The 110326-nt window shown below is 63.7% G+C and carries 113 protein-coding genes, 1 tRNA gene and 1 riboswitch (1 of these 115 only partly in view); of the genes, 67 read left to right on the forward strand and 47 right to left on the reverse strand.

All coding sequences use genetic code 11. The features are described 5' to 3' along the window. The first annotated feature begins 9 nt into the window (after positions 1 to 9). Positions 10 to 777 carry a LytR C-terminal domain-containing protein gene (locus J2X54_RS02190; RefSeq protein WP_310177233.1) on the forward strand — a complete coding sequence of 256 codons (768 nt, stop codon included), beginning with the start codon at positions 10 to 12 and terminating at the stop codon, positions 775 to 777. Between the two features lie 99 nt (positions 778 to 876). Here the strand turns inward: J2X54_RS02190 and J2X54_RS02195 are convergent, their stop codons facing one another. The 3 genes from J2X54_RS02195 to J2X54_RS02205 form a co-directional block, all read right to left on the reverse strand. After that, on the reverse strand, positions 877 to 1644 hold the full coding sequence (locus tag J2X54_RS02195) for a GIN domain-containing protein (protein WP_310177236.1): 768 nt from the start codon (positions 1642 to 1644) through the stop codon (positions 877 to 879). A gap of 28 nt (positions 1645 to 1672) precedes the next feature. Continuing rightward, positions 1673 to 1879: a hypothetical protein gene (locus J2X54_RS02200; protein WP_310177240.1), complete on the reverse strand. Its 207-nt coding sequence runs from the start codon at positions 1877 to 1879 to the stop codon at positions 1673 to 1675. Between the two features lie 135 nt (positions 1880 to 2014). Further along, positions 2015 to 2908, reverse strand: coding sequence for a LysR family transcriptional regulator (locus tag J2X54_RS02205; RefSeq protein WP_310177241.1), 894 nt, complete (start codon positions 2906 to 2908; stop codon positions 2015 to 2017). Between the two features lie 171 nt (positions 2909 to 3079). On the opposite strand from J2X54_RS02205, the gene J2X54_RS02210 reads away from it, so the two are divergent. From J2X54_RS02210 to J2X54_RS02220, 3 genes are all read left to right on the forward strand, one after another. Beyond that, positions 3080 to 3949 carry an alpha/beta fold hydrolase gene (locus tag J2X54_RS02210; protein WP_404990874.1) on the forward strand — a complete coding sequence of 290 codons (870 nt, stop codon included), beginning with the start codon at positions 3080 to 3082 and terminating at the stop codon, positions 3947 to 3949. Positions 3950 to 4134: 185 nt separating this feature from the next. Further along, positions 4135 to 5130 carry an alpha/beta hydrolase gene (locus tag J2X54_RS02215; protein WP_310177246.1) on the forward strand — a complete coding sequence of 332 codons (996 nt, stop codon included), beginning with the start codon at positions 4135 to 4137 and terminating at the stop codon, positions 5128 to 5130. Between the two features lie 145 nt (positions 5131 to 5275). Beyond that, positions 5276 to 6064 carry a hypothetical protein gene (locus J2X54_RS02220; RefSeq protein WP_310177248.1) on the forward strand — a complete coding sequence of 263 codons (789 nt, stop codon included), beginning with the start codon at positions 5276 to 5278 and terminating at the stop codon, positions 6062 to 6064. Between the two features lie 42 nt (positions 6065 to 6106). Here J2X54_RS02220 and J2X54_RS02225 read toward each other — a convergent pair whose 3' ends face one another. From J2X54_RS02225 to J2X54_RS02245, 5 genes are all read right to left on the reverse strand, one after another. Next, complete coding sequence (locus J2X54_RS02225; protein ID WP_310177250.1) at positions 6107 to 8185, reverse strand: TonB-dependent receptor domain-containing protein; 2079 nt, start codon at positions 8183 to 8185, stop codon at positions 6107 to 6109. Continuing rightward, complete coding sequence (locus J2X54_RS02230; RefSeq protein ID WP_310177252.1) at positions 8185 to 10095, reverse strand: penicillin-binding transpeptidase domain-containing protein; 1911 nt, start codon at positions 10093 to 10095, stop codon at positions 8185 to 8187. The genes J2X54_RS02225 and J2X54_RS02230 overlap by 1 nt, the downstream gene beginning before the upstream one ends. Beyond that, positions 10092 to 10484, reverse strand: coding sequence for a BlaI/MecI/CopY family transcriptional regulator (locus tag J2X54_RS02235; RefSeq protein WP_310177254.1), 393 nt, complete (start codon positions 10482 to 10484; stop codon positions 10092 to 10094). Before J2X54_RS02235 ends, J2X54_RS02230 begins: the two co-directional genes overlap by 4 nt. A gap of 54 nt (positions 10485 to 10538) precedes the next feature. Then, positions 10539 to 10808 (reverse strand): hypothetical protein, encoded by a 270-nt coding sequence (locus tag J2X54_RS02240; RefSeq protein WP_310177256.1) that lies wholly within the window; start codon positions 10806 to 10808, stop codon positions 10539 to 10541. 153 nt (positions 10809 to 10961) lie between these two features. Further along, positions 10962 to 11273: a HigA family addiction module antitoxin gene (locus J2X54_RS02245; RefSeq protein WP_310177259.1), complete on the reverse strand. Its 312-nt coding sequence runs from the start codon at positions 11271 to 11273 to the stop codon at positions 10962 to 10964. Between the two features lie 218 nt (positions 11274 to 11491). Between J2X54_RS02245 and J2X54_RS02250 the strand changes: the two genes are divergently transcribed. From J2X54_RS02250 to J2X54_RS02305, 12 genes are all read left to right on the forward strand, one after another. Then, positions 11492 to 11875: a hypothetical protein gene (locus J2X54_RS02250; RefSeq protein WP_310177260.1), complete on the forward strand. Its 384-nt coding sequence runs from the start codon at positions 11492 to 11494 to the stop codon at positions 11873 to 11875. Between the two features lie 140 nt (positions 11876 to 12015). Then, the gene (locus J2X54_RS02255; protein WP_310177262.1) at positions 12016 to 12153 is read left to right on the forward strand and encodes a DarT ssDNA thymidine ADP-ribosyltransferase family protein; all 138 of its coding nucleotides are present in this window, start codon (positions 12016 to 12018) and stop codon (positions 12151 to 12153) included. Positions 12154 to 12170: 17 nt separating this feature from the next. Further along, complete coding sequence (locus J2X54_RS02260) at positions 12171 to 12662, forward strand: macro domain-containing protein (RefSeq protein ID WP_310177264.1); 492 nt, start codon at positions 12171 to 12173, stop codon at positions 12660 to 12662. 350 nt (positions 12663 to 13012) lie between these two features. Continuing rightward, a complete protein-coding gene (locus J2X54_RS02265; RefSeq protein WP_310177267.1) occupies positions 13013 to 14320 on the forward strand; it encodes an integrase family protein in 1308 nt (435 codons plus the stop codon). 115 nt (positions 14321 to 14435) lie between these two features. Beyond that, entirely contained in the window at positions 14436 to 15182 is a 747-nt protein-coding gene (locus J2X54_RS02270) for a hypothetical protein (protein ID WP_310177268.1), read from the forward strand. Positions 15183 to 15692: 510 nt separating this feature from the next. Then, complete coding sequence (locus J2X54_RS02275) at positions 15693 to 15923, forward strand: hypothetical protein (protein ID WP_310177271.1); 231 nt, start codon at positions 15693 to 15695, stop codon at positions 15921 to 15923. Positions 15924 to 16032: 109 nt separating this feature from the next. After that, positions 16033 to 17739 (forward strand): plasmid recombination protein, encoded by a 1707-nt coding sequence (locus tag J2X54_RS02280; RefSeq protein WP_310177273.1) that lies wholly within the window; start codon positions 16033 to 16035, stop codon positions 17737 to 17739. Further along, a complete protein-coding gene (locus J2X54_RS02285; protein ID WP_310177275.1) occupies positions 17736 to 18356 on the forward strand; it encodes a DUF6651 domain-containing protein in 621 nt (206 codons plus the stop codon). The genes J2X54_RS02280 and J2X54_RS02285 overlap by 4 nt, the downstream gene beginning before the upstream one ends. Positions 18357 to 18470: 114 nt before the next feature. Further along, positions 18471 to 18773, forward strand: coding sequence for a hypothetical protein (locus J2X54_RS02290; protein ID WP_310177277.1), 303 nt, complete (start codon positions 18471 to 18473; stop codon positions 18771 to 18773). A 37-nt stretch (positions 18774 to 18810) separates the two neighbouring features. After that, positions 18811 to 19176: a DUF2280 domain-containing protein gene (locus J2X54_RS02295; protein ID WP_310177279.1), complete on the forward strand. Its 366-nt coding sequence runs from the start codon at positions 18811 to 18813 to the stop codon at positions 19174 to 19176. Between the two features lie 443 nt (positions 19177 to 19619). Continuing rightward, positions 19620 to 19853: a hypothetical protein gene (locus J2X54_RS02300; RefSeq protein ID WP_310177281.1), complete on the forward strand. Its 234-nt coding sequence runs from the start codon at positions 19620 to 19622 to the stop codon at positions 19851 to 19853. A 279-nt stretch (positions 19854 to 20132) separates the two neighbouring features. After that, entirely contained in the window at positions 20133 to 20369 is a 237-nt protein-coding gene (locus J2X54_RS02305; RefSeq protein WP_310177282.1) for a hypothetical protein, read from the forward strand. A gap of 1026 nt (positions 20370 to 21395) precedes the next feature. On the opposite strand, the gene J2X54_RS02310 is transcribed toward J2X54_RS02305, so the two are convergent. Beyond that, on the reverse strand, positions 21396 to 21611 hold the full coding sequence (locus J2X54_RS02310; RefSeq protein ID WP_310177284.1) for a hypothetical protein: 216 nt from the start codon (positions 21609 to 21611) through the stop codon (positions 21396 to 21398). Between the two features lie 129 nt (positions 21612 to 21740). Next, complete coding sequence (locus tag J2X54_RS25715) at positions 21741 to 22343, reverse strand: DUF4145 domain-containing protein (protein WP_404990875.1); 603 nt, start codon at positions 22341 to 22343, stop codon at positions 21741 to 21743. Between the two features lie 367 nt (positions 22344 to 22710). Between J2X54_RS25715 and J2X54_RS02315 the strand changes: the two genes are divergently transcribed. The 6 genes from J2X54_RS02315 to J2X54_RS02340 are packed head-to-tail and all read left to right on the forward strand — an operon-like array spanning position 22711 to position 25582. Continuing rightward, positions 22711 to 22914: a hypothetical protein gene (locus tag J2X54_RS02315; protein ID WP_310177286.1), complete on the forward strand. Its 204-nt coding sequence runs from the start codon at positions 22711 to 22713 to the stop codon at positions 22912 to 22914. Continuing rightward, on the forward strand, positions 22911 to 23339 hold the full coding sequence (locus J2X54_RS02320; protein ID WP_310177288.1) for a hypothetical protein: 429 nt from the start codon (positions 22911 to 22913) through the stop codon (positions 23337 to 23339). Before J2X54_RS02315 ends, J2X54_RS02320 begins: the two co-directional genes overlap by 4 nt. After that, entirely contained in the window at positions 23336 to 23560 is a 225-nt protein-coding gene (locus tag J2X54_RS02325) for a hypothetical protein (RefSeq protein ID WP_310177290.1), read from the forward strand. The genes J2X54_RS02320 and J2X54_RS02325 overlap by 4 nt, the downstream gene beginning before the upstream one ends. Next, on the forward strand, positions 23557 to 24096 hold the full coding sequence (locus J2X54_RS02330) for a hypothetical protein (protein WP_310177292.1): 540 nt from the start codon (positions 23557 to 23559) through the stop codon (positions 24094 to 24096). Before J2X54_RS02325 ends, J2X54_RS02330 begins: the two co-directional genes overlap by 4 nt. Beyond that, positions 24093 to 24410: a hypothetical protein gene (locus J2X54_RS02335; RefSeq protein ID WP_310177295.1), complete on the forward strand. Its 318-nt coding sequence runs from the start codon at positions 24093 to 24095 to the stop codon at positions 24408 to 24410. Before J2X54_RS02330 ends, J2X54_RS02335 begins: the two co-directional genes overlap by 4 nt. Continuing rightward, a complete protein-coding gene (locus J2X54_RS02340) occupies positions 24407 to 25582 on the forward strand; it encodes an AAA family ATPase (protein WP_310177297.1) in 1176 nt (391 codons plus the stop codon). Before J2X54_RS02335 ends, J2X54_RS02340 begins: the two co-directional genes overlap by 4 nt. A gap of 76 nt (positions 25583 to 25658) precedes the next feature. Here J2X54_RS02340 and J2X54_RS02345 read toward each other — a convergent pair whose 3' ends face one another. Both J2X54_RS02345 and J2X54_RS02350 read right to left on the reverse strand, forming a co-directional pair. Beyond that, entirely contained in the window at positions 25659 to 25973 is a 315-nt protein-coding gene (locus J2X54_RS02345) for a hypothetical protein (RefSeq protein ID WP_310177298.1), read from the reverse strand. A gap of 232 nt (positions 25974 to 26205) precedes the next feature. Further along, positions 26206 to 26667, reverse strand: a complete 462-nt coding sequence (locus J2X54_RS02350) for a hypothetical protein (protein ID WP_310177300.1) — start codon at positions 26665 to 26667, stop codon at positions 26206 to 26208. 207 nt (positions 26668 to 26874) lie between these two features. Here J2X54_RS02350 and J2X54_RS02355 point away from each other — a divergent pair, with 207 nt between their 5' ends. After that, positions 26875 to 27444 carry a recombinase family protein gene (locus tag J2X54_RS02355; protein ID WP_310177302.1) on the forward strand — a complete coding sequence of 190 codons (570 nt, stop codon included), beginning with the start codon at positions 26875 to 26877 and terminating at the stop codon, positions 27442 to 27444. Here the strand turns inward: J2X54_RS02355 and J2X54_RS02360 are convergent. From J2X54_RS02360 to petA, 8 genes are all read right to left on the reverse strand, one after another. Beyond that, on the reverse strand, positions 27441 to 27962 hold the full coding sequence (locus tag J2X54_RS02360; protein ID WP_310177304.1) for a hypothetical protein: 522 nt from the start codon (positions 27960 to 27962) through the stop codon (positions 27441 to 27443). The two genes, J2X54_RS02355 and J2X54_RS02360, sit on opposite strands and share 4 nt — an antisense overlap. A gap of 232 nt (positions 27963 to 28194) precedes the next feature. Further along, a complete protein-coding gene (locus tag J2X54_RS02365; protein WP_310177306.1) occupies positions 28195 to 28791 on the reverse strand; it encodes an NYN domain-containing protein in 597 nt (198 codons plus the stop codon). Positions 28792 to 28917: 126 nt separating this feature from the next. After that, a tRNA-Thr gene (locus J2X54_RS02370) sits at positions 28918 to 28993 on the reverse strand. Between the two features lie 26 nt (positions 28994 to 29019). Next, positions 29020 to 29526, reverse strand: a complete 507-nt coding sequence (locus tag J2X54_RS02375) for a ClpXP protease specificity-enhancing factor (protein ID WP_070246618.1) — start codon at positions 29524 to 29526, stop codon at positions 29020 to 29022. Positions 29527 to 29637: 111 nt separating this feature from the next. After that, a complete protein-coding gene (locus tag J2X54_RS02380; protein WP_017877976.1) occupies positions 29638 to 30249 on the reverse strand; it encodes a glutathione S-transferase N-terminal domain-containing protein in 612 nt (203 codons plus the stop codon). Between the two features lie 119 nt (positions 30250 to 30368). Then, positions 30369 to 31133, reverse strand: a complete 765-nt coding sequence (locus J2X54_RS02385) for a cytochrome c1 (protein ID WP_310177326.1) — start codon at positions 31131 to 31133, stop codon at positions 30369 to 30371. A 31-nt stretch (positions 31134 to 31164) separates the two neighbouring features. Beyond that, complete coding sequence (locus J2X54_RS02390) at positions 31165 to 32574, reverse strand: cytochrome bc complex cytochrome b subunit (protein ID WP_070246616.1); 1410 nt, start codon at positions 32572 to 32574, stop codon at positions 31165 to 31167. Between the two features lies 1 nt (position 32575). Beyond that, the gene (gene petA / locus J2X54_RS02395) at positions 32576 to 33184 is read right to left on the reverse strand and encodes a ubiquinol-cytochrome c reductase iron-sulfur subunit (RefSeq protein WP_070246615.1); all 609 of its coding nucleotides are present in this window, start codon (positions 33182 to 33184) and stop codon (positions 32576 to 32578) included. Between the two features lie 375 nt (positions 33185 to 33559). Between petA and mscL the strand changes: the two genes are divergently transcribed. Genes mscL through J2X54_RS02410 form a run of 3 tightly spaced genes read left to right on the forward strand, consistent with a single transcriptional unit; the run spans position 33560 to position 35892 of the window. Further along, complete coding sequence (gene mscL, locus J2X54_RS02400) at positions 33560 to 34006, forward strand: large conductance mechanosensitive channel protein MscL (RefSeq protein WP_070246614.1); 447 nt, start codon at positions 33560 to 33562, stop codon at positions 34004 to 34006. 29 nt (positions 34007 to 34035) lie between these two features. Next, positions 34036 to 35187 (forward strand): Do family serine endopeptidase, encoded by a 1152-nt coding sequence (locus tag J2X54_RS02405; protein ID WP_070246613.1) that lies wholly within the window; start codon positions 34036 to 34038, stop codon positions 35185 to 35187. Positions 35188 to 35202: 15 nt separating this feature from the next. After that, positions 35203 to 35892 (forward strand): DUF2461 domain-containing protein, encoded by a 690-nt coding sequence (locus J2X54_RS02410; protein ID WP_070246612.1) that lies wholly within the window; start codon positions 35203 to 35205, stop codon positions 35890 to 35892. 140 nt (positions 35893 to 36032) lie between these two features. Here the strand turns inward: J2X54_RS02410 and J2X54_RS02415 are convergent, their stop codons facing one another. The 5 genes from J2X54_RS02415 to J2X54_RS02435 all read right to left on the reverse strand — a co-directional run bounded on the left by J2X54_RS02415 (position 36033) and on the right by J2X54_RS02435 (position 38973). Next, positions 36033 to 37073, reverse strand: a complete 1041-nt coding sequence (locus tag J2X54_RS02415) for an NAD(P)H-dependent glycerol-3-phosphate dehydrogenase (RefSeq protein WP_310177331.1) — start codon at positions 37071 to 37073, stop codon at positions 36033 to 36035. Continuing rightward, entirely contained in the window at positions 37070 to 37513 is a 444-nt protein-coding gene (locus J2X54_RS02420; protein WP_070246610.1) for an SH3 domain-containing protein, read from the reverse strand. The genes J2X54_RS02415 and J2X54_RS02420 overlap by 4 nt, the downstream gene beginning before the upstream one ends. Before the next feature lie 73 nt (positions 37514 to 37586). Next, positions 37587 to 38063, reverse strand: coding sequence for a protein-export chaperone SecB (gene secB, locus J2X54_RS02425; RefSeq protein ID WP_070246609.1), 477 nt, complete (start codon positions 38061 to 38063; stop codon positions 37587 to 37589). 178 nt (positions 38064 to 38241) lie between these two features. Continuing rightward, positions 38242 to 38502, reverse strand: a complete 261-nt coding sequence (grxC, locus tag J2X54_RS02430; RefSeq protein WP_056147205.1) for a glutaredoxin 3 — start codon at positions 38500 to 38502, stop codon at positions 38242 to 38244. 15 nt (positions 38503 to 38517) lie between these two features. Beyond that, on the reverse strand, positions 38518 to 38973 hold the full coding sequence (locus tag J2X54_RS02435) for a rhodanese-like domain-containing protein (protein ID WP_310177336.1): 456 nt from the start codon (positions 38971 to 38973) through the stop codon (positions 38518 to 38520). A 109-nt stretch (positions 38974 to 39082) separates the two neighbouring features. On the opposite strand from J2X54_RS02435, the gene gpmA reads away from it, so the two are divergent. The 18 genes from gpmA (at position 39083) to J2X54_RS02525 (ending at position 59722) form a co-directional block, all read left to right on the forward strand. Then, positions 39083 to 39829 (forward strand): 2,3-diphosphoglycerate-dependent phosphoglycerate mutase, encoded by a 747-nt coding sequence (gpmA, locus tag J2X54_RS02440; RefSeq protein WP_070246607.1) that lies wholly within the window; start codon positions 39083 to 39085, stop codon positions 39827 to 39829. A gap of 34 nt (positions 39830 to 39863) precedes the next feature. After that, entirely contained in the window at positions 39864 to 41396 is a 1533-nt protein-coding gene (locus J2X54_RS02445; RefSeq protein WP_404990876.1) for a murein hydrolase activator EnvC family protein, read from the forward strand. A gap of 22 nt (positions 41397 to 41418) precedes the next feature. Further along, positions 41419 to 43023 (forward strand): S41 family peptidase, encoded by a 1605-nt coding sequence (locus J2X54_RS02450; protein WP_310177341.1) that lies wholly within the window; start codon positions 41419 to 41421, stop codon positions 43021 to 43023. A gap of 18 nt (positions 43024 to 43041) precedes the next feature. Next, positions 43042 to 43794: a HesA/MoeB/ThiF family protein gene (locus J2X54_RS02455; protein ID WP_310177344.1), complete on the forward strand. Its 753-nt coding sequence runs from the start codon at positions 43042 to 43044 to the stop codon at positions 43792 to 43794. Between the two features lie 22 nt (positions 43795 to 43816). After that, positions 43817 to 45955, forward strand: a complete 2139-nt coding sequence (locus J2X54_RS02460; protein ID WP_310177347.1) for an amidohydrolase family protein — start codon at positions 43817 to 43819, stop codon at positions 45953 to 45955. Between the two features lie 208 nt (positions 45956 to 46163). Continuing rightward, the gene (gspG, locus tag J2X54_RS02465; RefSeq protein WP_019924706.1) at positions 46164 to 46607 is read left to right on the forward strand and encodes a type II secretion system major pseudopilin GspG; all 444 of its coding nucleotides are present in this window, start codon (positions 46164 to 46166) and stop codon (positions 46605 to 46607) included. Between the two features lie 30 nt (positions 46608 to 46637). Then, on the forward strand, positions 46638 to 47108 hold the full coding sequence (locus tag J2X54_RS02470) for a GspH/FimT family pseudopilin (protein WP_310177351.1): 471 nt from the start codon (positions 46638 to 46640) through the stop codon (positions 47106 to 47108). A 2-nt stretch (positions 47109 to 47110) separates the two neighbouring features. Continuing rightward, positions 47111 to 47479 (forward strand): type II secretion system minor pseudopilin GspI, encoded by a 369-nt coding sequence (gene gspI / locus J2X54_RS02475; protein ID WP_070246602.1) that lies wholly within the window; start codon positions 47111 to 47113, stop codon positions 47477 to 47479. Further along, positions 47476 to 48108, forward strand: a complete 633-nt coding sequence (locus J2X54_RS02480) for a prepilin-type N-terminal cleavage/methylation domain-containing protein (protein WP_310177354.1) — start codon at positions 47476 to 47478, stop codon at positions 48106 to 48108. Before gspI ends, J2X54_RS02480 begins: the two co-directional genes overlap by 4 nt. Further along, entirely contained in the window at positions 48108 to 49154 is a 1047-nt protein-coding gene (gene gspK, locus J2X54_RS02485; protein WP_310177357.1) for a type II secretion system minor pseudopilin GspK, read from the forward strand. Before J2X54_RS02480 ends, gspK begins: the two co-directional genes overlap by 1 nt. Next, on the forward strand, positions 49151 to 50416 hold the full coding sequence (gspL, locus tag J2X54_RS02490; RefSeq protein ID WP_310177359.1) for a type II secretion system protein GspL: 1266 nt from the start codon (positions 49151 to 49153) through the stop codon (positions 50414 to 50416). Before gspK ends, gspL begins: the two co-directional genes overlap by 4 nt. Continuing rightward, on the forward strand, positions 50413 to 50925 hold the full coding sequence (gspM, locus tag J2X54_RS02495) for a type II secretion system protein GspM (protein WP_070246598.1): 513 nt from the start codon (positions 50413 to 50415) through the stop codon (positions 50923 to 50925). Before gspL ends, gspM begins: the two co-directional genes overlap by 4 nt. A gap of 31 nt (positions 50926 to 50956) precedes the next feature. Then, positions 50957 to 51733: a type II secretion system protein N gene (gspN, locus tag J2X54_RS02500; RefSeq protein WP_070246597.1), complete on the forward strand. Its 777-nt coding sequence runs from the start codon at positions 50957 to 50959 to the stop codon at positions 51731 to 51733. 12 nt (positions 51734 to 51745) lie between these two features. Then, positions 51746 to 54097 carry a type II secretion system secretin GspD gene (gene gspD / locus J2X54_RS02505; protein WP_310177367.1) on the forward strand — a complete coding sequence of 784 codons (2352 nt, stop codon included), beginning with the start codon at positions 51746 to 51748 and terminating at the stop codon, positions 54095 to 54097. 16 nt (positions 54098 to 54113) lie between these two features. Next, the gene (gspE, locus tag J2X54_RS02510) at positions 54114 to 55535 is read left to right on the forward strand and encodes a type II secretion system ATPase GspE (protein ID WP_070246595.1); all 1422 of its coding nucleotides are present in this window, start codon (positions 54114 to 54116) and stop codon (positions 55533 to 55535) included. Positions 55536 to 55550: 15 nt separating this feature from the next. Continuing rightward, positions 55551 to 56771, forward strand: a complete 1221-nt coding sequence (gene gspF / locus J2X54_RS02515; RefSeq protein WP_310177370.1) for a type II secretion system inner membrane protein GspF — start codon at positions 55551 to 55553, stop codon at positions 56769 to 56771. Between the two features lie 15 nt (positions 56772 to 56786). Continuing rightward, positions 56787 to 57479 carry a type II secretion system protein N gene (locus tag J2X54_RS02520; protein ID WP_310177372.1) on the forward strand — a complete coding sequence of 231 codons (693 nt, stop codon included), beginning with the start codon at positions 56787 to 56789 and terminating at the stop codon, positions 57477 to 57479. A 14-nt stretch (positions 57480 to 57493) separates the two neighbouring features. Next, positions 57494 to 59722 carry a patatin-like phospholipase family protein gene (locus J2X54_RS02525; RefSeq protein WP_310177374.1) on the forward strand — a complete coding sequence of 743 codons (2229 nt, stop codon included), beginning with the start codon at positions 57494 to 57496 and terminating at the stop codon, positions 59720 to 59722. 95 nt (positions 59723 to 59817) lie between these two features. On the opposite strand, the gene J2X54_RS02530 is transcribed toward J2X54_RS02525, so the two are convergent. From J2X54_RS02530 to J2X54_RS02570, 9 genes are all read right to left on the reverse strand, one after another. Continuing rightward, positions 59818 to 60561 (reverse strand): helix-turn-helix domain-containing protein, encoded by a 744-nt coding sequence (locus tag J2X54_RS02530; protein ID WP_070246591.1) that lies wholly within the window; start codon positions 60559 to 60561, stop codon positions 59818 to 59820. Positions 60562 to 60771: 210 nt separating this feature from the next. Further along, positions 60772 to 60984 carry a hypothetical protein gene (locus tag J2X54_RS02535; protein ID WP_310177378.1) on the reverse strand — a complete coding sequence of 71 codons (213 nt, stop codon included), beginning with the start codon at positions 60982 to 60984 and terminating at the stop codon, positions 60772 to 60774. Between the two features lie 134 nt (positions 60985 to 61118). Then, a complete protein-coding gene (gene hslU, locus J2X54_RS02540; RefSeq protein ID WP_208599994.1) occupies positions 61119 to 62465 on the reverse strand; it encodes an ATP-dependent protease ATPase subunit HslU in 1347 nt (448 codons plus the stop codon). After that, entirely contained in the window at positions 62462 to 63004 is a 543-nt protein-coding gene (gene hslV, locus J2X54_RS02545) for an ATP-dependent protease subunit HslV (protein ID WP_070246589.1), read from the reverse strand. The genes hslU and hslV overlap by 4 nt, the downstream gene beginning before the upstream one ends. A gap of 157 nt (positions 63005 to 63161) precedes the next feature. Then, a complete protein-coding gene (gene dksA / locus J2X54_RS02550) occupies positions 63162 to 63605 on the reverse strand; it encodes an RNA polymerase-binding protein DksA (protein ID WP_019924723.1) in 444 nt (147 codons plus the stop codon). A gap of 139 nt (positions 63606 to 63744) precedes the next feature. Then, the gene (locus J2X54_RS02555; RefSeq protein ID WP_310177382.1) at positions 63745 to 64812 is read right to left on the reverse strand and encodes a GTP-binding protein; all 1068 of its coding nucleotides are present in this window, start codon (positions 64810 to 64812) and stop codon (positions 63745 to 63747) included. 135 nt (positions 64813 to 64947) lie between these two features. After that, the gene (locus J2X54_RS02560) at positions 64948 to 65970 is read right to left on the reverse strand and encodes a tyrosine recombinase XerC (protein WP_310177383.1); all 1023 of its coding nucleotides are present in this window, start codon (positions 65968 to 65970) and stop codon (positions 64948 to 64950) included. A gap of 2 nt (positions 65971 to 65972) precedes the next feature. Continuing rightward, positions 65973 to 66641: a DUF484 family protein gene (locus J2X54_RS02565; protein WP_070246587.1), complete on the reverse strand. Its 669-nt coding sequence runs from the start codon at positions 66639 to 66641 to the stop codon at positions 65973 to 65975. A gap of 105 nt (positions 66642 to 66746) precedes the next feature. Next, positions 66747 to 67808, reverse strand: a complete 1062-nt coding sequence (locus J2X54_RS02570; RefSeq protein ID WP_070246586.1) for a porin — start codon at positions 67806 to 67808, stop codon at positions 66747 to 66749. A gap of 408 nt (positions 67809 to 68216) precedes the next feature. Here J2X54_RS02570 and J2X54_RS02575 point away from each other — a divergent pair, with 408 nt between their 5' ends. Further along, positions 68217 to 69419 carry a hypothetical protein gene (locus tag J2X54_RS02575; protein WP_310177387.1) on the forward strand — a complete coding sequence of 401 codons (1203 nt, stop codon included), beginning with the start codon at positions 68217 to 68219 and terminating at the stop codon, positions 69417 to 69419. Here the strand turns inward: J2X54_RS02575 and dapF are convergent. The 3 genes from dapF to J2X54_RS02590 are packed head-to-tail and all read right to left on the reverse strand — an operon-like array spanning position 69416 to position 72071. After that, the gene (gene dapF, locus J2X54_RS02580; protein ID WP_310177389.1) at positions 69416 to 70279 is read right to left on the reverse strand and encodes a diaminopimelate epimerase; all 864 of its coding nucleotides are present in this window, start codon (positions 70277 to 70279) and stop codon (positions 69416 to 69418) included. The two genes, J2X54_RS02575 and dapF, sit on opposite strands and share 4 nt — an antisense overlap. 2 nt (positions 70280 to 70281) lie before the next feature. Then, a complete protein-coding gene (locus tag J2X54_RS02585; RefSeq protein WP_310177391.1) occupies positions 70282 to 71160 on the reverse strand; it encodes a lipid A biosynthesis acyltransferase in 879 nt (292 codons plus the stop codon). Then, a complete protein-coding gene (locus tag J2X54_RS02590; RefSeq protein ID WP_310177393.1) occupies positions 71157 to 72071 on the reverse strand; it encodes a lysophospholipid acyltransferase family protein in 915 nt (304 codons plus the stop codon). Before J2X54_RS02590 ends, J2X54_RS02585 begins: the two co-directional genes overlap by 4 nt. Positions 72072 to 72207: 136 nt before the next feature. Here J2X54_RS02590 and metK point away from each other — a divergent pair, with 136 nt between their 5' ends. Next, on the forward strand, positions 72208 to 73380 hold the full coding sequence (metK, locus tag J2X54_RS02595) for a methionine adenosyltransferase (RefSeq protein ID WP_310177394.1): 1173 nt from the start codon (positions 72208 to 72210) through the stop codon (positions 73378 to 73380). 53 nt (positions 73381 to 73433) lie between these two features. On the opposite strand, the gene J2X54_RS02600 is transcribed toward metK, so the two are convergent. After that, positions 73434 to 74033: a hypothetical protein gene (locus J2X54_RS02600; RefSeq protein WP_310177396.1), complete on the reverse strand. Its 600-nt coding sequence runs from the start codon at positions 74031 to 74033 to the stop codon at positions 73434 to 73436. 50 nt (positions 74034 to 74083) lie between these two features. After that, complete coding sequence (locus J2X54_RS02605; RefSeq protein WP_310177398.1) at positions 74084 to 75253, reverse strand: AraC family transcriptional regulator; 1170 nt, start codon at positions 75251 to 75253, stop codon at positions 74084 to 74086. 103 nt (positions 75254 to 75356) lie between these two features. After that, positions 75357 to 75423: riboswitch (S-adenosyl-L-homocysteine riboswitch) on the forward strand. 26 nt (positions 75424 to 75449) lie between these two features. Here J2X54_RS02605 and ahcY point away from each other — a divergent pair. The 3 genes from ahcY (at position 75450) to metF (ending at position 78129) form a co-directional block, all read left to right on the forward strand. Beyond that, on the forward strand, positions 75450 to 76877 hold the full coding sequence (ahcY, locus tag J2X54_RS02610; RefSeq protein WP_310177400.1) for an adenosylhomocysteinase: 1428 nt from the start codon (positions 75450 to 75452) through the stop codon (positions 76875 to 76877). An 81-nt stretch (positions 76878 to 76958) separates the two neighbouring features. Continuing rightward, a complete protein-coding gene (locus J2X54_RS02615) occupies positions 76959 to 77315 on the forward strand; it encodes a phage holin family protein (protein WP_070246577.1) in 357 nt (118 codons plus the stop codon). Further along, complete coding sequence (metF, locus tag J2X54_RS02620) at positions 77302 to 78129, forward strand: methylenetetrahydrofolate reductase [NAD(P)H] (RefSeq protein ID WP_070246576.1); 828 nt, start codon at positions 77302 to 77304, stop codon at positions 78127 to 78129. Before J2X54_RS02615 ends, metF begins: the two co-directional genes overlap by 14 nt. Positions 78130 to 78191: 62 nt before the next feature. Here metF and J2X54_RS02625 read toward each other — a convergent pair whose 3' ends face one another. Next, positions 78192 to 78818, reverse strand: coding sequence for a 5-formyltetrahydrofolate cyclo-ligase (locus J2X54_RS02625; protein WP_310177405.1), 627 nt, complete (start codon positions 78816 to 78818; stop codon positions 78192 to 78194). Between the two features lie 66 nt (positions 78819 to 78884). On the opposite strand from J2X54_RS02625, the gene J2X54_RS02630 reads away from it, so the two are divergent. The 11 genes from J2X54_RS02630 to dsbD all read left to right on the forward strand — a co-directional run bounded on the left by J2X54_RS02630 (position 78885) and on the right by dsbD (position 90910). Further along, on the forward strand, positions 78885 to 80861 hold the full coding sequence (locus J2X54_RS02630; RefSeq protein WP_310177407.1) for a transglycosylase SLT domain-containing protein: 1977 nt from the start codon (positions 78885 to 78887) through the stop codon (positions 80859 to 80861). Positions 80862 to 80889: 28 nt separating this feature from the next. Then, complete coding sequence (locus J2X54_RS02635; protein WP_070246573.1) at positions 80890 to 81600, forward strand: glutathione S-transferase family protein; 711 nt, start codon at positions 80890 to 80892, stop codon at positions 81598 to 81600. Positions 81601 to 81602: 2 nt separating this feature from the next. Then, the gene (locus J2X54_RS02640; RefSeq protein ID WP_070246572.1) at positions 81603 to 82853 is read left to right on the forward strand and encodes a multifunctional CCA addition/repair protein; all 1251 of its coding nucleotides are present in this window, start codon (positions 81603 to 81605) and stop codon (positions 82851 to 82853) included. A gap of 42 nt (positions 82854 to 82895) precedes the next feature. Next, positions 82896 to 83585, forward strand: a complete 690-nt coding sequence (locus tag J2X54_RS02645; protein ID WP_310177412.1) for a GNAT family N-acetyltransferase — start codon at positions 82896 to 82898, stop codon at positions 83583 to 83585. Positions 83586 to 83667: 82 nt separating this feature from the next. Continuing rightward, positions 83668 to 84033, forward strand: a complete 366-nt coding sequence (gene mrtJ, locus J2X54_RS02650; protein ID WP_084640535.1) for a JDVT-CTERM system glutamic-type intramembrane protease MrtJ — start codon at positions 83668 to 83670, stop codon at positions 84031 to 84033. A 21-nt stretch (positions 84034 to 84054) separates the two neighbouring features. Further along, positions 84055 to 86205 carry a choice-of-anchor D domain-containing protein gene (locus J2X54_RS02655; RefSeq protein ID WP_310177415.1) on the forward strand — a complete coding sequence of 717 codons (2151 nt, stop codon included), beginning with the start codon at positions 84055 to 84057 and terminating at the stop codon, positions 86203 to 86205. 20 nt (positions 86206 to 86225) lie between these two features. After that, complete coding sequence (locus tag J2X54_RS02660; RefSeq protein ID WP_310177417.1) at positions 86226 to 86732, forward strand: TlpA disulfide reductase family protein; 507 nt, start codon at positions 86226 to 86228, stop codon at positions 86730 to 86732. Further along, complete coding sequence (locus tag J2X54_RS02665) at positions 86729 to 86953, forward strand: DUF4266 domain-containing protein (protein WP_310177419.1); 225 nt, start codon at positions 86729 to 86731, stop codon at positions 86951 to 86953. The genes J2X54_RS02660 and J2X54_RS02665 overlap by 4 nt, the downstream gene beginning before the upstream one ends. Before the next feature lie 9 nt (positions 86954 to 86962). Then, complete coding sequence (locus tag J2X54_RS02670) at positions 86963 to 88129, forward strand: DUF3570 domain-containing protein (protein WP_310177421.1); 1167 nt, start codon at positions 86963 to 86965, stop codon at positions 88127 to 88129. Next, positions 88123 to 89019 carry an FAD:protein FMN transferase gene (locus tag J2X54_RS02675; protein ID WP_310177423.1) on the forward strand — a complete coding sequence of 299 codons (897 nt, stop codon included), beginning with the start codon at positions 88123 to 88125 and terminating at the stop codon, positions 89017 to 89019. Before J2X54_RS02670 ends, J2X54_RS02675 begins: the two co-directional genes overlap by 7 nt. Before the next feature lies 1 nt (position 89020). Then, positions 89021 to 90910: a protein-disulfide reductase DsbD gene (gene dsbD, locus J2X54_RS02680; protein WP_310177425.1), complete on the forward strand. Its 1890-nt coding sequence runs from the start codon at positions 89021 to 89023 to the stop codon at positions 90908 to 90910. 5 nt (positions 90911 to 90915) lie between these two features. Here the strand turns inward: dsbD and J2X54_RS02685 are convergent, their stop codons facing one another. Further along, positions 90916 to 91446 carry an Lrp/AsnC family transcriptional regulator gene (locus J2X54_RS02685; protein WP_019924749.1) on the reverse strand — a complete coding sequence of 177 codons (531 nt, stop codon included), beginning with the start codon at positions 91444 to 91446 and terminating at the stop codon, positions 90916 to 90918. A gap of 136 nt (positions 91447 to 91582) precedes the next feature. Between J2X54_RS02685 and hppD the strand changes: the two genes are divergently transcribed. After that, positions 91583 to 92686, forward strand: coding sequence for a 4-hydroxyphenylpyruvate dioxygenase (gene hppD, locus J2X54_RS02690; protein WP_070246567.1), 1104 nt, complete (start codon positions 91583 to 91585; stop codon positions 92684 to 92686). Between the two features lie 118 nt (positions 92687 to 92804). Then, positions 92805 to 96395, forward strand: a complete 3591-nt coding sequence (locus tag J2X54_RS02695; protein WP_310177432.1) for an indolepyruvate ferredoxin oxidoreductase family protein — start codon at positions 92805 to 92807, stop codon at positions 96393 to 96395. 12 nt (positions 96396 to 96407) lie between these two features. Here J2X54_RS02695 and J2X54_RS02700 read toward each other — a convergent pair whose 3' ends face one another. Both J2X54_RS02700 and J2X54_RS02705 read right to left on the reverse strand, forming a co-directional pair. After that, positions 96408 to 97844, reverse strand: coding sequence for a polysaccharide deacetylase family protein (locus tag J2X54_RS02700; protein WP_310177434.1), 1437 nt, complete (start codon positions 97842 to 97844; stop codon positions 96408 to 96410). Beyond that, positions 97837 to 98697: an AAC(3) family N-acetyltransferase gene (locus tag J2X54_RS02705; RefSeq protein WP_310177437.1), complete on the reverse strand. Its 861-nt coding sequence runs from the start codon at positions 98695 to 98697 to the stop codon at positions 97837 to 97839. Before J2X54_RS02705 ends, J2X54_RS02700 begins: the two co-directional genes overlap by 8 nt. Positions 98698 to 98953: 256 nt before the next feature. On the opposite strand from J2X54_RS02705, the gene J2X54_RS02710 reads away from it, so the two are divergent. Then, positions 98954 to 101632: a TonB-dependent receptor domain-containing protein gene (locus J2X54_RS02710; RefSeq protein WP_310177440.1), complete on the forward strand. Its 2679-nt coding sequence runs from the start codon at positions 98954 to 98956 to the stop codon at positions 101630 to 101632. A gap of 174 nt (positions 101633 to 101806) precedes the next feature. Here the strand turns inward: J2X54_RS02710 and J2X54_RS02715 are convergent, their stop codons facing one another. Continuing rightward, a complete protein-coding gene (locus tag J2X54_RS02715) occupies positions 101807 to 103045 on the reverse strand; it encodes an MFS transporter (RefSeq protein ID WP_310177443.1) in 1239 nt (412 codons plus the stop codon). Positions 103046 to 103147: 102 nt separating this feature from the next. Between J2X54_RS02715 and J2X54_RS02720 the strand changes: the two genes are divergently transcribed. The 3 genes from J2X54_RS02720 to J2X54_RS02730 all read left to right on the forward strand — a co-directional run bounded on the left by J2X54_RS02720 (position 103148) and on the right by J2X54_RS02730 (position 107560). Then, positions 103148 to 104059 (forward strand): LysR family transcriptional regulator, encoded by a 912-nt coding sequence (locus J2X54_RS02720; RefSeq protein ID WP_310177445.1) that lies wholly within the window; start codon positions 103148 to 103150, stop codon positions 104057 to 104059. 70 nt (positions 104060 to 104129) lie between these two features. Further along, positions 104130 to 105689, forward strand: coding sequence for a S41 family peptidase (locus tag J2X54_RS02725; protein WP_310177447.1), 1560 nt, complete (start codon positions 104130 to 104132; stop codon positions 105687 to 105689). A gap of 77 nt (positions 105690 to 105766) precedes the next feature. Beyond that, the gene (locus tag J2X54_RS02730) at positions 105767 to 107560 is read left to right on the forward strand and encodes a M14 family metallopeptidase (protein WP_310177449.1); all 1794 of its coding nucleotides are present in this window, start codon (positions 105767 to 105769) and stop codon (positions 107558 to 107560) included. 55 nt (positions 107561 to 107615) lie between these two features. Here the strand turns inward: J2X54_RS02730 and ttcA are convergent, their stop codons facing one another. From ttcA to J2X54_RS02745, 3 genes are read right to left on the reverse strand one after another with little or no spacing between them, the layout of a single operon-like run. Then, entirely contained in the window at positions 107616 to 108542 is a 927-nt protein-coding gene (ttcA, locus tag J2X54_RS02735) for a tRNA 2-thiocytidine(32) synthetase TtcA (RefSeq protein WP_310177452.1), read from the reverse strand. After that, positions 108539 to 108937, reverse strand: a complete 399-nt coding sequence (locus J2X54_RS02740) for a dihydroneopterin aldolase (protein ID WP_310177454.1) — start codon at positions 108935 to 108937, stop codon at positions 108539 to 108541. Before J2X54_RS02740 ends, ttcA begins: the two co-directional genes overlap by 4 nt. 48 nt (positions 108938 to 108985) lie before the next feature. Then, positions 108986 to 109777: an SDR family oxidoreductase gene (locus tag J2X54_RS02745; RefSeq protein WP_310177457.1), complete on the reverse strand. Its 792-nt coding sequence runs from the start codon at positions 109775 to 109777 to the stop codon at positions 108986 to 108988. Between the two features lie 55 nt (positions 109778 to 109832). Here J2X54_RS02745 and J2X54_RS02750 point away from each other — a divergent pair, with 55 nt between their 5' ends. Continuing rightward, on the forward strand, positions 109833 to 110326 hold the beginning of the coding sequence (locus J2X54_RS02750; protein WP_310177459.1) for an SAM-dependent methyltransferase. 658 nt of this gene lie beyond the right edge of the window; 494 of the gene's 1152 nt are visible here — the first part of the coding sequence; the start codon lies at positions 109833 to 109835; its stop codon lies beyond the right edge, outside the window.

Below are 110326 nucleotides of genomic sequence, written 5' to 3' on the forward strand. Positions count from 1 at the left end.
CAGGAGCGCATGATGAAGCACATCCCGATCGCTGCCGCTGCCACATTCGCCGGCTTGTTGATGGCGGCGTGCGGCGGCATGCACACCGCCAGCGTCGCGCCGTCGCCATCATCGGCAGCGCCGCAGGACACCATCACGGCGCTGGAGCGCGCCTGCCTGCTCGAACCCACCAACGCGGCCAACTGGGCGCGCCTGGCCACTGCGCTGGAAGCGGACGGCCAGCGCGAACGGGCCGCGCGTTTTTACCAGCAGGCCGCCACGCTCGCCGCGCACGATGCCCGGCGCGATTATGCCTTGCTGGCCGCCGCACCGGCTGCGGCTGTGACGCCAGCCCATGCCGACCGCGATCCGTATGCCGACATGCCGCGCACGCAGGTGCAGCAGATCGGTGCGGCGCTGGTGCAGGTGGTCCGGGTGGCAGCGCCGCCGCTGGTCGCGCGGATGGAATCGCCCGCAGTGTCGTCAAAGTCGGTCACAGCGCCATCCGCGCCGGTGCAGCTGGAAATTTGCAACGGCAACGGCGTGACCGGCGCGGCGGCCAGCCTGGCGCGCGTGGCGCGCACACTGAACCTCGATGGCGTGACGACGGTACGGCTGACCAATGCGCGGCCGTTCACCGTGGCGCGCACCCGCATCGAGTACCCGCACGCGCAGCGCGCGATGGCCGAGGAACTGGCGCAGCGGCTCGACATTGCGCTCAAGGTCCGGCGTAAGACGGCGCCGCACGAGCTGCGCATCGTGCTCGGGCACGACGGCGGCCGCGGCCGGCCCAAATAAAAAAAACCGCCCGGAAGGAGATCATCCCCCGGACGGTGAAAAAAACACACCCATGTGTTTTCCTGTTGCTGCCTTCGCATTCCTTACCGAGATAGATTCTTACTGCCAGCTCACGCTGCCCAGCCCCTGTGCCGAGGACTGGCGGTTGGCCGGCTTGCCATAGACCGTGGCCGAACCGAGTCCGCTCAGGTTCATCGTGGCGCGTGTTTTGGCGTACACGCTGGCGCTGCCCAGTCCCGACAGTCGTACATCGACCGATTCGGCCCGCAGTTGCTGGGCATCGAGGCTGCCCACGCCGCCGAGGGAGGCGTTCAGTTGCCTGGTCTGGCCGATCATCTCTATGCGGCCAGCACCGTTCAGATGCAAGTCGACGTTGTCACTGTTGCCGGCATTGACGGTCATGCCGCCGATCCCGCCCAGGTGTACATCGACGTTGCGATATTGTGCGTTGACCTTGACTGCCCCCGCGCCTTGCAGCGTGAGGCGCAGCGTGTCGCCGCTAAAGCCGTTCACTTCGGTGGCGCCCACGCCACCGGACACCACTTCGCGCAGGTTCGGCAGCGTCAGTTCCGCGCGCAGGTCGTGCTTGTTGCCGAAGCTGATGTTATTGGTTTTGTCGGTGTCGATGCGCAGCTGGTCGCCGCTTTGCAGCACCGTCACTTTCTTCAACGCTTCCGGTTTGCCGTACAAGGTCAGCGATGCCACCGGCCCTTGTTTGACCTTGATGCTGATGACGCCATCGAGGTTGAGATTGACAGTGCGCGCATCGACGCTGCGGCTCTCGCTGGTGATCTCCGCAGCCAGCGCGGCAGGGGTGCCGCTGCACAGAACTGCGGCCAGCATGGCGGCCTTCAGGGTGGTTTTCATCATGCGCTCCGTCGTCGTCGGGGTGGGATTACAGCGCGGCTTTTTCAGCGGCGGTCAAGCGCTTGGCGGTGACGGTCACTACCTGCATAGCTACTGCGTTGGCAGTTTGTGCGGCCACGTTGTCGGCAGCGATGAAGATGCGTGGCGCCGGGGTGCTGGCCGTGGCCAGCGAGGTGGCGCCGGCGATGATGGCGGTGGCGATGAAGACGGCTTCCATGTTTTTTGCGATGTTCATTTTTGAGCTCCTTGGGGTGGTTGGTTCGTTGCGATGAGTGAACTATAGACAAGGGCTCCCGGTACCACCACCGGGATGTGACGAACTGCAAAAAACGGGGGGCAGGCTGCGGAAATGCGGTGAGATCGAGGTTTGTTATTGTGCGCCGCAGAGGCTTTGCTGGCTGTCGGCATACAGCGTGGTGATCCAGGCGGACACCGTCTTGAAGCGGGCGATCGAGCCGGCGTCGCGGTGGCTGAGCAGCCAGATGTCGCGCAGTACTTCCACCTGCTCGCCGAGGCGCTGCAAGCCTTCCTGCTCGCCCATGATGCAAGGCAGCAGCGCCATGCCGACGCCGGCGCGGCAGCCGCGCACCATCGTGCTCAGGCTGTTGACCTTGAGTACCCGGCGCGGCGCCGGCGTCATCGCGGCCAGCCACTGCATTTCGCCGGTGGCGGCCAGGGCGTCGTCGTAGGCAATCCACGGTTGCTCGCCCCAGGCGTCGCGTGCAACGCCGGCAAAGCGCGGATGGCCATAGACGGCAAAGCCGAGATCGCCGAGTTTGCGCATCACCAGCGCCGCATCCTCGCCCGGCTTGCCCAGGCGCAGCGCGAAGTCGGCCTCGCGCCGGGTGAACGACAGGTTCTGGTTTTCCGCCTGCAAGGTCAGCGTGATATGCGGGTGGCTGGCATGCAGTGCCGGCACGTGGTCGAGCAGCCAGTAATCGAACAGGAAGTCGATCGAGGTGATGTTGACCGGGCCGGCGGTGGCGTCCGCTTCCTGGCTCGCGGCTTGCAACATGCTTTGCACACTGCCGAACACGCCCTCGGCGTGGCGCACGAACACCTGGCCGGCGTCGGTGAGGCAATAGCCGGTGTTGTCGCGGATGAACAGGCGCAGCTGCAGGGATTTTTCGGCGGCGGCAATGCGCCGGCTGATGGTGGAGGCATCGACACCGAGCTGCCGGCCCGCCGCGCTCATATTGCCGCTGCGGGACAAGGCGAGGATCAGGGGAATGTCGTTCCAGTCGAAGTCGGTGCTCGTCGGCATCTTGGGTTCCAGGCATGGAGGGTGGGGAGGGGGCTCTGCAAGATTGCAAAGTGACCTTGCAGGCTTGTCTGTTCCACAAACCGGGCGGCAGGCCTAAGATTCACTCCATCGCAACGCCGCCAGCTAGAGACTCTAGCACAGCGGCCACCCACAAAAAAATTGACTAAAAGGATGAAGATCATGAACACCCCCGCTCCCGTTACCCACACCGTCAGCACCATCACCACCCGCGACGGCGTCGAGATCTACTACAAGGACTGGGGTCCGCGCACCGGTCAACCGGTAGTGCTGAGCCACGGCTGGCCGCTCAATGCCGACAGCTGGGAGTCCGCAGCCTTCCACCTGGCCAACAACGGCTTCCGCGTGATCACCCATGACCGTCGCGGCCATGGCCGCTCGAGCCAGCCCTGGGACGGCAACGACATGGACCACTACGCCGACGACCTGGCGCAGCTGATCGAGACGCTGGACCTGAACAACATCATCCTGGCCGGTTTTTCCACCGGTGGCGGTGAAGTGGCCCGCTACGTCGGCCGCCATGGCACCAAGCGCATCGCCAAGCTCGGTTTGATTTCGGCCGTACCACCGCTGATGCTCAAGACCGCCACCAACCCGGGCGGCCTGCCGATCGACGTATTCGACGGCATCCGCGCCGCGTCGGTTGCCAACCGGGCGCAGTTGTACCTGGACCTGGCCTCCGGTCCGTTCTACGGCTTCAACCGGGCTGGCGCCAAGCCGTCGCAAGGGCTGATCAACGCGTGGTACGCCCAGGGCATGCAGGCCGGTCACAAGAATACCTATGACTCGATCAAGGCATTTTCGCAAACCGACTTCCGCGACGACCTGAAAAAGTTCGACAAGCCAACCCTGGTGATCCACGGCGACGATGACCAGATCGTGCCGATCGACGCGGCCGGCAAAGCCTCGGCTGCGCTGATCAAGGGTTCCAGGCTGATCGTGTACCCGGGCGCGCCGCACGGCCTGACCGACACGCACAAGGAAAAATTCAACGCCGACTTCCTGGCGTTCGCCAAGTCGTAAGACATGCATGACCGGGGCCGCCCGTGGGCGGCCCGGCATCGGCGTCAGAAAATATCTTTATAAATCGCTTGCTACAAAATAGCGCGCGATATATATTGCACACATCGGCGCTGCACTTGTGACCGTAACAAGTGCAAACATAGCGCACTACAAAATCGTTTACTACTAAAATTCAGGAGCAGATCATGAGCAACGTTAATCAAACCCAGGAAGTGAGCCTTTCCCGTCGTTCCGCCTTGTTCAACAGCGTCGGCGCCGCCGCTGCCGCCGTGGCCATTCCACTCACCGCCATGGCTGCAGGCACCGCCGAAGCCGCTACTGCCAAAAACGCCGGCCCAGTGGCCCACACCGTCAGCACCATCACCACCCGAGACGGTGTCGAAATCTATTACAAGGATTGGGGCCCGCGCACCGGCCAACCGGTAGTCCTGAGCCATGGCTGGCCGCTCAATGCCGACAGCTGGGAGTCCGCCGCCTTCCACCTGGCCAACAACGGCTTCCGCGTGATCACCCATGACCGTCGCGGCCATGGCCGCTCGAGCCAGCCCTGGGACGGCAACGACATGGACCACTACGCCGACGACCTGGCGCAGCTGATCGAGACGCTGGACCTGAACAACATCATCCTGGCCGGTTTTTCCACCGGTGGCGGTGAAGTGGCCCGCTACGTCGGCCGCCATGGCACCAAGCGCATCGCCAAGCTCGGTTTGATTTCGGCCGTACCACCGCTGATGCTCAAGACCGCCACCAACCCGGGCGGCCTGCCGATCGACGTATTCGACGGCATCCGCGCCGCGTCGGTGGCCAACCGGGCGCAGTTGTACCTGGACCTGGCCTCCGGTCCGTTCTACGGCTTCAACCGGGCTGGCGCCAAGCCGTCGCAAGGGCTGATCAACGCGTGGTACGCCCAGGGCATGCAGGCTGGTCACAAGAATACCTATGACTCGATCAAGGCATTTTCGGAAACCGACTTCCGCGACGACCTGAAAAAGTTCGACAAGCCAACCCTGGTGATCCACGGCGACGACGACCAGATCGTGCCGATCGACGCGGCCGGCAAAGCCTCGGCTGCGCTGATCAAGGGTTCCAGACTGATCGTGTACCCGGGCGCGCCGCACGGCCTGACCGACACGCACAAGGAAAAATTCAATGCCGACTTCCTGGCGTTCGCCAAGTCCTGATGCGTTGATCACAGGCAGGAGCACGCCACGGCGGGCGCGAGTAATCGCTGCCCGCCGGTAGTGACTGGTCGTGCGCACCCGCGTGTACATTTGGTTATTCTGTTCTACAGCCTTTATACTCGTTCCCTACCATTGGAGTCCGAGTATGAAAGTCCTGGCAACAGCCGCCTTGTTGATGTTATGCGGTCATGTCTGTGCCAGCGATTGCGTGGTGCGCGTGGCATATCCCGACCGTGACCGGCCGCCGTATTACATCGGCAACGGCCCCGCCATTCCGGCGGCGCCCGGTGCTGGCGCCGAACTGCTGCGGCAGGCGTTGCGCACCACTGGCTGCACGCCCGAACTGGTGCGCTTGCCGCCGGCCCGCATCAAGCTCGCACTGACCAACGGCAGCATCGACTTTGCCCTGGTCGATCTGCCCGACAACGAAACACCGTATTCGGCGCTGCCCCTTACCGCCGCCGGCGTGCCCGACGCGCGGCGCGGCATGCGCGTGACCGCCGTGGTCTATGTGCGCGCCGCCGACGCCCTGCCGGCCAGCACCGTTCCACGCGACTATTTCCGCAACCGCATCCTGGCCTCGAACCAGTCCTCGTCGCTGGGCGACCAGCTGCGCGCCGACGGCTACAAGATCGACGACGGCGCGGCCGACGCCTTCAGCAATATGGACAAGCTGCTGCTGCGCCGCGTGGACGGTTTCACCATCGCCGTCTCCAGGCCTGACGCGGCCGACACAGCGATCGCCGGGCGCCACGGCGCCAGCCTGGTCCGCCTGCCGATCCCGCTGCGCACCTCGACGGTCTGGCTGTCGGCCAGCACCGCGTACCACCAGCAGCACGGCGAGCAGGTGGAGGCGGTGTGGAACTGGTGGAGCGAGAATTCGGCGCGCAGGCTGGCGGAGTTGATGCGGGTGTATGGCAAGGCAGCACCTTAACCAGTGGCCATTCTCATGTGGCCCCGACGCTGAGCCTCGCTCTTATCCTGCCCCGAACTTTTTCACCAACCCCACATACCACCGCCGCGCCACGAAATGGTCGATACCGCGCTGGCGCAGGGTGCTCGCGTCGGTGCGGTAGGTGCGTCGGCTGCCGTCAAAGATGTCGTTGGCGTTGACGGTCAGGCTCAGAGTGCTGCTCAGCTCACGCTTCCAGGTGGCGTTGACGCTGCTGGTCGCGCCATGACCGCCCAGCGGCGTAATGCTTGACGACTGCCACTGGGCGTCGAGCGACAGGTCGTCTCGTCCTGCGCGGTAAACGGCGCGCAGCTTCAGATAGCCAGCCACGTCATGCTGGCGCACGTGGCCGTACAAATCGGGCGTGTCCAGTTGCACGGCATACGCGCCGCCGTCCAGCCCCAGGCGCAGCGCGGGTAATGGGGACGGCGACGGCGTCCAGTCGAGCGAGCCGCTCACGCCGGTTGAGCTGGCGCGGCCGCCATTCTGGTGCGACGTGACCAGCACGTTGTCGTTGGTAAAACTGCGGGCCTCGATGACCGTTGCGCGGCTGACCCGGTGGAAGGCGCCCACGCTGGCGTTCACTTTTCCGGCTTGCACGTTCGCGCCCATTTCCCACGAGGTGAGCCGTTGCGGTTGCAGGCCGGGATTGCCACGGCTGAGGTTTTGCGGATCGATATAGGTGATGAACGGATTGAGGTCGCGTGGATCGGGCCGTTGCAAGCTGCGGCGGTAGCCGAGCGTGAAGTCGATCCTGTCGTTCAGCGCATAGATGCCGTGCAGGCTGGGATTGAACGCTTGCCAGCGCCCGGTTTGCGGCGCACCTTGCGCCGGCGTGATGCGCAGCGCCATGTGCTCGAGGCGGCCACCGAGCAGCACTTCCCAGCGCCCGCGCCTGATCTTGTCGGTGAGATAGGCAGCGGAGAGCCTGGTGGTTACCTTGTAGTGATTGGTGGTGGCGGGGTCGGGCGTTTCGGTCCCGGCTGCGCGGTCGACCGTCGCCTGGTAGTTGGCGAGATCGTTGACTTCATCCTGCACATCGACGCCCATGCCCCATTGGCCGGATTCGGCGGCGCGGGTCCAGTCCAGCGTGGCCTGGTCGAGTTGGCGCGCGGCCCTGGTTGCGCCGCGGCTGTCGCTGCTGGCGCGCAGCGGTTCCACATAAACGTCGCGGTACGATTTATCGACCAGGGTACGCGTGCTGCTGCGTGCCAGCACGGCCTTGAGCACCGAGCCTTGGCCCTGGCGGGTATAGGCGAGACTGGCGTCGTGGTCGGACTGCTCGTTGGGCCCGGTGGAGATGCGGTGGAAGATCGTTTGTTCGGCGCCGGTGGTGTTGAGCACATCGAGCCATGGCCGTGAGCGGCGCTGGTTGTAATGCGCAGACAGGCTCAGGCTGTCGGCAGCGCTGAGCGCGTAGTCGACGCCCAGGCCGGCACTGTGCACGATGCGGCGCACGAACACCGACGAGGTCTGCCTGGCCTGTCCGGTGGCGCCGTCCTGCGGGTTGTTCCAGTCAACCGTGGACTGGCGGAATTTTTGCGTGCCATCGCGCCGGTATGCCAGGCTGCCGTTGACGCTGAGCTTGCCGGAGGTGACGTCGCCCGAAGCACCGGCATTCCACAGCCCTTGATCGGCTGCGCTGGCACGCAATTGCGCATGCGCGCCCGGCTGGCGCTGGCGCTTCAAGACGATATTGACGATGGCGCCGCCATTGGCGTTGTAGGCCGCCGACGGATTGGTGATCACTTCCACGCTGGCGATGTCGGCGCCGTTCATGGTCTGCAGCGCCACGGCCCGCTCGTCGCCGGCCAGCATGGCGCTGGGCTTGCCATCGACCAGTACCGTGACGTTGGTATTGCCGCGCACCGCGATGCGGCCGTCGGCGGCAACCGATACTTCCGGCGTCGATTGCAAGACATCCTGGGCCGTGCCGTTTTGCGCCCTGGCCATGGTGGCGACATCCACCACGGTCTTGTCCACCTTGCGGACCACGGTGTCCTTGCTGGCGGTGATGGTTACGCTTGGTGTGTCGGCCTCCTGCGCGCACGCGACCGCAGGCAACGCCGCCAGGCCCAGCACCACCAGCAGGGACGGTCTCATCAGAGCGTGCGCTGCGCCAACTCGCCCAGGAATGCTTCGCGTGTCTTCAGCCCGGCATAGCTGTTCGAGTCGGCCGGGTATTGCATCAGCCGCGCGAACACCAGCTTGCGGCCATCCTTGATGGTCCAGCCGACGAACCAGCCGATATAGTTGTCCTTGTCCGCGCTGCCGTCGGCCAGCCGCACCGGTGCAGTGCCGGTCTTGCCGTGTACTTCCCAGCCGTTGGGCGATTCGTCGACCTTGAGCAGGCGCGCCGTCACGTCGTACGCCTGCTGCGACAACGCCAGTTCGCGGTTGACCACCTTGCGCAGGAACTCGGTCTGCTGTTGCGGGGTAATGCGCAGCGTGGGCGACAGTTCGGACACCGCGACCGCATCGGCCACGCCGGCGACGCTGGCAAGCGTGCGGTTGCCGTAGTCGAACGCCTGCACATAGCCGCGCACGCTGGCCGCACCGAGGCGCTTGGTCACTTGCTGCGAATACCAGACGATCGACTCGCGCAGCCAGCCTGCCGGATCGGTGCCATGGCGCCAGCCCGGATTACTCGATGCGTAGCTGGCCTTGTACGGCAGGTAAGGCGCATGGTCGTCGCGCAGCACGCCGCTGTCGAACCCCATCAGGCTGATGGCGATCTTGAACGTCGAGGCGGGCGTAACGCTCGCATCGCACGTGCCCTCGCGCACCAGAGCCACGCCGCTGGCGGCATCGACCAGCATGGTGCAGTCGAGCGTTGCCGGTGTTGCGGATGCCGCTGGCGCTGCTGTGGTATTAGGGCTGTGCTGCGCCGGGCTGTGGCTTGCCAGCAAGCGCGCTGGCTCGATGACCGGCTCGGCCGCCTGCCAGGCCAGTGCCGGCTGCAGCGCGAAGTTGGCCAGCGCCACCGCCGCCAGGCTGGCCAGCGCAACCGAGCGCGACCAGGCGCCGCGCGCCGTGGCGGGTGTTCGGATCAGGCCGATGCGCGCGGCCAGCGTGGGTGCATCGGTGCGGACACTGCCGGCATCGCTGGCGCCGAACGCCAGCACCATGCCGGCCGGGCGGTATTGGAGTTTCAATTGCGCCACCAGTGCCGCCGCATAGGCCTTGCGCTCGGCTGGCGGACGGCCGCGCAGCACATCGCGGTCGCAACCGAATTCCTGCGCCCAGCCCAGGCGCGCACCGAGCAGGCGCATGAAGGGATTGAACCAGAACAAGCTTTGCAGCAGCAGCGCCGCCGCGCTCCAGTGCAGGTCGCGGCGGCGCCAGTGGGTCAGTTCGTGCTCGACGATCAGTTGCTGCTGGAGCGTATCGAAGCCACGCAAATGGCGTGGCAACAGCAGGCGTGGCCGGAACAAGCCCAGCAACATCGGCGACATCGGCACATCGACTTCAACCACGGCCAGCGGTACCTGCGACTTGGTATGCTGCGCAAAACCTTCATGCTCCGACGCTGCCAGCGGCAGGCCACTGGCGGCCAGGCCATCGAGCAAGCGCTGGGCGCGGCGCCAGCGCCACAATGCGTGGACCAGTCCCAGCAGGTACAGCACCAGCCAGGCACGGCCGGCATCGCGTGCCCACGCCGACAGCGGCCGCTCGGTGGCTGCGGCCGCGAGCGCCAACACCGGCGTGGCCGCCGCCTGCGCAGCGTGCGCTTGCGGCGCGGCTGGCATAGGGGCCGCTGGCGCTGCTTCCTGTTCGACGATCTCGATGATCGGCATCACGCGCAAGCCTTCGGCCGGCGGCAACAGCATCGCCAGGAACACCGCCGCCACCGCCACTTGCCCGCACAGCCACAGCGAACGCTGCTGCGCCAACGCCGGCAGGATGCGCCGGCACAACACCGCCACGGCCCACACCGCGCAGCCAGCCGCCAGCGAACCGGCGGCGGCCAGCAGCAGGCGCGCCAGTACGACGTCGAGATCGATCGGCATCATGGCGCGCCGTCCGCGCCATCGACGTCTTCGGGCCAGTGTTGCAGCAGTTGTTCGAGCTGATCCAGTTCCTGCTCGTCCACCAGCTTGCTGCCGGTGAACATCATTACCGGCAACGGCGTATCGATCTCCATCACGCGCTTGCCGAAGTCGCGCGCGAAGGCAGCCAGCGTATCGACCTTTTCCAGCACCGCCTCGTAGACCTGCACGCCATGGCGAACCTGCTGCGCCACCATGCGCTTTTCCAGCATGCGTTCGAGCGTCTTGCGCGTCGAGGAATAGGTCCAGCCCAGCTCTTCCTCGACATGCTCGTGCAATTCGCGCGCACTCAGGGGCTGGTGGCGCCACAGGGCTTTGAGCAGGGTGAGTTCGGTGATGGACGGGGTGGACATGGTGGGGCTTTCTTGTGACGGGTATGGCAATGATGTGACAGATGTCACATGGCGTCAAGCATTTGCCTCCATATTCTCCGGAATCTTACTGTTATCTTCCTTTATCCAGAAACGGATAAAGGTATCCATTCTTGGATAATTCAGGATAAAGCCTTGGGGCAGCTGGCGACCTGATCGCGACTGCGATCGGCAAAAGAGCTCGGTAAACACATCGGCATCGTTGCGTGCAATGCCAAGGCAACCGGTCTGGACAAGGTGACCATCGCCGGGACCTTGCACATCGACACCAGCAAGATAGGCAAGCTCGATGCCCCGACTCTGCATGAAGCCCTGCGTGTGCTTGCCGACAGTCAGTGAATCAAAGTTTTAGACGTCTTTGGACGGGGCTTTGGACTTTTTTGCAGCGCCAGCCGAGTGCCGGGCTCTTGCTTGCTGGAGATGACGCTGCCATTAACCAGCGTGGTAGAGCAGTGGGGCTTAGACTGCCAGGGGTGCAGGCTGAACCTTCAGGGGGACATTGACGAAACGTTGCGCAGCCTGCCATACGTCGTATGCGCTTTGTTCTGCTAACCAGAGACAAGCTTCCCCGCCCCGCTCCACGCCTAACCAAGCCTCAATGCGCAGAGCCATTTCAGGCGAGATTGCGGCGTGGCCGTTGAGAACGCGCGACAGCGTAACGCGATGCACATCCAGCTGCTGCGCAGCCTCAGTCACCGACAAGCCCAGCGCAGGCAGAACGTCATCGCGCAGCGTCAGCCCCGGATGTGGCGGGTTAAACATGCGTGCCATGGCATTTTTCCTTAATGATAATCTACAAGTATGACCGATGAACTACTGGAAAAGTTGCTGGACCATTTGAACAGACCGCTGACTGCCTGTCGGCGTTGGTGCGCGTTTGCCGTTGCAGCGTGGTTGTGTGGCAGTCGCACTGCATCATTTTTAAGCAATGGGTGATATGATTAAGCCACTCGTTACGGCGCCCTGAACATTCTCATTGCGATATTTTTATGAGCAGCGATGCACAGCGTAGAGGCAATCACGGCGGTGCAGAGATTTTTTCAGCGCTTGCCGATCGTCGCCTTGCCAAGCATGAGCCGATTGCACGTGCGTTACGGTCAGCATCCTGCGCTGTCGTGAACGAAATAATCTCCCTGGCGTACGACCAGATATGTTTGTGGGAGAAGGATGCACTTTGCAGCAAGGATTACATCGACGCTTGGCGCGACCTTCTTCAAAGCCCCGCTGCTGCTGCCTCCATGCTGGAAGAGCGATCACCGCGCGCAGCAGCGTTACGCCAGAACTCACCCTTTGTCGCGACTGTCCGGAAATTGCAGGCGTCGGCTGATGAGAGAAATGGAGATTTGCATGGGTACCGTCTGAGCTGGGAGTGACCCGAGCGGATGAAGCAGTCTAACTGGTGACCTCAACCGGCTTGCTCCCCCAGTTATCTGAAAGCAAGCCCTGCTTTTGCGGGACTTGCCTTTTTGGATGTTGCTGCCGGCGCGGTGGTCTGCAGCGATTGAATCCAAAGATGACCGAATTCCTGGTTGCCGATTGTTTTCCGGTTTCCGCCCTGATCGGCATCGGTTGTCAAAACCGCGAGACGGCTGAAATGGCTCGTCAGATTGTCGGTCCATATTATCCGGACCTGCCCGTCGAAGTTTTTTGAGAAGTGGTACTCCTGACATGCTGCACATCTCAACTGGAAATCTCCTCAATGCCGACGTGGACGCACTGGTCAATACCGTCAACACGGAAGGCGTTATGGGCAAAGGTATCGCGCTGCAATTCAAGCAGGCCTACCCGGCGATGTTCCGCGCCTACGCCGTGGCCTGCAAGGCGCGCGAGGTACAGTTGGGCCGGGTCCACATCTACGATCTCGGTGGCCTGGTGGGCGGGCCGCGCTGGATCATCAATTTCCCCACCAAGGGGCATTGGAAGTCGAAAAGCCGCATCGAGGATATCGCGAAGGGTTTGCTGGACTTGACGGCCAAGGTGCGCGAGCTGGGCATACGCTCCATCGCTGTTCCGCCCCTCGGTTGCGGCTATGGCGGCCTAGACTGGGCTGACGTGAGCCCACTCATCTTCGATGCCTTTAGCAAAATGCCGGAGGTGAATGTGAAAATCTATCCGCCTGTGGGAGCGCCAGCTGTTGAAACGGCGACCATGCGAATCTAGCGCCCCGGTATGACGACAGCTGGAACAATTGCTCGTGATGGATTTACCGTAAGCATGAACGTAAAAAAACCCGGAATTCCCCCTGCGAAAAGGTGGAGTTCCGGGTTTTTTGAGGGTGCTAATAGCTGGTGCCGACTGCCGGTTTCGAACTGGCCACCTGATGATTACAAATCGCTGGGATTTTAGTTTTCTATAGTTTCCCTTTGTGGTCGAAAATATCCTCCCTCATAGGGGAAATGGTCGATTTTTGCCGTTCTGGCACTCTCTAAACTTGCCGATACTTTCCCTTAGTTTGCTAGAATCTGCCTACACAGTGCCTACATGGCGCCTACACGAGGGAGAGCAGACAGGTGGCGAAGGTCAATTTCACGGCTGAACGGGTGGCCGCATTTAAATGCGAGGGCGGCAAGCAGCAGAGCATCATGTGGGACGCGAAAACCCCGGGCTTGGGACTGCGCGTTACCGCCGCCGGCGCGCGGTCTTATATCTTCGAAACTCGCCTTGAGGGTAAAACCATCCGCATCACCATCGGCGATGTCCGGACGTGGACAGTAGGGAAGGCACAGGCAGAGGCCACGCGCTACAAGGCGCAGACCGACCAGGACATCGACCCGCGCCAGGTGCGCGCTGAGCAGCACGCTGCGCAGGCGGCGGTAAAGGCCGAGACAGCGGCAGCCGCATTGCGGGAGTCCGTCACCCTTGGCGCCGTGTGGCCCGTCTACGTCGCGGAGCGCACGCCGCACTGGGGTGAGCATCAGATTTCGGCGCATCGAAAAATCATTCAGGCCGGCGGAGAAGGGCGCAAGCGCAGCCCCAAGCCAACGAAGCCGGGACCGCTCTCCATCCTCGCCGCCGAGCGCCTTGTCGATTTGACCGATGCGCGCATTGAGGCGTGGGCGAAGGTCGAAGCGCAGACGCGGCCGTCCAGTGCGCGCCTGGCCATGCGTCTGCTGAAAGCCTTTTTGAACTGGTGTTCGGCCCACCCGCACTACTCGGCCATCGTCACCAGAAACGCGGCCAAAAGCGCCAAGGCACGCGAAATACTCGGTAAGCCGAAGGTGAAGCATGACCTGCTGCAGCGTGAGCAGCTGGCGGCGTGGTTCCGTGAAGTCCGTAAGATAGGCAATCCTGTTATCTCCGCCTACCTGCAAACTCTGCTGATGATTGGGGCCCGCCGCGAGGAGGTGGCCGGGCTGCGCTGGGCCGACGTCGATTTCCAGTGGGGCAGCATGAAGCTGGGCGACAAGGTGGAGGACTTCCGTATGGTGCCGCTGACACCCTACGTCGGGCACCTGCTGGCCGCGCTCCCGCGCCGGAATGAGTGGGTATTCAGCAGCCCGAGCGCCGAGTCGGGCAAGCTGGCCGAGCCACGCATTGCCCATAACGAGGCGGTGGCTGCCGCCGGCCTGCCGCACCTGACCTTGCATGGCCTGCGCCGCAGCTTCGCAACTCTGAGCGAGTGGACCGAGACGCCGGCCGGCATTGCCGCGCAGATTCAAGGCCACGCGCCGCAGGGGGTACGCGAACAGAACTACATCCGCCGGCCGCTGGACTTGCTGCGGAAGTGGCACGTTAAAATAGAGGAGTGGATGCTAGAGCAATCGGGCATCGAGTTTCAACCAGCGCCAGCAGCATTGCGCCTGGTCCCGGCAGCCTGACCGCATCAGGCACGATTTACGCTGCAGCCTACCTTTAGCGGGGGAAAAGTCGGCTCCTTCACCGACCTGGTTGCAGCACCTATTTAATGAAGGCGCACACCTGAAGGGGTGGCAAATGATTGACGACGACGAATCTCAAGGTGCAGCGACAGTGCCGGCATGGTGTCACCCCCGCCGCGCGAAGGACATGCTTCACGGTTCGGCGCTATTTGTGCGTGACATGCTGACGCATGACCACGACACGCTGTATGAGACCTACGGCATTCGACCCGACGAGGCCGCGCAATCGCTCCGATATGTCGAGCTGGCGGAGCTGAGGGCATGGGGACTAGAGGAAATGCTAGAGGCTGTAGCAACTGTACCAAATCAGGCGTCCAGTGATGATGCGCTACGGCGACGTGTAACGATGGCTATGAAGGCAGAAGCCGTGGCCGACTTCATTCATTCAGGCGATGCGGTTTTATTGCTGGAACGCTCTGGGTTGATATTGTCTGATGAGCTTCGTGAAGCAGTTGTATTTATGAGCTCTGGCTCACACCGCCCTAGCGAAGATTTCACAGATGAGGACGAAAACAGACTGTATCGACTGTTAGGGCGCCCCCTCCCGCCCGACGCGGGCGAAGAAGAAGCAGACGACAAGGAAGGCCCGGTATTGCCACGCACCCCTAACACTTGGGATATGGAGGCATTGGTTAAGCTTCAATATGAGGTAAATCTACCAGGCGTAACCCATGAACGATTGGCAAAGAAATATAGGGTGAGCAGGCAAATGATAGGCAAGCTCCTTGCTAAGGCACGCGAGGAATTTGGAGTACCCAAAGCCGGTTGGCTCGACAGCGTTATGGGGGGCAACCGCAAATAGTGGTTGCGCTGCCTGGTTGCGCAAATGGGGTTCAAACCCGCATAGAGACTAGGCCGTAGGTTGCGGCAACCAGTTGCGGCGGTTGCTATGCGTAGATTTCGACATCGTTAAATCCGAGAAAGGGAAAACGATGCCAATCAACCTGCCACCAGCCCTGGCTACTGTCGCACATGGGCGTGACCACATTACCACCCAAGAATTTGCGCGCGCCATGTGCTGCGCGCCGCAGACTGCGCTGAAAAACCATTGCCTCAAGGGTGAGTGTTACGGGGTGCGTCCCATCAAGCGCGGCAAGCTGCTGCTGTGGCCCGTTGCTGATGTTGCCCACGCACTGAGCGGAGTAGCGTAATGGACCGCCCGCCACCGGGCGACCGCCCAAAGAAAAAGTCCGGCCGCCGCCAAGCAGAACCGGACCTATTCCCAACTACTGAACCTGTCAGCGATTCTACACCAACTGCCCATTTTTCGGGCACTGATAATCCGCGCCACCTGCGCGTGCTGCATTCGCTGATGACTCGCCCTCGCAAGCGCGAGGAAATCGACCACATCGCCGGCGCCAGCAACGGCCCGGACTTGGTGGCGGAACTGCGCCGCCGAGGTCTGCGCGCCACCTGCCACCGCACCCCCGGCATTGACCGTGACGGAAACCCGGTCCGGTTCGGCGTGTACGCGCTCGATGATGCGGACCGCCGCGCCATCAACGCCTGGTTACGCCTGCGCGACCGCAAGGCCGACAAATGATTTCGGCCGCCCACTACCTGCGCAGCGCGTTGCTGCGCCCGCTTCCGCCGCCGCCCCCCGGCCTGCTGGTGCTGGTGGCGCTTGTCTGCGCGGCATGCCGAGGATGTGCATGACCGATTCGCTGTACCTGCGGCTCAAGAGCTTGAACACCCGGACAGTGCGTGGCGTGACGTCGCCCAAGAACATCGTCCGGGTGGCGGCCATGCACAACCTGCGGGAGATACAGGCCGAGCTGGGCACCAGTGCGACCAGCGGCATCAACCCCGCCCGCATGCACCTGAATTACCAGCTGCGCGGCCCGGCAACCGCCGACGAGGTGGCCGGCCTGGCCCTGGCGCTGCTGGACAATGCCGGCGTGACCACGCTCCGCCGCGACGCGTGCATGGCGCTGGAACTGGTCGTGAGCTTGCCGGCTGATACCGCCATCAACCACCGCGAATATTTCGCCGCCGCTGTGACGTGGGCGGACGCGTATTTCAACGTCCCCATCTTGAGCGCCGCCGTCCATCTGGACGAAGCCGCACCGCACCTGCACATCTTGCTGCTCCCACTGGTAGCCGGGCGCATGCAGGGCGGTGCGCTCGCCGGCGGTCCTGCCAAGATTCGCGCCATGCTGGCCGACTTCCAGCAGCAGGTGGCGCAGCGCTTCGGCCTGACGCACCAGCCGCGCGCGAAACGGCTCAGCAAGCCGCGCAGGGACGCAGCCGGGCGGATGGTGCTGGATGCGCTACGCGCTCGCCCTGAGCACCTGTGTGAGCCCGGCCTGCGCGACGCGCTTATCGCCGCCCTCGGCAGCCAGGCGGACACGCTGCTGGCGCTGATGGGGTTGACCATGCCCACCGCCAAGGAGAAGGCCAAGAGCTTTGCGGCCATCATGACGGCGCCCTGTAAGCCTGAGCGCGCCCACCGCGCTGCACCGAATACGAAGCATATAGATATTGCACAAAATTTAGGCAATCAGGGTAGCGAGAATTCGACAACGTCTATGCTCTGTATAGACGTTGCTCCTTCCCCCTCCTCAAATCCAACCACCGAGCAGCCGCAACAGCCGGCCACGGCCAGCACCGCCGACCAGCAAGCCAGCCGTACGGATTTCGTTCGCCTGGTCGAGCAGTGCGAGCCCGGCGCCAATGCCGACCACCAGCAGGCCGACAGAGGGATGCAAAAAGTTTTGGATACCTTGCCAGCGCCAGCCGGCGGTCCCGGCGCGCTCCTGCATCCCAAGGAACGTAACGCGCCGTCGCGCCAGCCACCGAGCAGCGCGACCCTGTTGCCATGCGCATCGGTTCAGACCGTCAGTTTGGCGCAGGCAGGTGCCGGAAAGATTCCTGACACCCCTGCCGGCGCCCAGCACCAGGCCGGCGCCGGCGCGCCGAATGCGGACGAAATTCTTGCGCGCAAAGATGCATCCATTCGTGGAGTCATCCCTGCAGGTGCGCCCAAGTTTGGGCCCACCCCTGCCGGTGCTGATGCGCGCAAACCTGCTCACATCTCGCTGCTCAACGCTGAGGGCGAGCAGCCCGGCCACGTTCCCGCACAACCGGAAATCCCCGAGAACCCCGAAACGGGGGGCATCAGCCTGCCGACGCCAACACCCGCCAGTGGCGGAAGTCCTCGCAGCGCCTGGCCATCCCAACCGCCGATGGTGGGCAGGGAATTCAAGCGGCAGCGCGACGGTGACCACCTTGCCGCGAGCTGGTGCAGTGACCGCGGTGAATTCGTGCCGGCCACCGGCCCGCCATGCGGCGCCCAGCAGCACCACCAACAACCGGCCCGGCGGTACCGGGTACACGAAACCAGAAAGGCAACATCATGAAACTGAAACTGAACAAAGACGGCTCGGCTGTCGTTCGCAACGGCGCGCCCGTCTACGTGATGGACAACGGCACCGAGCGGGAAATCGATGGCGCCGCCGCCTTCAAGCTGGCACTGAGTAAGCATTTCGAGGCGTCGCCTGTGATGTCGCGCTTGAAGCTCCCGGCCGACATCATCGCCGCGTCATTCGGCAGCCATTTCGACATCCAAGGCGGCAAGCTGGTAGCCCTGGATAAGCACGGCATCAAGGAATATTCCAGCAGCCGGCCTGGGGAAGTGGCGACGTTTGACGAAGCGCTGGGCCAGCTCATCGACCGATACCCGAATAAAAGCATGCTCCTCAAGGAGTCCGATACGCCCGCGTCCGCCCAAGAGCCAGGCCAGCAGCAGGGAAAGGGCAGCACCATCACCCGGGTGCAGTTCGACGCGCTGCCGCCGGTCGGCCGTGCCCAGTTCCTCAAGGATGGTGGCCGGGTAGGCGATGTTGCTGCTGGCCCGGCCGCTGCGCCAGCAAGTCAGCCAGCCGGCAGCAAGACGATGACCCGTGCAGAGTTCGATTCGACCCCACCGCAGCAGGCTGCCGCATTCTTCAAATCGGGCGGCAAGCTGGTGGATTAAGCAAATCGGCCCGCTGAGGCGTTTTCCTGAGCGGGCCGACCTCAACCACCAAGGCCGCGCCGTTCGCGTCACCACGGCGCGATTTGCGGCACTGCTGGGTAAACGGAGATGACTATGAACGACCGAGAATTGATAAACGCCGCGCTGCTTTGGCACACCGCCCACGCACGCCGCCTCGCCGTGGGGCGAGAAAAGCGCCGGCTCGACGCCCAACTCAAGGCCGGCGGGGAAGATGGATGGAGCTTGCAGCGGTCCGTGCAGCAGAGCGAGGCCGGCCGCCAATTGACCGAGCTCAAGCTCCGCGAGCTGGCCGCCCTGCGCGAATTGGCCAAGGCCTGTGCCCGCCAGCGTGAACAGCTGGACGTGGCCGACGTCATCGACCTGGACGGCGCCATGACCCTGCTGGCGGCCGTGTGAGCGATTTTAGTTTGACCCACCTTGACGGAAATGAGCCATGGCCGCACTCCCTGGACACGTAAGCGCCTATATCGTTGCTGCCCTGGCGTGCTTTGACACCCCCGAGCAGGTGGCCACCGCCGTAAAGGCGCAATTCGGCCTGGTCCTGACGCGGCAGCGCATCGAGGCGTGGCACCCTGAGCGGCGCGCCGGCGCCAGGCTGGGCGCCCGGTGGCGGATTATGTTCTACGAGACGCGGGCGAGGCTGCTGGCCGAGCTGGACGACATCCCCATCGCCTGCCAGGCGTACCGCCTCCGTATGCTGGACCGGGTGGCCGCGCGCGCCGAGGAGATGGGCAACTATACCCTGGCGCTGCGCATCATTGAGCAGGCGGCCCGGGAAGTGGGCGCCGAAACGAAATGAGCGTCTCCGCCCTCAGACTGACGAACGGAGAAATCGCGCATGACTGCCGCGTGCGGGATTTCGCTTTGCTTGCAGGGGCGGATGGGCATCGTGGCGCAGCCAACGAGGGCGGACGAGATAACGACAGCCGTGAGGGTGAGAGTGAGCTTTTGCATGTTGTATTCCTATAAGTCCCGCGAACGGTAGAAATACGTATAGGAAAAAAACTGGCCATGTTTTAGCCGAATTAGGTTTCGCACGCAAAAAAAACTCGACTCGGCCAGTGCTGCCAGAATCAGAGCTGGTGGGCGTACCTCCAAAGTGCGCAGTTTTGAAGCACTCACTACGTCGGAGACTTAGCATTCATGCGGGCTTGGGGGAAACCAGTGCCGCATGTTTCGAAACGATAGGCGCGCAATTGCGACCTGTTGCGCACCAAAACGAACTTTTCAAAAGGAGGGAGTATGCCTAGGTGGACCGACGCCGCGCGCGCGAAGCAGGCCGCCCTGATAGTACGATGGAAGCCGTGGCAGGCGGCCACCGGTCCGCGCACGGCCGCCGGCAGGGCGAAGGCCGCACGCAATGCGGACCAAGGCGGTGATGCCGGCCGGGCTCACCGCCTCGCTGCTGCTCAAGTCGAGCTGGCGGAGGCGCTGGCAAAGGTGCAGCGCCTGACCGGCCGCCGGCGCGCCAAGTAGGCGATGGCCCAAATATTCGAGCCATCGCCACCGCTGCTGGCCGGCGCTACTCCCTCAGCTTGAGAAAGTCTTCTCGGACTGAAGAGGGGGAGGCTCAGAATTTGGAAAATAAAGCATGCTAGTGGCTAGCGTGTCACGCTGAAGTCTGAGAAGCCGAACATAGATTGCCAGACAAGGCCAAAAAGGGCCCAATCGGACGCGATGTAGATGGAGTGCCTGAAGTCTCGTTGAATTATGCTTTACACTGAAAGCTTGTTTATTCAATATTTGGAGAGAAAAATGCCTTGGAAACAAAAAGTCGCAGGCGGATTCGGTAGTCAAGATGTCATTTTCGCTGGCCATTCCTCTGATGAGGCGCACGCTAAAGATGCAATTGCGGCTGCGAAGGCAGAAGGAGCATCGTTCGAGGATTTCGAGAAAGAAGTCGTCTGGCATGTTTATAAAAATTTCACTGCGCCGGGCATGCAACAAGACCATATTGCGAAACAAGTCGCAAGTGCAAGGAAGCTCTGGTGAAGTCAAAGGAGGGGGCATCACAGAGAGCATTCGGCTTGTCTTGCTTTATTCCCGAATTCTGAGACGCCCCCACAAGGCCGTATCCATCCAGTTCTGGATGCACCTCACCGATGCAGGAAATCCTGCTTCGCTCCGAAGTGGGAAGATCCCACATTGCTCTGCACCGGTCCAAATCCGGGGAAATCCCGTATTTGCGACCATCCCGGTATGGGAAATTCCATATCGCCCACCACATATCATTCGTTTTCAGGCGATGTTGTATGGCCGTGGGCCTTCGGCACAATTCTGCGCCCATGCAGAGATAGAAGCCGGCGCTTCGGCCACGCGTCGCGCCTGGTGGAAAGCCTCGCCCCTCTCGACCTGTAACGGCACCTGCAACGCCTGCAACGGTTCGCGAACAGTTACCGGAACCCTTTCGATACCCTTTGCCGAAGCCTTTCGAGAACCGTAGCCCGAAGCCTTCGAAGCCCCTTGCAAGCCCCTTCCATGGGCCTTTGCGTACCGGTTTCAACGGAGGTTGAACGGATGTTGAACAGGCGTTGAACGGTTGTTGCGCTGGCGCTGGAAATCACCCGGAAGCTGGGTAGTTTGCGAGTGAACATCGGTAACGTGCAAATACCGGCCGGGACGGCATTTGGCTGGCGCGACATTTGCAAACGCGATTTTCCGGTATGTAGCCGGTGGGCTCAGTCGCGCGCATAATCTCGGCCAACCTCATCAAGGTCAGCCGCGAACATTGTTTTCCACATTAAACTAGTGGGCGGGTGTTCTAACAACTCGGCAAAATCGCCCATTAATTTAGCGCATTTTGGGTTCGAGGGGCTTATAGGCTGGCCAGCATTTTCGAAGGACTGGACCACTCGTAGGAACACCTGCTTTTGCACCGGGTGGGCGCGGCGTAGGCCGCCCACCCTGCGCCGCATTTGAAGCGCGCCCATGCCAAACCAGTTCAGCTCCAATGACCGCTGGTCATCCAAATATAAAACGCGTGGGAACATAGGTGACCTATTCTGGTCCTTCAATTGCTTAGTCGGAGAGACCGAGCAGGTGCGATTTCATACCGTCTAGCTGGGCAGTAGACAGCCCCGAGCTGAGGGGATTGTCATCGAGCTGCTCAGCGTATTGCTTTACCTTCGTCTTCAACGTGGCATTTTCGCGCAGCAGCTGGCGCAGCACGAGCATCTGAGCTTTTTGTATTCCATCCATGGAATCTAAACGCTCTCGCAACTCTTGTTCGGTCATGACAAGTTCCTATTCAACGGCGTAGGGGGAGGAATTGATAAAGCATAACATCCGGCCAAGGCGCCGCGCCAGCTCGCCTGCTGCACGAACCGTGCACGCATCAAGCAGGCCTGCGGTATGCTCGCGCGGCTACGCAGCGGGCGGCTCCGCCTTCAACCCCCGCTCAATCCGACTTGGCAGCACGAACAACACTTCTGCCAAGGTGCGCGCAAAGTCTAATACGCGCCGCGCATCCGCTTCAGTCGGCAGGTCCGCAGCATCGTCAGCGTGCCGCTGGTCGTTCGCATCTAGCCGGACGGCATGTGCCCATTTGCCCATGTCTTCAGTGAGGAGGTGCTCAGTTACCGCTTTTTCTATTCGAGTGTATAAACTTCCGTCAGCATAATTCTTAGCTTTTAGCATTGAGTCCACTGCGCTCGCTGCTAACATCACCGCCCCAGCTGGGGCATGCAAGCTGTCGTGTGCTTGTTGCAAATATTCTCTTGGCCGAAGTGGGATAGCCTGCGGGAGTACTGTCGAGGACGGAAAGATTTTGTCCACCTCTACACCTGGTTTAGTCGCGCTAGCAACAGCAGCGCCGCCGCAACGAGCGCAGCTATATAGTCCCCACCACCGGGCATTCTGGCTTGCATGGTCTTTAGTCTCTACCCTGTGCAGCAGCGTCAGATTTGGGTTAGCAACCGCGCAGTGCGGGCATCTCGCGAGAATTAGATTGTTTGATAGGGTGGGCATGGCTGATTCTTTCCTTGTCAGGTTCCAAAAGCAAACAGCATTTATTTTAATGCAACTTGAGCTTGTCGCTGGTAAACTACTGTCGGACGAAACGCCTTGACGGTTTACCGCAACGCGCCTATCCTAAAAAAGCCCCGAGAAAAAGGGGAGCGGGTTTGGCGACTCGGAATTACCTACAGCGGACAACCGCTCTATAGCGGCTTTTTTTCGTCCGTACTGCCTCTGCACGCCTTCTATGACGGGCCTGGGCGGGGATGCCTTCGGGCATGCCGGTGGCTGTAGGTTCCGGTTCGCCAACCCCGTCCAGTGCCCGTCTCCCTATTTGGCGATAGGAACGGGTTTGCTCACGAACCTACAGAGGCCCACCATGGTCAATAGCACCCTCACGCCCGAACAAAACACCCGCGACACTATCAATCATCTGCGCTGGCAGGCCAAGGCCGTCGCCAACCTGCTTTCTGCCGTCCACCTGCTGCCCGCCGCCGACCAGCGCGCCACGCTTGAAACCACGACACGCCTCGCTGACGAACTCGCGGGGGAACTGGCCACCCTGGTGCGAGGTGCCAAATGAGCGCAACTACCTCCCTGCTAGCCGAGCTGCGCCAAGCCGACCACATCATCAAGACCATGCTCAACGCCATGACGGTCCACCAGCAAGCGCGCGTAGGCGCCAAGCTCGAGGCGGACGGAGTAGCCGGCGAGGGCATGACGCGGCACCATGAGCGCGCGGCCGTCATCGCAGCGGCAGCGGCGCCGGCCAGCGCCAGCGCGCAGCGGCTCCGCATCGAGCAGCAGGCAGTCGATATCCTCTCCCAGGCCGACCATGCCGACATCCTGCTGCAAGCCCTGTTCGACAAGCTGGACCCGGTGGACGACACGTCGCCGGAGGTGGCCGCCATCAACTGCTTTGCCACCTGCACGGCCCGCGCCGTGGCGCTGATGCGCGAGGCTGCCGATAACATCGTCGCCCTGGTGGTGGAAGGCGGTGCCGCATGAAGACGCCGACCAGAGAAGAAGCCGCCGCCCTGGCGCTGGTGCCGCTGGTGCTGACCGCCGACGAAAGTAAGCTGCTGCAGCGCTACCGTGCTACGGTGCCGTACTGGCGCACCGACATCATCGACTACGCCAACATGGTCGCCAAGATGTTCCCAGTTGAGCCGCCGCCGGCGCCGCCCGGCCGCATCAAGCTGGTGGCCGATGACCGAGGTGCCAAATGAACCGCCCGCAAATGGCACTGGACCCGAACACCGGCGAAACCCTGTTCGACGTCTTCAACGAGAGTGGGTTCGCACTGCTGCTGGGCGTGAGCGTCGCGGATGCCAGTCGCATCATGGCCGAGCGCCTGGCCGTGGGAGATTCGCAGTGGGCAGGCGAAATCCGCATCGTCATGGCGCGCCGTGGGCCTGAGCTCCTGCGTGTGCAAAACAGCGTCGAGTGGGTGGGCGACCGGGTTGAAGTGCATTGCCAGGTTGACCGTCTGCTGCCCAGCCGCCTGACCGTGGTGGAGTTGTTCGCCAAGGTGCGCCCGGAACTGGTTGCCGCTGTAGAGGAAGCCGCCGCCCGCGCGCCAGGCCAACCAGCAGCGCGCCAGCCGGTCAACGTCTGCGTGGACGTGGGCGAGCCCGACCCGAGCTTGCTCCTGGTGGTGCGCGACCCGGCCGCTTGCCTTGCTGATATGGACGGTCATCTGGATAAGCTGCAGCGCATCGTGCAGGGCATCATCGACGGGTACAAGCTGGGAGGCAAGCCATGACGACGCTCGCTGAGCTGGCGCGCATCCGCGCCGAATACGGGCTGGCTCCGGTGGGCGGTGTGCTGTGGCTGGGCGTGGGCATGCTGCCGCCCAAGCGCAATGCCATCCAAATCGACCCGGCCAACCTGCCAACCGCATTCGAGTGCCGTGCCGTGGCGGGCCTGGACGTGGTGCTGATATTCCCGGGGAACCTGACCAGGTACGGCGCGCTGCGCACGCTGTCCGACCGGCTGTATCAGGCCCGGCCGCGCCGGCTGCTACTGGTGGATGGCGACCACAACCGCACGGCCTTCCTCAAGCTGGCGGAATCATGATGGCCGACAAACATACCGATGGCCAGATGGCCGGCTTCACGCTGGGCAAGGAAGACGACACCGCCCGCGCCGCGCGCCTTGAGCTCGAGCGTAAGGGAGAGACGCCACGCCACTTCGACCGAGGCATGCAGCGCGGTGAGCGGGTGGTAAAAATCCGGTGCGGCGCCGACATTAAGCCGCTGCCCATCACCTGGCTGTGGCCCGGCTGGGTGCCGGCGGGGAAGCTGACCATCCTGGCCGGCGCCGCCGGCACCGGCAAGACCACGCTGGCCCTCGCGCTGGCGGCCGTCGTGACCGCTGGCGGGCGCTGGCCGGACGGCAGCGAGTGCGCCGGTGGCGGCAACGTGCTGATATGGTCGAGCGAGGACGTGGCCGACGATACGCTGGTGCCGCGCCTGATTGCTTCTGGCGCCGACCTGGCGCGCTGCCATTTCATCGAGGGCATCGCCCAGGACGGCGAAAGCGTGCCGTTCGACCCATCGCAGGACATTCCCGACCTTCGCCGCGCGGCCGAGGCCATCGGCGGAGTGAGCCTGCTGCTGATAGACCCCATCGTGTCGGCTGTAGCTGGCGATATGCACCGCGCCAACGATGTGCGCCGCAGTCTGCAGGCGGTGGTGGACTTCGCCGACGCCCACGGCTGCGCGGTCATCGGCATCACGCACTTCGCCAAGGGCGGCGCCGGCAAGTCGCCGCAGGACCGCGTGATTGGTTCGCAGGCCTTCGGCGCCCTGGCGCGTATGGTGCTTGTGACGGCGAAGGAGGAAGGTAGCAACCGGCGCGTGATGGCCCGCGCCAAGTCGAACATCGCCCCGGACGATGGCGGCGTCGCCTATTCGCTCGAGCTGGCGACCATCGCCGGCGGCATCGAGGCGACGCATGCGGTATGGGCTGGTGCCATCGAGGGCACGGCGCGGGAAATCCTTGGAGACGTTGAGCACGACGACAGCGGGGAGGATGGCGATGCTCGGCAAGACCTAGAGCGCATGCTGGTTGACACACTGCGCGAGGCCGGCGGCAAAATGGCCACGCGTGCGTTGCAGGCCGAGGTGCGCGATGCGGGGCACTCATGGGACGCAGCCAAGCGGCTCAAAAAATCACTCGGCATCGAGGCCAAAAAGCTCAGTATGGGCGGCGCCTGGATATGGTGCCTATCAGAAATCGAGGCTTGAAGGGAGCACGAAGGGAGCGAAGGGAGCACTGTTTTTTCTGCGCTCCCTTCGCTCCCTTCGTGCTCTCTTCGACGACTTAGCAGGTCTGATAGCTGGAGTTGCAGGCAGGCTTGGTACCGTAGCCGGAGTTTTTTGGCGCCGAAGTTGGGGCAGACGGCTGCGCCCAAGTGGATGGTGTAGGCGTCGAGGTAGGCTCGACTGTTCCCGCTTTGCCGGTGTAGGGATTGACGTTGCCCTTCGTGCTGTAGTTGTTGTTAATCGTACTATCGGGCGCAGTTCGCTGGTGTGGCTGGACGTATGTCCCATCTTTTTTCGTGTAGCCATGCACTGAGACTTGCGCAACCGCGCCATAGCTGACGAACAGCGCCAACACCATCAATATTTTTTTCATGCCACTTCCCCTTTCGGCAATTCAACGTGCCGAGCCGTTGCTGTTTCCAGCAAGCCGATATCGAAGACAAAATGTCTTTCGTTGCGAACTTGATAATCAGCTTAATGGGGATATACCGCAAGGGCAATAGCCTGTGGGAAACCATGGCAGTTCAGTCACTGGAAAAGTAAGCGTCTTCGAGCGGTAGTCGCGCCCAGGCCGGCGGCGCGTCGGGTTCAAGGGAACGCGTAGCCTAGTTCCCGGGCTGAACGCATAACGTTAGCCGTGCCATTTCAACCACCCGCCAAGCGATGAAAAAGGCTGCTCCAAGTATCAGAAAGCGAAACTGCCATACCCCATAGGAATGTGCCCTATCAGCATGCTTATGGGTTTTCTCTCGCGTCAATTGGACCAGGACGTCATGAGGAATACCCGGAACCGGGTGATGTCCATTCTGCAAGTCGATGAGTTCCATATTGGAATTGAGTGTGACATTGGTGTAGCTGATGTTCTTGCATCCACATACGAAGCTGAGCGCCCAAGTTAGGGTAGCCAATGCTACTGGCAACAACCACCACGTAAGACGAAGCCCTTCTGTTTTCTGGACTGCAAAACCTATTGCTGCTCCGGCGGCCGCCAAAAGAAAATATGTGTACTTCTCCAAGCCGGTTTGATGAGCCTTGTAAAGCTCGGCTTTTGCTCCGTCAAACTTCATGCACTTCTCCATAATGATATTGTCGTTAATAGTATGACAAGCTTAGCGAATTTGCTCAAGTGCAATAGCCTCCCTGTTAGAAAACGAACGATTTCTAACAGGTATGAAAGGGAAGTTATATCCATGTTGGAAAGATAGGGCTTGCTATTTCTAACAGGTCAAGATATTCTAACAGTGTTTTCTAACAGTCCTAACCGGAGGGATACCATGGCAACTTTCGCATACGGACGCGTCAGCACTACCGAACAGAGCGCCGACAACCAGCGCATCGAGATTCAAGCCGCTGGCCACCAAGTGGATTTCTGGTTTGCTGATACCATCAGCGGCAAGACAAGCGCCACCCAGCGCCCGCAGTTTGCCGCCCTGCTCGGTCAGATTCGCAATGGCGAAACCCTGGTGGTGGCGAAGCTGGACCGCCTGGGCCGCGACGCGCAGGACGTCGGCGCCACGGTCAAGCTGCTGGCCGCCCGCAAGATTGCCGTCATCGTCTTGCAGCTGGGTAAGCTTGACCTGACCTCGCCAGCTGGCAAGATGATGATGACCATGTTGGCAGCTATGGCGGAGATGGAACGCGATTTGCTGGTAGAGCGCACGCAAGCCGGCCTAGCCCGGGCCAAGAGCGAAGGCAAGACGCTGGGCCGACCGTCGAAAACCACCGCCGACCAGCGCGCTGAAATCATCGCCAAGTATGAACTGGGCGAGAGCATAAGTGCTTTGGCTCGTACATATCAGGTTTCACGCGCTAATATCCTTGGCGTTCTCAAACCGAATGCTTAGGGGCAATTTGGTTTCCAATCCAAGTGACCAGGTACGACCGTTAAGTGGTTATCAGAAAAAATTCTGTCCAAATATGAATAGTGGTCAGCACCACAAATAAATATAAGTGGCCACATGTTGAGTTGTAAAATCTCGGTCAACCAGAATTGCTCTCTAGCTCGTTGCCTAAATTCAAACTTTGCGTTTTGGTTTGCTTGGAAAACATCTTGGGCAGACATGCCTCCGCCACATACAAATTCGAAGAGTACCCCTTTATAGAGCGGTAGTGCTTCCCGCCCACCTGGTATCTCATCACACAGCCGTGATGTTATACCTAGTTCTCTGCAAATCTCAGCGCCTAAGGTTTCGGATACTCCGTATTCAATTAGCCCTCCTTGGCACATCTCTTCCGCAATCGCCTTGGCCGATTCTGCAACGGCTAGCGACCTTAGAGCATCACGAAAGTCAGCCGCAGCTCTCCCACCTCGCGTGCCACATTGGTAGCTGTGGTCTGTACCTATCAAAACGACCTTTTTCATACTACCTCCGGCGAGCATTAAGGTTGGATGGCATGGTTTTTGCCGAAGACGCCACAGAATAGCGAATGCCGCTACTAACTAGTGTGGCGGTCTTCGGGGAAAATGGCAGTCTTCGTGGCAGTGTTTGGCACAAGTCGAAGGCGCCGCCGATTGAACAGAGCGCCGAAGTGCCCCGCTTTCACCAGGCACGGGGCCGGAACTTTTTTGAAAATTTGTCCTCTGCGCGAGGTGTTCAAAAGGATGGGTTAGGCATTCCCATAAAATAATAACTGTCCAAGTTGACATGTCGGTCCGGTACCTCGATGTAGCCGGTGCTTTTCCCGCTGGAAAGCGATGCTACATAAGCCCGTTTTCCTGCTCGCATCACAGCCTCAATAAGAGGACGATAGTCGACGTCACCGGACACCAGATATACAGCATCCAAGGCGTCGTTTTTCACATACTCCATAACATCAACACAAATACTGATGTCGACGGATTTTGTTTTCGTCTTACGTGCTTCTTTCTTGAAAAGCTTTGGCAATACTCGAAGCACGTGCTGACCGCTGCTGGCAAACGGAACTTCGCGAGTTCGGCATGCACTTATCGATGAATTAAGAGCTTCAAGAGCTGGGGTGTCGCCCGTGAATGTGGAGTAGTAAGTTACGCGTTCGAGCACGTCACCCATATAGAGCCCCGACACAGTGTATGGGGACCATACAAATTTGCTTGGTTCATGTCGAATAGGCTCCAGATGATTATTAGGAGGCGTGTAGTCTCGCACTACAAGTCCTGACTGCTTCATCGCCTCAAAACGGTTGAGCAAATTCTCTCCGTCGATAAATGCCATAACTCGGCCCACGCTCACCTCCTCATAAAACCTACACAGTGCCTACATGGCGAAAACCAAGCAACAGTAAAACAAAAAAGGGTCACAAGCCGAAGCATGTAACCCTTTGATTTTCTTACTAAATTCTGGTGCCGACTGCCGGTTTCGAACTGGCCACCTGATGATTACAAATCAACTGCTCTACCAAATGAGCTAAGTCGGCGAAACTTGTACGGGGCAGATTATACGCTATTTAATCCGCGTCAGGGTCGGGCGGCCGCCCTTGCGTGGCGGTTCGTTGTCGTCGTCGGGCGACGTTTCGGTGTCCGGTTTGGCGGTCGACACCGGCGCTGGCGCCGGGGCGATCGACGGCACGGACGCGAGTACCGGTGCGGCCGGCTCGTCCACCACTGGCGACGACTGACCTGCGCCAGCTTCGCCGCCCAGTTGTGGCTCGAACGCCATACCCTGGCCGTTTTCGTTGGCGTAGATCGCCATCACGTTGTTGACCGGCACGTAGATTTCGCGAGAGACGCCGCCGAAGCGGGCGTGGAAGCGGATGGCGTCATTGTCCATTTTCAGGCCGGACGTGGCGCCGAAGCTGATGTTGAGGACGATTTCGCCTTTTTTCACGTATTCCATCGGGACCGTGGTCGAAGCGTCGACCTTGACGGCCAGGTAGGGCGTATAGCCGCTATCGGTGCACCATTCGTAGATGGCGCGCAGCATGTATGGCTTGGTAGAGATTTCGGACATGGTCTTCCAGACTACGGTAACACTCGGCGCGCTGCCGCTGTAAAACGTACGGCGGCGCGCCGATGATCAACTATTGCAGCATTCAACACGGGGCGCGACTGCGCCCTGTGATTAACGACGCATCACTTTTTCGGACGGGGTCAGCGCTTCGATGTAGGCCGGGCGCGAGAAGATACGCTCGGCGTATTTCATCAGCGGCGCGGCGGTCTTCGACAGCTCGATACCGTAGTGGTCCAGACGCCACAGCAGCGGCGCGACGGCCACGTCCAGCATCGAGAATTCGTCGCCGAGCATGTACTTGTTCTTCAGGAACAGTGGCGCGAGCGTGGTCAGGCGGTCGCGGATTTCGGCGCGGGCCTTGTCGTGGCTCTTGTCGTTGCCCTTGGCGCGTTCGCTTTCGAGCACGTGCACGTGGACGAACAGTTCTTTCTCGAAGTTGAACAGCATCAGGCGGGCGCGCGCGCGCATCAGCGGATCGGCCGGCATCAGTTGCGGGTGCGGGAAGCGCTCGTCGATGTACTCGTTGATGATGTTCGATTCGTACAGGATCAATTCGCGCTCGACCAGGATCGGCACCTGACCATACGGATTCATGGTCGAAATGTCTTCCGGCTTGTTGAACAGGTCGACGTCGCGTACTTCGAAGTCCATGCCTTTTTCAAACAGCACCAGGCGGCAACGTTGCGAGAATGGGCAGGTAGTGCCCGAGTAGAGAACCATCATTTGTTATAGTTCCTTAGAAACAAAGGGGGCGAGCCGTCGAACGGATCACCCCAGAACCGATTGCCCGCTCAGGCGGGCATCGCAAAAACAAGCGCCGAAGTCTGCTCCGGCGCTCTCGATTATTTCACTTCTTTCCAGTACGACGCGTTCAAACGCCAGGCCAGCAAGACAAACAGGGACAGGAACAAGACCACCACCACGCCCAGTTTCTTGCGGGTTTGCGCCGCCGGCTCCGCCATCCATTGCATGTAGCCAACCAGGTCGGCCACCGCGTTATCGAATTCTAACTTACTCATGGTGCCCGGCGCGACTTGTTCGAAGCCGTCGAACTGGTGGATCGTCTTGCCGTGCTCGTGCGGATCAGGCACGTCCTTCATCTTGATCTTCTGGATGCCTTGCAATTCCCACAACACATGCGGCATCGCGGCGTTTTCCAGCACCCGGTTGTTCCAGCCGTTCGGGCGGGTATCGTCCTTGTAAAACGTGCGCAGATACGTGTACAGGTAATCCGACCCGCTGCCCGAACCCGACGCCTTGGCCCGCGCGATCACCGACAAATCCGGCGGCACCGCGCCAAACCACGCCTTGGCGTCCTTCGGATTCATGGAGGTAGTCATCAGGGCGCCCACTTTATCTGCCGTAAACAACAGGTTATCGCGGATCTGCGCATCCGTCAGTCCCAGGTCCTTGAGGCGGTTGTACCGCATCGAGGACGCATTGTGACAGTTCAAACAGTAATTGACGAATAATTTTGCACCATGTTGCAGTGCTGCCATGTTATTCGAGCGGTCAGGGGCCTTATCGTAAGGGAAAGCGGCTTCATTCGCCAGTACCAGCGCCGGCACCAGGGCCAGCGCAGCCAGCAGTTTCTTCGCAAAATTCATGTCTTGTCCTTTATGTACGGGTTTCAGCGGCTCAGTGCGGATGGAAAACCACGCGGTCGGGCACTTTCTTGAACGTGCCCATCGTGCTCCACCACGGCATGAACAGGAAAAAGCTGAAGTACAACAGGGTGCACACTTGCGAAATGATGGTGCGGCCCTCGGTCGGCGGCAGCGTACCGAGCACGCCCAGGGTCAGGAACGACAGGAAGAACACGGCGTACACATACTTGTGCCAGGTCGGGCGGTAGCGGATCGACTTCACCGGCGAATGGTCGAGCCACGGCATGAAAGCCAGGATCACCACCGAGCCGCCGAAGAACACCACACCCCAGAACTTGGCGTCCAGCACCTGCGGCAGCATGCCGATAATCGCCAGCAGGGCGATCACGGCAATGACGATCTTGGTGATGAACGACAGGCGCGACTTGAGCCAGATGAACACGGTGTAAGCGGCCACAAAGCACATCAGCACCCACATGAAGTCGGCCGTGGTGGCGCGCAGCACCGAGTAGAACGGCGTGAAGTACCAGGTTGGAGCGATGTGCAGCGGGGTTTTGAGCGAGTCGCCGGGCAGGAAGTTGTTGTACTCGAGGAAGTAACCGCCCATTTCCGGCGCGAAGAACACCACGCAACTGAAGATCAGCAGGAATATCGACACGCCGAACAGGTCGTGCACCGTGTAGTACGGGTGCGACGGGATGGAGTCGAGAGGATGGCCGTCGGGACCGAGGTTTTCCTTCACTTCGATGCCGTCCGGGTTGCTCGAACCGATTTCGTGCAGCGCGATCAGGTGGGCCGCCACCAGTCCCAGCAGCACCAGCGGAATGGCGATCACGTGGAAGGCGAAGAAGCGGTTCAGGGTGGCGTCGGATACCACGTAGTCGCCACGGATCCACAACGACAGGTCGGGGCCGATCACGGGAATGGCGCCGAACAGGTTGACGATCACCTGCGCGCCCCAGTACGACATCTGGCCCCATGGCAGCAGGTAGCCGAAGAACGCTTCGGCCATCAGGCACAGGAAGATGGCAAAGCCGAACAGCCAGATCAGCTCGCGCGGCTTGCGGTACGAACCGTACAGCAGCGCCCGTGTCATGTGCAGGTAGATGATGATGAAGAAGGCCGAGGCGCCGGTGGAGTGCATATACCGCACCAGCCAGCCCGACGGCACTTCGCGCATGATGTACTCGACCGAAGCGAACGCCAACGTGGCGTCCGGCTTGTAGTGCATGGTCAGGAAGATGCCGGTGACAATTTGCAGCACCAGCACCAACATCGCCAGCGAGCCGAAGATGTACCAGAAATTGAAGTTTTTCGGGGCGTAGTACTTGCCCCATTGATCGTTCCACAGCTTGGTCAGCGGGAAGCGGTCATCGACCCAGCCCAGCGCCTTTTTTGCGGCCGGTGCATTGGCCGGCAGTTTGGTCTCCTTGAACGCCATGTTATGCCTCGCCTTTCTCGTCTTTGCCGATCACGAGCTTGGTGTCGGTGAGGTACATATAGCGTGGAACCTGGAGGTTGTCCGGCGCCGGTTTGTTCTTGAAGACGCGGCCGGCCATGTCGAAGGTGGAGCCGTGGCACGGGCACAGGAAGCCGCCTTCCCAGTCGTCGGGCAGCGATGGCTGCGGACCGGGCTGGAACTTGGAGGACGGTGAACAGCCGAGGTGGGTGCAAATGCCGACCGCGACCAGGATTTCGGGCTTGCGCGAGCGCCATTCGTTGCGGGCGTATTCGGGCGTGAATTCGTCGGGATTGCGTTTCGATTCGGCATCGGCCACCTTGCCGTCGGTTTTCTTGAGCGAGGCTACCATTTCGGGCGTGCGCTTGAGCACCCAGACCGGCTTGCCGCGCCACTCGACGGTGACCATTTCGCCCGGATTGAGGGCGGCGATGTCGACCTCGACCGGCGCACCGGCCGCCTTGGCCCGTTCAGATGGCTGGAAGGTGGAGACCAGCGCCCCCGCCGTGCACAGTCCTACCACGCCACCCGCCGCGCCCGTCGCGACGAGCAAGCTGCGACGACCTGAATCGATGTGTTTTTCGTTACCCATTCTTACCCCAATCTGTCAAAGTGCCAACAAAAATCTGCCTGCCGTAAAGCGCGTATGCTCCGGAGAACCGACCAAGTCCCGAGCACTTGTGTGCTTCTTGCAACCTCAAAAATTATAAGGGAAGGGGAGTTCCACAAGGCGGGAAAAGCTTTCTCGAAAGTAACACGAGCAGCTTCCGCCGATTTGCGCCAGTTTTCCGCGTACGGTGCGCTATTGAATCGTCCCCTGTTTTTTATTTTATTGATATAGGTCAAACTTAAACCAATTCCTTGTCAATGTGTGCAAACGGCAAGGGTGTTTGGAATCCAATTGAAAAAATAGTATGATCCTTGGGCAGTTTTGTAAACAAAAGACCACACGTCGAGGGATAAAAATATGGCAATGATGCAAGAATTCAAAGAATTCGCGATGAAGGGCAACGTCGTCGATCTGGCAGTCGGTGTGATCATCGGCGGCGCCTTCGGCAAGATCGTCGATTCCTTGGTGAAGGACATCATCATGCCCCCGATCGGTATCCTGTTCGGCGGCCTGGACTTCGCCAGCTACTACATTCCGCTCAATGGCCAAGCCCACAGTCTGCCCCTGGAAGAAGCCAAAAAACTCGGCGCAGTGTTCGCCTACGGTAACTTCATCACCATCCTGCTGAACTTCATCATCCTGGCCTTTATCATCTTCCAGATGGTACGCCTGATGAACCGCGCACGCCAACGTTTGGAAAAGCCGGCCACACCTGCCGCACCGGCCCCGACGCCGGAAGATATCGTGCTGCTGCGCGAGATTCGCGATTCGCTCAAGCACAGCAACGATCCACTCAAGAATTAAGAGGACGCCCGCTTCCGGCGGGTTGAATTATGCGACGACTCTGGTTGTTGTTTGCGCAAACGGTCACCGTCGCGCTGGCACTGTATTTTGTCTACACCGCGGTTGTCACCGACCGTGGGGTACCCGTGCGCCTGCAGCAGATGGGCAGCGCCGAGCGGCCCGCTCCGATGCTCGAGGCCGGTCCATCGAAGCCGCCGGCGCTGGCGGGTGGCTCTTACCGCAACGCCGCCGCGCGCGCCATGCCGGCCGTGGTCAACATCGTCACCAGCAAGCGGCCCAAGCGCAGCAAGCATCCGTTGATGAAAGATCCGTTCTTCAAGCGCTTCTTCGGCGATGAAGGCGACGAGGAGGATTCGAGCCTCGGCTCGGGCGTGATCGTCTCGGCCGAAGGTTATATCCTGACCAACAACCACGTGGTGGAAGCGGCTGACGAGATCGAAGTGATGCTGGCCGACGGCCGCAAGGCTGCCGCCAAGGTCGTCGGTACCGATCCCGAGACCGACCTGGCGGTGATCAAGATCAAGCTGGAAAAGTTGCCGGTGATCGTGCTGGGCCAGGCCGAGCAGGCCCAGGTAGGGGACGTGGTGCTGGCGATCGGCAATCCGTTCGGCGTCGGTCAGACGGTGACCATGGGCATCATCTCCGCGCTGGGCCGCAACAACCTGCACATCAACCATTTCGAAAATTTCATCCAGACCGATGCCGCGATCAACTTCGGCAACTCGGGTGGCGCACTGGTCGATACCCACGGCAATTTGCTGGGGATTAATTCGGCGATTTATTCGCAGTCGGGCGGCTCGGTGGGGATCGGTTTTGCCATCCCTATGAGCACGGCCAAGACCGTGATGGAAGCGATCATCAAGTCCGGTCACGTGGTGCGCGGCTGGATCGGCGTGGAGACGCAGGACATCACGCCGGAACTGGCGCGCAGCTTCAGCCTGCCGCGCCAGAACGGCGCCATGATCGCCGGCGTGGTGCGCAACGGCCCGGCCTACAAGGGCGGCGTGCGGCCCGGCGACATCCTGCTGTCGGTGGACGACAAGCCGGTCAGCGACACCACCGGCATGCTCAATCAGATCGCCCAACTGGTTCCAGGGGAAAAAGCTAAAATGAAGGTCCTGCGCAAGAGCCGCGAGACCACGCTCGACGTTACCGTCGGCAAGCGCCCGCCCCCCAAATAAGGTTCAGTAACACTCATGCATTTACGCGATCTGACGCAATTTTTGCGCGAACTGGCGGAGAACAACAACCGTCCCTGGTTCGTGATGAACAAGCCGCGCTACGACATCCTGCGCGAAGAATTCCTGCAAGTGGTCACCGGCATGATTGCCGAACTGGGCAAGTTCGATCCGGCGGTCAAGTTCAGCAATCCGAAGAAGGCGATGTTTCGCATCAACCGCGACGTCCGCTTCGCGCACGATAAAAGCCCGTATAAAACCCGCTTTTCGGCGGCCGTGGCTCCCAACGACATGCGCCGTCCCAGCAAGGCCGGCGGCCCCACCTACTACATGCAGATCGACGGTTCGGGCCGGCTGTTGTTCGGCGCCGGCGAATACATGCCGCCGGCCGGACGCCTGAAAGCGCTGCGCCAGCACATGGTCGATGATGCGGCCGGGTTCAAGAAGGTGTTGAAGAATAAAAAGCTGAAACTGACGTTTGGCGATATCCGCGACGAAGGCAAGCTGATGCGTCCGCCCAAGGGTTTTGATCCGGCGCATGAGCACATCGAGTACATCAAGCTCAAGAGTTTTTTCGTGTGGACCGAGATCGACTTGCCGCTCAACCAGCCGGAGCTGCTGGTGCCGATGATTGCCAGTGGCTTGAAGGATGCGTTGCCGCTGGTGGAGTGGATGCGGGGTGCGAAGGAGGAGATCGTAGAGGAGTGACCGGTGACGCTAGACTTTGCTCCGTCATCCCCGCGTAGGCGGGGACCCAATTGTGCCGCATCCCGGTAACGCATGGAACCTGGATTCCCGCCTGCGCGGAAATGACGGATCTGTTGCTAACGCTGAGTGCTGCACCTTTCTTAGCGCAGCACCTTCTCGTCGCGCGGATCGCGCGCCAGCAGGCGCAGTACCATCGCCTGCGGCTGGTCGCCGTCGAACAGCACGCCGGCCACCGCGTTGGTGATCGGCATCTCGACGCCGATGCGCGCCGCCAGCTCGCGCACGGCTTTTGCGCACGGCACGCCCTCGGCCACGTGGCCCAGCTCCTGCACGATGGTGTCCAATGCTTTGTTTTGCGCCAGCGCCAGACCGACGCGGCGGTTGCGCGACAGGTCGCCGGTGCAGGTCAGAATCAGGTCGCCCATGCCGGTCAGGCCCATGAAGGTCTCGGCCTGGCCGCCCAGGGCGGTACCGAGGCGGGTGATTTCGGCCAGGCCGCGCGTGATCAGTGCGGCGCGGGCATTGAGCCCCAGGCCCAGGCCGTCGGCCACGCCGGTAGCGATGGCCAGCACATTCTTGACCGCGCCGCCCACTTCCACGCCCACCAGGTCTTCGCTCGAGTACACGCGCACGTTGCCGCCGTGGACGGCTGCCACCACGCTCTCGCGCAGCTTGCAGTCGGTGGAAGCGATGGTCAGCGCGCACGGCAGGCCGCGCGCCACTTCCTGCGCGAACGATGGGCCGGACAGGGCGCCGCCGGCAACACCGTCGCCAAGCTCTTCGCGCACGATCTGGTGCGGCAGCAAGCCGGTATCGTATTCGAAACCCTTGCACAGCCATACCACGTGGGCGACGTTGTGGGGTTTCAGTTGTTTGAGCAGGGGCCGCAGGCCGGCCACCGGGCAGGCGGCGATCAGCAGGCCATCAAGGCCGGCTGCATGGGCCAGGGCTGCTTCAAAACTGCCGGCCACGTGCAGCCGCTCGGGAAACGGGTGGCCGGGCAGGTAATCGGTATTTTCGCGGGCCTCGCCCATGGCGCGCAGGGCGGCGGCGTTGCGGCCCCACAGCAGCACGTCGTGGCGCTGGGCCAATGCCATGGCCACGGCCGTGCCCCAGGCGCCAGCGCCCAGCACGGTCACCTTGCGGGTACCTGCCACTGCGGTGTGTGGAGCGGGGATCATACGCCCCAGATGTCGGCGTTCTTGACGTAGCCGGTCACGCCGTCTTTATGGCGGACCTTGAGCCAGCCGCCGGCGGCGGTATCGAGTACTTCGAGCAGCACGCCCTTGTCGGCGGTAAAGGCCGCAGTGGCGGCGTCGTCAGGGGTGCTGCGGATTTTCAGGTTGGCGGCGCGCACGATGACGTTGCGCTTGCCGGTGAGATTGCGCGCTTCGGTCCAGGCCATGTCGCCGTTGATATCGCGGACCTTGATCCATTCGCCATAGGTGAGCACTACTTCGAGCGGGGCGCCGCGCGGCACCACGAACAGTTTGCCACCCTTGGTGGAAGGCGCGTCGTACAGCACCGCTGGTGCGGCGCCCACCGTTTTGAAATCGTATGCCTGGCTGGCGGCAGCGGCCAGCGTCATGGCCAGGGCGGCGATCAAACGGGGAATTGTCATTGCTTACCTTGTCTGGTGAAACAGCCGCCGGGGAAAAGATCCACCGGCGGCGGATGCTACTACTGGCTAATGCTTAGTGCGTGGTGGTGCTGTCGGCTGGTGCGGCAGCGGCGGCTTCGGCCACGGCTTGCAGGCGCTGCTGGTAGAACACTTCGAAGTTGATCTCGGCCAGGTGCACTGGCGGGAAGCCGGCACGGGTGATCACGTCGGCGATGTTGGCGCGCAGGTAAGGGTACACGATGTTCGGGCAGCCGATGCCCAGCAGCGGATCCAGCTGGTCGGCTGGAATGTTGCGGGCTTCGAAGATACCGGCTTGCTTGCCTTCGACCAGGAAAGCGACCTTGTCGTTGACCTTGGCGGTGACGGTGATGGTCACGGTCGATTCGAAGATGCCGTCAGCCAGTGGCTCGGCGCCGACGTCCAGGGCGACTTCGATGCTTGGCGCTTCCTGTTCCAGGAAGATAGCTGGCGAGTTCGGTTGTTCCAGCGACATGTCTTTCAGGTAGACGCGTTGGATTTGGAATACTGGTTGCAGATTTTCTTCAGACATGGAGCGCTTTCGTTATGGTGAACAAGAACGGCCGTGGCCGTTCAGTATAAGTTGTGCTTGGTATGGGCAATGCTACAGCTCAAATCAACGCGAAGGCAATTGTATCAAAACCATCATGGCAACCAAGACTTTCTGGGCCGACGTTGTATTTGGTCTTGCAATTGACCGGAAAGTTCCATCAACCGTTGAGCATCGGCGTCAATTTGCCGGCCTGGTCCAGCGCATACAGGTCGTCGAAGCCGCCCACATGGGTGTCGCCGATGTAAATCTGCGGCACGGTGCGGCGACCGGTTTTTTCCATCATCAGCATGCGTTGCTGCGGATCGAGGTCCACGCGGACTTTTTTCAGGTCGGTCACGCCCTTCGCTTCGAGCAGGCGCTCGGCGCGGATGCAATAGGGGCACACGGCGGTGGTGTACATCGTCACTTCGGCAGTCATCATGCTTCCTTCCAATTATTTGGCTTGTTTCACCGGCGATTTCGCCAGCGATGGCTTGGCCGCCGACGGTTTTGCCAGCGGCAGGTTGGCTTTTTTCCACGCGGCAATACCGCCGTCGAGCGTCACCACGTCGGTGAAACCGGCCTTGGTGAGCTTGGTCGCAGCGGTGGACGCGCGCATGCCGCCAGTCTGGCATACAACGACCATGGTACGGCTTTTGAACTTGTCCAGTTCGCCGATGCGCTGGTCGAATTCGGCAAACGGGATGTTCTTCGCGTCCGGCAGGTGGCCAAGCGCGAAGTCTTTCGCCTCGCGTACATCTACAATGGTGGCCTTGCTGCGATTAATCAAGAGCGTGACGTCGGCCGGGGTGGCGCGCTTGCCGCGCTGGGTCAGCATCGGGAACAGCAGGGCGCCACCGGAAACGAGCACCACGGCGATCAGGAAAATATTGTCAATGAAGAATTTCACAGGGTTCCAATGGTTTAAATGAATCCGCGCATTATAAAATAGAAGCAGCGATCGAACTTACCCACTTACTCATTCACTTCTTTACTCACCTTTCTTTGAAGATATTCACATGTACAAAATCGTATTCATGCGCCATGGCGAATCCACCTGGAACCTGTCGAACCGCTTCACTGGCTGGACCGATGTCGATCTGACCGAAAAAGGCTGCAACGAAGCCAAGGCTGCGGGCAAGGTGCTCAAGGAATCGGGTTTCACCTTCGACCTGGCCTACACCTCGGTGCTCAAGCGCGCGGTGCGCACGCTGTGGCTGGCGCTGGACGAAATGGACATGATGTACCTGCCGATCAAGAACGACTGGCGCCTGAACGAGCGTCACTACGGCGCCCTGCAAGGCCTGGACAAGGGCGAAACCGCCGCCAAGTACGGCGACGAGCAGGTGCTGGTATGGCGCCGCAGCTACGATACCCCGCCACCGGCACTGGAAGCATCCGACGACCGCGTGTCGTTCAACGATCCGCGCTACGCCGGCCTGTCGAAAGAACAGATTCCGCTGACCGAATGCCTGAAAGACACCGTAGCGCGCGTGGTGCCGGTGTGGGACGAGGAAATCGCCCCGGCCATCCGCGCCGGCAAGAAGATCATCATCTCGGCCCACGGCAACAGCCTGCGCGCCCTGATCAAGATGCTCGACGGCATCAGCGACAACGACATCGTGGGCCTTAACATCCCCAACGGCCAGCCGCTGGTGTATGAACTCGATGCCGACCTGAAACCGATCCGCCACTACTACCTCGGCGACGCCGACGCCATCGCGGCAGCGCAAGCTGCGGTCGCCAACCAGGGCAAGGCCAAGTAATTTGTCTTCTTTTTCTCTTAGTAACTGGCGCGGCATGTCCGCCGCGCTGCTGGTGACTGCCTCGTTGGCAACTTCGATGGCGGTCCCGGTTGCGCACGCCGCGCCGGGCAAGCCGACCGAACGCAGCAAGCAAAAGGCGCTGGCCGAGGCCGAACGCGCCGGCTTGCAGCAAAAACTCACCGCCCTCAAGAAAGATATCGGCAAGACCGAGAGCGCCAAGGAAGATGCGGCCGACACCCTGGCCGAATCCGAGGCGGCGATTTCGGACGCCAACCGCGCCTTGCGCGACCTGCAACAGGAACAACAAGACACCAACAGCAAGCTGACCGCGCTCGGTACCGAGCGCGAGCGCCTGAGTGCGACCGTGAAAGACCAGCAGCAGCAACTGGCGCAAATGCTGCGCCAGCACTACGTGGCCGGCAACGAGGACCGCATCAAGCTGCTGCTCTCGGGCGATAACCCGAACCGCATCAACCGCGACCTGCAAATGCTGTCGTACGTCTCGCAAGCCCAGGCCAAGTTGCTGGAAGGCCTGCGCGCCAGTCTCAAGGCGGTGGAAGACAACCAGGCCGCCACCCAGAACGCCAAGGACGAACTGGGTGAGATTGCACAGGAGCAATTGCAGCAAAAGAACAAGCTGGAGCAGGAAAAGGCGCGCCGCGCGGCGCTGCTATCGCAGCTGTCGAACAAGCTGGTGGCGCAGCGCAAGGAAGTGGGCAATGTCGAGCGCGACGAGCAGCGCCTCGGCGGCCTGGTCACGCGCCTGAACAAGCTGATCGAGGAACAAGCCGCTGCTGCCGCCGCCGAAAAGCGCCGCCAGGAACAGCTGGCTGCCGCCCGCGCCGCCGCCAAGGCCAAGGCCGAAGCGGAACAACGTGCGCTGGCCAAGGCCCGGGCCGCCGAAGCCGAGCGCCAGCGCCTGGCGCGCGCCGCCGCAGCCAGGGAGGCCGCCGCCAGGGCTGCCGCCGTGGCCAATGCCGGCAAATCGGGCACCATCAAACCGCAAACGCCAACGCCGGTCACGCCGCCGCCGGCGCCACCGGTCAAGCTCGACCCGATCGACGCCGACGAACCGAAAGTCACTGCCACGCCGGCCCCGCCGGAAGTCAAGGAACCGAAAGAGCCGCCTGCCAAGGCCGCCGATATTGCGCTCGCTCCCGCCGCGCCGGCCGGCGCCTTTGCCAGCCTCAAGGGACAGATGCGGGCGCCGGTCAACGGCCGCGTGGCGGCCAAGTACGGCAGCAAGCGCGGCGACGGCCCGGCCTGGAAGGGCGTGTTCATCAAGGCTGCCGAAGGCGCCGAGATCCACGCCGTGGCCGGTGGCCGGGTGGTGTTTGCCGAGTGGTTGCGCGGCTTCGGCAACCTGATCATTGTCGATCATGGCGGCCAGTACATGAGTATTTACGGTAACAACCAGTCGCTGCTCAAGCGTCCCGGCGACGTGGTCAAGGCCGGCGACGCCATTGCCAGCGTGGGCAACAGCGGTGGCAACGAGGAATCGGGGCTATACTTTGAGCTTCGCCTGCGCGGCGCGGCCTTCGATCCGTCGGGCTGGGTGAAGTTCTAGTTCTACACACATGCGGAAACCAATGGCAAACAAGTTCAAGAGTATCAGTCTGATCGGTATCGGCATGGTGGCAGGCGTTGCCGCTTCCATGCAATTTTCCGCCATTGCACAAAAAGTCACCGGCGCGCCGTTGCCGCTGGCCGAATTGCGCCAGTTGTCCGATGTGTTCGGGCTGATCAAGACCGACTACGTGGAAGCGGTCGATGACAAGAAGCTCGTCACCGACGCCATCGCCGGCATGGTCTCCTCGCTCGATCCGCACTCGGTGTACCTCGACAAGCGGGCATTCCGCGACATGCGCGACACCGTGGCTGGCAAGTTCGTCGGCATCGGCGTGGAAGTGAGCGCCGAGGACGGTTATATCAAGGTGGTGTCGCCGATCGAAGATACGCCCGCCTTCAAGGCCGGCATCAAGGCCGGCGACCTGATCACCCGCATCGATGGCACGCCCATCAAGGGCATGAACCTCGACGAGAGTGTGAAAAAGATGCGCGGCGAGCCCGGCTCCAAGGTCACGCTGACCTTGAGCCGCAAGGACGAGGACAAGCCGCTGACGATGACCATCGTGCGCCAGGAAATCCGCGTGCAGAGCGTCAAGGGCAAGATCATCGAGCCTGGTTACGCCTGGCTGCGCATCTCGCAGTTCCAGGAGCCGACGCTCGACGACATGGTCAAGAAGATCAACGAGCTGTACGCCAAGGAGCCGAACCTCAAGGGCCTGGTGCTGGACTTGCGCAACGATCCGGGCGGCGTGGTGCCGGGCGCCATCGGCGTCTCGGCCGCGTTCCTGCCGCGCGATGCGGCGGTGGTGTCCACCAACGGCCAGTTGGCCAGCGCCAAGGAAACCTTTTATGCGCGCCCCGAGTTCTATGCCCAGGGCGGCAAGGGCGACCCGCTGGCCAAGCTGCCGGCCGGCGTCAAGGATGTGCCGATCGTGGTGCTGGTCAATGCCGGCTCGGCGTCGGCGTCCGAAATCGTCGCCGGCGCCCTGCAGGATTACAAGCGCGCCACCATCATGGGCACGCAGACCTTCGGCAAGGGCTCGGTGCAAACCCTGCGCCAGCTTACCGCCGACACCGCCGTCAAGATCACCACCGCGCGCTACTACACGCCGAAGAACCGGGCAATCCAGGCGCGTGGCATCGTGCCCGACCTGATGGTCGATGAAACCGCCGACGGCGACGGCTTGAACAGCCTGCGCATGCGCGAATCGGACCTGCAAAAACACCTGGGCAACGACAAGGACCCGGCCGCCGAAGCTGCCGAGCAAAAAGCCCTGAACGCCCGCCGCGACAGCCTGGAAGAAGAACAGCGCCTGATCGCGCTGGCCAAAAAAATCAAGCCGGTGGAATTTGGCACCAAGGAAGACTTCCAGTTGACCCAGGCATTGAACCATTTCAAGGGTTTGCCGGTCCAACTGTCCAAGGTGGAGCCGAAGGAGGCGCCTGGCGCGGCCAGCGGCGCGTCCAAGTCGGATCTCAAGCCTGACGGCGAGCCCGGCGGCAAGGCAGGCGACAAGCCAGCCAAGCCTGCCACCAAGCCAACCGACAAACCCCTGCAGCTGCCCAAGCCCAAGCCGGAAGCTGCCGCCCCGCAACCAACGCAACCCCAGCCGGCCGCGCAATAATCGGCTGGCGGCTGCCACATGAACGACGAGCAACTGCTGCGCTATTCGCGCCACATCCTGCTGGACCAGATCGGCATCGAGGGCCAGCAGCGCCTGCTGGCGTCGCACGCGCTGGTGATCGGCGCCGGCGGCCTCGGCTCGCCGGCAGCCATGTACCTGGCCTCGGCCGGGGTAGGGCACATCACCATCGTCGATGACGACGTGGTCGATCTGACCAACCTGCAACGGCAAATCGCCCACACCACCGACCGCGTCGGCCAGCCCAAGGCGCACTCGGCCCGCGATACCATGGCGCAGATCAATCCAGAGATCACGATTACCGCGCTCACCGAACGGGTCGATGATGAGCGCCTGTTGCAGCTGGTGGCGGCCGCCGACGTCGTGCTCGACTGCACCGACAACTTCGCTACCCGCCATGCCGTCAACCGCGCCTGCGTGGCGCAGTGCAAGCCGCTGGTGTCGGGCGCGGCGATCCGTTTCGATGGCCAGGTCAGCGTGTTCGATCCGCGCGGCGGCGACCAGCCGTGCTACTCGTGCCTGTTCCCGCAGGATCAACATTTCGAAGACGTGGCGTGCTCCACCATGGGCGTGTTCGCGCCGCTGGTGGGCGTGGTCGGCGCCATGCAGGCGGCCGAAGCCTTGAAACTGTTGATGGACGTGGGCCAGTCGCTGGCCGGCCGCCTGCTGATGCTCGACGGCCTGTACATGGAATGGACCAGCATCGCCGTGGCCCGCAACGACCACTGCCCGGTCTGTGGGCACGCACCATAACGATTACCCGGAGAGACCCCTCATGCTGAAACGCGCACTTCCGCTGGCCCTGGCTGCTACCTTCGTGCTGCTGGCCCACGGCGCCCATGCCGCCACCACGACCACTTTCCTCATCCTCAACGAGAGCAACAAGCAGATGGGCGAGCAGGTGGTCGAGCGCCAGGACGACGGCCGCACCACCGTGCGTTTCACGTACAAGAACAACGGTCGGGGCCCCGAGCTGACCGAGCAGTTCCGCCTCGGCCCCGACCTGTTGATGACCGAATACCAGGTCAAGGGCAATTCCACCTTTGGCGCGGTGGTGGACGAGCGCTTTACGCGCCAGGGCAACCTGGCCGAGTGGACCACCACGTCCGACCAGGGCCGTGCCACCGTGGACGCGCCGGCCAGCTATGTGCCACTGAACAGCTCGTTCGAAGTGGTATCGAATGCGATTACCGCGCTGGCCGCCTCCAGGGATGGCAAGATCGCGCTGCTACCGACCGGCACGCTGTCGCAGACCAAGCTGGAAACGACGGAAGTGACCAACGCCAAGGGCGAGAAGCAGACCGTGCAGCTGCTGGCGCTGACCGGCATCGGCCTGTCGCCATCGTTTTACTGGGCCACCACCGGCGACAGGCCGCGCCTGTTCGCGGTGGTAATTCCCGGCTTTTTGTCGATGCTCGAGCAAGGCTGGCAGGACGCCATCCCCGACCTGGCCCGCCGCCAAAAGGCTGCCGAGGCGCAGATGCTGACCGACGTGGCGGCCAAGTTGCAACACCCGCTTGACGGCTTGACCGTGGTGCGCAACGCCCGCATCTTCGACAGCGACAAGGCCACCGTCGGCCAGCCATCGGACATCTACCTGCTGCGCGGACGCATCACCGCAGTCATGCCGGCCGGCTCGCCCACGCGTGCTGCCAACAACGTCATCGACGCCGGCGGCCGCATCGTGCTGCCGGGCCTGTTCGACATGCACGGCCACGTCGATCGCTGGTCGGGCGCGCTCAACATCTCCACCGGCGTGACCAGCGTGCGCGACATGGGCAACGACAATGCCCAGCTGCAGGCAATGCTCGACGAAACCGCCGCTGGCAAGCTGCTGGCGCCGCAAGTGGTACCGACCGGCTTCCTGGAGGGGGAAAGCCCGTACAGCGCCAACGGCGGCTTCCTGGTCAAGGATCTCGAAGGCGCCAAAAATGCGATCGACTGGTATGCCCAGCGCGGCTATCCGCAACTGAAGATCTATAACTCGTTCCCGAAAGACATCCTGAAGGACACCGTGGCGTACGCTCACAGCCGTGGCATGCGCGTCTCCGGCCACGTGCCCGCCGGCCTGCGCGCCCAGCAGGCGCTCGACGCCGGCTACGACGAAATCCAGCACATCAACCAGGTGATGCTCAATTTCTTCGTCAAGCCCGACACCGAAACCCGCAACCTGAACCGCTTCGTGCTGCCGGCCGAAAAAGTGGCCGACCTCGACCTCAATTCGAAACCGGTCAAGGATTTCCTGGCGCAGCTGGCCAAGAAGCAGATTTCGATCGACCCGACCCTGTCGGCGTTCGCCTTCCTGAAGCAGCGCGACGGCGACGTCAACGAGCCGTATGCCGACTTCGCCGACTACATGCCGCCCGACGTCAAACGAAGCTTCTCGGTCGGCACCATGAAGATCCCGGCCGACAAGGAAAAGCGCTACGAAAAATCGTATGCCAGGATGGTCGATTTCGTCGGCGTGATGTACCGCGCTGGTGTGCCGATCGTCGCTGGCACCGACGACGTGCCGGGCTTTACCCTGCACTCGGAACTGGCGCTGCTGGTCAAGGCCGGGTTGACGCCGGCGCAGGCGCTGCAAGTGGCTACCCGCAACGGCGCCCGCTATACGCGCACCAGCAACGACCGCGGCAGCATCGTGGCGGGCAAGCTGGCCGACCTGGTGCTGGTCGATGGCGATCCGACCAGGGATATCCGCGACGTGCGCAAGGTCTCGGCCGTGATCACGCGCGGCTTCATCATCTACCCGAACCAGATCGACGCCGCGCTGGGCATCAAGTCGTTTGTCGAAACGCCGCCGCCGGTGGTGCAGCAATCTGCGCTGGCCGCAAGCTCGGGGCAGGCCGTCGGTGGCGGTGGCAACGATGGCGCGCTGCAACGCATCGAAGGCAGCGCGCGCAAGCATGATTGATGGCAGCGCATGTAACAACGCATGTGACAACCGCGTGACAGCGCTGTGACCGCCGTGTGACAGGCAGCGGGCAAGCAGTAAAACCATGCAAAGTCCGGCGCCAATTAAGCCATTCTTCAGCACCGGCGCGCAAAAATCATGGTCGCGACTGGTTCGATGAACGTGTTTCGGCCTTATACTCTGCACTCACTAATTATTGCACCAGATTATGAAAAAGTTATCTCTTTCCCGACGCGCCGCCCGTGGCTTCACCCTGATCGAGATCATGGTGGTGGTGGTCATCATGGGCGTACTGGCCGCGCTGGTCGTGCCCAAGTTGCTCAGCCGTACCGGCGAATCGAAGGTGGCCGCCGCCAAGGTGGACATCGCCACCATCATGCAGGCGCTCAAACTGTACAAGCTCGACAACCAGCGCTACCCGACCACCGAGCAGGGCCTGCAGGCGCTGCGCGAAAAACCGACCAGCGGCCCGGCCGCCAACGGCTGGAAAGCGGGCGGCTACATCGAGAAAACCCCGAAAGATCCATGGGGCGCGCCGTACCAGTACCTGTCGCCGGGCGTCAAGGGCGAGGTCGATGTGTACTCGCTGGGCGCCGACGGCCAGCCGGGCGGCACCGGCGACGATGCCGACATCGGTTCCTGGGACGAGTAAGCACCCGGTATTATTTTAAGGACAACGCCCATGGTAGCGGGCCGCGCGCGTGGTTTCACGCTGATTGAATTGCTGGTGGTGATGGTCATCCTGGGCATCACCCTGGGGCTAGTCTCGCTCAACGCCATGCCCGACCAGCGCCAGACCGTGCACCAGGAGGCGCAGCGCATCGCGCTGCTGCTGCAAATGGCGCGCGACGAAGCCATTGTGCGCAACCGGCAAGTGGCGTTCGAGGCCAGCAGCGACGGCTACCGCTTTTTGATCCGCAACGGCCGCCAGTGGGACGTGGCGGTGCAGGACGACCTGCTGCGCGCGCGCGAGTTCAAGCGCGGCCCCTACACCTTGCTGCTCGACCCGCAACCGAATGTGCAGGACGGCGTGATGCGCATCGTGTTCGGCCGCGAACCGGTGGACAAGCCGTTCGTGCTGACCATGGCCAGCATCAACGGCAGCAGCGTCGCCATCCGCGCCGATGGCGTCGGTCACTTTACCGTGGATTGACCATGCGCCGCTCTTCATCCTCCGGCTTTACCCTGCTCGAAGTGCTGGTCGCCCTGGTCATCGTGGGCACGGCGCTCGGTGCGTCGCTGCGCGCCGTGGGCAGCCTGACCCAGAACAGCGCCGGCCTGCGCGCGTCCATGATGGCCACCTGGTCGGCCGAGAACCGCCTGGTGCAACTGAGCCTGGCCCGCGTGTACCCGGCCATCGGCAAGCAAACCTACGAATGCCCGCAAGGCGACATCAAGCTGATGTGCGAGGAGGCCGTGATCGCCACCGCCAATCCGCGCTTTCGCCGGGTGGAAGTGAGCGTGTACGACCAGGCCAACCCGGAACGCCGCATCATCAAGCTGGCGCAGGTGCTCAGTCCATGATGGCGCAGTCCCCGCTGAACCACCGTCCGCGCCAGCGCGGCTTTACGCTGATCGAGTTGCTGGTGGCAATTACCATCCTGGCCTTCGTGGCGGTGCTCGGCTGGCGCGGCCTCGACGGCATCATCCGCTCGCGCGACAAGCTGACCGCCGAAATGGCCTACACGCGCGGCCTGCAACTGGCGTTCGCCCAGCTGCAAAGCGACACGTCCAACCTGGCCGGCACCGCGTACCTGAATCGCCGCCCGATGATCGCGGCCGACAATAACCGCATCACGCTGGTGCGCATGTCGATGCTGGAAAATGAACCAACCCGGCTGCTGGTGGTCTCATACCGGGTGCGCGATGATGGCGTGCTGGTGCGGCGCGAGTCGAATCCCACCCGCGACCTGCGCGAGCTCGACACGCTGTGGCAGGCTGCGCTGGGCGACACCGATACGTCGGCCAGCGTGGTCTTGCAATCGGGCGTGCAGGCGATGGCCATGCGCTACTGGGCCGACAACCAGTGGCTGCCGGCCAACGGCACCGCGCCGGTCAGCGGTACCGGCGTGCCCACCGGGCTGGAAGTGACGTTGGCGGTGCAGGGACAGGAAGCGCCGCTGGTGAAATCCTATCTGCTGGGGGAATTGTGATGGCCGGGCAAAGCAGGCACCGGCAGCCCCGCACACTGCTGCGCCAGCGCGGCGTGGCGGTGGTGACCGCCTTGCTGCTGACCACGCTGGCGGTGACCATCGTGGCCAGCCTGTTCTGGCAGCAGCAGGTGCAGGTGCGCTCGATGGAAAACCAGCGCCTGCAATTCCAGACGCGCTGGATCGTGCGCGGCGCGCTCAGCCTGAGCCGGCTGATCTTGCAGACCGACTTTTTCAGCAAGGGAGGCTTGACGATCGAAAACGGCATCTGGGCCCAGCCGCTCGAGGAAACCAGGATCGACGATTACATCGAACGCGAGCAGCGCGAGAACGAGAATTTCAATGCCACGCTGTCGGGCCGGATTGTCGATGCGCAGTCGCGTTACAATCTGACCAATCTGACCACCGGCAATACGGTGAGCCAGGTCGATGTCGCGATGTTCCAACGCCTGCTGACCGTCTTGCAGCTCGATCCCGCCCTGGCTTTGCCGCTGGCCAGGCAGGTCGCCAGCAGCCAGCCGCCGGCCCCGCCGCAGGCGGGGGCGGGCACGGTGACGCCGCCCCTGCAGCAGCAACAGCAACAGCAACAGGGTGGCGAGCCGATGGGACTGGTGCGGGTGGACGATCTGCTGACGGTGAGCGGCTTTACGCAGCCGGCGATGGAGCGGTTGCGGGACTTTTTGATCATTCTGCCGCAGCGCACCGAGCTTAACTTGAACACGGCAGCGCCGGAATTGCTGGCGGCGCTGTCGCCGAGCCTGCCGTTGGCCGACGCCAACGTGATGGTGAACGCGCGCAAGCGCGGGGGGTTTTACCGTACTACGACAGACTATACGGGCCAGTCGCAACTCGGGGCGGCCAACCGTCTGCCTGTGCAAGGGTTGCTTTTCGGTGTGAAGAGCGATTTCTTCCTGGTCTACAGCCGGGTGCGGCTGGACCGGGCCGCGCTTGACGCGGTGTCGCTGCTGCAGCGCGATAACGCGGGGCAGAGCAAGGTGTTGTGGATACGCGAAAACGAGAACGGCGATCAACGAAAGCGAGAATTTTGACTACTTTATTTATCCGCTACCCGGCCAAGGCCAGCGTCGACAGCGGCGCCGCGCAAACCTGCGCGTTTGCCCTCGTGGCCGACGGCGGCGCTGTGCAACAACAGGGCAACGCGCCGCTGGGCAACCTCGGCGCGATGGTGGCCTCGGCCCGCCGCGTGACCCTGTTGCTGGCCGCCTCCGACGTGACGCTGCTGCGCGTAAAGACGCCGCCGCTGGCGCCGGCGCGCCTGAAGGCGGCGCTGCCGGCGCTGGTGGAAGAACACGTACTGGGCGATGTGGCCGACTGCGTGCTGGCTGCGTCCGCCACGGCCCCCGACGGCCTGCGCACGGTGGCCGTGGCGCAGCGCGCCTGGCTCGAGGTGCTGGTGCAGGCGCTGATCGCCCAGGGCGCGCATAGCGTGTCGGCGGTGCCGGCGCAGCTGTGCCTGCCGTTCCAGCCCGGTTCGGTCTCGGCCAGCCTGCACACCAACGATGCCGGTTTCGAACTGACCATGCGCCGCGACCAGTTCGACGGCCTCGGCCTGACCCTGCCGGCGCAGCCGCTGGCCGCGCTGCAGACGGTGCGCGCGCTGGCCGGCGCCGAGCCGGTCACACTGTATGTACCGGCCGACGACGCCAAGCTGTTCGCCCCGCACCTGGCCGAAGTGAACCAGAACGGCGACAGCCTGACGCTGGAAGAAGACCGCTGGGAACACTGGGTGGCCTCGGCCCGCGCCGCCGGCCTCGACCTGTCGCCGGCGCTCGGCACTTCTGGTGCTGCCGCGCGCGAATGGCGCCGCTGGCGCTGGCCGCTGCGCTTTGCCGCGCTGGCGCTGCTGGTCAACGTGGTGGGCCTCAATATCGACTACTTCGGGCAAAAGCGCGAAATGGCTGCAGTCGAGCAATCGATGACGCAGGCGTTCCAGTCGGCGTACCCGAACCAGCCTGTCAGTACCGACCCGATCCGGCAAATGCGCCAGAACGTGGAGCGCGCCAAGGGCGGCGACGGCCAGGCGCCGACCGATAGCTTCCTGGCGCTGTCGATCGACGTGGGCGAGGTGCTGGCCACCTTGCCCAAGCGCGACGTGGTCGCCAGCATCGATTACCGCGAACGCGCCCTGCAGGTCAAGGTCAAACCCAATACGGTGGACGGCGCCGCCATGGCGCTGCTGCGCACCGCCTTGCAGGCGCGCCAGCTGGAGCTGACCGAAGCGACGCCGGGCACCTGGCAGATTCGCCGCCAGGCCACCCCTAAACCATCGGCGAAGGCATCAGTGGCATGAGCAAGTTCGATCAAAAAATACAAGACCTGCGCGGGCGCGCCACCACCTTCTGGATGGCGCGCACCGAGCAGGAACGCAAGTTCCTGGGAGTGGGCGGCGTGGTGCTGGTCCTCGGCCTGTTCTACGGCGTGCTGCTCGACCCGGCGCTGTCCGGACGTGCCCGGCTGGCAACCGAATTGCCGCTCAAACGCCAGCAGGCAGCTGAAATGCAGGCGCTCGCGCGCGAAGCGATCGCCCTGCGCGGCCAGAACAATATCGCGCCGCCACCAATGACGCGCGAAAGCCTGGCCGCCAGCCTGGCTGCGCAAGGCCTGGGTTCGCCCACCGTCAACATCACCGGCGAATACGCCAGGATCCAGCTCACCAACGTGCCGTTCGCGGCCGTGGTGACCTGGCTCGAAGCGGCGCGGGTGGACAGCCGCATCGCCGTGCAGGACGCCAATTTTGTCGCGCAGGACGTGGCCGGCATGGTCAACGGCAATATCACCTTGCGCCAGAGCCAGCAATGACAACAGCCCAGATGATCCTGAAAGCCCGTCCGTGAAGCGCGCCCTGCTGTGGGTAAGCACCTGCGTGCTCAGCGTGCTGTTGACGCTGGCCATCTTCTTTCCCGCCGCCTGGCTCGGCGCGCTGGTCGAGCAGCGCACGGGCGGGCGTTTGACCCTGGGCGACGCGCAGGGTACGCTGTGGCGCGGCTCCGCGTTTATCGGCGGCGCGGCCGGCGGCAATGGCCCGGTCACGCCGCTGCTGCCGGGGCGCTTTACCTGGACCGTGTCGCCGCTGGCGCTGATCGGCATGGTCGATCTGCGGCTGGAAAACCCGCAGGCGCTGGCGCAGCCGGTCACCTTCAAGGGCAGCTGGTCGCAGTGGCAACTGAGTCCGTCGGCGCTGCTGCTGCCGGCCGAGGGCCTGGCCGGGCTGGGCGCGCCGCTGAACACGCTGGCGCCGAGCGGCACCATGCGCCTGTCGTGGACCGGCCTCGAGCTGGCGCTCGACCAGAAACAGATCGGCGTCAACGGCCGCACCACGCTGGAGATGACCGACATGTCGTCGCGGCTGGCGCCGGTGCGCCCGCTCGGCAGTTATGCGTTGGCGCTCGACTGGCGCGGCCAGCAGGCGGCGCTCACGCTGAGCTCCGTCAAGGGACCCCTGCTGCTCAGCGGCAGCGGTAACCTCAACCGTGGCCGCCTGAATTTTTCCGGGCAGGCCGAAGCAGCACAAGGATACGACGACGTACTGGCCAACCTGCTGACCTTGCTAGGCCAGCGCCGTCCCGGCACCGACCGCACCATCATCGCTTTAGAGTTCCATTCTTAAAAGTTCAGCCCCATGAAAAAACAGAGCCCAACCCAACTTCCCGCGCTGCGCCGCCTGAACGCTGCTGCGATGCTGTGCTGCGCGCTGGTGGCGCCTGCCGCCACGGCGCTGCTGCCGGGCGTCGCGCACGCCGCTGCCAAGGCCGCGCCTGCCGATGACGCCGCCGCGCTCAATTTCGTCGGCGCCGACATCGAATCGGTGATCAAGGCCGTGGGCCATTACACCAATATCACCTTCGTGATCGACCCGCGCGTGAAGGGCACCTTGACCCTGGTGTCGGAAAAATCGATCACCAAGTCGCAGGCGTTCAGTTTGCTGACCTCGGCGCTGCGCCTGCAGGGCTTTGCGGTGGTGAGCGGCGACGGCTACGCCAAGGTGGTGCCGGAAGCGGACGCCAAGCTGCAGTCGTCGCCCACGCAAGTGGGCTCGGCGCCTACCCAGATCAAGGGCGACCAGATCGTCAGCCAGATCTTCCAGCTCAATTACGAGTCGGCCAACAACGTGGTCACCGTGCTGCGCCCGCTGATCTCGCCCAACAACACCATCAACGCCAACCCCGGCAACAACACGGTGGTGATTACCGATTACGCGGACAACCTCAAGCGCCTGGCGAAAATCATCGCCGCGCTCGACGCGCCCGCCACGGCCGACCTCGACGTGATCCCGGTGCGCTACGCGATCGCCAGCGACATGGCCGCCATGATCAACAAGCTGATGGATGCCAGCGGTGGCGGCGGAGCTGCCGGTGGCGCCGGCGGCGATGCCGGCCGCGTCAACGTGCTGGCCGATCCGCGCACCAACTCGCTGGTGCTGCGGGCGCCGTCGCAGGCGCGCGCCAACCTGGCCAAGTCGCTGATCGCCAAGCTCGACCAGCCGACCCAGGAACTGGGCAACGTCCACGTCGTGTACCTGAAAAATGCCGAAGCGACCAAGCTGGCGCAAACCCTGCGCTCGCTGGTGTCGGGCGACACGTCCAACCCGAACCAGAACAGCGGCGGCACCAGCAACAACGGTGGCCAGGGCATGAACAACAATTCGTTCGGCGGCCAGAGCAGCAATACCGGCATGAATTCGGGCTCGGGCAGCAATACCGGCGGCACCAACGGTCCCACCAACCCTCTGCTGACCGGCAATAACAATCAGCAGCAACAGGGCGGCGGCGGCCAGGCCGGCTTCATCCAGGCCGACGCCACCACCAACACGCTGATCATCACCGCACCGGAATCGATTTATCGCAACCTGCGCGCCGTGATCGACCAGCTCGACGTGCGCCGCGCCCAGGTGTACATCGAATCGCTGATCGTCGAAGTATCGTCCGACAAGGCGTCCGAATTCGGTGTGCAGTGGCTGGGCGCCACCGGCGACGCCAACAGCAAGTACCGCCTCGGTGGCGTGCAGTCGTCCGGCGTGGCCGGGGCCAACAACAACATCCTCGGCGTGGCACAGGCGCTCAGCGGCTCGGCCACCGCCACCGCCGCCAGCCTGCCTGGCGCTGGTTTGACCGTGGGCATCTTCAAGCAGGTTGCGGGCGGCCTGGGCCTCGGTGTGCTGGCCCGTTCGCTGGAATCGGACGGCAACGCCAACGTGCTGTCCACGCCGAACATGATCACGCTCGACAACGAGCTGGCCACCATTTCGGTGGGCCAGAACGTGCCGGTCCTGACCGGCCAGTTCACCACCACCTCGGGCACCAACACCAACCCGTTCCAGACCATCGACCGCAAGGAAGTGGGCCTGACGCTCAAGGTGCGGCCGCAAATTTCCGAAGGCGGCACCATCAAGCTGGCGATTTACCACGAGACCTCGAGCGTGGACCAGTCCACCTTGTCGGCGCCGGCCGGCATCACCATCAACAAGCGCGTGATCGAAAACAACGTGGTGGCCGACGACGGCCAGATCATCGTGCTGGGCGGCCTGATCGAAGACACCGAGGGCGACAGCGTGGACAAGACCCGGGGCCTGGGCGACATCCCGATCCTGGGCAACCTGTTTAAGTACCAGAAACGCTCGCGCAGGAAAACCAACCTGATGGTGTTCCTGCGCCCGGTCGTGATTCGCAGCAAGGATCAAAGCACCAGCCTGGCCACCGACCGCTACGATTACATGCGCGGCGCCCAGGAGGCGATCAAACCGCCGGACAGCATCCTGGTCAAGGACCTGGGCCAGCCGTCGCTGCCGAATATGCAGAGCGGCCAGCCGACCGCCAGCGGCACCATGGCGCGGCCGATCCAGACCGTGCCGTCGCAAACCGTGCCGGGCCGGGCCGAGAACATCGCGCCACTGCCTTCTGCGCAGCCGCAGCAACCCCAGCTGCCACCACCGCTGTATCAACCACAGCCGCAACAACAGCCACAGCAGCAATAATGATGGAACGCCTGCAATGAACAATCTTCTGCCCTTCGCCTTTGCCCGCGATTACGTAGTGCTGGCGCAGCCGAGCGATACCGCCGAGAACACGGTCGACGTGCTGGTGTGCGGCGCCACGGCGCCGGCCGCCATTGCCGAGGTGTCGCGCCGGTTCGGCCGCATCCAGCTCAAGAACCTGGCCCGCGCCGACCTCGAAATCGCCATCGCCTCGGCCTACGCCGGCGCCGGCGGTAACGCCTCGATGGTGGCCGACGAGTTCGACGCCAACCTCGACCTGACCAAGTTGCTGCAGGACGTGCCGGCCATCGAAGACTTGCTCGAATCGTCCGACGACGCCCCGGTGATCCGCATGATCAATGCGCTGCTCACGCAGGCGCTGCGCGACAGCGCGTCCGACATCCACATCGAACCGTTCGAGCAGACCTCGGTCGTGCGGTTCCGCGTCGATGGCGCGCTGCGCGACGTGGTGCGCCCGCGCAAGGCGATCCACGGCTCCTTGATTTCGCGTATCAAGATCATGGCGCAGCTCGACATCGCCGAGAAACGCCTGCCGCAGGATGGCCGCATCACCTTGCGCATCGGCGGCAAACCGGTCGATGTGCGCGTCTCCACCTTGCCCACCGGCCACGGCGAGCGCGCCGTGCTGCGTTTGCTCGACAAGGAAGCCGGGCGGCTCGACCTGAACCACCTGGGCATGAGCGCGACCATGCTGCCCAAGTTCGATGCGCTGATCAACCAGCCGCACGGCATCGTGCTCGTCACCGGCCCGACCGGCTCCGGTAAAACCACCACGCTGTACGCGGCGCTGTCGCTGCTCAACGCCACCACCACCAACATCATGACGGTGGAAGACCCGATCGAGTACGACTTGAATGGCGTCGGCCAGACCCAGGTCAATGCCCGCATCGACATGACCTTCGCCAAGGCCCTGCGCGCGATCTTGCGGCAAGACCCGGACGTGATCATGATCGGCGAGATCCGCGACCTGGAAACGGCGCAGATCGCCGTGCAAGCCTCGCTCACCGGCCACCTGGTGCTGGCCACCCTGCACACCAACGACGCGGCCGCCGCTGTCACGCGGTTGCTGGACATGGGGATCGAACCGTTCCTGCTGTCGTCGTCGCTGCTCGGCGTGCTGGCGCAGCGCCTGGTGCGCAAGCTGTGCGGTCACTGCAAGAGTTTCGACGGCCAGCTGTGGCAGCCGGTCGGCTGCGAACATTGTGGCCATACCGGCTATACCGGCCGGGTGGGCGTGTACGAATTCCTCGAGACGACCGAGCAGATCCGCGCGCAAATTCACAACCGCGCCTCGGAAGCGGAAGTCAAGGCGGCGGCCGTGGCCAGCGGCATGATCACCATGCGCGAGGACGGTGAGCGCTGGTTGGCAAGCGGCGTGACCACCCAGGCCGAGTTGCTGCGCGTGACCAAGGATTAAGGACTAGGGACCAAGATGCCAGCATTCCGTTACGAAGCCGTCGATGCCGGCGGCGCCACCAGGAAAGGCGTGCTCAACTCCGACAGCGCCCGTTCGGCGCGCGCCGAGTTGCGCACGCTGGGCCTGGTGCCGCTCAAGGTGGACGCCATTGCCGCCCAGCTTGACGCGGCCGGCGTGGCCAAGCGGCGCGGCTTCGGCGAGCGCCTGTCCACCACCGAGCTGGCGCTGCTTACGCGCCAGATGGCCAGCCTGCTCGAGGCCGGCCTGCCGCTGGAACAGGCGTTTACCGCGCTGCTGGAACAGGCCGAGCGCGCGTACCTGCGCGACCTGATCGCCTCGATCCGCGCCGAGGTGATCGGCGGCGCCGCGCTGTCGGACGCACTCTCGCGCCACCCGCGCGACTTTGCCGAAATTTACCGCGCGCTGGTGGCGTCCGGCGAGCAGATCGGCCAGTTGTCGCGCGTGCTCTCGCGCCTGGCCGACTACATCGAGCGCCGCAACGCGCTGGTGCAAAAGGTGCGCCTGGCGTTCACCTATCCGGCCATCGTCACCGTGGTGGCGTTTGCCATCGTGATCTTCCTGCTCACCTACGTGGTGCCGCAGATCGTCTCGGTGTTTGCCAACACCAAGCAGAAACTGCCGCTGCTCACCGTCATCATGCTGGCCATTTCCGACTTCGTGCGCAATTACGGCATCGTGGTGGCGATCGCGCTGATCGGCGCCTGGTTCGCCTGGCGGCGGGCGCTGGAAAATCCGTCGCTCAAGCGCCGCTGGCACACCTGGCTGCTCACGGCGCCGCTGTACGGCAAGTTCGAGCGCAGCTTGAACACCGCACGCTTTGCCAGCACCCTGGCGATCACCACCGGCTCCGGCGTGCCGATCCTGCGCGCGCTGGAAACCAGCCGCGACACCTTGTCCAACGTCGCCATGCGCGAACTGGTGGAAGAGGCCAGCGACGCCGTGCGCGAAGGCGTGAGCCTGGCGCGATCGCTGTCGGCCCAGCGCCACTTCCCGCCGATGCTGGTGCACATGATCCGCGCCGGCGAAATCACCGGCGAGCTGCCGGCCATGCTGGACCGTGCCGCGTCTGCCCAGGAAGCCGACCTCGAACGTCGCACGCTCACCATCGCCGGCCTGCTCGAACCCGCACTGATCCTCGCCATGGGCGTGGTGGTGCTGCTGATCGTGCTGGCGGTGCTGATGCCCATTATCGAAATCAACCAGCTTGTGCGCTGACCCGGAAAGACCGTTATGAAGCGTTTGCCCCTGTTTGTTACCGTCCTGGCCGTGGCGCTGTTGTGCGCGTCGCTGGCCTATTGGGTGTTGCAGTTCAACCAGCCCCGCCAGCGCGCGATTGCCGCGCCGCCCCCGGCGCCGCCGGCCGTCCTCAACCTCGACGCCGCCAAGGGCCTGTTCGGCGGCCAGATCACGGTGGCTGCCGCCAGCAACTACCAATTGAAGGGCGTGGTGGCCGCCGGCGCCAGCGGCAGCGACCGCGACAGCGCCGCCATCGTGGTGGTGGACAACCAGCCGGCCCAGGCGTATGGACTGGGGCGCGAACTGGTGCCCGGCGTGATCGTCAAGGAGATTTATCCGAAGTTCGTGCTGCTGTCCGAAGGCGGCGCCATCAAGCGCCTGGACTTGCCCAGCGATGCCGGCGCCACCAGCACCGCACCTGCGCTGCCGGCGATCCAGCCGGTGCAGCCGCCACCGCCACCACCGGCGATGCCCGCGCCGCAGGTGCAGATGCAGCCGGCCCCGGCCATGCAACCGGCCGGCACGGTGCCGCCGGCTGCCGGCGCGCAAAATCCGCGGCCGCAGAATAATCCCGGTGTGCCCGCTAACGGTAACGGTAACGGCAATGGCAACAATCCGAACAACGCCAACAACCCCAGCAACCCCAACGCGATCGGCCCGGTCCCCGGCTTCGGCCGCCAACAATGAACCGGGTCCAGCCCATGACAGGTTTTCGTTTCCTGGCCGCAGCCCTGTGCTGCGGCTTTTTCTTGTCCGCGGCAGCAATTGCCCAACCCGTCTCCCCGGCCAAGCCCGAGGTGCAATCGAAGCCGCGTCCCAAGGTGGCGCTGGTGCTCTCGGGCGGTGGTGCGCGCGGCTTCGCCCATATCGGCGTGCTCAGGGCGTTGCAGGAATTGCGGGTGCCGGTCGATATCGTGGTGGGCACCAGCATGGGCAGCGTGGTCGGCGGCGCGTACGCGGCCGGCAGCTCGGTCGAGCAGCTGGAACTGCTGGTGCGGCGCACCGACTGGGCGGCGGTGGTGGCCGACCGTCCGCCGCGCGACGAGCTGGTGTTCCGCCGCCGCGAAGAGGATTTATTGCTGCCCTCGCGCATCGAACTGGGCGCGCAATGGGACGGCGTGACCTTGCCGCCGGCCGCTGCCGGCAACGAGGCGCTGGAACTGGCGCTCACGCGCGTGCTGCCGCACGGCGCGCGCGACAAGCCGGTCAACCTGCTGCAACTGCCGTTCCGCTCGGTCGCTTCCGACCTCGTGACCGGCGAACTGGTGGAGTTGTCCGATACGCCGCTGTTCCTGGCCATGCGCGCGTCGCTGGCGGTGCCGGGCGTGTTTGCGCCGGTGCGCATCAAGGACCGGCTGCTGGTCGATGGCGGCCTGGTGCGCAATCTGCCGGTGGACGTGGCGCGCGAGATGGGCGCCGACATCATCATTGCCGTCAACGTGGGCACGCCGCTGGCGCAGGAAAAGGAACTGGTCAGTGCGGTGAGCGTGGCGCAGCAGATGCTGCAAATCCTCACCGAGCAGAACGTCCAGCGCTCGCTCAAGGAACTGCGGCCCGGCGACATCCTGCTGGCGCCCGACCTGGGCGGCATCGGCTTTCTCGATTTTGGCCGCCACGACCGCGCCATGCGGGCGGGCGAGGCGGCGGTGCGCGCCATGAGCGACAAGCTGGTTGGCCTGGCGCTGCCGGAGGCGCAGTATGCGTCGTACGAATTGAGCCGGCTGTCGGCGCCGGTGCCGATCGACCAGCCGATGCGCCTGGCCAGGCTCGACGTCGCGCCGAGCGGCCACATCAATCCGCAAGAACTGGCCGTGCAATCGGGCCTGAAAGTGGGGCAGATGGTCACCGGCGAGCAGGCCCAGCGTGCCGGCAATTCGCTGTTCGGCCGCGGCGACCTGGCGCGGGTGGAAACCGAGGTGCGCGACGACGGCGATGGCCGCAGCGTGCTGATCAAGCCGACCGAGGCCGACTGGGCCCGCAGCCGCTTGCGCGTGGGGCTCGAGTTCAGCAGCGACTCGCACGACAACAACACCTTCCAGTTCAAGTTCATGCACGTGCTGTCGTCGGTCAACGACTGGGGGGCCGAATTGCGCACGGTGGTCAACCTCGGTACCCAGCGCACCTTCGGCACCCAGTTCTGGCAACCGCTGGGCGCGGGCTCGCAATGGTACGTGGCGCCGTCGCTGCAACACGGCATCGTCACGCGCGACATCTTCGATACGGGCGGCTTTCGCCAGGCCCGCTACGGCTACAACGCCCACAGCGCGACCTTTGCGATCGGGCGCCAGCTGGGCCGCTGGGGCGACCTGCGCTACAGCGTGTCCCGTCAGCGCGCCAACTCGCAGCAGAGCATCCCCTACCAGCCCGAGGTGATCAGCGACCGCGAGACCGTGCGCGCGGTCTCCTACAACGTCGATAGCCTCGACACCATCGCCTTCCCCACCCGCGGCCGGCTGTTCAACATCGAATGGCAGGGACGCCAGAACGGCGATGCCAATGCCGCCGTGGCCACCCAGCAGCGCGTGCAATGGCTCGAAGCATTCCACATCGAGCGCTGGGCCGGCCACCTGTACGGCGAATGGTCGCGCAACCGGGGCGCGTCGTCCACGTCGAACCTGGGCGGCTTCCTGCGCCTGTCGGGCACCATGCCCGAATCGGTGGCCGGCGCCCGCACCATGCTGGCGCGGGTGGTGACTGCGCGCAGCATCGGCAGCATGCCAGCCGCCTTGGGCGGCGACGTGCGAGTAGGCTTCTCGCTGGAAACCGGCGGCGCCTACAGCGACAGCGCCTCCCTGCACCGCAACACCCTGCGCCAGGCAGCCAGCGCCTTCATCTCGGTCGATACGCGGTTCGGCCCACTGTACTTCGGCGCCGGCAAGACCCGCGACGGCAGCACCAGCGGCTACCTGTTCCTGGGCCCGGTGTGGTGAACTTCGGGGTCAGTGCCGACATTCGGACACGAGCCCAGCTTATAGCGCTTGAGGCCGTGTCTAAATGTCGGCACTGACCCCGAACCTTGGGTATATCAGCGGGTTTCGGCGCGGCGCAGGGCGGTGAAGGCGGCGAACTCCCATGACCGGAAACCGACCAGCAGCGTAAAGCCGTCACGGTCGCCGGGGGCGAGTTTGCGGTCGCCCTGGTGCAGGCGCGCCAGTTCGCCGGCCAGTTGCTGGATGCGGCCCACCAGTTCCTGGGCGCTGGGCAGCGACAGCCGCGCGGGCAGGCACAGCAGGGTCTCGCCGGCGCCGGCGAAGCTGCCGCTGAAGTAATCGCTGACCGCGTGATCGCGGAAGAATTGCTGCACCGGGCCGTCCGGCAGCCAGCGAAACGCGTTCGATACGCGCAGCCGGTAACGATTCAACGGCTTTAGTTCGATCACGCCCAGTCGGTCGAGTTCGGCCAGCAGCATGATGCATTCGGGTTCGGTGAGATTGTAGGTTTCCAGTACCTGCTCCACGGTCCAGTGGCCGAGGCAGCAAATCGCCATCAGCAGCAGGTGCGGATGCGCCAGCAGCGCTTTTTCCTGGGTGAGGGTGAGGGCGTCGGTTTGCGGGGTGGCGTCGGCGGCGCCGCGCAGCACGTCTTCCATCGGCACGCCGGCCGCCTTGCAGATCTGGGCCAGCCGCGAGAGCGACATGTCTTGCTGCCCGAACATGCGCTTGACGCTCGATTCGCTCATGCCGATGCGCTCGGCCAGCATTTTATAGGTGACGCCGGCAGTGCGCATTTGCGTGCGCAGCACCTGCAACAGCAATTCGGGAGAGCTCATGATACGCCTGGTGGAGAGTCGAAAGGTATCGTATCACGATACCAGGCGTGGCGAGAAGTGATGCCTGGGACAACACGCTAGGACTGGCGCCGTAAGTGGCGCACACTGCTTGCATGGATTCGGAGCGGACGCCATCACCGGTGTCCGCCAAAGATCCAAACCAATTCCAGCAAAAGGCCTCGAACACCGCAGCGATGTTCGAGGCCTTTTTTATGACTCGTCGGGATCGGGCTTGAGCGCAATATTTGCCAGTTGTCGCTTGGCGGCCTGGCGCTCGGTAGACGGCGGCTTGGCATGCGGTCCGGCGCCCCCAGCGCGTGCCTTGGCAGCGACCGCCACCGGGTTGCGCGGTGGCGGCGATGGCGGCACCCTGGTAGGTGCGACCTGTTTCTTTTGCCGCGTTGCCAATGCTTTATTCGCCATCGCTGTTCTCCTATGGAAGCTTGAAAACCGTAGCGAGCGGCTTGCTGTCGTTTTGAGTAGCGGAAGCGTACGAAGGTACGCTGAGCAACGGAGAGGCGATAGCAGGCCGCGCAGTAGGTTTGCGAGCTTTCATGTTAAAGCACGTAGCGCGACAGGTCCTCGTTGACCGCCAGCGCATCGAGCCGCTCGTTGACATACGCGGCGTCGATCGTGACGACCTTGCCGCTGGTTTCGCTGGCGCTGAACGACACTTCCTCCAGCAGCTTTTCCATCACCGTGTACAGCCGGCGCGCGCCGATGTTTTCGGTGCGCTCGTTGACCGAGAAGGCGATTTCGGCCAGGCGCGTAATGCCTTCCTGCGAGAATTCCACTTTGACGTCTTCGGTCGCCAGCAGCGCCTCGTACTGCTTGGTCAGACAGGCATCGGTGCTGGTGAGAATGCGCTCGAAATCGGCGATCGACAACGATTCCAGTTCCACCCGGATCGGGAAGCGGCCCTGCAGCTCGGGAATCAGGTCCGATGGCTTGGCCAGGTGGAACGCGCCGGACGCGATGAACAGGATGTGGTCGGTGCGTATCATGCCGTACTTGGTGTTGACGGTGGTGCCTTCCACCAGCGGCAACAGGTCGCGCTGCACGCCGGCGCGCGAGACGTCGCCGCCGCCCATCTCGGAACGGGTGGCGATCTTGTCGATCTCGTCGAGGAACACGATGCCGTTCTGCTCGACGTTCTGGATCGCCTTCTGCTTCATTTCCTCGTCGTTGATCAGCTTGGCGGCTTCTTCATCGACCAGGAACTTCATCGCTTCCTTGATCTTGACCTTGCGCGCCTTTTTACGGGTGTTGCCGATGCCCGAGAACATGGTCTTGATCTGTTCCGTCATCTCTTCCATGCCCGGCGGCGCCATGATTTCCATTTGCGGGCCGGCGTCGGCGATGTCGATCTCGATTTCCTTGTCGTCGAGCTCACCTTGGCGCAGGCGTTTGCGGAAGGTCTGGCGCGTGCTGTCGCCTTCCTTCGGCGCATCGGCCGGCGCGGCATTGTTCGGCTGGAAGCCGAAGTCGCGCGGTGGCGGCAGCAGGATGTCGAGCACGCGGTCTTCGGCGGCGTCTTCGGCGCGGGCGCGTACCTTGGCCATTTCGGCCAGGCGGGTTTGCTTGATGCCGATGTCGATCAGGTCGCGGATGATGGTATCCACGTCGCGGCCGACGTAACCGACTTCGGTAAACTTGGTGGCCTCGATCTTGATGAACGGCGCATCGGCCAGCTTGGCCAGGCGACGGGCGATCTCGGTTTTACCGACGCCGGTGGGACCGATCATGAGGATGTTCTTGGGCGTGATTTCGTGGCGCAGCGGTTCTTCCACCTGCTGACGGCGCCAGCGGTTGCGCAGCGCGATGGCGACGGCCTTCTTGGCCTTGCCCTGGCCGACCACGTGTTTGTCGAGTTCGCCGACGATTTCCTGGGGAGTCATGTTCATGCGGGTTCCAGTGTTTCGATGATGTGGTTCAAGTTGGTGTAGATGCACAACTGGCCGGCAATCGTCAGTGATTTTTTGACCACTTCCGCAGGCGAGAGTTCCGTGTTTTCCACCAGCGCCTTGGCGGCCGACTGGGCATACGTGCCGCCCGAGCCGATCGCGCCCACGCCGTCTTCGGGCTCGAGCACGTCACCGTTACCGGTGATCACCAAGGTCGATTCGCTGTCGGCCACCAGCAGCATCGCCTCCAGGCGGCGCAGCACGCGGTCGGTGCGCCAGTCCTTGGCCAGCTCGACGGAGGCGCGCAGCAGGTTGCCCTGGTGCTTTTCCAGCTTGCCTTCGAAGCGGTCGAGCAGGGTGAAGGCGTCGGCAGTGCCGCCGGCGAAACCGACCAGGACCTTGCCGTTATAAACCTTGCGCACCTTGCGGGCCGTGCCCTTCATGACGATGTTGCCGAGCGTGACCTGGCCATCGCCGCCGAGCGCGACATCCTTGCCGCGTCGCACGCACAAGATGGTGGTGCCGTGAAATTGTTCCATGTTGACCTCAAATATTCAGTTGGTTGATGCCGCACTGCGTCTTGAAGGGGAAAATGGGGACAAAAAACGCAATTGCAATCCCTGAGCCGGACACGGCGACAGGACAAAAAAAAGCACGCGGGGTGAGGCGCGTGCTTGGGGAGGGTTGCTGCCGGGCTTAGTCGCCGTACAGCTTTTGCTTCAGTTCGCGGCGCTGCTGCGCTTCGAGCGACAGCGTGGCGGTCGGGCGGGCGATCAGGCGCGGGATGCCGATCGGCTCGCCGGTCTCTTCGCACCAGCCGTAGTCGCCGCCGTCGATGGCCACGATCGACTGCTGGACTTTTTTCAGCAGCTTGCGTTCGCGGTCGCGGGTGCGCAGTTCCAGCGCATGCTCTTCCTCGATGGTGGCGCGGTCGGCCGGATCGGGGACCAGCACGGTTTCGCGCAGGTGCTCGGTGGTTTCGCCGGCGTTCTTGAGCAGCTCTTTTTCAAGCTGTTGCAGTTTCGCCTTGAAAAAAGCCATCTGCGCCGGGTTCATGTAGTCCTTCTCATCCATCTTGAGAATTTCTTCTTCGGTCAGGATGCGCTCGGCTGCGGTCGATTTATTAGTTTTAGTGGTCATAACTTCGCTTACCTTCGATACGACAGAGTTTTCAAATTGATCAGCAGAAGGGCCCCAGGCCGTTACGCTGCACCGGTATCCGCCAGTGGCTTGCCAGCTTGGTGTGGTGTTTATGCTATCCCCACAAAACCCGGATAGTTTATACCAGACATTGTTCTAATCCGCTAATAAAGATATCTTTTGGCAGATTTTTACCTATAAATACCATTTTGCTGCCACGAACTTCAGTCTCGCTCCACTTGGCGCCCAGGTCGCTGCCCATGATCTGGTGCACGCCCTGGAACACGACCTTCCGATCGGCGTCCTGCATTAACAATACCCCTTTATAGCGCAGCATGCGAGGACCGTAGACATTGACCAGGCCGCCGAGGAATTCGTCCAGTTTGGCGGTGTCGAACGGGCGTGTGCTTTTGAACACAAACGCGGCAATGTCGTCGCTGTGGTGGCCCTGGTGGTGGTTGTGCTCGTGGCCGTGCTCATGGGCGTGGTCATGCTGGTGACCATGGCCGTGGCCGCAGTGCTCGTCATGCACGTGGTCGTCGTCGTGGACCTGGTCGGTTTCCAAAAAGTCCGGGTCGAGTTCGAGCTTGTCGTTGAGATTGAAACCTTTCAGGTCCATCACCTCGGCCAGCGGCGCGCGGCCGAAGTCGGCGGTGCTGATCGGCGCGCGCGGGTTGATGCGTTTCAGGCGCGCGGTCAGCGTGGCCAGTTCTTCCGGCGTGACCAAATCGGTTTTCGACAGCAGCAGCTTGTCGGCAAACCCCACCTGGCGCTGGGCTTCCTCGTGCTGGTCCAGCTGGTCCATGGCGTGACGCGCATCGACCACCGTGACCACCGCGTCGAGCATGAAGTGAGCGCCTACTTCCTCGTCCACGAAGAAGGTTTGCGCCACCGGGCCCGGGTTGGCCAGGCCGGTGGTTTCGATCACCACGCGGTCAAAGGTCAGTTCGCCGGCTTCGCGCTTTTGCGCCAGGCTCGACAGTGCCACGATCAGGTCGCCGCGCACGGTGCAGCAGATGCAGCCATTATTCATCTCGACGATCTGTTCGCCGCTGTCCTGGACCAGGATCTCGTTGTCGATGTTTTCCTGGCCAAACTCGTTTTCGATCACGGCAATGCGCATGCCGTGCGGTTCCTGCAGGATGCGGTTGAGCAGCGTGGTCTTGCCGGCGCCAAGAAAGCCGGTCAGGATCGTGGTAGGTATCATATGCGCGCCAGTCTGGTGTGTGGGCCCCCTAGATGGGGATCAAGTGCAAAAATGCAATCGCAGATTATGCCGGAAAATCAATGGGAGCCATGTTTCGTCCGATTGAGGCGCGTCAGTACTATCTGCGCTGCTTAGTTACTTGATTTTTGCGCGCGGATGCGCCTTGTCATACACCTCGGACAGGCGCTGAAAGTCGAGCGACGTATACACCTGGGTGGAACTGATGCTGGAGTGACCGAGCATTTCCTGCACCGCCCGCAAGTCGCCCGACGATTGCAGCACGTGCGAGGCAAACGAGTGGCGCAACATGTGCGGATGCACGTGCACCGGTGCACCGCTGGCCACGCCGTGCGCCTGCAGGCGCTGCTGGATCACGCGCGGCGAGACGCGGGTGCCGCGCGTGCTTAAAAACAAGGCAGCGCTGCCGTCGGACGGGGCCGGGCGCACCGCCAGCCAGGCGGCCAGCGCGTCCATCGCGGCACGGCCCACCGGCACCACGCGGCGCTTGTTGCCCTTGCCGGTGACAATGACTTCGCGGTTTTCCATCACCACCCAGCCGAGCGCGTCCTTGCCCGAGATGGCGTCCAGGCCGGCCAGCTCCGACACCCGCAAGCCGCTCGAATAGAGCAACTCGAACATGGCGCGGTTGCACAGCTCGGCCGGCTCGGCGCCGTGACCTTCGCCAGTGCCGGCGCGCAGCTTCATCTGGACCGGCGCCACCAGTTGCATGGCGTCGTCCACCGACAGCGCCCGTGGCAGGGTCTTGGCGCACTTGGGCGCGCGCACGCCTTGCACCGGGTTGGCGGCTAGCGTGGTCTGGGTGCCGAGCCAGTCGAAAAAGCCGCGCCAGCTCGAGAGCTTGCGGGCGATCGAGCGCGGGTCGAGCTCGCGCGCATGCAGCTTGGACGTCAGGCGGCGGATCAGGAAGTGATCGATGTCGGCCCAGTCGCGGCCATCGGCCAGCGTGCGCAGCTCGACCAGGTCGCGGCCGTAGGCGGCCGTGGTGTTGTTTGACAATTGCCGACCGTGGCGCAGGTGCGCCAGGTAATCGGCGATCCAGTCGCGGCTGGCAGTCGAGCCGGCAGGGAAGTCGGTCGCAGGCTCGGTCGCCACTGTCGCCGTCGTGGCAGCGGTCACCCCGGCGCCCGCGCCTGCCATGGTCAGGCCAGCAGCCAGGCCAGGGCGGTGCTGCTGGTTTCGCCCATGTGGACCAGGAAATCGGTAGCCATCAGCGAGGTGAAGCGGTTGGCGTCGGCCGAACCCATCACCAGCAAACCGAAGGCCTGCTTGTCGCCGGCCTTGCGCAGCGGGATGATCACGGTGGACACCACGCTGGCGGAATCGTCGAGCCAGCGCACGGCTTCGAAATCTTTGTTGCTGCCGCAGTAAGGCGACAGCAGGCTGTTGGCGAAGATGCGCACATCGTCGGTCACGTCCTTGGTGAACCATTCGCCGGCGTAGTCGGGTGCGGTATTCCACAGGCGCACCGTTACTTGCGGCACATCGAAAGCGGACTTGAGGCCGCTGACCACAGAGTGTGGCATGGAACCCACATCTTCCGCTTCGAGCAGCACCTTGGTCCAGCGGTGGAACTTGTTGGCGATGGCTTCGTTTTCAGAAGCCAGGCGCATCAGATTGCTCATGCGCAATTCCAAGGTCTTGTATTTCTCGCGCATGACTTCCATTTGCCGCTCTTGCAGCGAGACCGCGCGGCCGGTGATGGGGCTGGCGAGCTTGATTTCACCGAGCAAATCGGCGTGTTCGTCGAAGAAGTTCGGGTGCTCGGTGATGTACTGCGCGACAAGTGTGGAATCCAGTTGGACGGTCATGGCTGCTCTATCGAAATCGGGGTTGGGACTAACCAGCCATTTTACCCGACGCGGACAAAAAAAACGGACAAGGTTGCCCTTGTCCGTGCTGGCCACGCCTGGCGGTCAGAAGTTGTGGTGGATACCGACGCTGACGAAGTTGAACGCGGTGACGGCCTTCTTGCGGGCCGCATCGACGTACAGGTACGTGCGTGGCGACAGGTTGTAGTCGTAGCCGAGCGAATACTGGCGCGTCTTGGCGATGCCCGGATCGTTGAACTGGTTATCCGGGCGCTTCTGGCCGTAGCCAGCGCGGATCAGGCCGGCACCCAGGGTGTAGTTGGCGCCCAACACCCAGGCCTTGGTTTCGGGATTGACGAACACGGTTTCTTCCTGGTCCTGCTTCTGGTACGTGGCCATCAGCTTGAGCGGTTCGATCGGCTTGAACCAGGCGCCCACCGACCACAGCGTGGTGTCCACCGCGTTACGCTCGTAGGCGGCATACGCGGAGAACTTGCCCTGCGTGGCCGTGGCGCTGACCGAGTAAGGCACCACGGCAGCCTGGCTGTTGGCCGGGAACTGCGGCGCCAGCGCGGTGCCCCGCCCGATAATGGCCGGGTTGTTGTTGGCTTCCTTCGACGCCACCGTGGCATTGAGCTGGAAGATGCCGGCAATCAGCGGCGTGTTGTAGAACACCGCGTTGGAGAAGCGGTTGAGCGAGTTGCCGGCGGCGCTGAGCGGATCGCTGGTGTAGCCGGCCACTTGCAGGTCGGTCTGGTAACCGGCCACGGCCGGCATGCCGCTCCAGGGTTCGTAGGCGGTGCTGGTTTCCTGGAACGCGGTCAAGCCGCGACCGAGACGCACGGTGCCGAAGTTACCTTGCAGGCCAACCCGCGACTGGCCCTGGAACAGCGGCCGGGTGTTGCTTTCGAGCGTGCCGGTATCGGGCTCGTAGCGGATCTCGAGCTGGAACAAGGCTTTCAGGCCATTGCCCAGGTCTTCGACGCCGCGAAAGCCCAGCTTGTTGTTGTCGCGCTTGCCCACTACGGTGGGCGTGTTGGGGCCGCTGCGGTTGGCAATGCCCGCGTCGAGCGTGCCGTAGATGGAAACCGACGATTGCGCTTGCGCGCCGGAATGCGCGCCGAGTACCGCGCCGGTAAGTGCCAGGGCCACGAGAGATTTCTTCATTGATAGGTTCCTTTTTTAAGTAGATCGAACAAGCGTCCGCCGCTGTATCGGTACTGGTAGGTCCTTGGTTCGGAACCTTAATGGCTGGCCGGGCAAAATGCGCGGGAGTGGTCGATTGGAGAGGCTAGTCTTGGTTGAAAGCCCCGGAACGACGGCTGCTTGTGGTTTTTTTGAAACGCGGGTGTACGCCCGCCAGATCACGCCTTCTTTGCAAGGGTTGACGCTAAATCCTTTTAATCAGGCACTAAAACAGCTCTAGGCTACAAGCGCGGGCGGGGTGCGCGATTTGTGGGAGATCAAGCCGTGGCGCGGTTTCCCTAGGATGTGGCGTGGATCGCACGCTACACTGGACGACAACTGCGCAGTTCCCAACCCTCTGTCCCTGATCAATCTTCCCCCGGTTAAATGATGGTCAATCGAGCTGAACTAGGCGTCATTCGCGGCGCGCGCGCCGGCGATCCCGCTTGCCAGCTGGCCCTGGGCAAGCTGTACCTTTTCGGCGGCACCAGCCTGCCGCGCAATATGCCCACCGCGCTGCACTGGCTCAACCGCGCCGCCCGCCAGCAGCAGGCAGAAGCGTGGATGCTGATCGGCAGCCACGTGCCGTTCGAACATGCGCGGCATTGCGTGGACGAAGTGTTGCCGTGGTATGAGCGCGCGTTCGCGGCCGGGGTCGAGCAGGCCGGCCTGGTGCTGGCGCAACTGGCGCCACCGAGTGATGGGGAAATGCAGGAGGGCTTGCTGCACCAGGCGCGCCTTCAAGCGCTTGCAGTGGAGACTGCCTTGAGCGGTGCGGTGCCGCTCGATTGCTGTGAGCACACCGCAGACAGCAGCGCGCCGGCAGCAGAAGACCGCGAACACGCTGCGCAGGCGGGCGATCGCGCGGCGCAACTGGCACTCGGTTTGTGGTTTGCACGCATGCAGCGCGATGGCAGCCGGCAGCCGGACGGCATCGCCACCGTCAACTTCAAGCGTGCGATCCGCTGGCTCACGCTGGCCGGCGAGCAGGGCGACCCCGATGCCTGGTTCGCGCTCTCGCGCATCTATGGCAAGCCGGAGTTTTCGCAGCGCAGCGTGGCCGAGGCGCAAGTCTGCCTGGAGCGCGCAGCCGAGCTCGGTCATCGCGTTGCGCAATGCGAGTGCGGCATGGTGGCGTGGCGCCACCGCCGCCACCAAGCGGATGGCGACGTGCGCGCGGTGTACTGGTTGCAGAAGGCGGCAGCGCAGGGTTGCGAACAGGCGCAGCAGCAGCTGGACCGCATTGCATTGAAGCCACGCCAGGCGCCGTGGCTTCAGGCACTGGCGCCGGCAGCATTGCAGGCGCTGGCCGTGCGCCAGCCGCTGCTGGCGGCGCGCCTGACATTGGCGCGGGCCTTCGGCTTGAACCGGGCCGAAGCGTTGTTACTCGATGTGAAAGCAGCCGATCACGGCCATTGCCTGGTGATCGATATCCGCGCCAGTTACGGGCGCAGCAAGCGGCGCCTGGTCGCGCTGCGCACGGCGCAGGAACGGCAACTGCTCGACCAGGTGGTGGCGCAGTTCGACCTGCTGGGCGGTTGCGTGGAAGGGAATTACCGCCAGCGGCTGTACCGCCTGAAGACCTGCCTTTAAATCTCGATCTCGCCTTCGAACACCGTCACCGCCGGTCCCGTCAACAACACCGGCTCGCCTTCGCCAGCCCAGCTGATCGACAACTGCCCGCCGCGCGCATCGACCCGCACCGGGCTGTCGAGCACACCACGACGGATACCGGCCACCGCTGCCGCGCAGGCGCCGGTGCCGCAAGCCAGGGTTTCGCCCACGCCGCGCTCGAATACGCGCAGCTTGACGTGCTGGCGGTCGAGCACCTGCATGAAGCCGGCATTGACGCGGTTGGGGAAACGCAGGTGGTGCTCGATCAGCGGGCCGGTCAGTTCCACCGGCGCTGTTTCCACGTCGTCGACGATCTGCACCGCGTGTGGATTGCCCATCGAGACCGCCGAGATCCAGACCGTCTCGCGCGCGCCACCCAGTTCCAGCAGCAGCGGCCACAGCGTGTCTTGGGCCTGGGCCTGGCCCTGCAGGCCATCGGCGTCGAACGGTACTTTGGCCGTTTCCAGCACCGGCGCACCCATGTCCACCGTGATGCTGCCGTCCGGTTCCAGGCGCGGGGCGATCACGCCCGCTTTGGTTTCGACCGTGATGCTGCGCTGGTCGGTCAGGCCTTTTTCGGCCACGAACTTGACGAACGCGCGCGAGCCGTTGCCGCATTGCTCCACTTCACCGCCGTCGGCGTTGAAGATGCGGTAGCGGAAGTCGCAGCCGGGCTGGGTTGGCTTTTCCACCAGCAGGATCTGGTCGGCGCCCACGCCAAAGCGGCGGTCGCCCAGCAATTGCCACTGCGCCGGGGTGAAGTCGATGTGCTGGTTGATGCCGTCGATAACCACGAAGTCGTTGCCGGCGCCGTGCATCTTGGTGAATTTGAGTTTCATAATTATTTACGACGTGGATACAACGATGGTTCGCCATTGGGTCGGGTTTTGAAGCGCTTGTGCGTCCAGAAATATTCAGCTGGCGCCTCGCGTACACGCTCCTCGATGAATTCGTTCATGCGGCGGGTGGCGGCCACCATGTCGGGCCCCGGGTAATTGTCCCACACCGGGTAGAACTTCACACGCCAGCCCTGGTAATTCGGCAGGAAAGTGGCGATCACCGGCATGACCTGGGCGCCGGTGGTGGCGGCGATGCGCGCGGTGGCGGTCAGGGTGGCGGCGTCGATGCCGAAGAACGGCACGAACTCGGCATCCTTTTCGCCGAAGTCCATGTCGGGCAGCATGAAGTACGGCAGCTTGTCGCGCAGCGCGCGCAGGATCGGCTTGATGCCGTCCTGGCGGGTAAACAGCTTGACCGGTTTGAAGCGTGCCCGGCCGGCGCGCAGTACCTGGTCGAAGGCGGCGTTTTTTTGTGTCACGTACATCGACGACGCACTGGCCACCATCGCGATCGAGGCGCCGGCCACGTCCAGGCACACGAAGTGTGGACACAGCAAAATCGTGGGTTTGGCGGTCATTTCGGCCACCGGCACCGGGCCCGGTTCCACCTTGATCAGGCGCTTCAGCCGTGCTTCCGACGCCCACCACAGGATGCCGCGCTCCCAGATGCTGCGCGCATAGGCCTGGAAGTGCTGGCGCGCCAGCGTGACGCGTTCGGCCTCGGTCAGCTCAGGCATGCACAGGCGCAAGTTGGTCAGCGTAATCTCGCGCCGTGCGCGCAGGGCGATGAACAGCAGGCTGCCGGTGAATGTGCCAAAGCGGCCCAGCACGGGCAAGGGCAGCCAGTGCAGCAGCCACATCAATCCTAATACGAGCTTCATGCTGCTTCTCCAGTCTGTGGCGCATCGATGCCGTGTGGCACCTTGTAGCGGTTGTAGCTCCAGTAGTACTGGGTGGGGTTACGCGCGATCAGGTGTTCCATCGCGGTGTTGATCGCTTGCGCCTGGCTGGCGGTGTCGCCCGCCAGTGATTCGGAAAACGGCACGAAGTGGATCACGTAACCCTTGCCGCCCGGCAGGCGCTCCGCATACGTGACGATCACGGTGGCATTGCCCATCTGCGCCAGCTTGGCGGGCAGGGTCATGCTGTAGGCGTCGCGGCCGAAGAACCTGGCCCATACGCCTTCGCCTTCCTGCGGCACCTGGTCGGGCAGCAGGCCGATCGGCTGGCCCTTCTTGAGAAACTTGGCCAGCATGCGCACGCCGCTCATATTGGCCGGCGCCAGCAGCAGGTTCTTGCGCGCGCGCGCGCCTTCGATCAGCGGTTTCAGCGCTTCTTTTTTCGGCGGCCGGTACATCACCATCAGCTCGGTGCGCAGGGCGATTTCCTGCGCCACGATTTCAAAGCAGCCCAGGTGGGGCGTGAGGAAGACGATACCACGACCGGCGTCGAGCTCGGTTTGCACCAGTTGCCAGTTCTCGAGCGTGGCGTGGCGCGAGACGCGCGCCGGATCGGCGCACCAGATGAACGGCAACTCGATGATGCTTTTACCGGCCTCGGCAATGGCGGCGGACAGGTGTTGCGAGTAGCCGGCCTGGGCCATGTTAGAGCGCATGCGGCGCCGGTACGACGGTGACGCCAGGTACACCACCCATCCCAGCGCGCTGCCGGCGGCGTGCAGGAAGGACAAGGGGAATATGGAAAGGAAACGAAAAATGGGTACGAGCATGAAAGTGTTGTGTGCCTGTGTTGATGACTGCTTTGGTACTGGACGAGAAGCAAGTTTTTTCAAAAAAGCGTAAAATAACACGTTAGTAGGGACCGCTGAGTTAATGACAACTTGCGATGCGGGATATAAATATCGCTAAAGCGTCGCAAGCCGTACTGGTATGCGACAACCATTTTTTAGTCACTATCAGGAGCTTGCGATGTCTAATGACTACCTTTTCACTTCCGAATCCGTCTCGGAAGGCCACCCCGACAAAGTTGCGGACCAGATCTCCGATGCGATCCTGGACGCCATCCTGACCCAGGATCCGAAAGCGCGCGTTGCCGCCGAAACCCTGTGCAATACCGGCCTGGTCGTGCTCGCGGGTGAGATCACCACCCACGCCAATGTGGATTATATTCAAGTTGCCCGCGAAACCATCAAGCGCATCGGTTACGACAACACTGACTTCGGTATCGACTACCGTGGTTGCGCCGTGCTGGTGGCCTACGACAAGCAGTCGCCGGATATCGCCCAAGGCGTCGATGAAGGCGCAGGTATCGACCTCGACCAGGGCGCAGGCGACCAGGGCCTGATGTTCGGCTACGCCTGCGACGAAACCCCGGAACTGATGCCAGCGGCCATCCACTACGCCCACCGCCTGGTCGAGCGCCAGTCGCAGCTGCGCAAGGATGGCCGCCTGCCATGGCTGCGCCCGGACGCCAAGTCACAGGTGACACTGCGCTACGTCAACGGCCGCCCGGTGGCCGTGGACACGGTCGTGCTGTCCACCCAGCACGCGCCGGAAATGCAGCACAAGCAGATCGAAGAAGCGGTGATCGAAGAGATCATCAAGCAGGTGCTGCCGCGCGAATGGCTGACCGAGACCAAGTACCTGGTCAACCCGACCGGCCGCTTCGTCATCGGCGGCCCGCAGGGCGACTGCGGCCTGACCGGCCGCAAGATCATCGTCGACACCTACGGCGGCGCCAGCCCGCACGGCGGCGGCGCCTTCTCGGGCAAGGATCCAACCAAGGTGGACCGTTCGGCAGCGTACGCCGCCCGCTACGTGGCCAAGAACGTGGTCGCTGCCGGCCTGGCGCGCCAGTGCCAGGTGCAGGTATCGTACGCGATCGGCGTGGCCCGTCCGATCAACATCACCGTGTATACCGAAGGCACCGGCGTGATTCCGGACGAGCAAATCGCCAAGCTGGTGATGGAGCACTTCGACCTGCGTCCGAAAGGCATCGTGCAGATGCTCGACCTGTTGCGCCCGATCTACGCCAAGACCGCCGCTTACGGCCACTTTGGCCGCGAAGAGCCGGAATTCACGTGGGAGCACACCGACAAGGCCGCGATTTTGCGCGATGCGGCGGGCCTGAAACCGGCTTAATACCGTCGCCGTTGTACCTGTCGTGCCGGGCGCCAGCAGGCGTCCAGCCGGCATTACCGGTCTGAAGCGCCAGGGCGTTCCAGCGTGAACGCATAGCGGTGGCGCAGCAGCCAGGCCTGATCCGGCTGCTGCGTGGCGCGGCTGATAGTCAAGGCGTCGCCACGGCGCAGCACCACCATGCGTACCTGCACCGGCGTGCCGTTCTCGGTGCCGGTGCCCAGTACCACCAGCAACAAGTCCGCTCCTGTTCCCGCCCTGTAATCACTCACGTCCAGTTGGTCGCGCTTCATGCGCAAGCTGCGACCGTCCGCACTCAACGCCCAGGTATCGTTGGAGCGCACCGTCTTGCCCGGGCCGTCGTCGTAGATGAAGCCGACCTCCAATGTCGCGTCCGCTGCGACAGTGACGCTGGCGCTGGTCGGCAGCACCACCTTTTTGCCCGAGCCGTAATCGCGGTAGGTGAGGCTGCCGCGCCAGGCGCCTGCCAGTGCGGCGCCCAGTCGTGCCGGCGTGGCGCCGGCAACCAGGTCCGCTGTCGCGGTCGCTGGCGGCAGTTCGGCCAGCTCGGCCCAGTCAGCTTCCTGCGCCTGCGCCTGCGCTTGCAGGCACAGCGCCAGGCAACCCATTCCCAATAGTGCACAAAATTTCGGCATCCTTGTTCCCCGGTGAATCGGGCGGGACGGTCCCGCCACGTGCCGCCAGATTAGGTTCGGGGACCGGGCGATGTCGCCTCGAAAGGCGTCATTGCGCCGATTTTCATAATATGAGCCGCGCGCCAGGCGCTGGGGCTGGCGCCTGCCTGTGCGCGAAATACCCGGTTGAAGCTGGCCTTGGACGAGAATCCACAGTCGAGCGCCAGGGTGAGCAACTCGGCGCCATGGTCTGCCAGCATCCGGCTTTGCACCGCTTCCACCCGCATCGCGTTAATGACAGCGTTGAAATTCTGGCCCGTGCCGAGGTTGAAGGCGCGCGAGACGTAGCTCTCATTGGTGCCCAGGTGGCGGGCCACATCGGCCAGGGTGAGCCCCGGCTGGCGCCACCAGCCCTGGTCGCGGATTTGTGCGTGCCAGTTGGCCGCCGTGGCGTGCCAGTCGCGCGTGGCGACCGAAGGAGCGGGTGCTGGTATGGCCGGGGGTGCCACCACCGCAGTGGCCATCTGCACAAACGGGTGCCCGGCGTAACGCCAGCCTTCGAGTCCCAGCCACAGCACGATCGCGGAAAACGCCAGGTATTGCGGAAAGCGGTCGTAATAGTTGAGCTTGTCGACCACGCTGCTGTACAGGTCGAACCCGGTGGACACCAGCAGCCACAGTCCCAGCGCCGCCAGCGTGGTGCCGATCCACGGCTGGCGCCGGGCATCCTGGTCGCTGACGTTTTCGCGCAACCATTGCAGGTAGCGCCGCCGCAGCTGCACCGCCAACACCAGGTACGCGGCCAGCGATACCGCACCGGCCACGTCCAGCAGCGGCGCGATCCACGGCTCGTGCACGTGGTTGTTCCAGGCCATCTTGCGGCCGAGCGGCAGCGCGAACGCGCCCAGCAGGTAGGCCAGTTCCAGCGCCGCGGGCAACAAATGCCAGCCCCAGCGCGGCGGCAGCGCCGGCGTGGCCAGGCGCAGCAAGTACAAATACACCAGCGGCCCGATGGCCAGGCCGAGCTGGAACGGCGCGAACGACAGCCACGGCCAGGCGTCATAGGCGCCGGCAAAGCCGAGCACGTAGGGCATCAACCGCAGCACCGCCACCAGCAACAAGGCCGCCAGCAAGCGGTGCGCAGCCCGGTTGCCGGGTGCGCGCCACAGCAGAAACGCCACCAGCGCGCCGAATCCCGCCGCCAGGCCCAGCGTGGTGCTCCAGGGGCCGAATCGTATCAAGTGCGCTCCTTGGTGAACTTGTCTTTTGCGCCAGTATAGCGACGTGGCATACCCGCTACGCCGCTTTTTTTGGCGATGTTCGGCGCTACGGTGCTAAAATGCATGTTCCGAGGAGCGCTGCGACGAATCCTTTTCGCCAGGCTCGGAATCTGCAACCGCGCTCACGTTACTTTTTTCTAACTGAAAGGAGGGCGTGATGAACGCCGTACTCAAACCTCTGCAAGACTACCTGGTCGCCGATATCTCCCTGTCCCCGTGGGGCGACAAGGAAATCAAGATCGCTGAAACCGAAATGCCGGGCCTGATGGCCATCCGCGAAGAATTCGCGGCAGCCCAGCCGTTGAAGGGCGCGCGCATTACCGGTTCGCTGCACATGACCATCCAGACCGCCGTGCTGATCCAGACGCTGGAAGCGCTGGGCGCCACCGTGCGTTGGGCTTCGTGCAATATTTACTCGACCCAGGACCATGCCGCCGCCGCCATCGCTGCCGCCGGCACGCCAGTGTTTGCCATCAAGGGTGAAACCCTGGACGAATACTGGGACTACACCCACCGCATCTTCGAGTGGCCAGCGGACGCTGCCGGCAATGCCGTGTACTCGAACATGATCCTCGATGACGGCGGCGACGCCACCCTGCTGCTGCACCTCGGCGCCCGCGCCGAGCAGGACATCTCGGTGGTCGGCAACCCGACCTCGGAAGAAGAAGTCTGCCTGTTCAACGCCATCAAGGCCAAGCTGGCGATCGACCCGACCTGGTACTCCAAGCGCCTGCCGCACATCCTGGGCGTGACCGAGGAAACCACCACCGGCGTGCACCGCCTGTACCAGATGCACAAGGACGGCAAGCTGGCCTTCCCGGCAATCAACGTCAACGATTCGGTCACCAAGTCGAAGTTCGACAACCTGTACGGTTGCCGCGAATCGCTGGTTGACGGCATCAAGCGCGCCACCGACGTCATGATCGCCGGTAAAGTGGCTGTCATCGCCGGTTACGGCGACGTCGGCAAGGGCTCGGCCCAGGCCATGCGCGCGCTGTCGGCGCAAGTATGGGTGACCGAGATCGACCCGATCTGCGCCCTGCAAGCGGCGATGGAAGGCTACCGCGTGGTGACCATGGATTACGCTGCCGAACACGGCGACATCTTTGTCACCTGCACCGGCAACTATCACATCCTGACCGAAGCGCACATGCTCAAAATGAAGGACCAGGCGATTGTCTGCAACATCGGCCACTTCGACAACGAAATCGATGTCGCCGCGCTCAAGAAATACACCTGGGAAAACATCAAGCCACAGGTCGATCACGTGATCTTCCCGTCGGGCAAGCGCATCATCCTGCTGGCCGAAGGCCGCCTGGTGAACCTCGGTTGCGGTACCGGCCACCCGTCGTACGTGATGAGCTCGTCGTTCGCGAACCAGACCATCGCCCAGATCGAACTGTTTGCCAACACCGGCAAATACCCGGTCGGCGTGTACGTGCTGCCGAAGCACCTGGACGAAAAAGTCGCGCGCCTGCAGCTCAAAAAGCTCAACGCGCAACTGTCGGAACTGACCCCGGAGCAGGCGGCCTACATCAACGTGTCCGTCGAAGGCCCGTACAAGCCTGACACGTACCGCTATTAATTAACGGTATCCAAGCGGGGTCGGCAGAAGTTTGCCGGCCCTGTTTTTTATCGACATTTTTTACTGCAGCGAGAATTTATTATGCGTTTGGTCCTTACCTGGTTAATCAATGCGGTTGCCTTGCTGGCGATCCCTTACCTGATGCATTCCGTCAATGTCACAAGCATTAGCGCCGCTCTCTTTGCCGCTCTCGTACTGGCCCTGGTCAATACGCTGATTCGCCCCGTGCTGCTGATCCTGACCTTGCCCGTGACCGTGGTGTCGCTGGGCCTGTTTATCTTCATCATCAATGGTTTTTCGTTCTGGCTGGCGGCGCAATTCGTGCCCGGCTTTAGCGTGGACAGCTTCCTGTCGGCCGTCGGTGGCGCGCTGTTGTACAGCATTATTTCCTGGGCCCTGTCTACCTTACTTTTGAAGAACGCAGATGGCACATCATAATTTCAGTATTGAATTCTTTCCGCCCAAGACGGTGGAAGGAGCGGAAAAGCTGCGCGCCACGCGCGCCAAGCTGTCCGAGCTGAAACCCAAGTATTTTTCGGTGACCTTCGGCGCCGGCGGCAGCACCCAGCGCGGCACGCTCGACACGGTGGTGGAAATCCTGGCCGCCGGCGAAGACGCCGCACCGCACCTGTCGTGCGTGGGCGGCACCCGCGCATCGATCCGCGAGATTCTCAACGAGTTCAAGTCGCACAACATCCGCCGCATCGTGGCGTTGCGCGGCGACCTGCCCAGCGGCTACGGCGCAGCCGGTGAATTCCGCTACGCCAACGAGCTGGTCGAGTTCATCCGCCAGGAAACCGGCGACTGGTTCCACATCGAAGTGGCGGCCTATCCCGAGGTGCATCCGCAGGCAAAATCGCCGCAGGACGACCTGCTGGCGTTCGAGCGCAAGATCAAGGCTGGCGCCAACGCCGCGATCACCCAGTATTTCTACAATGCGGACGCGTACTTTCAGTTCGTCGAACAAACCCGCAAGCTGGGCATCGACGTGCCGATCGTGCCGGGCATCATGCCGATTTTGAACTACACGCAGCTGATGCGTTTTTCCGACATGTGCGGCGCCGAGATTCCGCGCTGGGTGCGCCTGAAGCTGGCCAGCTTCGGCGACGACTCGGCCTCGATCAAGGCGTTCGGGCTGGACGTGGTGACGCAGCTGGGCCAGCGTTTGCTGGCCGGCGGCGCGCCGGGGCTGCATTTTTACAGCATGAACCAGGCGGCGGCGACGACGGCGTTGTGGCAACGGCTGGTGTGAAAATTGGATCCCCGCCTGCGCGGGGATGACGGAGCAGACATCGTCAGCTAGCCGAAAAGCCGTCATTCCCGCGCAGGCGGGAATCCAATTGACGCGGGCGTTGTTTCGGTAACGATCCGATCCAGCGCCACGTCGTACCCACCCGCCTCAAACGCCACCTGCGACGCCGAATAAGCAATCCCCACCGTCACCGGCCGTGGCTCCCGCGCCAGGGTCCGGTCGTAAAACCCGCCGCCATAGCCGAGCCGGCACCCCCGCGCATTGAACCCCAGACAAGGCACCAGCAACGCCGCCGGGTAAGGCTGCACGCGCAAGTCGGCCGGCACCGCCACCCCCATCCCATCCTTGACCATCGCTTCGCCGATGCGCCAGTCGGCAAATTCGAGCGGCGCATCGCGGGCCACGACCACCGGCAGCAGCAGCTGCGCGCCCAGCGCCGCCAGCTGCGCATACGCCGCCGCCAGATCGGGCTCGCCGCGCAGCGGCCAGTACACACCCAGGGTAGCTGGCCGCGTCTCGCGCCACCACGCCACCACCTGGCGCCCGATCGCCTGGTCCCACCGCGCCCGCGTGTCGGCATCGAAGGCGCGCCGCACAGCGAGCAACTGCTGTCTTAATTCTGCCTTGCCGGGTGCGGACGGGGCTATTGCTTCGTTCTCGCTGCGTGGTATTCTAGGGTCGCTGGTCATGGTTGGCTTGGTTGGCATGGTTGGCATGGTTGGTTTACAGGTTCAAGACTAATAGAGAGTTGCACATTGATTTCCGTTTCGAAATGGATCGCCGGCGCAGTCGTCGCCATGGTGGCCGTCACCGCCTTTGCCCAATCCGAGGAGTTCGGCGCTGAAACCCGGCGCGAGGACGATGCCTTTTTGCTCATGCGCGACGCCGTGCGCAAGGACGATACGTCCAAGGTCGATTTCTACGCCGCGCGCCTGGCCAATTATTCGATTCCATCGTACGTCGACTATTATCGGCTCAAAGCGCGCCTGCGCGACGCCTCGCAGGCCGAAATTCGCGGTTTCATGCAGCGCTACCAGGGCCAGGCCATCGTCGACCGCCTGCGCAACGACTGGCTGCTCGAACTGGGCCGCACGCGCGACTGGACCACCTTCGACGAACAACTGCCGCTGTTCGTGCTCAACGACGACACCCAGCTTAAATGCTACGCGCTGCAGTCGCGCGCGATCAAGGGCCAGAACGTGGCCAACGAAGCGCGCGCGCTGCTGATCTCCCCCAATGGCTACGGCGAACCGTGCGCGGGCCTGATCGGCACCCTGTACCAGTCGCGCCAGTTCGACGCCGAAGACCTGTACACGCAGCTGCGCCTGTCGGGCGAATTCAACTCCACCGGCCAGGCGCGGCGCATTGTCGCGCTGCTGGGCGGTCCTGATAAAAAAGTGGTGCAGGCGGTTGACCTGCCGGCAGTGGCCGTGGCCAAGGGCCCGGGCGAGGGCCGCACCGAACACGAAATCTTCATCGTCGCCGTGGGCCGCCTGGCCAAGACCAGCATCAAGCTGGCCACGCTGGCCTTGAACAAGGCATCGTCAAGCCTCTCGACCCAGGAGCAGCGCGAAGGCTGGGCCGCGATCGCGCTGCAGTCGTCGTACTCGCTGTCGGATGACACCACCAACTACTGGAAGCGTGCCGATGGCGCGCCGCTGTCGATCGACCAGGCCCAGTGGAGCACCCGCATCGCGCTGCGCAACGGTGACTGGCGCCAGGTGCACAAGAATATCGACGCCATGCCGGCCATCCTGCGTGAAGACCCGACCTGGATCTACTGGAAGGGCCGCGCCCTGATGGCCGACGGCAGCGACACCAGCCCGCCGTCGGGCGAGGCGCTGCGGCTGTTCAACAGCATCGCCGACCAGCCCAACTTCTATGGCCAGCTGGCGCGCGAGGAAACCGGCCGCCTGGTGTCGATCCCGCCGCCGGGCGCGCCGATCACCGCTGCCGAAATCGCGCCGATCGCCGCCAACCCCAACTTCCAGCGCGCACTGAAATTTTTCGGCATGCGCCTGCGCTTCGAAGGCACGCGCGAATGGAACTGGGGCCTGCGCGGCCTGAGCGAACGCGAACACCTGGCAGCGGCCGAATTCGCGCGCCAGAACCACATCCTCGACCGCATGGTCAACACCTCGGACCGCACCCGGGTGCTGGTCGATTACACCCAGCGCTTCCCGTCGCCGCACGACGACATCATGCACCCGGCGACCAAGACGCTGGGCCTGGACAAGGCCTGGGTGTATGGCCTGATCCGGCAAGAGTCGCGCTTCATCATGGACGCGCAATCGCACGTGGGCGCGTCGGGCCTGATGCAGGTGATGCCGTCCACCGGCCGCTGGGTGGCGAAAAAACTGGGCCTGACCGACTTCGCCGCGGACATGCTCTCGGACGTCAAGACCAACATCATGCTGGGCACGAACTACCTGAACATGGTGCTCGGGAACATGGACGGTTCGCAGGTGCTGGCCACCGCCGCCTACAACGCCGGCCCGGGACGCTCGCGCACCTGGCGCGCCTCGCTCGACAAGCCGATGGAGTCTGCGGTGTTCATCGAATCGATTCCGTTCTTCGAGACCCGAACTTACGTCAAGAACGTGATGTCCAATGCGAACTACTACGCCGCGCTGTTCGAGGGGCGGCCGCAGTCGCTCAAGGCGCGCATCGGCGTGGTCACCCCCAAGGGTTACACCTTGCAGGAAGAGCAGGAAGCCACTTTCGCCCGCTGATCAGATTTACTCATACTACTAAGCCACCATGCAGACCACCCAACTCGATCCCAGCCTGTCCAACGCCCTGGCCGCCGCGCGCTCGCCCGGCCTGACCCTCGTCATCGGCACCAAGAACCTGTCGTCGTGGTCGATGCGGGCGTGGGTGGCGATGACCGCGTTCGGCATCCCGTTCCAGGAAGTGCGGGTTGAACTCGACAAGCCCGACACCGCCAACCGCATCTGCAGCTACTCGGCCTGCGGCCGGGTGCCGGTGCTGCTGGCGGGCGAGATCACGATCTGGGACAGCCTGGCCATCGTCGAATACCTGGCCGAGCAGTTCCCGGAGCAGCACCTGTGGCCGCAGGACGTGGCCGCGCGCGCGATGGCGCGGTCGATCTGCGCCGAGATGCACTGCGGCTTCACCGACCTGCGCAATGCGATGCCGATGAACATCAGCGCCAGCCTGCCGGGCAAGGGCCGCACCAACGGCGCGCAGGCCGATATCGGCCGCATCAGCGAGATCTGGGAAGAATGCCTGTCGCGCTTTGGCCACCACCAGTTCCTGTTCGGCGACTTCTCCATCGCTGACGCGTATTTCGCGCCGGTGGTGTCGCGTTTCCGCACCTATGGCGTCTCGCTCGCGCCCGCGCTGGACGCCTACTGCCAGCGTGTGCTGGCCCATCCTGCGGTGGCGCGCTGGGTCACCGAAGCGCTGGCCGAAACTCAGGCCGCACCCCACGCCGACGCTGCGGACTGACCATGAAGAGTTACGTTGTAGGCGGCGCCGTGCGCGATGCGCTGCTTGGCCTGCCGGTCAAGGACCACGATCACGTGGTGGTCGGCGCCACGCCCGACGACATGGTGGCGCAGGGCTATCGCCCGGTCGGTAAAGACTTCCCGGTGTTCCTGCACCCGCAGACGCAGGAGGAATACGCACTGGCGCGCACCGAGCGCAAGACCGCACCCGGCTACAAGGGATTCGTTTTCCACACCTCCACCGAGGTCACGCTGGAAGAAGACCTGGTGCGGCGCGACCTGACCATCAATGCGATTGCCCGCGCCGACGACGGCACGCTCACCGATCCGTTCGGCGGCCAGCGCGACATCGCCGCGCGCATCTTCCGCCACGTATCCGACGCCTTCGCCGAGGACCCGGTGCGCATCCTGCGCGTGGCGCGCTTTGCTGCGCGCTATCCCGATTTTCGGGTGGCGCCGGAAACCAATCAACTGATGCGGCAGATGGTCGAGCAGGGCGAGGTCGATGCCCTGGTGGCCGAACGCGTATGGCAGGAACTGTCGCGCGGGCTGATGGAACAACAGCCGTCGCGCATGCTGGAGGTGCTGCGCGACTGCGGCGCACTGGCCCGCATTCTGCCGGAACTCGACGTGCTGTGGGGCGTACCGCAGCCGGAAAAATGGCATCCGGAGATCGACACCGGCGCCCACATCCTGCAAGTGATCGACTGCGCGGCCAAGGCGAACCTGGAGCTGCCCACGCGCGTGGCCTGCCTGATGCACGACCTGGGCAAGGGCGTGACGCCGTCGAACAACTGGCCCGCGCACCACGGCCACGAGGAGCTGGGCGTGAAACTGGTGGAGCAGGTGTGCAAGCGCCTGCGCGTGCCCACCGACTGCCGCGACCTGGCCGTGATGACCGCGCGCGAACACGGCAACGTGGGCCGCGCGCTGCAGCTGCGGCCCAATACCATCGTCAAGCTGCTCGAGCGCTGCGACGCCTTCCGCAAGCCGGCACGGTTTTCGCAAATGCTGCTGGCAACCGAATGCGATTCGCGCGGACGCAGCGGACCGTCGGCCAGTTACAGCGACGCGCCATTCCCGCAAGGGCCGTACCTGGAAACGGCCATGGCTGCCGCACGCGCGGTGAACGCCGGCGAAATTGCGCAAGCGTGCCTGGACAAACCGCAACGCATCCCTGAACTTGTGCATCGCGCACGGGTCAATGCGGTCAAGCTGGCACTGAGCGTCGATGATGCCGATGACGAGGCCTGACCCGCAAAGCCAACCGGGACCGGGTTCGGGGGTAAACTGAGCATGCCGCCGATCGACCTGTTCCAGAATCCGCTGCGCGCGCGCCATAAAACCACCGACGGCAAATATCGTCCGCGCGTGCTGGTCAAGCAGCTGCACCCACGTGACCGGCGCCGCATGCGCCGCCACTTCCTCGACCTGGAACCGGCCGACCGCCTGCTGCGCTTCGGCACAGAATTACCCGACGAGCAGATCGAGCGCTACGTGGCAGGCATCGATTTTTCGCGCGACATTGTCTTCGGCGTGTACAACCGCGTGTTCCGGCTGGTGGCCGTAGGCCACCTGGCGTTCGCCCCGCGCGACGCCGCCAAAGAAGCAGTAACCGACAAGGCGCGGGTGGCGGAATTCGGCGTGTCGGTCAGCCGCAGCGCACGCGGTATCGGCGTGGGCTCCAAGATGTTCGAGCGCGCCGCCATCCACTGCCGCAACAACGACGTCGATACCCTGTATATGCACTGCCTGTCGTCGAACAAGACCATGATGCACATCGCCAAAAAGGCAGGCATGGAAATCCACCGCGAATACGGCGAAGCCGACGCCTATCTCAAGCTGCTGCCGGCCGACCCTTCCAGCGTGATGCAGGAAGCGCTGGACGAACAATTCGCCACCCTCGATTACACTTTCAAGGCTAATAAAAGAGCTGCCCTCAAGTGGCTCGAACGCCTGACGCTCCACAAGCCGAAAAAAAAGTAGTGCTCTCTTAGAACCTTTGCTGCCCGAACCGGAATGAACGGTTCGACAAGATACGCAACTGGCAGCGAGGCTTACTTTTACCGTGTCGCTGATTTCATCGATCCTGCCCTGGACCTGGGACGCCGCCTGCGGCGCGCACCTGTACGCCCCTTCGGCGTGGGACTGGTTACGCCTGCTACTGCTGTCGCCACTGCTGGAAGAACTGGTGATTCGCGCCGGCTTGCAGGAGTGGCTGATGCGGCGCCGGCCAGGGTCGGTGTGGCCGGTGCTGGTGTCGGCCGGCGCTTTCAGCCTGCTGCACCTCGGCAGCGGCTGGCACGTGGCGCTGGCGGTGCTGGGGCCGGGACTGGTGCTGGCGATGCTGTATGCGCGCACCCGCAGCTGGCGCTGGTGCGTGCTGGCGCACAGCGGCATGAATGCCTTTGCGATCTCCGTTTGCAGTATTTAAATTCACTTCAGGAGAACAGGCATGGGCGGGACAATGTGGACGGGCAGGACCAAGGCAGGGCGCTGGCAGCAGGCTGCCGGCGCAGTATTGATGATCGGTGCGGCGGTGGTCGTACCGCATGCAGGCGCCGCCGATGCGCTCAACGGCAGGAACCTGTACCTGAACGGTCCGGTGACCGGCGGCGCCAGTTGCGCCTCGTGCCACGGCGCCTCGCCGGCAGCCAATGTCAACGGCATCACCCGCGCGGCCAACCAGCCGTCCGTGATCGCCAATGCGATTGCCAATAATCGCGGCGGCATGGGTAGCCTGTTCGCCGGCCGGTTCTCGTCCACCGAGCTCGATGACCTGGCCGCGTTCATCGGCAACCCCACCGTGACCGCTGCGCCGGCCGCCACCCTGGCCCCGGCCAGCCTGACGTTTACCGGCACCGCCATCGGCCAGACCAGCGGCCCGCTGTCCGCTACGCTGAGCAACACCGGCAGCGCCGCGCTCAATATCGGCACCATCGCCCTGGGCGGCGCTGCCGCCGGCGACTACAGCATCGGCGGCGGCTCCTGCGCCAACGGCGCGGCGATTGCCGCCGGCGCCAGCTGCACCGTGCAAACCAGCTTCCGTCCGACCGCCCCCGGCAGCCGCGCCGCCACGCTGACCATCACCCACAACGCCACCGGCGGCAGCAGCACCGTGGCGCTGTCCGGCACCGGTAACAGCACGCCGCAGGCCACCATCGGCCTGTCGGCCGCCACCGTCAACTTCGGCGCCCAGCTGACCGGCGCCGCGTCTGCGCCGTCCACCGTCACCGTCACCAACAGCGGCCAGGCCGCGCTCACGTTCAGCAGCATCGCCGTGGGCGGCGCCAACGCCGGCATCTTCACCATTGGCGGCACCTGCGCCACCGCCACCCCGGTCGCCGCCGGCGCCAGCTGCACCGTCACCGTGCGCGCCACGCCAACTGCTGCCGGCGCCTTTGCCGGTACCTTGACGCTGGCCTCGAACGCAGCCAATGGCAGCGCCGGCGTGGGCCTCTCCGGCACCGCCAGCGCCGCCGCACCAGCGGTGACCGCCACGCCGTCGGCCATCGCCTTCGGCGCCCAGACCGTCAACACCCCGGCCGCGGCGCAAACCGTGGTGCTGGCCAATACCGGCAACGTGGTGCTCAATCTCTCCAATATCGGCGTGACCGGCGCGGCCAGCGTGACCATCGCCGGCAGCGATTGCGGCAGCACGCTGGCCGTGGGCGCGCGCTGCTCGGTGCCGCTGCGCTTTGCACCGACCACCGCCGGCGCGGTTGCCGCCACGCTGGCCGTGATCTCGAACGCGGCGCCGCTGCAAGTGGCCATCACCGGCACCGGCAGCGCCCAGGCAGTTGGCGTGCCGGTATTGTCCGAAGCCGGCCCGATCACGTTTGCCGACACCCAGGTGGGCGCCACGGCTGCCGTGCACACGACCACGTTCAATAACGCCGGCACTGCCGCGCTGCGTATCTCCACGCTCACCCTGGCCGGCGCCAATCCGGGCGACTTCGTCCTCGGCGGCACCTGCGTGGCCAATGCGGCAGTTGGCGCCGGCGCCAATTGCACCCTGACCACCGCGCTGCGTCCGACGGCAGCCGGCGCCCGCAGCGCCACGCTGATGGTCGTCACCGACGGCGGTGCGCAGTTCTCGCTGGCGTTGACCGGCAATGGCGTCGCCGTGGCCGCTGGTGCACCGGCACTCGGCGTCAACCCGCAAAACTTCGACTTCGGCGCGGTGACCATCGGCGCCACGCCGACCCGTCGCTTTACCCTGACCAACAGCGGTTCGGCTGCGCTCACGCTGTCTGGCGCCACCTTCAGCGGCCCGTTCGCCCAGGCCACCGACAGCACCGGCTGCGCCGCCTTCCCGCTCACGCTCAACCCCGGCGCCACGTGCGAGCTGGTGGTGCGCTACACCCCGGTCAACCCGGGCAATAACAGCGGCTCCGTCGTGCTCAATTCGAACGTGGCCGGCGGCAGCTCGACCATCGCCCTGACCGGCCAGGCCAGCGCCGCAGCTCCAGCGAACGCCACGCCGCAGAACACCGGCGGCGGCGGTTGCTCGGCATCGAAAGACGTCAATGACCCGATGCTGGCCTTCCTGGTCTTGCTGGCCGGTGGGGTCATCTTCTGGCGCCGCAAGCGCAACGTTCACTAAACTCACTGAGGAGTTATGCAATGAAAATGTTATCGATGGTATCGGCGGCCGCACTGGCCGTCACGCTGGCCGCAGCGCCCGCGCTGGTGCTGGCCCTGGACAAGGGCGCACCGGCGCCGCAGTTCACGCTGCCTGGCGCCGACGGCGAAGTCAAACTGGCCAGCCTGCAGGGCAAGGTCGTGTACGTGGATTTCTGGGCGTCGTGGTGCGGTCCGTGCCGCCAGTCGTTCCCGTGGATGAACGAGATGCAGGCCAAGTACGGCGCACGCGGTTTGCAGATCGTCGGCGTCAACGTGGACGGCACCAGCGAAGAGGCGCGCAAGTTCCTTGCCACCACGCCGGCCAAGTTCACCATCGCTTTCGATCCCAAGGGCGCCACCCCGCGCCAGTACGGTATCAAGGGCATGCCCAGCAGCGTGCTGGTGGGCGCTGACGGCAAGGTGATCGCCGAGCACTCGGGCTTCCGCGACAGCGACCGCGCCGCACTGGAAGCGCAGATCGTTGCCGCGCTGGGAGCGGCCAAATGAAGCTTCTGTCAGCGATGCTGATCGCCGCCGGCTTGACCACGCTGACCGGCTGCGCCGGCTCCGGCCAGGTGCAGCCGTGGGAAAAGGGCAACCTGGCCAAGCCCGAAATGACTTTTAACGACGGCGGTTTGTTCAACCGCTATGACGACCATATCTACACCAGCCGCGAATCGTCTTCGGGCGGCGCCGGCGTCGGTGGCGGCGGCTGCGGCTGCAACTAGGAACAGTACATGGAACCTATCAAGACCGAAACTTCTTCCGGGGCGGCCCCGCCTTCGCCGTCAGCTGTCGCGGCTTCCGCCATCCTGGCCGCAGCGCTGCTGCTGCCGGGCGTGCAGGCCCATGCCGAGGCGCCACCCACCAATGGCGTGATCAGCGTCGGCTACCTCGATTACAAGGACAGCCAGTCGGGCCTCGACCGCATTCACGTCAAGGCGCCGTCGGTATCGATCATGGCGCCGGTGGCTGGCGTATGGAGCATCAGCGCCTCGGCCGTGAACGACGACGTCTCGGGCGCCACGCCGCGCTATCACAGCGCCATTTCGGGCGCCTCGCGCATGAGCGACCACCGCACCGCCGGCGACGTGTCCGTCAAACGCTACTTCGACCGTGGCAGCCTCTCCGTGGGCGCGGCGTATTCGTCCGAGGACGATTACCTGTCGCGCGCTCTCTCGGTGTCGGGCACCTTCGAGAGCGAAGACCGTAACACCACCTGGTCGGCCGGCATCGGCCGCGCCAATGACCACATCAATCCGACCAACCAGATCGTGCGCAACGAGCGCAAGCAAAGCACCAATTTCCTGCTCGGTGTGACGCAAGTGCTGGGCAAGGCCGACGTGGTGCAGGTCACGCTGGCCCACGACACCGGCAAGGGTTACTTCAACGATCCGTACAAGTTCCCCGACAACCGTCCGCGCACCCGCGACGAAAGCACGCTGCTGCTGCGCTGGAACCACTACGTGGAAGCGACCGGCGGCACCAGCCGCACGTCGTACCGCTACTACCGCGACAGCTTCGGCGTGCGCGGCCACACGCTGGGCCAGGAGTACGTGCAGCCGCTGGCCGATGGCTGGACCGTCACGCCGGAAGTGCGGCTGTACACCCAGCGCGCGGCCGACTTCTACTTCGATCCCGTGTACGACCAGACGCTGGGCCAGCCGTTCCCGCCGGGCTACAACCCGAACAACTTCGCGTCGGCCGATTACCGGCTCTCGGGTTTTGGCGCGGTCACGCTGGGGCTCAAGGTGAGCAAGCAGATCGACAAGGACTGGTCGGTCGACGCCAAGGTCTCGGCCTACCAGCAGCGCGGCAGCTGGCGCGTGTTCGGCTCCGGCAGTCCTGGCCTGGACGCGGTACGGGCACGCACCATCCAGCTGGCGGTCAACCGCACATGGTAACGGCCATCCACCGCCAGCAGTTCGACGCCATGGGCAGCCGCTGCGAGCTGCGCCTGGCGGCGCCGAACGTGGCGGCGGCCGAAGACCTGGCAGCGCGCGCGATCGCCGAGGTAAGGCGCATCGAATACAAGTACTCGCGCTACCGCGCCGACAGCATCGTCTCGCGCATCAACGCCGCCGCCGGCCAGGCGCCGGTGGCGTGCGACAACGAGACCATGGCGCTGATCGACTACGCCGCCGCGCTGTTCGCGGCCAGCGGCGGCCTGTTCGACATCACCTCGGGCGTATTGCGCCGTGCGTGGGACTTCAGCAATCCACGCGTGCCCGATGCCGACACCCTGGCGCCGTTGCTGGCGCTGGTGGGCTGGCGCCATGTCCATTGCGAGCGGCAGCAGGTGCACCTGCTGCAACCGGGAATGGAGATCGACTTCGGCGGCTTCGGCAAGGAATACGCGGCCGACCGCGCTGCAGCGGTGCTGATCGACGCCGGCGTGCGGCATGGCTATGTGAACCTGGGCGGCGACATGCGCTTCATCGGTCCGCGCCTGGACGGGCGGCCGTGGAGCATCGGCATCCAGGATCCACGCGACCCCACCGCGACCATCGCCAGCATCCCGATCAGTTCCGGGGCGCTGACCACCAGCGGCGACTACGAGCGGTTTTTCGAGCTCGATGGCGTGCGCTATTGCCACATCCTCGATCCGCGCACCGGCATGCCGGTGCGGTACTGGCGCTCGGTGAGCGTGATGGCGCCGATGGCGGTGGCGGCGGGCAGCTGCTCCACCATCGCCATGCTCAAGCAACACGATGGACACAATTTTCTCAAGACCTCCGATATGGGCTACCTCGCCATCGACGAGCACGGACAGACGCTTTACAGGAATCTCTGACATGAAAACACAACAACTGCTGTGGCGCCGCATGCACATGTCGGCCGCCATGATGGTGGCCGCCCTCGCCATGATGACCATGCTGATCATCAGCATGATCAACCCGGCGCGCGCCGCCGACTTTTTGGAGCCGGACCAGGCATTCAAGCTCACCGCCACGCAAACCGACCCCCACACCGTGCGCCTGGCGTGGAAGATCGCCCCCGAATACCACCTGTACCGGGAACGCCTGGGCTTCCAGGCCGACGGCGTGGCGCTGGCCACCCCGCGCCTGCCGGACGGCATCCGCAAGTTCGACACCAACTTCAACAAGGAGATGGAGACTTACCAGGACCAGCTGGTGGTTGACCTGCCGCTGGCATCGAACAAGCCGATCAAGCTGACGGTGAACTACCAGGGTTGCGCCGATGCGGGCCTGTGCTATTCCCCGGCCTCGGCCACCTACGCGATCGACCCGGCCAGGACCGGCGTGCTGACGGCGTTGCCGGCCGATGGCGACGCTGCCGGCACTGCTGCTGCGGTTCCAGCGGCGCCAGCGTCTGCTGCCACCACCGCAACAGCACCGGCAGCCGCCCCAGCCGCCCACGAAGACGACAGCTCGATTGCCCAGCGCACGCTGGAGAGCGGCAGCGCCTGGCGCATCGGCCTGGCGTTCCTGGTCTTCGGCCTGCTGCTGTCGTTCACACCCTGCGTGCTGCCGATGGTGCCGATCCTGTCGTCGATTATCGTCGGTGAAGGCAATCCGTCGCGTGGCCGCGGCTTTGCGCTGGCGCTGGCCTACAGCCTGGGCATGGCGCTGGTGTACACCTCGCTGGGCGTGGCTGCCGGCCTGGCTGGCGAAGGCCTGGCGGCGGCGCTGCAAAAACCGGCCGTGCTGCTGACCTTTGGCGCGCTGCTGTTCGTGCTCTCCTTGTCGATGTTCGACGTCTACCAGTTGCAGCTGCCGAGCAGCCTGCAAAGCAAACTCAGTTCCGCCAGCGGCAATATGGGCGGCGGCAAGTTCGCCGGCGTATTCATCATGGGTGCGCTGTCGGCCCTGATCGTCGGTCCGTGCGTGGCAGGCCCGCTGGCCGGCGCGCTGCTCTACATCAGCCAGACCCGCAACGTGTGGACCGGCGGTTGGGCGCTGTTCTCGATGGCGGTCGGCATGAGCGTGCCGCTGCTGCTGACCGGCATCTCGGCCGGCAGCCTGCTGCCGCGTGCCGGCGGCTGGATGAATGGCGTGAAAAAGCTGTTTGGCCTGCTGCTGATCGCCACCGCGATCTGGATGATCACGCCGGTGTTCTCGGCCACCACCGGCATGGTGCTGTGGGGACTGTTTGCGCTGCTGTGCGCAGCCTTCCTCAACGTGTTCGAGTCGGCCTCCAAGGGCGCGGGACTGAGCGCCTATGTCGGCAAGGCGCTCGGCATGGCGCTGCTGCTGGTCGGCGTGCTGGAATTGACAGGCGCCGCCAGCGGTGGCCGCGACGTGCTGCAGCCGGTCGGTCACCTGACTGGCGGCCGTGGCAATGCAGAAGGTAGTGCGCCTGCCGCCGCCGACGCGCACTTCCCGCGCATCAAAACGGTGGCGGAGCTGGACCAGATCCTGGCCACCACCAAGACTCCGGTGATGCTGGACTTCTACGCCGACTGGTGCGTGTCGTGCAAGGAGATGGAGCGCTTCACGTTTTCCCAGCAGCCGGTCAAGGACAAGATGGCCAGGATCCGCGTGCTGCAAGTGGACGTGACCGCCAATAACGCCGACGACAAGGCGCTGATGAAGCGCTTCGGCCTGTTCGGCCCACCGGGCATGATCCTGTTCAAGGACGGCAAGGAAGTGCCGGGCAGCCGCGTGATCGGCTTCATGAAAGCCGAGCCGTTCTTAAATCACCTGAACCGCCACTTCCCATAACGGCGTTACGGCTGGCTGGTCAGCGGCAGGGCGGTGGTATCCTTGATGCGCTGCAGGGCGAAGCTCGATTTCACGTCGAGCACCGCCGGGTGGCGCAGCAGGGTCGCCATCATGAAGCGCGAGAAGTGTTCCATGTCTTCCACGTGCACGCGCAGCAGGTAGTCCATCTCGCCCGTCATCGCGTAGCAGGCCACCACCTCGGGCCACTGGCCCACCGAGTCGGCAAAGTCGGCGCGCGGCGAGGGCGGGGCGTTGGGCGCACCCAGCGCGCGGGCGTTGCTGTGGGCGCCGGCGTCGCTGTGCTTTTCCAGCCGCACGTTCACATAGGCCAAGAGGCCCAGGCCAATCTTGTCGGGGTCGAGCAGCGCCACGTACTGGCGGATCACGCCCGCTTCCTCGAGCCGCTTGATGCGGCGCAGGCAGGGCGATGGCGACAGCGCCACCATCTCGGCGACGTCCTGGTTGGACAGCCGGCCGTCGGCTTGCAAAATGGACAGAATTTTGCGGTCGGTTTTGTCCAGCGCAACTTTGGTCATAAATCCCTCAATAAATCAGCGTTAAGGCAATATTATTGCGCACATCGGCGATGCCGGGGAATTGTTTGCAATTAAATGCCGGGTGGGCGGGTCTATACTGGGCGATAAATTCGCATAACAAACCCAGGAGACACACATGCAATTCCAGCCATGGGATAACCCGATGGGCACCGACGGCTTCGAGTTCGTCGAATATGCCGCCCCGGACCCGCAAGCGCTCGGCGCCCTGTTCGAGAGCATGGGCTTTACCGCCATCGCGCGCCACCGCCACAAGAACGTCACGCTCTACCGCCAGGGCGACATCAACTTCCTCATCAATGCCGAGCAGGATTCGTTCGCGCAGCGCTTCGCGCGCCAGCATGGCCCGTCCGTGTGCGCAATCGCGATCCGGGTCAAGGACGCCGCGTTTGCCTACCAGCGCGCGCTCGAACAGGGCGCCTGGGGTTTCGACAACCGCACCGGCCCGATGGAACTCAACATCCCCGCCATCAAGGGTGTGGGCGACTCGCTGATCTACCTGGTCGATCGCTGGCGCGGCAAGAATGGCGGCCAGCAGGGCACCATCGGCGACATCAGCATCTATGACGTCGATTTTGTCGCCATTCCCGGCGCCGAAGCCAACCCGGTCGGCCATGGCCTCACCTATATCGACCACCTGACCAACAACGTCCATCGCGGCCGCATGAAGGAATGGGCCGACTTCTACGAGAAGATGTTCAACTTCCGCGAAGTGCGCTACTTCGACATCGAAGGCAAGCACACCGGCCTGAAATCGAAGGCGATGACCTCGCCGTGCGGCAAGGTACGGATTCCGATCAACGAATCGTCGGACGACAAGTCGCAGATCGCCGAATACCTGGACCAGTACCACGGCGAGGGCATCCAGCACATTGCGCTGGGCACCGACGACATCTACACGTCGATCGAGGGCATGAAGACGGCCGGCATCGCCTTCCAGGACACCATCGAAACGTATTACGAACTGGTCAACCGCCGCCTGCCGAGCCACGGTGAGCGGCTGGAAGACCTGCGCCGCCTGCGCATCCTGATCGATGGCCAGAGCAACGAGACGGAACGTGAACTGCTGCTGCAGATTTTCACGCAAAACGTCATCGGCCCGATCTTCTTCGAGATCATCCAGCGCAAGGGCGACCAGGGCTTCGGCGAGGGCAATTTCCGCGCGCTGTTCGAATCGATTGAACTCGATCAAATCAAGCGGGGAGTATTGACCGCGTCTTGACCGCATAATCGTTATCTTCGCCGGCAGCGCCTCACAGATTGGCGCGCCGGCACTCGTAACAGAAACACATTCCGTGCGCTCTCACGAGGAGCGTATTGCAAAGAATAGTGGAGACAAAATGAACGCACCTCAAAAGGGTTTGCTATTGGACCCGGCCATCCCGCCGGCAGCGCCTGAATTCTCGCTCGACGACAAGTGGACGCTCGAGCGCGGCCGCGCCTTCATGACCGGCACCCAGGCGCTGATCCGCCTGCCGATGATGCAGCGTGAACGCGACCTCAAAGCTGGCCTGAACACCGCCGGCTACATCACCGGCTATCGCGGCTCGCCCGTCACCAGCGTCGACATGACGGCCATGAAGGCCAAGAAATACCTCGATGCCCACCACGTCAAGTTCCATCCCGGCATGAACGAAGACCTGGCCGCCACCGCCGTCTGGGGCACCCAGCAAACCAACCTGTTCAAGGACGCCAAGTACGACGGCGTGTTCTCGATGTGGTACGGCAAGGGACCGGGCGTCGATCGCTGCGGCGACGTCTTCAAGCACGCCAACAACGCCGGCTCCGCCCAGCACGGCGGCGTACTGGTGCTGGCTGGCGACGACCACGCCGCCAAGTCGTCGTCCACCGCCCACCAGTCCGACCATATCTTGAATGCCTGCGGCATCCCGGTGCTGTACCCGGCGTCGGTGCAGGAGTACATCGACTACGGCCTGCACGCGTGGGCGATGAGCCGCTATACCGGGCTGTGGGTGTCGATGAAGTGCGTGACCGACATCATCGAGTCGGGCGCTGTGGTCGATTTCGACCCGGACCGCGTCAAGATCGAACTGCCAACCGACTTCGAACTGCCAGCCGGCGGCTTGAATATCCGCTGGCCCGACACCGTGCTCGACATGGAAGTGCGGATGAATACCTACAAGTGGTACGCCGCGCTGGCGTACTGCCGCGCCAACAAGCTCAATAAAATCATCTGGGACAGTCCCAAGCCCAAGATCGGCATCATCACCGCCGGCAAGTCGTACCTCGACACGCGCCAGGCGCTGGCCGACCTGGGCATCGACGAACAGTCGGCCGCCGACATCGGCATCCGCCTGTATAAAATCGGCATGACCTGGCCGCTGGAAGCGGACGGCGTGCACGAATTTGCCAAGGGCCTCGACGAGATCCTGGTGGTCGAAGAAAAGCGCCAGATCCTCGAATACGCGTTGAAGGAAGAGTTGTACAACCTGCCCGACGGCCAGCGGCCGCGCGTGGTGGGCAAGTTCGACGATACGGGCGAATGGAGCAACAAGGGCAAGACTGGCCACGGCGACTGGCTGCTGCCAGCCACGTACGAGCTCAATCCCGCGCAGATCGCCCGCGCGATTGCCTCGCGCATCGCCCACTACTGCGACGGCCACCCGGTGGCCGAACGCGTCAAGCAGCGCATCGCCTTCCTCGAAGCCAAAGAGCTGGCGCTGACCACGCTGCCGGCCAAACCGAATCCGCAGACCGACCGCACGCCGTTCTTCTGCTCCGGCTGCCCGCACAACAGCTCGACCAAGGTGCCGGAAGGCTCGCGCGCGCTGGCCGGCATCGGCTGCCACTACATGGTGTTGTGGATGGACCGCGAAACGTCCACCTTTACCCACATGGGCGCCGAAGGCGTGACCTGGGTAGGTCAGGCGCCGTTCACCAACGAGAAGCACGTGTTTACCAATCTCGGTGACGGCACCTATTTCCACTCCGGCATCCTGGCGATCCGCGCCGCAGTGGCGGCCAAGGTCAACATCACCTACAAGATCCTGTTCAACGACGCGGTGGCCATGACCGGCGGCCAGTCGTTCGACGGTCCGCTCGATCCCGGCATGATCTCGCGCCAGATCGCCGCCGAAGGCGTCACGCCGATCATCGTCGTCACCGACGAACCCGATAAATACCCGGCCGATTACAAGTGGGCCGAAGGCGTGACCGTGCGCCACCGGTCGGAACTGATGGACGTGCAGCGCGAGCTGCGCGACCAGCCGGGCGTGTCGGCCATGATTTACGACCAGACCTGTGCGTCGGAAAAACGCCGCCGCCGGAAACGCAACGAGTACCCGGATCCGGCCAAGCGCGCCGTGATCAACGAGGCCGTGTGCGAAGGCTGCGGCGACTGTTCGGTGCAGTCGAACTGCCTGTCGGTGGAACCACTGGAGACGGAACTGGGCCGCAAGCGCCAGATCAACCAGTCGTCGTGCAACAAGGACTTCTCGTGCACCACCGGTTTCTGCCCGAGCTTTGTGACGGTGGAAGGCGGGGCGCTGAAAAAGCCGAAGAAGGCCGCTGCGGGCAAGGATGCCGCGCCGCCGGCGGTGCTGCCAACGCCGGTATTGCCTTCGACCGCGCAACCGTACGGCATCCTGATCACCGGCATCGGCGGCACCGGCGTGGTGACGGTTGGCCAGATCCTGGCCGTGGCCGCGCACGTGGAAGGCAAGGGCGCCATCGTGCTCGACATGAGTGGCCTGGCGCAAAAAGGCGGCCCGGTGATGTCGCACGTACGCCTGGCCGACCACCAGGCCGACCTGCATTCCACCCGCGTGGGCACCGGCAGCGCCGACCTGGTGATCGGCTGCGACCTGATCGTCACGGCCAGCCGCGACGCCTTGTCGCGCATGGGCGAAAACCGCACCCGCGCCATGATCAACAGCACCGGTTCGTCCACGGCGGCGTTCGTGAAGAACCCGGACTGGCAGTTCCCGGACGCCAGTTCGCGCAGCGAGATCGTGCGCGCCTGCGGCGAGAGCATGACCGACTTCGTCGATGCCGGTCATATCGCCACCGCGCTGATGGGCGACTCGATCGCCACCAATATGTTCATGCTCGGGTACGCGTTTCAGAAGGGCCATGTGCCGCTCTCGGAGTCCTCGATCGTGCGTGCGATCGAACTCAATGGCGTGTCGGTGGCATTCAACCAGGCCGCATTTACCTGGGGCCGCACGGCCGCGTACGACCTGGGTTCGGTCACGCGCCTGACCGCGCCGTCGAAGGTGATCGAATTCAAGCGCAACCAGACGCTCGACGACATCATCGCCAAGCGCGTCGATCTGCTCACCGCGTACCAGAACGTGGGCTACGCCCAGCAGTACGTGACGCTGGTGGAGGAAGTGCGCGCCGCCGAAGCAAAACTGGGCAAGGGCACGCGCCTGGCCGAAGCCGTGGCGCGCTACTACTACAAGCTGATGGCCTACAAGGACGAGTACGAAGTGGCCCGCCTGTACACCGACGGCGCGTTCCAGAAAAAGATCGCCGCCATGTTCGAGGGCGACATCACGCTCAAGTTCCACCTGGCGCCGCCGATCATGGCCAAGCATGACGCCAGCGGCCAGCTGGTGAAAAAAGAGTTCGGTCCGTGGATGATGAAGGCTTTCGGCGTGCTGGCCAAATTTAAAGGCCTGCGTGGCACCGCGTTTGACATCTTTGGCTACACCGAAGAGCGCAAGACCGAGCGCGCGCTGGTCAGGCAGTACCGCGAGACGGCGCGGGCGCTGTTGCCCAAGCTGACGGCAGAGAACCTGGCGCAGGCGGTGGCGATTGCCAGCATTCCGGAAGACATTCGCGGTTATGGCCACGTCAAGGAACGTCACCTGAAAGCGGCGAAACTGAAGGAGGCGGGCTTGATCGCTGCTTTCGATCAGCCAGCTGAAAAGGTGATAGAACTGGTGCGCCAGGCGCACGTGGCCTGACGGTGGGCCAGGCTATGCTGCGAGGATCTGGCGAAACAGCTCGCGGTCGCCAGGCTCCGTAAAGCGCGAGTTATGCCATAGCAGGTTGAAGTCGCCGTAGCGCAGCGCGGTGTGTTTCAGCCGCGCCATGTGCTCCAGCGCCGAACCGGGATCGCCGAGCACCGCACTTTCCATCAGCATCAAGGGCCGCTGCCGCAAACGCAGCGGCCCTTGTTTTTTCCAGCTCCACATCGGGAACTCGCGCGCGGTGCCGTGGCGAAAGCCGGGATCGTACGGAAAGCCTCCGCTGGCGTCGTAGTCGAAGCCGGCCTGCTCGAGCAGGTCCGGCGTGGTGGCCGCATCCCAGCGCAGATAGTGCTGGCGGTTGCCGCGTACCAGGGGATCGTCGCTGGCACCTGGCCCCGCCTTCGCACCAGTGCTGCCACCGGCACCGGCATCCGTGCCAGACCTGGCCTCGGCGCGTGCGCGTACCAAAGCGGCGCGCAGGCGTTCGCGATCGCGGCCCAACTGCGCGCCATCGCGGTAGGTATTGAAACTGCCATGCAGCCCGATCTCGTGGCCGCGCGCGGCAACTTGCGCCAGCAGCGCCTGCATCCTCGGTTCTTCCAGCGCATAGGCGCAGTCGTAGCGCGTGCGTCCCGGCGTGGCGATGAAGTAGAACGCGCCCCGGCTGCCGCACAGTTCGAGCTGCGTCATGTACCAGTCGAAGGTCCAGTGCGGATCGTAAAGATAGTCGCCCCGGCGGCTGTGCCAGGCGTTTTTTACGCGGGTGGCAGCGCCCGCGAGCGAACGCTTGCGCAGCAGCGCGCCGGCCACGCCCTGCGCCAGCAGCCACGGGTTGCGTATCCAGCGCTCGTACGGTTCATCGACGTCGCAACTGACGCGCATCATGCCTCGCGCGGTCTTGCGGGTGAGGCCGGGCCAGACGCTGCGCAGCGCCGCCCACAGGATTTCGATGTATTCGTCCACCAGCGGGCGCTGCAAAAAGCCGCGCTGCATGGCCAGTGAGGCCGCTGCCGGAAAGCGGTCGTACTGGTCGCGCGCGGGATCGATCATTTCCTCGTAGCGCGAGAGCAGGAAGAAGATCGACCCGATCACGTCGAGTTTCAGGTGGGCGCCCTGCGGCGTGCGGACCAGGCCCGGCTCGCCCCACAGTACCGGGATCGATGGGTCTTCCAGTTCCACGTCGAGCATGGCGCGCACGTGAATCCACTGGCGCGGCGGCGCGATCAGCAACGTCCCCGGTTGCCGCCACAGGGGCAGGTGCCGGCGCAAGAAGTCGTTTTCCAGCGCCAGCACCCGGCCGCGCCAGCGGATCTCGAACTGGTCGCCAGTGTGTTCCACCACGCGCGCCGGCACGCCCAGCACCTCGTCGAAGATCCACCGCAGCACCCACTGCGCGGGCTGGCGGCACGCGGCCGGGACAAAAATCTCGAGAGCGTTATCCATCGGGCCTCCGGAACCAGGTTGGGGATTGGCGCCGCGCCCGCCGCCACAGCCACAGCGGCCAGCGGTGGAGGCGGTCCCAGCGCAGGGCATTGCAGGTCAGGCAGTCGGGCGAGTCGCACAGGTTGAAGCGGCTGTCGCGCGCCAGGATGTCACGCTCGATGGCGTAGCACTGCGCGGCCGGCGCGCAGATGGCGTAAGCGTTGCCCACGCGGCCGGTGGTGAGGATGCTTTCCCGCACGTAGGCGCCGTAAAACTTCCAGTACGCGTTCGAGCAGCAGCCGGGATCGCGGCGGTGGAACACGCGCACCTGGCCCTGGTCGTCCAGGTAGCGGCTGACCGACAGCCAGGGCAAGATGCGGCGCCGGTGCAGGCCCAGGTCCACTTCGGCCAGGTGGGTGGTGGTAAAGCCCGGATTGACCGCCACGCAGCCGGCCACCAGCATCTTGGCCTCCAGCGCGATCAGCTTGCGCATCGGCTCATAAGCGCCGTCGGCGGGGCCGTGGCCTGCGGTGAGGGCGCGCGCATGACGGCCGATGGCCACGAACGAGCATTGCGGGTGCGTGCTGCGGTGGGCGCCCGGGTGGGCCAGCATGGCATTGGGCAGGGCGCCGGCGTACGAGGGGGTGGCCGGCGTGAACGGAGGCAGTTGCCTGGCCTGCCACCACCACCCGCCTTTGGTAAACGCCAGGCAGGCTACCGTGCCCTGGTCACCCACCAGGTCGAGCAGCTCGGCCAGGAAGTCGCCGCCGCCTTCACCTGCGCGACCGACGGCGCGGTACGCGGCGCGCGCCAGCACCACGTCGCCGGGGGCGATGCCCATTTGCAGTAGATCGTGACGCAGCGAGGTTGCCATGGCTTGAGCGATAAAAATGGACGGACGAGTAACCACCGTAGCAGCGCCGTCGAGCCATCCCTCGACCTGCCTCAAAAGTGCCGCATCAAGGGAACCTCGAAAAACCTACTGCGCGATCCGCTATCGCCACGGTTTTTCGAGGTCCCCTCAAGCCGTCGATTTATGCATAAGCTTGTACGCAAACGGTATTTCACTCATGAAGTAAATTTTGGTAAAGTTCCGCCCCTCGTACCCTATTTGCTTTCCGGACAACTCAATGACAACAAAATTCGAATTGACGCCGCTGGCCGCTGGCGCCATCGCGCTGCTGTGCAGCGTGGCCGACCCGTCGCTGGCCGTGGCGCAAACCCAGGACCAGGGCGCCGCCCCGGCCACCGTCGTCGTCACCGGCTCGCGCATTCCGCGCGCCACCCTGGAAGGCCCCTCGGCCGTCACCGTGATCACGGCTGCCGATCTGACCAAACAGGGCTTCACCAACGTGTTCGACGCGCTGTCGAACCAGTCGCAAAACAGCGGCTTTACCCAGGGCGCCGACTACGGCAACACGTTTACGCCGTCGGCTAACGCCATCAGCCTGCGCGGCCTCGGTCCCAATCACACGCTGGTGCTGCTCAACGGCCGCCGCATGGCGGACTTCCCGGTCGCCTATGACGGCGCCGTCAACTTCACCAACCTGGCCAATATTCCGTCGAGCGTGGTCGAACGCATCGAGATCCTCAGCGGCGGCGCCTCCGCCATCTATGGCTCGGACGCGATTGCGGGCGTGGTCAACATCATCCTGAAGAAAAAATACGACGGTTACGACATCAATCTGAAGGCCGGCGGCACCTCGCGTGGTGGCGCTGCCAACCAGCGTTTGCAGTTCTCCGGCGGCCAGACCTTCGGCAAGCTCAATACGCTGTTCAGCGTGGAACTGCTCGAGCGCGATCCGCTCTCGAGCGCCGACCGCGATTTCATGAGCGTCAACCGGGGCACGTACACGTCGGTGCTGGGCCGGCGCGACCTGGGCACGGGCCGCTATGTCGATCCGGGCGACACCTGCGCCAACCTGGGCGACCTGTTTGGCGGCACCACCGTCAAGCGTACCGGCAGCACCGGCAGCTATTGCGGCAGCGAGAAGGTACGTCCTACCTTCTGGACCACGCAGACCAGGAACAGCAGCCAGAACGTGTTTGGCGGCGCCAACTACGCGCTCTCGCCCACCACCACCCTGTTTGCGGAGGCGCTGTTCGGCAAGAACCGCAGCATCAACAACACGCGCGGCCCGATCTGGGAATCGCGTTCACTGTCCGACAAGGCGTTCCTGAACCAGAACAGCGGTAGCTACGAAAACTGGAACCGCTACATCTCGCCCGAAGAAATGGGCGGCGTGGACCGCTTCAATCGCCGCTGGGACGACGAAGCGACGTCGCTGTCGCTCGGCGCGCGCGGCGACATTCCGGGCACCAGCTGGCAGTACGAGGCCGGCTACACGGCGTCGCTGTACAAGAGCCAGAGCTTTACGCCGCGAGCACTGTCCACCATCGACAGCTTCTTCCTGGGACCGCAGCAGGGCGTGGACGCCAACGGCGTGGCAATCTACGCGCCCGATGCGGCGCGCCTGGCGCAGCGCCTCACGCCCACGGAGTTCAACAGCATCTACGGCACGGCGGTGAGCAACGACAAGTCGTGGACCAATACCGTGAGCCTGTCGGCCAATGGCGAGGCGTTCTCGCTGCCGGCCGGCCCGGTACGCCTGGCAACAGTGGCGGAAGCGGGCAAGCAGGGTTTCTCGAACCGTCCCGACGGCCGACTCAATCAAGGCTACTTCAACCTGGCCGGCTCGGACGTGACGTCCGGCACCCGTGAGCGCTACGCGCTGGGCCTGGAAGCGAACGTGCCGATCATCGACACGCTGTCGGCCACGCTGGCCGGCCGCTACGACCGCTACAGCTTTGCCGACCGCCACGACGGCAAGGCCACGTACAACGGCGGCCTCGAATGGCGTCCGGTCAAGCAGCTGCTGGTGCGCGCCACGTACGGCACCAGCTTCCGCGCACCGGACATGAACTACATCTACAAGGCGCGCGGCACCGGCTATTACGAGTCCACCACCGATTACTACCGCTGCGCCCAGAGCGGCCAGCCGGCGTCCACGTGCAAATATGCGCCGGGCGCCGACTACGTGCAAACCGGCAGCCGCGACCTGCGCTCGGAAAAGGGCCGCTCGACGGGCCTGGGCCTGGTCTGGTCGCCCAGCGCGGACTTCGACGTGACGGTGGACTACTGGAACATCAAGATCGACGACCTGGTGACCAACCTGAATGCGGACAAGCTGCTGCGCGACGAGTCGGACTGCCGCATGGCCGGCGACCTGACGTCGCCGACCTGCGCCGACACCATCCGCCGCATCGTGCGCAATCCGCTGACGGCGCTGAACAAGCCGGGCGAGATCAACACCATCCTGGTGAATCCGATCAACGCCGCGTCCACCAGCGTGGATGGCATCGACATCAGCGGCCGCTACGCTTTGCGCACGCAAAACCTGGGCACGTTTACCACGCGGGTGAACTACTCGAAGACGCTCGACAAGCACTCGCGCCAGTTTGCCGGCGATCCGCTCAACGACGACAAGGCCGACCTGGACAACCACGACTGGCGCGACAAGCTCAATGTCAGCCTGGCGTGGAACAAGGGCGACTGGTCCAACACGGTATTCCTGCAACGCTACGGCAAGGTGCCGAATGCAGCGTCGGATGCGTACCTGACGCCGACGGTGCTGGTCAATGCCAGCGTGGTCTATCGCTTTGACGAGCGCACCACGGTGTCGGTATCGGTGAACAACCTGTTCAACAAGGTCAAGCAGGATGGCAGCGACGGCTGGCCTTACTACCCGATAGGTAACTACAGCCCTGTCGGGCGACAGGGCTGGCTGGAAGTGAACTACCACTTCTGACCCATTTTTTCACGACCTTCAGAGCAAGGCGCCGTGACGAAGACAGTACGACTGTACGGCGAGGAGCGGCAACGCCGCTCTGGAACATTTTTTCACGACCTTCAGAGCAAGGCGCCGCGACGAAGACAGTACGACTGTACGGCGAGGAGCGGCAACGCCGCTCTGGAGATCGTGTTAGGCTGGGTTGCGCTGCGTGGAAGTAGCGCCGGCGTACTCGGTTATCCAGTAAATCAGCGCCAGGCCGGGGAAGGCCATCCCGGTCAGCAGCGCCGCATGCCAGCCATGTTCGGCGTACACCCAGCCGCCCAAAGCCGAACCGAGGGCGCCACCGGCGAAGAACAGCGCGAAGTACACGCCATTGAGACGGCTGCGCACATGGGCGCCCAGCGAGAAGATGGCGCGCTGGCCCAGCACAAGGTTGGCCGCCACACCCATGTCCAGTACGATCGACGCCACCACCAGGATCCCCAGCGACACATTGCGCATGGCAGCCGATTCAGGCGCCAGCATCGGCAGGGCAAAGGCGATCACGCCCAGCGCCAGGGCCGCTGCGGTCGCCATCAGCGTGTGGCCGGCATCGGCCAGGCGGCCGGCGATTGGCGAGGCCACTGCACCAGCCATACCCACCAGCGCAAAGATGGCGATGCCGGTTTGCGACAGGTGGAACTGCGGGCCGGCCAGCATCAGCGGCGCCACGGTCCAGAACAGGCTGAACGAACCGAACAGGCCAGCGTGGTAAGCGGCGCGGCGACGCAGGACCGGCGTGGTCGCAAACAGGTGCCACAGCGATGCCAGCAGGGCTGGGTACGTAATCTCCGACACCGGCACACGTTCCGGCAGCTTGGCGCGCAGGATGATGGCCACGGCCAGCACGATCACTGCGGCGCCGCCGAAGACCACGTGCCAGTTGGTGGCGTCGGCCACCAGGCTGGCGACCGGGCGCGCCAGCATGATCCCCAGCAGCAGGCCGCTGACCACTTTGCCGACCGTGTGGCCGCGCGTGGCCTCTTTCGAGAGGTGGGCGGCAAACGGCACGATGATCTGCGCCGCCACCGAACCCAGACCAATGCCGAGCGCGGCGACCAGGAACAGCCAGGCGCTGGTGCTGAACGCCGCGACGATCAGCATCGCGGACGTAAACAGCAGGCCGGTGAAGATCAGGCGGCGGTTTTCCAGCAGGTCGCCCAAGGGCACGATAAACAGCAGGCCGATGGTGTAACCGATCTGCGTGAGGGTGACGATCAGGCCGGCCGCTTCGGCCGACAGGCCGGTGGCGGCGCTGATCGGGCCGACCAGGGTTTGCGCGTAGTACAGGTTGGCAACGATCAGGCCGGTGGCCACGGCCAGCAGCATGACCATGCCATTGCTGATGTCGGGGGCGTCTTTTTCTGCGACGTGTTGCGATGAACTCATGATGAACTCCGGTGGGGATAACGATGACTCAGTGTAGGCCGATTGCGTGTAAAGATAATCAGGGCATAATGGTCATATACCATTCATTTAATGTGAACAATCATGGATAGATTGAAGGCCATGCAGACCTTTGTGCGCATCGTCGAAGCCAACAGCTATACCAAGGCTGCCGCCACGCTCGATTTGCCGCGCGCGGCGCTCACCGCCACCATCAAGAAGCTCGAGGCATTCCTCGGTACCCGGCTGCTGCACCGGACCACGCGCCGGCTCTCGCTCACGCCCGACGGCGCCGAATACTTCAAGAAGTGCCTGGACATATTGGAGGCGGTGGAAGACGCCGAAAGTACTTTTCGGGGGCAGGATGCGCAGCGTCCGCGCGGCAAATTGCGGGTGGATTTGCCAGGTGCGGTGGGCCGCCACCTGGTCATGCCGCGCATTGCAGACTTCACTCGCGCCTATCCCGACATCGAACTGATGGTCAGCATGACCGAGCGCGTGGTGGACCTGACGCAGGAGGGCCTGGACTGTTCGCTGCGCGTGGGCGAACTGCAGGATTCGTCGCTGGTGGGGCGGCGCCTGGGCAATATGGGCTTTCTCACCTGCGCCTCGCCGTGGTACCTGGCGCAGCACGGGGCGCCGCAAACGCTCGACGACCTGCCCCGCCATCGCGGCGTGCTGCATTTTTCCGGGCGCACCGGGCGCGTGTTCGACTGGGACTTCATGGTCGATGGCCGCCCGGTAGTGGTGCCCATCCGCGGCGCGATTGCCGTCAACGAACCGGATGCGTATATCAGCTGTGCGTTGCAGGGCATGGGCCTGATCCAGGCCGCGCGCTACCAGGTGCGCGCGCACCTGGCCAGCGGCGCGCTGGTGGAAGTGCTGGCCGCCACGCCGCCGGCGCCCATGCCGATCTCGCTGCTGTACCCGCAGGGCCGCATGGCGTCGCCGCGCCTGGGGGTGTTTGCGGCCTGGCTGGGCGAGCTGTTGCGTAGCGACCCCGACTTGCAGGCATAACGGCGATCGATTGCAAATTTAGGTAGCTTAATTTGCACCTCTGCATGTACTGCCAGCTATAATGTTGCACATGAACATTAAATTATCTCCTGCATTCATGGCTGCGCTCGCTGCCGTGGCCGTGTTGTCCGGCTGCGGCGGTGGCGGCGGCTCCGCCGGCACGACCGCCGGCACCACTGCCGGCAGCGGCGCCAACACGGGCACCGGCTCCACTGGCTCCGGCGGCACCACCGGGTCTACCGACACGCGCAGCGACTACGTCAAGCTGGCTGCTTCATGCCAACGTCCGCGCAGCGGCGTCTCGGCGGCCGGCGTGCGCTTCCCCGACCGCCAGGGCAGCCTGAGCGACGAACTGAAATGGGTACGCTCGTTCATCGACGAGAGCTACCTGTGGTACCGCGAGGTGCCGACCGGCCTGCGCCAGGAAAACTACAGTAATCCGATCGATTACTTCGACGTACTCAAGACCACCGCCATCACGTCCTCGGGCCGTCCCAAGGACCAGTTCCACTTTACCTATGCCACCGACGAGTGGGAAGCATCGTCCACCAGCGGCATTGAACTCGGCTATGGTATCAGCTGGTCGTCCAGTGCCCCCGACGTGTTCCCGCGCGTGTGGCGCGTGGCGCTGGTGGAGCCGGGTTCGCCGGCCGCCGTCGCCGGCGTGCAGCGTGGCGACTCGCTGCTGACCGTCGATAGCGTATCGCTGGCCGACACCACGCAAGCGGGCGCCAATACGCTCAATGCCGGCCTGTTCCCGCAGTCGGCTGGCAGCGTGCACCGCCTTGGCCTGAGCCGCAACGGTTTCCCGGTCAATGTGCAACTGACGGCCACCCGGCTGTCGCTGCAGCCGGTGGCCAACGTCAAGGTCATCGACACCCCGACCGGCAAGGTCGGCTACCTGCTGTTCAACGACCATAACGCGGTGGCCGAAACCCAGCTGATCGCCGCCATCAACACCCTCAAGGCGGCCAACGTCACCGACGTGGTGCTCGACATGCGCTACAACGGCGGCGGTTACCTGAACATCGCCAGCGAACTGGCCTACATGATCGCCGGTCCGGTACCGACGGCTGGCAAGGTGTTCGAGCGCCTGCAGTTCAACGACAAGGTTTCGGCCGCGTCGACGCCGCCACCGCTCAGTTTCCTGACCAGCGCAAGCGGCCTGGCGTCGCCGGTGCCGACGGCGGCCGGCACCGCGCTGCCTTACCTGGGCCTGCGCCGGGTGACCATGCTGACCACGCCGGGCACCTGCTCGGCCAGCGAGGCGGTGGTCAACGGCTTGCGCGGCGTCGATGTGGAAGTAAACCTGATCGGCGGCGAAACCTGCGGCAAGCCCTATGGTTTCTACCCCGAGGACAACTGCGGCACCACGTATTTCGCGGTGCAGTTCCAGGGCGTGAACAACAAGGGCTTCGGTGACTACGCCAACGGCTTCCAGCCAACCTGCCGTATCAGCGACGACCTGTCGCGCCCCGTGGGCGACACCGGCGAAGGCATGCTGTCGGCGGCGCTCAGCTACCGCGCCAACGGCATCTGTCCCGCCTCGGCGTCGCGTTTTGCCGCTGGCGACGCCACCCCGCTGAAACTGGTACGCCCGCTGGCCAAGCAGGTCGCCATCCTCAAGTAGGCTCCAGGCGCCGAAGCGGATTATAATTTTCCAGGTTACGACGCCGTTCCGGCGTCGGCCCACCTGGAAGCTCCTCCATGATCCGTTTCGCCGTCTCGCTTGCCCTTGCCACGCTGGCCGCCAGTGCCAGTGCCAGTGCCAGTGCAGCACCTTCTGCTACATCCTCCACATCGCCACTGACCACCGTCTCCGAACGTTCGGGCTTCAAGAGCACCGGCCGTTATGCCGAGGTGGTGGACTTGTGCGCGCGCTTTCAAAAAGCGTATCCGAAGCAGGTGCGCTGCTTCGAATTTGGCCGCACGCCGGAAAACCGGCCGATGCTGGCGCTGGCCGTCACCCGCACCGGCGCACTGACCGCCGAGCAGGCGAAAAAGAAGGGCGTGCCCGTGCTGCTGATCCAGGGCGGCATCCACGCCGGTGAAATCGACGGCAAGGACGCCGGCTTCCTGGCCCTGCGCGAGGTGCTGGAAGGGCGCGCCGCGCCCGGCGCGCTGGACCAGCAGGTGCTGCTGTTCGTCCCGGTCTTCAACGTCGATGGCCACGAGCGCTTCGGCCCCTACAACCGTCCCAACCAGGTCGGCCCGGAGGAAATGGGCTGGCGCACCACGGCGCAGAACTACAACCTCAATCGCGACTACGTCAAAGCCGACACCACCGAGATGCAGGCCATGCTGGCGCTGGTCAACGCCTGGGATCCGCTGGCGTACGTCGATCTGCACGTCACCGACGGCGCCAAGTTCCAGCCCGATATCTCGATCCAGGTGGAACCGGTGCACGGCGGCGACGCGCCGCTGCGCGTAGCCGGCAGCGCGCTGCAACAAGGGATCCTGGCCGATCTGAAGGCCCAGGGTTCCGATCCCAAGCCGTATTACATCTCGTTTGCCAAGGAAGACGATCCGATGTCGGGCTTTGTCGACAGCATGCCCACGCCGCGCTTCTCGCACGGCTACTTCGTCATGCGCAACCGCTTCGGCGTGCTGGTGGAAACCCACTCGTGGAAGGATTACCGCACCCGCGTGCGCATCACCCGCAACACCATCGTCTCGCTGCTCTCGCAGGTAGGCCAGCACGGCAAGGAGTGGGCGCGCATTGCCAAGGATGCCGACGCGCGCGCCGCTGCGCTGGGCGGCACCGATTTCACGCTCACGTACCGCACCACGTTCAATGCCAAGACCATCGACTTCCCCGGCTACGCCTACACGCGCGGCCATTCGGAAATCTCGGGTGCGTTGATGACACAGTACGACGCAGCCATCCCCCAAACCTGGACCGTGCCGCTGCGCGACGAGATCGTGCCGGAACTGAAGGTGAGGGCGCCGCAGGGCGGCTACCTGGTGCCGCTGGCGGAAGCGGCGCGCGTGGCGGCCAAGCTCAAACAGCACGGCATCACGTACAAGGTGTTGGGCGCCGACGAGATGTCGGCCGAAGTGGAAACCTTCCGCGCCACCAAGACCACCTTCGGCGCCAAGTCGTTCGAAGGCCACCAGGCGCTGGCGGTGGAAGGCGAGTGGGCGCGTGAGCGTCGCAGCCTGGCCAAGGGCGCGCTGTTCGTGCCGATCGCGCAGCCGAAGTCGCAACTGGTGATGACCATGCTCGAGCCGCGCGGCCCCGATTCGCTGCTGGCCTGGGGCGCGTTCAACAACTGGTTCGAGCGCAAGGAGTACATGGAGGACTACGTGGCGGAAGAGGTGGCGCGCGAGCAGCTGGAAACCAACCCGGCGCTGCGCGAAGAATTCCGCAAGAAGCTCGACACCGATGCGGACTTCAACAAGAGCCCGCAGGCGCGGCTGGAATTCTTCGCGCGCCGCCATTCGTCGTGGGACGAGCGCTTCAACCTGTATCCGGTGATGCGCACGGCGGTGAAGTACTAACCGCTAGCGTATGCCGTCATCCCCGCGTACGCGAGGATGACGGATTTAATGCTAACTAATCTTCCCGCTGCAAGGAAATCACGCCGAGCCCCGTGGTCGGCGTCGAACACGGTTCTTCGTCGAAGGCGATATCGCCGAGCGGGTTGGCCTGGCCATCGGCCTTCAGCGCGGCGAAGCCGAACAAATCGCGGTCCATCAGGTGCGATGGCACCACCGTGGAGAGCGACGAGAAGATGCTCTCCACGCGGCCCGGGAATTTCTTTTCCCAGTCGCGCATCATGGCCTTGATCTGCTTGCGCTGCAGGTTTTCCTGCGAGCCGCACAGGTCGCACGGAATGATCGGGAAGCCTTTGACTTCGGCATAGCGCTCGGTGTCTTCTTCCTTCACGTACGCCAGCGGACGGATCACCATGTGCTTGCCGTCGTCGGACATCAGCTTGGCCGGCATGCCCTTGAGTTTACCGCCGAAGAACATATTCAGGAAGAAGGTCTCGAGGATGTCGTCGCGGTGGTGGCCCAGCGCGATCTTGGTCGCTCCCAGCTCGTCGGCCACGCGGTACAGGATGCCCCGGCGCAGGCGCGAGCACAGCGAGCACGTGGTTTTGCCTTCCGGGATCAGGCGCTTGACGATGCTGTACGTGTCCTGGTTTTCGATGTGGTACGGGATGCCCAGTTTTTCCAGGTACGCCGGCAGGATGTGGTCGGGGAAGTTGGGCTGCTTCTGATCCAGGTTGACGGCGATGATCTCGAAATTGATCGGCGCGCGTTCGCGCAAGGTCATCAGGATGTCGAGCAGGGCGTAGCTGTCCTTGCCGCCGGACAGGCACACCATCACCTTGTCGCCTTCTTCGATCATGTTGAAGTCGCCGATGGCCTGGCCCACCAGGCGGCACAAACGCTTGTGCAGCTTGTTGTTCTCGTGGGCGATCTTCTCGGCCGACTTGCCCAGCGGGGCCTCGATGGTGTCCATCACGGCGTTCATACGGTCTCCTTGGTCTTGAACACTTCCACGCCCACGCCTTCGCAGTCCGGGTAGACGTCCGGCTTCATGGTGGACACATTGGCCGCGCGCACGCGCGGGTGGGCCAGCATGGCGCGCACGATGTCGTCGCACAGGGTTTCCTGCAGTTGCACGTGGCCGCGCGCCATCAGCTTGGCGATGGTGTCGCGGATGAAATCGTAGTCCACCACTTCGTCGAGCTGATCGTTGGACGGCGTTGATTCCGCCAGCGGAATGTACAGGTCGACGTTGATCAGGAGGCGCTGCTCGCCCTTCTTCTCGAACTCGTACACGCCGATGTTGATCATCACTTCGTAATTGCGCAGGAACAGGCGGCGGCAGTCGGTCAGACTGGGGTGCATCAGGGAGGACAACATGGGCGTTACCTTCTTTCGGTTGAATAGTGTCTTGCTGAATTTGCTGAGTTATTTGGCCACGAACATCACGTCGCGCTGCAGCGGCACCAGGTGCTGGCCGCCATCGACGAGCAAGGTGGTGCCGGTGAGCGCGCGCGCCGACGCCACGTACACCACGCTGTCGGCGATGTCGTCGGGGGTGCTCGAGCGCCCCAGCGGGGTCTTGCGGTGGGCGCTTTTGAATGCTTCTTCGGTCTGGTCGCCGGACACCATGCTGATGCCGGGCGCCACACCCACCACCCGCACCGTGGGCGCCAGTTGCTGCGCCAGCATGGTGGTGGCCGTGTGCAGCGCCGCCTTCGACAGCGTGTACGACAAAAAATCGGGGTTCAGATTGTACAGTTTCTGGTCCAGCAGGTTGATCACCACGGCCTGGCCGGGCGGCGCGTCGGCCGGCGTGGCCGCGTGCAGCGCCTGCGCCAGCAGGATCGGTGCGGCGACGTTGGCGTGCATGTGGGCGTCGAGCCGGGCCAGCGTGAAATCTTCGGCGGTGTCGAAGTCGAACAGCGAGGCGTTGTTGACCACGCAGCGCACCGGGCCCAGGGCGGCAATCGCCTGCGGCAGCAGCGCGCGCACGGCCGCTTCATCGGCCAGGTCGCATTGCAGCGTGACCGCGCGCCGCCCCAGGGCCGTGATCTCGGCGGCTACCTCGATTGCTTCGGTTTGCGAGCCACGATAGTGCACTGCCACGTCCCAGCCGGCGCGCGCCAGGCCCAGCGCAATGGCGCGGCCCAGGCGGCGCGCGGCGCCGGTGACGAGGGCAACGGGAGCAATGGCAGTGGCAGTTTGGTTGGTTGTCATGATGGTCTGATCGTTTAAAAAGAGGCTGGGCGTGCCGATTCGCTACAATATCGGGATGTCCCTACCCGAACCTTCCAGTGACGCGCTGGCCGCGTCCCACGCCCTGCAGCACCTGATTGCCGCCGAGATCGAACGCAACGCAGGCGCCATTTCCTTTGCCCGCTACATGGAGCTGGCCCTGTACGCGCCCGGCCTGGGCTACTACAGCGGCGGCTCCGCCAAGCTGGGAAAAGATGGCGATTTCACCACTGCGCCCGAGCTCACGCCGCTGTTCGGCGCGACCCTGGCGCGGGTGGCAGCCGCTATTATCGCCCAAAGCGCGCCGTACATCCTCGAATTCGGCGCCGGCACCGGCAAGCTGGCGTTCGACATCCTGACCGAACTGGCGGCGTCCGGCGTCCACGTCGAGCGCTACCTGATCGTCGAACTGTCGGGCGAGCTGCGTGCGCGCCAGCAGCACCTGCTGCGCGACTTCCCGCAAGTGCAGTGGCTCGATGCCATGCCCGACGCCTTTGACGGGGTGGTATTCGGCAACGAGGTGCTCGATGC

The organism is Duganella sp. 3397 (assembly GCF_031456625.1).
GTDB classification, from domain to species: domain Bacteria; phylum Pseudomonadota; class Gammaproteobacteria; order Burkholderiales; family Burkholderiaceae_D; genus Rugamonas; species Rugamonas phyllosphaerae.

Excerpts from the sequence above, each read along its gene's own strand:
- gspM (WP_070246598.1), top strand. The coding sequence starts at position 50,413 with ATGAGCAAGTTCGATCAAAAAATACAAGACCTGCGCGGGCGCGCCACC.
- J2X54_RS02455 (WP_310177344.1), top strand. The coding sequence starts at position 43,042 with ATGAACGACGAGCAACTGCTGCGCTATTCGCGCCACATCCTGCTGGAC.
- J2X54_RS02640 (WP_070246572.1), top strand. The coding sequence starts at position 81,603 with ATGAAGAGTTACGTTGTAGGCGGCGCCGTGCGCGATGCGCTGCTTGGC.
- J2X54_RS02205 (WP_310177241.1), bottom strand. The coding sequence starts at position 2,908 with ATGCCGACGAGCACCGACTTCGACTGGAACGACATTCCCCTGATCCTC.
- J2X54_RS02600 (WP_310177396.1), bottom strand. The coding sequence starts at position 74,033 with ATGCCGAAATTTTGTGCACTATTGGGAATGGGTTGCCTGGCGCTGTGC.
- J2X54_RS02335 (WP_310177295.1), top strand. The coding sequence starts at position 24,093 with ATGACGACGCTCGCTGAGCTGGCGCGCATCCGCGCCGAATACGGGCTG.
- J2X54_RS02555 (WP_310177382.1), bottom strand. The coding sequence starts at position 64,812 with ATGATACCTACCACGATCCTGACCGGCTTTCTTGGCGCCGGCAAGACC.
- J2X54_RS02705 (WP_310177437.1), bottom strand. The coding sequence starts at position 98,697 with ATGGCAACCTCGCTGCGTCACGATCTACTGCAAATGGGCATCGCCCCC.
- J2X54_RS02310 (WP_310177284.1), bottom strand. The coding sequence starts at position 21,611 with ATGACCGAACAAGAGTTGCGAGAGCGTTTAGATTCCATGGATGGAATA.
- dksA (WP_019924723.1), bottom strand. The coding sequence starts at position 63,605 with ATGACCACTAAAACTAATAAATCGACCGCAGCCGAGCGCATCCTGACC.
- J2X54_RS02725 (WP_310177447.1), top strand. The coding sequence starts at position 104,130 with ATGAACATTAAATTATCTCCTGCATTCATGGCTGCGCTCGCTGCCGTG.
- hslU (WP_208599994.1), bottom strand. The coding sequence starts at position 62,465 with ATGAACATGACTCCCCAGGAAATCGTCGGCGAACTCGACAAACACGTG.
- J2X54_RS02615 (WP_070246577.1), top strand. The coding sequence starts at position 76,959 with ATGCGTTTGGTCCTTACCTGGTTAATCAATGCGGTTGCCTTGCTGGCG.
- J2X54_RS02220 (WP_310177248.1), top strand. The coding sequence starts at position 5,276 with ATGAAAGTCCTGGCAACAGCCGCCTTGTTGATGTTATGCGGTCATGTC.
- J2X54_RS02405 (WP_070246613.1), top strand. The coding sequence starts at position 34,036 with ATGCGACGACTCTGGTTGTTGTTTGCGCAAACGGTCACCGTCGCGCTG.
- J2X54_RS02530 (WP_070246591.1), bottom strand. The coding sequence starts at position 60,561 with ATGAGCTCTCCCGAATTGCTGTTGCAGGTGCTGCGCACGCAAATGCGC.
- J2X54_RS02585 (WP_310177391.1), bottom strand. The coding sequence starts at position 71,160 with ATGAAGCTCGTATTAGGATTGATGTGGCTGCTGCACTGGCTGCCCTTG.
- J2X54_RS02340 (WP_310177297.1), top strand. The coding sequence starts at position 24,407 with ATGATGGCCGACAAACATACCGATGGCCAGATGGCCGGCTTCACGCTG.
- J2X54_RS02445 (WP_404990876.1), top strand. The coding sequence starts at position 39,864 with ATGTCCGCCGCGCTGCTGGTGACTGCCTCGTTGGCAACTTCGATGGCG.
- J2X54_RS02380 (WP_017877976.1), bottom strand. The coding sequence starts at position 30,249 with ATGATGGTTCTCTACTCGGGCACTACCTGCCCATTCTCGCAACGTTGC.
- J2X54_RS02290 (WP_310177277.1), top strand. The coding sequence starts at position 18,471 with ATGAACGACCGAGAATTGATAAACGCCGCGCTGCTTTGGCACACCGCC.
- J2X54_RS02365 (WP_310177306.1), bottom strand. The coding sequence starts at position 28,791 with ATGGCATTTATCGACGGAGAGAATTTGCTCAACCGTTTTGAGGCGATG.
- J2X54_RS02315 (WP_310177286.1), top strand. The coding sequence starts at position 22,711 with ATGGTCAATAGCACCCTCACGCCCGAACAAAACACCCGCGACACTATC.
- gspK (WP_310177357.1), top strand. The coding sequence starts at position 48,108 with ATGGCCGGGCAAAGCAGGCACCGGCAGCCCCGCACACTGCTGCGCCAG.
- J2X54_RS02280 (WP_310177273.1), top strand. The coding sequence starts at position 16,033 with ATGACCGATTCGCTGTACCTGCGGCTCAAGAGCTTGAACACCCGGACA.
- J2X54_RS02670 (WP_310177421.1), top strand. The coding sequence starts at position 86,963 with ATGGAACCTATCAAGACCGAAACTTCTTCCGGGGCGGCCCCGCCTTCG.
- J2X54_RS02480 (WP_310177354.1), top strand. The coding sequence starts at position 47,476 with ATGATGGCGCAGTCCCCGCTGAACCACCGTCCGCGCCAGCGCGGCTTT.
- J2X54_RS02295 (WP_310177279.1), top strand. The coding sequence starts at position 18,811 with ATGGCCGCACTCCCTGGACACGTAAGCGCCTATATCGTTGCTGCCCTG.
- J2X54_RS02210 (WP_404990874.1), top strand. The coding sequence starts at position 3,080 with ATGAAGATCATGAACACCCCCGCTCCCGTTACCCACACCGTCAGCACC.
- J2X54_RS02710 (WP_310177440.1), top strand. The coding sequence starts at position 98,954 with ATGACAACAAAATTCGAATTGACGCCGCTGGCCGCTGGCGCCATCGCG.
- J2X54_RS02375 (WP_070246618.1), bottom strand. The coding sequence starts at position 29,526 with ATGTCCGAAATCTCTACCAAGCCATACATGCTGCGCGCCATCTACGAA.
- J2X54_RS02320 (WP_310177288.1), top strand. The coding sequence starts at position 22,911 with ATGAGCGCAACTACCTCCCTGCTAGCCGAGCTGCGCCAAGCCGACCAC.
- J2X54_RS02745 (WP_310177457.1), bottom strand. The coding sequence starts at position 109,777 with ATGACAACCAACCAAACTGCCACTGCCATTGCTCCCGTTGCCCTCGTC.
- J2X54_RS02645 (WP_310177412.1), top strand. The coding sequence starts at position 82,896 with ATGCCGCCGATCGACCTGTTCCAGAATCCGCTGCGCGCGCGCCATAAA.
- J2X54_RS02660 (WP_310177417.1), top strand. The coding sequence starts at position 86,226 with ATGAAAATGTTATCGATGGTATCGGCGGCCGCACTGGCCGTCACGCTG.
- J2X54_RS02215 (WP_310177246.1), top strand. The coding sequence starts at position 4,135 with ATGAGCAACGTTAATCAAACCCAGGAAGTGAGCCTTTCCCGTCGTTCC.
- J2X54_RS02285 (WP_310177275.1), top strand. The coding sequence starts at position 17,736 with ATGAAACTGAAACTGAACAAAGACGGCTCGGCTGTCGTTCGCAACGGC.
- J2X54_RS02685 (WP_019924749.1), bottom strand. The coding sequence starts at position 91,446 with ATGACCAAAGTTGCGCTGGACAAAACCGACCGCAAAATTCTGTCCATT.
- J2X54_RS02655 (WP_310177415.1), top strand. The coding sequence starts at position 84,055 with ATGGGCGGGACAATGTGGACGGGCAGGACCAAGGCAGGGCGCTGGCAG.
- ahcY (WP_310177400.1), top strand. The coding sequence starts at position 75,450 with ATGAACGCCGTACTCAAACCTCTGCAAGACTACCTGGTCGCCGATATC.
- J2X54_RS02420 (WP_070246610.1), bottom strand. The coding sequence starts at position 37,513 with ATGACAATTCCCCGTTTGATCGCCGCCCTGGCCATGACGCTGGCCGCT.
- J2X54_RS02255 (WP_310177262.1), top strand. The coding sequence starts at position 12,016 with ATGACCGAATTCCTGGTTGCCGATTGTTTTCCGGTTTCCGCCCTGATC.
- J2X54_RS02350 (WP_310177300.1), bottom strand. The coding sequence starts at position 26,667 with ATGAAGTTTGACGGAGCAAAAGCCGAGCTTTACAAGGCTCATCAAACC.
- grxC (WP_056147205.1), bottom strand. The coding sequence starts at position 38,502 with ATGACTGCCGAAGTGACGATGTACACCACCGCCGTGTGCCCCTATTGC.
- J2X54_RS02695 (WP_310177432.1), top strand. The coding sequence starts at position 92,805 with ATGAACGCACCTCAAAAGGGTTTGCTATTGGACCCGGCCATCCCGCCG.
- dapF (WP_310177389.1), bottom strand. The coding sequence starts at position 70,279 with ATGAAACTCAAATTCACCAAGATGCACGGCGCCGGCAACGACTTCGTG.
- gspG (WP_019924706.1), top strand. The coding sequence starts at position 46,164 with ATGAAAAAGTTATCTCTTTCCCGACGCGCCGCCCGTGGCTTCACCCTG.
- secB (WP_070246609.1), bottom strand. The coding sequence starts at position 38,063 with ATGTCTGAAGAAAATCTGCAACCAGTATTCCAAATCCAACGCGTCTAC.
- J2X54_RS02720 (WP_310177445.1), top strand. The coding sequence starts at position 103,148 with ATGGATAGATTGAAGGCCATGCAGACCTTTGTGCGCATCGTCGAAGCC.
- J2X54_RS02330 (WP_310177292.1), top strand. The coding sequence starts at position 23,557 with ATGAACCGCCCGCAAATGGCACTGGACCCGAACACCGGCGAAACCCTG.
- J2X54_RS02535 (WP_310177378.1), bottom strand. The coding sequence starts at position 60,984 with ATGGCGAATAAAGCATTGGCAACGCGGCAAAAGAAACAGGTCGCACCT.
- J2X54_RS02450 (WP_310177341.1), top strand. The coding sequence starts at position 41,419 with ATGGCAAACAAGTTCAAGAGTATCAGTCTGATCGGTATCGGCATGGTG.
- J2X54_RS02575 (WP_310177387.1), top strand. The coding sequence starts at position 68,217 with ATGGTCAATCGAGCTGAACTAGGCGTCATTCGCGGCGCGCGCGCCGGC.
- J2X54_RS02225 (WP_310177250.1), bottom strand. The coding sequence starts at position 8,185 with ATGAGACCGTCCCTGCTGGTGGTGCTGGGCCTGGCGGCGTTGCCTGCG.
- hslV (WP_070246589.1), bottom strand. The coding sequence starts at position 63,004 with ATGGAACAATTTCACGGCACCACCATCTTGTGCGTGCGACGCGGCAAG.
- J2X54_RS02715 (WP_310177443.1), bottom strand. The coding sequence starts at position 103,045 with ATGAGTTCATCGCAACACGTCGCAGAAAAAGACGCCCCCGACATCAGC.
- J2X54_RS02360 (WP_310177304.1), bottom strand. The coding sequence starts at position 27,962 with ATGAAAAAGGTCGTTTTGATAGGTACAGACCACAGCTACCAATGTGGC.
- J2X54_RS02240 (WP_310177256.1), bottom strand. The coding sequence starts at position 10,808 with ATGCAGAGTCGGGGCATCGAGCTTGCCTATCTTGCTGGTGTCGATGTG.
- J2X54_RS02230 (WP_310177252.1), bottom strand. The coding sequence starts at position 10,095 with ATGATGCCGATCGATCTCGACGTCGTACTGGCGCGCCTGCTGCTGGCC.
- J2X54_RS02260 (WP_310177264.1), top strand. The coding sequence starts at position 12,171 with ATGCTGCACATCTCAACTGGAAATCTCCTCAATGCCGACGTGGACGCA.
- J2X54_RS02235 (WP_310177254.1), bottom strand. The coding sequence starts at position 10,484 with ATGTCCACCCCGTCCATCACCGAACTCACCCTGCTCAAAGCCCTGTGG.
- J2X54_RS02385 (WP_310177326.1), bottom strand. The coding sequence starts at position 31,133 with ATGAATTTTGCGAAGAAACTGCTGGCTGCGCTGGCCCTGGTGCCGGCG.
- J2X54_RS02250 (WP_310177260.1), top strand. The coding sequence starts at position 11,492 with ATGAGCAGCGATGCACAGCGTAGAGGCAATCACGGCGGTGCAGAGATT.
- J2X54_RS02675 (WP_310177423.1), top strand. The coding sequence starts at position 88,123 with ATGGTAACGGCCATCCACCGCCAGCAGTTCGACGCCATGGGCAGCCGC.
- metK (WP_310177394.1), top strand. The coding sequence starts at position 72,208 with ATGTCTAATGACTACCTTTTCACTTCCGAATCCGTCTCGGAAGGCCAC.
- J2X54_RS02460 (WP_310177347.1), top strand. The coding sequence starts at position 43,817 with ATGCTGAAACGCGCACTTCCGCTGGCCCTGGCTGCTACCTTCGTGCTG.
- J2X54_RS02560 (WP_310177383.1), bottom strand. The coding sequence starts at position 65,970 with ATGGCAGGCGCGGGCGCCGGGGTGACCGCTGCCACGACGGCGACAGTG.
- petA (WP_070246615.1), bottom strand. The coding sequence starts at position 33,184 with ATGGGTAACGAAAAACACATCGATTCAGGTCGTCGCAGCTTGCTCGTC.
- J2X54_RS02275 (WP_310177271.1), top strand. The coding sequence starts at position 15,693 with ATGACTCGCCCTCGCAAGCGCGAGGAAATCGACCACATCGCCGGCGCC.
- J2X54_RS02525 (WP_310177374.1), top strand. The coding sequence starts at position 57,494 with ATGACAGGTTTTCGTTTCCTGGCCGCAGCCCTGTGCTGCGGCTTTTTC.
- J2X54_RS02300 (WP_310177281.1), top strand. The coding sequence starts at position 19,620 with ATGCCTAGGTGGACCGACGCCGCGCGCGCGAAGCAGGCCGCCCTGATA.
- J2X54_RS02730 (WP_310177449.1), top strand. The coding sequence starts at position 105,767 with ATGATCCGTTTCGCCGTCTCGCTTGCCCTTGCCACGCTGGCCGCCAGT.
- dsbD (WP_310177425.1), top strand. The coding sequence starts at position 89,021 with ATGAAAACACAACAACTGCTGTGGCGCCGCATGCACATGTCGGCCGCC.
- J2X54_RS02625 (WP_310177405.1), bottom strand. The coding sequence starts at position 78,818 with ATGACCAGCGACCCTAGAATACCACGCAGCGAGAACGAAGCAATAGCC.
- gspI (WP_070246602.1), top strand. The coding sequence starts at position 47,111 with ATGCGCCGCTCTTCATCCTCCGGCTTTACCCTGCTCGAAGTGCTGGTC.
- J2X54_RS25715 (WP_404990875.1), bottom strand. The coding sequence starts at position 22,343 with ATGCCCACCCTATCAAACAATCTAATTCTCGCGAGATGCCCGCACTGC.
- J2X54_RS02740 (WP_310177454.1), bottom strand. The coding sequence starts at position 108,937 with ATGTTGTCCTCCCTGATGCACCCCAGTCTGACCGACTGCCGCCGCCTG.
- gpmA (WP_070246607.1), top strand. The coding sequence starts at position 39,083 with ATGTACAAAATCGTATTCATGCGCCATGGCGAATCCACCTGGAACCTG.
- J2X54_RS02635 (WP_070246573.1), top strand. The coding sequence starts at position 80,890 with ATGCAGACCACCCAACTCGATCCCAGCCTGTCCAACGCCCTGGCCGCC.
- J2X54_RS02355 (WP_310177302.1), top strand. The coding sequence starts at position 26,875 with ATGGCAACTTTCGCATACGGACGCGTCAGCACTACCGAACAGAGCGCC.
- J2X54_RS02305 (WP_310177282.1), top strand. The coding sequence starts at position 20,133 with ATGCCTTGGAAACAAAAAGTCGCAGGCGGATTCGGTAGTCAAGATGTC.
- J2X54_RS02565 (WP_070246587.1), bottom strand. The coding sequence starts at position 66,641 with ATGACCGTCCAACTGGATTCCACACTTGTCGCGCAGTACATCACCGAG.
- J2X54_RS02470 (WP_310177351.1), top strand. The coding sequence starts at position 46,638 with ATGGTAGCGGGCCGCGCGCGTGGTTTCACGCTGATTGAATTGCTGGTG.
- J2X54_RS02700 (WP_310177434.1), bottom strand. The coding sequence starts at position 97,844 with ATGGATAACGCTCTCGAGATTTTTGTCCCGGCCGCGTGCCGCCAGCCC.
- gspE (WP_070246595.1), top strand. The coding sequence starts at position 54,114 with ATGAACAATCTTCTGCCCTTCGCCTTTGCCCGCGATTACGTAGTGCTG.
- gspD (WP_310177367.1), top strand. The coding sequence starts at position 51,746 with ATGAAAAAACAGAGCCCAACCCAACTTCCCGCGCTGCGCCGCCTGAAC.
- J2X54_RS02390 (WP_070246616.1), bottom strand. The coding sequence starts at position 32,574 with ATGGCGTTCAAGGAGACCAAACTGCCGGCCAATGCACCGGCCGCAAAA.
- J2X54_RS02570 (WP_070246586.1), bottom strand. The coding sequence starts at position 67,808 with ATGAAGAAATCTCTCGTGGCCCTGGCACTTACCGGCGCGGTACTCGGC.
- J2X54_RS02195 (WP_310177236.1), bottom strand. The coding sequence starts at position 1,644 with ATGAAAACCACCCTGAAGGCCGCCATGCTGGCCGCAGTTCTGTGCAGC.
- J2X54_RS02520 (WP_310177372.1), top strand. The coding sequence starts at position 56,787 with ATGAAGCGTTTGCCCCTGTTTGTTACCGTCCTGGCCGTGGCGCTGTTG.
- J2X54_RS02345 (WP_310177298.1), bottom strand. The coding sequence starts at position 25,973 with ATGAAAAAAATATTGATGGTGTTGGCGCTGTTCGTCAGCTATGGCGCG.
- J2X54_RS02410 (WP_070246612.1), top strand. The coding sequence starts at position 35,203 with ATGCATTTACGCGATCTGACGCAATTTTTGCGCGAACTGGCGGAGAAC.
- J2X54_RS02190 (WP_310177233.1), top strand. The coding sequence starts at position 10 with ATGATGAAGCACATCCCGATCGCTGCCGCTGCCACATTCGCCGGCTTG.
- J2X54_RS02245 (WP_310177259.1), bottom strand. The coding sequence starts at position 11,273 with ATGGCACGCATGTTTAACCCGCCACATCCGGGGCTGACGCTGCGCGAT.
- J2X54_RS02415 (WP_310177331.1), bottom strand. The coding sequence starts at position 37,073 with ATGATCCCCGCTCCACACACCGCAGTGGCAGGTACCCGCAAGGTGACC.
- J2X54_RS02270 (WP_310177268.1), top strand. The coding sequence starts at position 14,436 with ATGATTGACGACGACGAATCTCAAGGTGCAGCGACAGTGCCGGCATGG.
- ttcA (WP_310177452.1), bottom strand. The coding sequence starts at position 108,542 with ATGAACGCCGTGATGGACACCATCGAGGCCCCGCTGGGCAAGTCGGCC.
- J2X54_RS02325 (WP_310177290.1), top strand. The coding sequence starts at position 23,336 with ATGAAGACGCCGACCAGAGAAGAAGCCGCCGCCCTGGCGCTGGTGCCG.
- metF (WP_070246576.1), top strand. The coding sequence starts at position 77,302 with ATGGCACATCATAATTTCAGTATTGAATTCTTTCCGCCCAAGACGGTG.
- mscL (WP_070246614.1), top strand. The coding sequence starts at position 33,560 with ATGGCAATGATGCAAGAATTCAAAGAATTCGCGATGAAGGGCAACGTC.
- hppD (WP_070246567.1), top strand. The coding sequence starts at position 91,583 with ATGCAATTCCAGCCATGGGATAACCCGATGGGCACCGACGGCTTCGAG.
- J2X54_RS02200 (WP_310177240.1), bottom strand. The coding sequence starts at position 1,879 with ATGAACATCGCAAAAAACATGGAAGCCGTCTTCATCGCCACCGCCATC.
- gspF (WP_310177370.1), top strand. The coding sequence starts at position 55,551 with ATGCCAGCATTCCGTTACGAAGCCGTCGATGCCGGCGGCGCCACCAGG.
- J2X54_RS02665 (WP_310177419.1), top strand. The coding sequence starts at position 86,729 with ATGAAGCTTCTGTCAGCGATGCTGATCGCCGCCGGCTTGACCACGCTG.